The sequence below is a fragment of the Sphingomonas sp. PEI4 genome (genome assembly GCF_056679955.1).
On record NZ_CM155258.1, the window covers coordinates 2302839 to 2415999 of the forward strand.

General features: G+C 65.8%; 105 protein-coding genes and 1 tRNA gene (2 of these 106 only partly in view). 49 read left to right on the plus strand and 57 right to left on the minus strand.

Annotated features, from left to right (window positions below; all coding sequences use genetic code 11):
- From AC1MLZ_RS10540 to AC1MLZ_RS10580, 9 genes are all read right to left on the minus strand, one after another.
- Positions 1–534, minus strand: the 5' portion of a protein-coding gene (locus AC1MLZ_RS10540) for an ATP-binding protein (RefSeq protein WP_480958407.1). Its footprint begins 1581 nt before the window's first position; the window shows 534 of its 2115 coding nt (coding positions 1–534); it begins with the start codon at positions 532–534; its stop codon lies beyond the left edge, outside the window.
- A 239-nt stretch (positions 535–773) separates the two neighbouring features.
- Positions 774–1823: a biotin synthase BioB gene (bioB, locus tag AC1MLZ_RS10545; RefSeq protein WP_480958408.1), complete on the minus strand. Its 1050-nt coding sequence runs from the start codon at positions 1821–1823 to the stop codon at positions 774–776.
- Positions 1820–4096 (minus strand): methylmalonyl-CoA mutase, encoded by a 2277-nt coding sequence (scpA, locus tag AC1MLZ_RS10550; protein ID WP_480958409.1) that lies wholly within the window; start codon positions 4094–4096, stop codon positions 1820–1822. Before scpA ends, bioB begins: the two co-directional genes overlap by 4 nt.
- 123 nt (positions 4097–4219) lie before the next feature.
- Positions 4220–5008 (minus strand): enoyl-CoA hydratase-related protein, encoded by a 789-nt coding sequence (locus tag AC1MLZ_RS10555; RefSeq protein ID WP_480958410.1) that lies wholly within the window; start codon positions 5006–5008, stop codon positions 4220–4222.
- 7 nt (positions 5009–5015) lie between these two features.
- Positions 5016–5441 (minus strand): methylmalonyl-CoA epimerase, encoded by a 426-nt coding sequence (gene mce / locus AC1MLZ_RS10560; protein WP_480958411.1) that lies wholly within the window; start codon positions 5439–5441, stop codon positions 5016–5018.
- On the minus strand, positions 5438–5659 hold the full coding sequence (locus tag AC1MLZ_RS10565; RefSeq protein WP_480958412.1) for a hypothetical protein: 222 nt from the start codon (positions 5657–5659) through the stop codon (positions 5438–5440). Before AC1MLZ_RS10565 ends, mce begins: the two co-directional genes overlap by 4 nt.
- Positions 5656–5943, minus strand: coding sequence for a hypothetical protein (locus AC1MLZ_RS10570; protein WP_480958413.1), 288 nt, complete (start codon positions 5941–5943; stop codon positions 5656–5658). Before AC1MLZ_RS10570 ends, AC1MLZ_RS10565 begins: the two co-directional genes overlap by 4 nt.
- A gap of 54 nt (positions 5944–5997) precedes the next feature.
- Positions 5998–6507, minus strand: a complete 510-nt coding sequence (locus AC1MLZ_RS10575) for a hypothetical protein (protein ID WP_480958414.1) — start codon at positions 6505–6507, stop codon at positions 5998–6000.
- Positions 6508–6642: 135 nt separating this feature from the next.
- Positions 6643–8169 carry an acyl-CoA carboxylase subunit beta gene (locus AC1MLZ_RS10580; RefSeq protein WP_093400482.1) on the minus strand — a complete coding sequence of 509 codons (1527 nt, stop codon included), beginning with the start codon at positions 8167–8169 and terminating at the stop codon, positions 6643–6645.
- A gap of 100 nt (positions 8170–8269) precedes the next feature.
- On the opposite strand from AC1MLZ_RS10580, the gene AC1MLZ_RS10585 reads away from it, so the two are divergent.
- Positions 8270–9664, plus strand: coding sequence for a helix-turn-helix domain-containing protein (locus tag AC1MLZ_RS10585; protein ID WP_480958415.1), 1395 nt, complete (start codon positions 8270–8272; stop codon positions 9662–9664).
- Positions 9665–9808: 144 nt separating this feature from the next.
- Here the strand turns inward: AC1MLZ_RS10585 and AC1MLZ_RS10590 are convergent, their stop codons facing one another.
- The 6 genes from AC1MLZ_RS10590 to AC1MLZ_RS10615 form a co-directional block, all read right to left on the minus strand.
- Positions 9809–11161, minus strand: coding sequence for an ammonium transporter (locus tag AC1MLZ_RS10590; protein ID WP_480958416.1), 1353 nt, complete (start codon positions 11159–11161; stop codon positions 9809–9811).
- 23 nt (positions 11162–11184) lie between these two features.
- Positions 11185–11523, minus strand: coding sequence for a P-II family nitrogen regulator (locus AC1MLZ_RS10595; protein WP_056053652.1), 339 nt, complete (start codon positions 11521–11523; stop codon positions 11185–11187).
- A gap of 301 nt (positions 11524–11824) precedes the next feature.
- Entirely contained in the window at positions 11825–13387 is a 1563-nt protein-coding gene (gene purH, locus AC1MLZ_RS10600) for a bifunctional phosphoribosylaminoimidazolecarboxamide formyltransferase/IMP cyclohydrolase (RefSeq protein ID WP_480958417.1), read from the minus strand.
- A 234-nt stretch (positions 13388–13621) separates the two neighbouring features.
- Positions 13622–15337 (minus strand): heparinase II/III family protein, encoded by a 1716-nt coding sequence (locus AC1MLZ_RS10605; RefSeq protein ID WP_480958418.1) that lies wholly within the window; start codon positions 15335–15337, stop codon positions 13622–13624.
- A gap of 17 nt (positions 15338–15354) precedes the next feature.
- The gene (rpe, locus tag AC1MLZ_RS10610) at positions 15355–16011 is read right to left on the minus strand and encodes a ribulose-phosphate 3-epimerase (protein WP_480958419.1); all 657 of its coding nucleotides are present in this window, start codon (positions 16009–16011) and stop codon (positions 15355–15357) included.
- A 172-nt stretch (positions 16012–16183) separates the two neighbouring features.
- A complete protein-coding gene (locus tag AC1MLZ_RS10615; protein WP_480958420.1) occupies positions 16184–17461 on the minus strand; it encodes an RsmB/NOP family class I SAM-dependent RNA methyltransferase in 1278 nt (425 codons plus the stop codon).
- Between the two features lie 105 nt (positions 17462–17566).
- On the opposite strand from AC1MLZ_RS10615, the gene AC1MLZ_RS10620 reads away from it, so the two are divergent.
- Positions 17567–17725, plus strand: coding sequence for a DUF1674 domain-containing protein (locus AC1MLZ_RS10620; protein ID WP_480958421.1), 159 nt, complete (start codon positions 17567–17569; stop codon positions 17723–17725).
- Positions 17726–17746: 21 nt separating this feature from the next.
- Here the strand turns inward: AC1MLZ_RS10620 and AC1MLZ_RS10625 are convergent, their stop codons facing one another.
- Positions 17747–18160: an acyl-CoA thioesterase gene (locus tag AC1MLZ_RS10625; RefSeq protein ID WP_480958422.1), complete on the minus strand. Its 414-nt coding sequence runs from the start codon at positions 18158–18160 to the stop codon at positions 17747–17749.
- Between the two features lie 180 nt (positions 18161–18340).
- Between AC1MLZ_RS10625 and clpB the strand changes: the two genes are divergently transcribed.
- Positions 18341–20917, plus strand: a complete 2577-nt coding sequence (clpB, locus tag AC1MLZ_RS10630) for an ATP-dependent chaperone ClpB (RefSeq protein WP_480958423.1) — start codon at positions 18341–18343, stop codon at positions 20915–20917.
- Positions 20918–21147: 230 nt separating this feature from the next.
- Here the strand turns inward: clpB and AC1MLZ_RS10635 are convergent, their stop codons facing one another.
- On the minus strand, positions 21148–21411 hold the full coding sequence (locus AC1MLZ_RS10635; protein WP_480958424.1) for a hypothetical protein: 264 nt from the start codon (positions 21409–21411) through the stop codon (positions 21148–21150).
- Between the two features lie 126 nt (positions 21412–21537).
- A complete protein-coding gene (locus tag AC1MLZ_RS10640) occupies positions 21538–24477 on the minus strand; it encodes a TonB-dependent receptor domain-containing protein (RefSeq protein ID WP_480958425.1) in 2940 nt (979 codons plus the stop codon).
- Positions 24478–24650: 173 nt separating this feature from the next.
- Between AC1MLZ_RS10640 and AC1MLZ_RS10645 the strand changes: the two genes are divergently transcribed.
- Positions 24651–25265, plus strand: a complete 615-nt coding sequence (locus tag AC1MLZ_RS10645) for a hypothetical protein (protein WP_480958426.1) — start codon at positions 24651–24653, stop codon at positions 25263–25265.
- Here AC1MLZ_RS10645 and AC1MLZ_RS10650 read toward each other — a convergent pair.
- Genes AC1MLZ_RS10650 through xseA form a run of 3 tightly spaced genes read right to left on the minus strand, consistent with a single transcriptional unit; the run spans position 25262 to position 27765 of the window.
- A complete protein-coding gene (locus AC1MLZ_RS10650; RefSeq protein ID WP_480961525.1) occupies positions 25262–26104 on the minus strand; it encodes a M23 family metallopeptidase in 843 nt (280 codons plus the stop codon). The genes AC1MLZ_RS10645 and AC1MLZ_RS10650 overlap by 4 nt on opposite strands.
- An 11-nt stretch (positions 26105–26115) precedes the next feature.
- Entirely contained in the window at positions 26116–26316 is a 201-nt protein-coding gene (locus tag AC1MLZ_RS10655) for a DUF2093 domain-containing protein (protein ID WP_480958427.1), read from the minus strand.
- A gap of 12 nt (positions 26317–26328) precedes the next feature.
- The gene (xseA, locus tag AC1MLZ_RS10660) at positions 26329–27765 is read right to left on the minus strand and encodes an exodeoxyribonuclease VII large subunit (RefSeq protein WP_480958428.1); all 1437 of its coding nucleotides are present in this window, start codon (positions 27763–27765) and stop codon (positions 26329–26331) included.
- On the opposite strand from xseA, the gene purD reads away from it, so the two are divergent.
- From purD to AC1MLZ_RS10675, 3 genes are all read left to right on the plus strand, one after another.
- Entirely contained in the window at positions 27764–29029 is a 1266-nt protein-coding gene (gene purD, locus AC1MLZ_RS10665) for a phosphoribosylamine--glycine ligase (protein WP_480958429.1), read from the plus strand. The two genes, xseA and purD, sit on opposite strands and share 2 nt — an antisense overlap.
- A gap of 221 nt (positions 29030–29250) precedes the next feature.
- A complete protein-coding gene (locus AC1MLZ_RS10670) occupies positions 29251–30012 on the plus strand; it encodes a hypothetical protein (protein ID WP_480958430.1) in 762 nt (253 codons plus the stop codon).
- A gap of 218 nt (positions 30013–30230) precedes the next feature.
- A complete protein-coding gene (locus AC1MLZ_RS10675; RefSeq protein WP_480958431.1) occupies positions 30231–31343 on the plus strand; it encodes an MlaA family lipoprotein in 1113 nt (370 codons plus the stop codon).
- Between the two features lie 345 nt (positions 31344–31688).
- Here AC1MLZ_RS10675 and AC1MLZ_RS10680 read toward each other — a convergent pair whose 3' ends face one another.
- The gene (locus tag AC1MLZ_RS10680; RefSeq protein WP_480958432.1) at positions 31689–32990 is read right to left on the minus strand and encodes a hemolysin family protein; all 1302 of its coding nucleotides are present in this window, start codon (positions 32988–32990) and stop codon (positions 31689–31691) included.
- A gap of 194 nt (positions 32991–33184) precedes the next feature.
- On the opposite strand from AC1MLZ_RS10680, the gene AC1MLZ_RS10685 reads away from it, so the two are divergent.
- On the plus strand, positions 33185–33859 hold the full coding sequence (locus AC1MLZ_RS10685; protein ID WP_480958433.1) for a YiaD family glycine zipper/OmpA-like lipoprotein: 675 nt from the start codon (positions 33185–33187) through the stop codon (positions 33857–33859).
- Between the two features lie 142 nt (positions 33860–34001).
- On the opposite strand, the gene AC1MLZ_RS10690 is transcribed toward AC1MLZ_RS10685, so the two are convergent.
- From AC1MLZ_RS10690 to AC1MLZ_RS10725, 8 genes are all read right to left on the minus strand, one after another.
- Positions 34002–34361 (minus strand): tRNA-binding protein, encoded by a 360-nt coding sequence (locus tag AC1MLZ_RS10690; RefSeq protein WP_480958434.1) that lies wholly within the window; start codon positions 34359–34361, stop codon positions 34002–34004.
- A complete protein-coding gene (locus AC1MLZ_RS10695; RefSeq protein WP_056054264.1) occupies positions 34348–35022 on the minus strand; it encodes a glutathione S-transferase family protein in 675 nt (224 codons plus the stop codon). The genes AC1MLZ_RS10690 and AC1MLZ_RS10695 overlap by 14 nt, the downstream gene beginning before the upstream one ends.
- A gap of 247 nt (positions 35023–35269) precedes the next feature.
- On the minus strand, positions 35270–39796 hold the full coding sequence (gene gltB, locus AC1MLZ_RS10700) for a glutamate synthase large subunit (RefSeq protein WP_480958435.1): 4527 nt from the start codon (positions 39794–39796) through the stop codon (positions 35270–35272).
- The gene (locus AC1MLZ_RS10705) at positions 39796–40275 is read right to left on the minus strand and encodes a hypothetical protein (protein WP_480958436.1); all 480 of its coding nucleotides are present in this window, start codon (positions 40273–40275) and stop codon (positions 39796–39798) included. The genes gltB and AC1MLZ_RS10705 overlap by 1 nt, the downstream gene beginning before the upstream one ends.
- Positions 40272–40568, minus strand: a complete 297-nt coding sequence (locus AC1MLZ_RS10710; protein ID WP_480958437.1) for a hypothetical protein — start codon at positions 40566–40568, stop codon at positions 40272–40274. Before AC1MLZ_RS10710 ends, AC1MLZ_RS10705 begins: the two co-directional genes overlap by 4 nt.
- Positions 40565–42007 (minus strand): NAD(P)-dependent oxidoreductase, encoded by a 1443-nt coding sequence (locus AC1MLZ_RS10715; protein WP_480958438.1) that lies wholly within the window; start codon positions 42005–42007, stop codon positions 40565–40567. The genes AC1MLZ_RS10710 and AC1MLZ_RS10715 overlap by 4 nt, the downstream gene beginning before the upstream one ends.
- A gap of 151 nt (positions 42008–42158) precedes the next feature.
- A complete protein-coding gene (locus tag AC1MLZ_RS10720) occupies positions 42159–42968 on the minus strand; it encodes an undecaprenyl-diphosphate phosphatase (RefSeq protein ID WP_480958439.1) in 810 nt (269 codons plus the stop codon).
- 68 nt (positions 42969–43036) lie between these two features.
- Positions 43037–43990, minus strand: a complete 954-nt coding sequence (locus tag AC1MLZ_RS10725; RefSeq protein WP_480958440.1) for a complex I NDUFA9 subunit family protein — start codon at positions 43988–43990, stop codon at positions 43037–43039.
- Positions 43991–44102: 112 nt separating this feature from the next.
- Between AC1MLZ_RS10725 and AC1MLZ_RS10730 the strand changes: the two genes are divergently transcribed.
- Positions 44103–44189 (plus strand) — tRNA-Leu (locus AC1MLZ_RS10730).
- Between the two features lie 325 nt (positions 44190–44514).
- Here the strand turns inward: AC1MLZ_RS10730 and AC1MLZ_RS10735 are convergent.
- The 8 genes from AC1MLZ_RS10735 to AC1MLZ_RS10770 form a co-directional block, all read right to left on the minus strand.
- The gene (locus tag AC1MLZ_RS10735; protein WP_480958441.1) at positions 44515–45054 is read right to left on the minus strand and encodes a DUF1003 domain-containing protein; all 540 of its coding nucleotides are present in this window, start codon (positions 45052–45054) and stop codon (positions 44515–44517) included.
- Positions 45055–45218: 164 nt separating this feature from the next.
- Positions 45219–46907 carry a hypothetical protein gene (locus AC1MLZ_RS10740; RefSeq protein ID WP_480958442.1) on the minus strand — a complete coding sequence of 563 codons (1689 nt, stop codon included), beginning with the start codon at positions 46905–46907 and terminating at the stop codon, positions 45219–45221.
- A gap of 3 nt (positions 46908–46910) precedes the next feature.
- Positions 46911–47483 (minus strand): NUDIX domain-containing protein, encoded by a 573-nt coding sequence (locus AC1MLZ_RS10745; protein ID WP_480958443.1) that lies wholly within the window; start codon positions 47481–47483, stop codon positions 46911–46913.
- 7 nt (positions 47484–47490) lie between these two features.
- Complete coding sequence (locus tag AC1MLZ_RS10750) at positions 47491–48480, minus strand: Gfo/Idh/MocA family protein (protein ID WP_480958444.1); 990 nt, start codon at positions 48478–48480, stop codon at positions 47491–47493.
- The gene (locus tag AC1MLZ_RS10755) at positions 48477–49439 is read right to left on the minus strand and encodes an MDR/zinc-dependent alcohol dehydrogenase-like family protein (RefSeq protein WP_480958445.1); all 963 of its coding nucleotides are present in this window, start codon (positions 49437–49439) and stop codon (positions 48477–48479) included. Before AC1MLZ_RS10755 ends, AC1MLZ_RS10750 begins: the two co-directional genes overlap by 4 nt.
- A complete protein-coding gene (locus AC1MLZ_RS10760) occupies positions 49436–50353 on the minus strand; it encodes a glycosyl hydrolase (RefSeq protein WP_480958446.1) in 918 nt (305 codons plus the stop codon). Before AC1MLZ_RS10760 ends, AC1MLZ_RS10755 begins: the two co-directional genes overlap by 4 nt.
- Positions 50350–51144, minus strand: a complete 795-nt coding sequence (locus AC1MLZ_RS10765) for a TIGR04290 family methyltransferase (protein WP_480958447.1) — start codon at positions 51142–51144, stop codon at positions 50350–50352. Before AC1MLZ_RS10765 ends, AC1MLZ_RS10760 begins: the two co-directional genes overlap by 4 nt.
- Positions 51144–51686 carry a histidine phosphatase family protein gene (locus tag AC1MLZ_RS10770; protein WP_480958448.1) on the minus strand — a complete coding sequence of 181 codons (543 nt, stop codon included), beginning with the start codon at positions 51684–51686 and terminating at the stop codon, positions 51144–51146. The genes AC1MLZ_RS10765 and AC1MLZ_RS10770 overlap by 1 nt, the downstream gene beginning before the upstream one ends.
- A gap of 344 nt (positions 51687–52030) precedes the next feature.
- Between AC1MLZ_RS10770 and AC1MLZ_RS10775 the strand changes: the two genes are divergently transcribed.
- The 7 genes from AC1MLZ_RS10775 to AC1MLZ_RS10805 are packed head-to-tail and all read left to right on the plus strand — an operon-like array spanning position 52031 to position 59647.
- A complete protein-coding gene (locus tag AC1MLZ_RS10775; RefSeq protein ID WP_480958449.1) occupies positions 52031–53146 on the plus strand; it encodes an NAD-dependent epimerase/dehydratase family protein in 1116 nt (371 codons plus the stop codon).
- Positions 53143–54243 carry an NAD-dependent epimerase/dehydratase family protein gene (locus AC1MLZ_RS10780; RefSeq protein WP_480958450.1) on the plus strand — a complete coding sequence of 367 codons (1101 nt, stop codon included), beginning with the start codon at positions 53143–53145 and terminating at the stop codon, positions 54241–54243. The genes AC1MLZ_RS10775 and AC1MLZ_RS10780 overlap by 4 nt, the downstream gene beginning before the upstream one ends.
- Positions 54244–54257: 14 nt before the next feature.
- On the plus strand, positions 54258–55343 hold the full coding sequence (locus AC1MLZ_RS10785) for a glycosyltransferase family 4 protein (RefSeq protein ID WP_480958451.1): 1086 nt from the start codon (positions 54258–54260) through the stop codon (positions 55341–55343).
- Positions 55340–56449 carry a CgeB family protein gene (locus tag AC1MLZ_RS10790; RefSeq protein ID WP_480958452.1) on the plus strand — a complete coding sequence of 370 codons (1110 nt, stop codon included), beginning with the start codon at positions 55340–55342 and terminating at the stop codon, positions 56447–56449. The genes AC1MLZ_RS10785 and AC1MLZ_RS10790 overlap by 4 nt, the downstream gene beginning before the upstream one ends.
- On the plus strand, positions 56446–57534 hold the full coding sequence (locus tag AC1MLZ_RS10795; protein ID WP_480958453.1) for a CgeB family protein: 1089 nt from the start codon (positions 56446–56448) through the stop codon (positions 57532–57534). The genes AC1MLZ_RS10790 and AC1MLZ_RS10795 overlap by 4 nt, the downstream gene beginning before the upstream one ends.
- Positions 57531–58607: a CgeB family protein gene (locus AC1MLZ_RS10800; RefSeq protein ID WP_480958454.1), complete on the plus strand. Its 1077-nt coding sequence runs from the start codon at positions 57531–57533 to the stop codon at positions 58605–58607. The genes AC1MLZ_RS10795 and AC1MLZ_RS10800 overlap by 4 nt, the downstream gene beginning before the upstream one ends.
- A 5-nt stretch (positions 58608–58612) precedes the next feature.
- Positions 58613–59647: a UDP-glucuronic acid decarboxylase family protein gene (locus AC1MLZ_RS10805; RefSeq protein WP_480958455.1), complete on the plus strand. Its 1035-nt coding sequence runs from the start codon at positions 58613–58615 to the stop codon at positions 59645–59647.
- A 79-nt stretch (positions 59648–59726) separates the two neighbouring features.
- Here the strand turns inward: AC1MLZ_RS10805 and AC1MLZ_RS10810 are convergent, their stop codons facing one another.
- Together AC1MLZ_RS10810 and AC1MLZ_RS10815 are read right to left on the minus strand one after the other, a co-directional pair.
- Positions 59727–60809 carry a M61 family metallopeptidase gene (locus tag AC1MLZ_RS10810; protein ID WP_480958456.1) on the minus strand — a complete coding sequence of 361 codons (1083 nt, stop codon included), beginning with the start codon at positions 60807–60809 and terminating at the stop codon, positions 59727–59729.
- Complete coding sequence (locus tag AC1MLZ_RS10815; RefSeq protein WP_480958457.1) at positions 60691–61515, minus strand: M61 family metallopeptidase; 825 nt, start codon at positions 61513–61515, stop codon at positions 60691–60693. Before AC1MLZ_RS10815 ends, AC1MLZ_RS10810 begins: the two co-directional genes overlap by 119 nt.
- Before the next feature lie 925 nt (positions 61516–62440).
- On the opposite strand from AC1MLZ_RS10815, the gene AC1MLZ_RS10820 reads away from it, so the two are divergent.
- The 18 genes from AC1MLZ_RS10820 to AC1MLZ_RS10905 all read left to right on the plus strand — a co-directional run bounded on the left by AC1MLZ_RS10820 (position 62441) and on the right by AC1MLZ_RS10905 (position 84474).
- Positions 62441–63424 (plus strand): methyltransferase, encoded by a 984-nt coding sequence (locus AC1MLZ_RS10820; RefSeq protein ID WP_480958458.1) that lies wholly within the window; start codon positions 62441–62443, stop codon positions 63422–63424.
- A gap of 13 nt (positions 63425–63437) precedes the next feature.
- Positions 63438–64655 (plus strand): dicarboxylate/amino acid:cation symporter, encoded by a 1218-nt coding sequence (locus AC1MLZ_RS10825; protein WP_480958459.1) that lies wholly within the window; start codon positions 63438–63440, stop codon positions 64653–64655.
- 100 nt (positions 64656–64755) lie between these two features.
- Positions 64756–65703, plus strand: coding sequence for a TonB-dependent receptor (locus AC1MLZ_RS10830; RefSeq protein WP_480958460.1), 948 nt, complete (start codon positions 64756–64758; stop codon positions 65701–65703).
- Positions 65704–65899: 196 nt separating this feature from the next.
- A complete protein-coding gene (locus tag AC1MLZ_RS10835) occupies positions 65900–66904 on the plus strand; it encodes a sterol desaturase family protein (RefSeq protein WP_480958461.1) in 1005 nt (334 codons plus the stop codon).
- A complete protein-coding gene (locus AC1MLZ_RS10840; protein ID WP_480958462.1) occupies positions 66901–67584 on the plus strand; it encodes a hypothetical protein in 684 nt (227 codons plus the stop codon). The genes AC1MLZ_RS10835 and AC1MLZ_RS10840 overlap by 4 nt, the downstream gene beginning before the upstream one ends.
- Before the next feature lie 104 nt (positions 67585–67688).
- Positions 67689–68633 (plus strand): LysR family transcriptional regulator, encoded by a 945-nt coding sequence (locus tag AC1MLZ_RS10845; RefSeq protein ID WP_480958463.1) that lies wholly within the window; start codon positions 67689–67691, stop codon positions 68631–68633.
- 160 nt (positions 68634–68793) lie between these two features.
- On the plus strand, positions 68794–69888 hold the full coding sequence (locus AC1MLZ_RS10850; protein ID WP_480958464.1) for a putative urea ABC transporter substrate-binding protein: 1095 nt from the start codon (positions 68794–68796) through the stop codon (positions 69886–69888).
- A 186-nt stretch (positions 69889–70074) separates the two neighbouring features.
- Positions 70075–70893, plus strand: a complete 819-nt coding sequence (locus AC1MLZ_RS10855) for an ABC transporter permease (RefSeq protein ID WP_480958465.1) — start codon at positions 70075–70077, stop codon at positions 70891–70893.
- Positions 70890–71741: an ABC transporter ATP-binding protein gene (locus AC1MLZ_RS10860; RefSeq protein WP_480958466.1), complete on the plus strand. Its 852-nt coding sequence runs from the start codon at positions 70890–70892 to the stop codon at positions 71739–71741. Before AC1MLZ_RS10855 ends, AC1MLZ_RS10860 begins: the two co-directional genes overlap by 4 nt.
- A complete protein-coding gene (locus tag AC1MLZ_RS10865) occupies positions 71738–72547 on the plus strand; it encodes an urea amidolyase associated protein UAAP1 (protein WP_480958467.1) in 810 nt (269 codons plus the stop codon). The genes AC1MLZ_RS10860 and AC1MLZ_RS10865 overlap by 4 nt, the downstream gene beginning before the upstream one ends.
- A 9-nt stretch (positions 72548–72556) precedes the next feature.
- Positions 72557–73180, plus strand: a complete 624-nt coding sequence (locus tag AC1MLZ_RS10870; protein ID WP_480958468.1) for an urea amidolyase associated protein UAAP2 — start codon at positions 72557–72559, stop codon at positions 73178–73180.
- Positions 73180–76791, plus strand: a complete 3612-nt coding sequence (uca, locus tag AC1MLZ_RS10875; protein ID WP_480958469.1) for an urea carboxylase — start codon at positions 73180–73182, stop codon at positions 76789–76791. Before AC1MLZ_RS10870 ends, uca begins: the two co-directional genes overlap by 1 nt.
- Positions 76788–78578, plus strand: a complete 1791-nt coding sequence (gene atzF / locus AC1MLZ_RS10880; RefSeq protein WP_480958470.1) for an allophanate hydrolase — start codon at positions 76788–76790, stop codon at positions 78576–78578. The genes uca and atzF overlap by 4 nt, the downstream gene beginning before the upstream one ends.
- Positions 78575–79999 (plus strand): hybrid sensor histidine kinase/response regulator, encoded by a 1425-nt coding sequence (locus AC1MLZ_RS10885; RefSeq protein WP_480958471.1) that lies wholly within the window; start codon positions 78575–78577, stop codon positions 79997–79999. The genes atzF and AC1MLZ_RS10885 overlap by 4 nt, the downstream gene beginning before the upstream one ends.
- The gene (locus AC1MLZ_RS10890) at positions 79989–80915 is read left to right on the plus strand and encodes a response regulator (protein WP_480958472.1); all 927 of its coding nucleotides are present in this window, start codon (positions 79989–79991) and stop codon (positions 80913–80915) included. The genes AC1MLZ_RS10885 and AC1MLZ_RS10890 overlap by 11 nt, the downstream gene beginning before the upstream one ends.
- A gap of 11 nt (positions 80916–80926) precedes the next feature.
- Positions 80927–82510: a sulfotransferase family protein gene (locus AC1MLZ_RS10895; protein ID WP_480958473.1), complete on the plus strand. Its 1584-nt coding sequence runs from the start codon at positions 80927–80929 to the stop codon at positions 82508–82510.
- Between the two features lie 103 nt (positions 82511–82613).
- A complete protein-coding gene (locus AC1MLZ_RS10900) occupies positions 82614–83498 on the plus strand; it encodes a sterol desaturase family protein (protein WP_480958474.1) in 885 nt (294 codons plus the stop codon).
- A gap of 49 nt (positions 83499–83547) precedes the next feature.
- The gene (locus tag AC1MLZ_RS10905) at positions 83548–84474 is read left to right on the plus strand and encodes a Vgb family protein (RefSeq protein WP_480958475.1); all 927 of its coding nucleotides are present in this window, start codon (positions 83548–83550) and stop codon (positions 84472–84474) included.
- A gap of 40 nt (positions 84475–84514) precedes the next feature.
- On the opposite strand, the gene AC1MLZ_RS10910 is transcribed toward AC1MLZ_RS10905, so the two are convergent.
- The 3 genes from AC1MLZ_RS10910 to AC1MLZ_RS10920 form a co-directional block, all read right to left on the minus strand.
- Complete coding sequence (locus tag AC1MLZ_RS10910) at positions 84515–85501, minus strand: MBL fold metallo-hydrolase (protein WP_480958476.1); 987 nt, start codon at positions 85499–85501, stop codon at positions 84515–84517.
- A 55-nt stretch (positions 85502–85556) separates the two neighbouring features.
- Entirely contained in the window at positions 85557–85886 is a 330-nt protein-coding gene (locus tag AC1MLZ_RS10915; protein WP_480958477.1) for a UrcA family protein, read from the minus strand.
- A 118-nt stretch (positions 85887–86004) separates the two neighbouring features.
- Positions 86005–86400, minus strand: a complete 396-nt coding sequence (locus AC1MLZ_RS10920; protein WP_480958478.1) for a hypothetical protein — start codon at positions 86398–86400, stop codon at positions 86005–86007.
- 381 nt (positions 86401–86781) lie between these two features.
- Between AC1MLZ_RS10920 and AC1MLZ_RS10925 the strand changes: the two genes are divergently transcribed.
- From AC1MLZ_RS10925 to AC1MLZ_RS10935, 3 genes are all read left to right on the plus strand, one after another.
- Entirely contained in the window at positions 86782–89079 is a 2298-nt protein-coding gene (locus AC1MLZ_RS10925; protein WP_480958479.1) for a TonB-dependent receptor, read from the plus strand.
- A gap of 186 nt (positions 89080–89265) precedes the next feature.
- Positions 89266–89583, plus strand: a complete 318-nt coding sequence (locus AC1MLZ_RS10930) for a 2Fe-2S iron-sulfur cluster-binding protein (protein ID WP_480961526.1) — start codon at positions 89266–89268, stop codon at positions 89581–89583.
- A 950-nt stretch (positions 89584–90533) separates the two neighbouring features.
- Entirely contained in the window at positions 90534–91025 is a 492-nt protein-coding gene (locus tag AC1MLZ_RS10935) for a Ros/MucR family transcriptional regulator (RefSeq protein WP_480958480.1), read from the plus strand.
- A gap of 90 nt (positions 91026–91115) precedes the next feature.
- On the opposite strand, the gene AC1MLZ_RS10940 is transcribed toward AC1MLZ_RS10935, so the two are convergent.
- The 13 genes from AC1MLZ_RS10940 to AC1MLZ_RS11000 all read right to left on the minus strand — a co-directional run bounded on the left by AC1MLZ_RS10940 (position 91116) and on the right by AC1MLZ_RS11000 (position 101797).
- On the minus strand, positions 91116–92021 hold the full coding sequence (locus AC1MLZ_RS10940; RefSeq protein WP_480958481.1) for a flagellar motor protein MotB: 906 nt from the start codon (positions 92019–92021) through the stop codon (positions 91116–91118).
- A gap of 20 nt (positions 92022–92041) precedes the next feature.
- Entirely contained in the window at positions 92042–92905 is an 864-nt protein-coding gene (motA, locus tag AC1MLZ_RS10945) for a flagellar motor stator protein MotA (RefSeq protein WP_480958482.1), read from the minus strand.
- Positions 92906–93015: 110 nt separating this feature from the next.
- A complete protein-coding gene (locus AC1MLZ_RS10950) occupies positions 93016–93936 on the minus strand; it encodes a flagellin (protein ID WP_480958483.1) in 921 nt (306 codons plus the stop codon).
- A gap of 5 nt (positions 93937–93941) precedes the next feature.
- A complete protein-coding gene (gene flgK / locus AC1MLZ_RS10955) occupies positions 93942–95288 on the minus strand; it encodes a flagellar hook-associated protein FlgK (RefSeq protein ID WP_480958484.1) in 1347 nt (448 codons plus the stop codon).
- Positions 95285–95608 (minus strand): rod-binding protein, encoded by a 324-nt coding sequence (locus AC1MLZ_RS10960; protein ID WP_480958485.1) that lies wholly within the window; start codon positions 95606–95608, stop codon positions 95285–95287. The genes flgK and AC1MLZ_RS10960 overlap by 4 nt, the downstream gene beginning before the upstream one ends.
- Positions 95605–96699 (minus strand): flagellar basal body P-ring protein FlgI, encoded by a 1095-nt coding sequence (locus AC1MLZ_RS10965; RefSeq protein ID WP_480958486.1) that lies wholly within the window; start codon positions 96697–96699, stop codon positions 95605–95607. Before AC1MLZ_RS10965 ends, AC1MLZ_RS10960 begins: the two co-directional genes overlap by 4 nt.
- A 137-nt stretch (positions 96700–96836) precedes the next feature.
- Complete coding sequence (locus tag AC1MLZ_RS10970) at positions 96837–97520, minus strand: flagellar basal body L-ring protein FlgH (protein ID WP_480958487.1); 684 nt, start codon at positions 97518–97520, stop codon at positions 96837–96839.
- Between the two features lie 14 nt (positions 97521–97534).
- Positions 97535–98323: a flagellar basal-body rod protein FlgG gene (gene flgG, locus AC1MLZ_RS10975; protein WP_128453904.1), complete on the minus strand. Its 789-nt coding sequence runs from the start codon at positions 98321–98323 to the stop codon at positions 97535–97537.
- A 13-nt stretch (positions 98324–98336) separates the two neighbouring features.
- Positions 98337–99089: a flagellar basal-body rod protein FlgF gene (flgF, locus tag AC1MLZ_RS10980; RefSeq protein WP_480958488.1), complete on the minus strand. Its 753-nt coding sequence runs from the start codon at positions 99087–99089 to the stop codon at positions 98337–98339.
- Between the two features lie 26 nt (positions 99090–99115).
- Positions 99116–100387 carry a flagellar hook protein FlgE gene (locus AC1MLZ_RS10985; protein WP_480958489.1) on the minus strand — a complete coding sequence of 424 codons (1272 nt, stop codon included), beginning with the start codon at positions 100385–100387 and terminating at the stop codon, positions 99116–99118.
- A 30-nt stretch (positions 100388–100417) separates the two neighbouring features.
- A complete protein-coding gene (locus AC1MLZ_RS10990) occupies positions 100418–101104 on the minus strand; it encodes a flagellar hook assembly protein FlgD (protein WP_480958490.1) in 687 nt (228 codons plus the stop codon).
- A gap of 2 nt (positions 101105–101106) precedes the next feature.
- Positions 101107–101517 carry a flagellar basal body rod protein FlgC gene (flgC, locus tag AC1MLZ_RS10995; RefSeq protein WP_480958491.1) on the minus strand — a complete coding sequence of 137 codons (411 nt, stop codon included), beginning with the start codon at positions 101515–101517 and terminating at the stop codon, positions 101107–101109.
- Position 101518: 1 nt separating this feature from the next.
- The gene (locus tag AC1MLZ_RS11000; protein ID WP_480961527.1) at positions 101519–101797 is read right to left on the minus strand and encodes a flagellar basal body rod protein FlgB; all 279 of its coding nucleotides are present in this window, start codon (positions 101795–101797) and stop codon (positions 101519–101521) included.
- Between the two features lie 696 nt (positions 101798–102493).
- On the opposite strand from AC1MLZ_RS11000, the gene AC1MLZ_RS11005 reads away from it, so the two are divergent.
- The 9 genes from AC1MLZ_RS11005 (at position 102494) to AC1MLZ_RS11045 (ending at position 109538) form a co-directional block, all read left to right on the plus strand.
- Positions 102494–103156, plus strand: a complete 663-nt coding sequence (locus tag AC1MLZ_RS11005) for a motility protein A (RefSeq protein WP_480958492.1) — start codon at positions 102494–102496, stop codon at positions 103154–103156.
- Positions 103153–103689: a hypothetical protein gene (locus AC1MLZ_RS11010; RefSeq protein ID WP_480958493.1), complete on the plus strand. Its 537-nt coding sequence runs from the start codon at positions 103153–103155 to the stop codon at positions 103687–103689. The genes AC1MLZ_RS11005 and AC1MLZ_RS11010 overlap by 4 nt, the downstream gene beginning before the upstream one ends.
- The gene (locus AC1MLZ_RS11015) at positions 103686–104180 is read left to right on the plus strand and encodes a flagella basal body P-ring formation protein FlgA (RefSeq protein ID WP_480958494.1); all 495 of its coding nucleotides are present in this window, start codon (positions 103686–103688) and stop codon (positions 104178–104180) included. The genes AC1MLZ_RS11010 and AC1MLZ_RS11015 overlap by 4 nt, the downstream gene beginning before the upstream one ends.
- 99 nt (positions 104181–104279) lie before the next feature.
- A complete protein-coding gene (gene flgM / locus AC1MLZ_RS11020) occupies positions 104280–104594 on the plus strand; it encodes a flagellar biosynthesis anti-sigma factor FlgM (protein ID WP_480958495.1) in 315 nt (104 codons plus the stop codon).
- Positions 104581–104898: a hypothetical protein gene (locus tag AC1MLZ_RS11025; protein WP_055881695.1), complete on the plus strand. Its 318-nt coding sequence runs from the start codon at positions 104581–104583 to the stop codon at positions 104896–104898. Before flgM ends, AC1MLZ_RS11025 begins: the two co-directional genes overlap by 14 nt.
- Before the next feature lie 216 nt (positions 104899–105114).
- On the plus strand, positions 105115–105960 hold the full coding sequence (locus tag AC1MLZ_RS11030; RefSeq protein WP_480958496.1) for a lytic transglycosylase domain-containing protein: 846 nt from the start codon (positions 105115–105117) through the stop codon (positions 105958–105960).
- A gap of 3 nt (positions 105961–105963) precedes the next feature.
- Positions 105964–108024 (plus strand): flagellar biosynthesis protein FlhA, encoded by a 2061-nt coding sequence (gene flhA / locus AC1MLZ_RS11035; RefSeq protein ID WP_480958497.1) that lies wholly within the window; start codon positions 105964–105966, stop codon positions 108022–108024.
- A complete protein-coding gene (locus AC1MLZ_RS11040; RefSeq protein WP_480958498.1) occupies positions 108021–108770 on the plus strand; it encodes a FliA/WhiG family RNA polymerase sigma factor in 750 nt (249 codons plus the stop codon). Before flhA ends, AC1MLZ_RS11040 begins: the two co-directional genes overlap by 4 nt.
- Positions 108771–108878: 108 nt before the next feature.
- Positions 108879–109538 (plus strand): hypothetical protein, encoded by a 660-nt coding sequence (locus AC1MLZ_RS11045; RefSeq protein ID WP_480958499.1) that lies wholly within the window; start codon positions 108879–108881, stop codon positions 109536–109538.
- Positions 109539–109703: 165 nt separating this feature from the next.
- On the opposite strand, the gene AC1MLZ_RS11050 is transcribed toward AC1MLZ_RS11045, so the two are convergent.
- Positions 109704–110543 carry a flagellin N-terminal helical domain-containing protein gene (locus AC1MLZ_RS11050; RefSeq protein ID WP_480958500.1) on the minus strand — a complete coding sequence of 280 codons (840 nt, stop codon included), beginning with the start codon at positions 110541–110543 and terminating at the stop codon, positions 109704–109706.
- Between the two features lie 287 nt (positions 110544–110830).
- Between AC1MLZ_RS11050 and AC1MLZ_RS11055 the strand changes: the two genes are divergently transcribed.
- The 3 genes in view from AC1MLZ_RS11055 to fliF are tightly spaced (at most 41 nt apart) and all read left to right on the plus strand, a layout consistent with a single transcriptional unit that may run on beyond the window.
- Positions 110831–112129 carry a sigma-54 interaction domain-containing protein gene (locus AC1MLZ_RS11055; protein WP_480958501.1) on the plus strand — a complete coding sequence of 433 codons (1299 nt, stop codon included), beginning with the start codon at positions 110831–110833 and terminating at the stop codon, positions 112127–112129.
- A 41-nt stretch (positions 112130–112170) separates the two neighbouring features.
- Positions 112171–112500 (plus strand): flagellar hook-basal body complex protein FliE, encoded by a 330-nt coding sequence (gene fliE / locus AC1MLZ_RS11060; protein WP_480958502.1) that lies wholly within the window; start codon positions 112171–112173, stop codon positions 112498–112500.
- Position 112501: 1 nt separating this feature from the next.
- Positions 112502–113161, plus strand: the 5' portion of a protein-coding gene (fliF, locus tag AC1MLZ_RS11065) for a flagellar basal-body MS-ring/collar protein FliF (protein WP_480958503.1). The gene runs 1023 nt beyond the window's last position; the window shows 660 of its 1683 coding nt (coding positions 1–660); the start codon lies at positions 112502–112504; its stop codon lies off the right edge, out of view.

Below are 113161 nucleotides of genomic sequence, written 5' to 3' on the forward strand. Positions count from 1 at the left end.
GCGGACGTCCTGTTCGCTGTAGGCGAGCCGCATGCCCTTGCCGCCGCCGCCGGCCGATGCCTTCATCATCACCGGATAGCCGATGCCGCCAGCGATCTCGACCGCGTGATCGGTGCTGTCGATCTCGCCGAGATAGCCCGGCACGACGTTGACGCCCGCGGCCTTGGCGAGCTTCTTCGATTCGATCTTGTCGCCCATCGCGGCGATGGCTTTCGGCGGCGGGCCGACGAACGCGATCCCGGCCTCGGCGCAGGCGAGCGCGAAACTCTCGCGTTCGGAGAGGAAGCCGTAGCCCGGATGGATACAGTCCGCGCCGGTTTCCTTGGCCGCGAGCAGGATCAGCTCGGCCTTGAGATAGCTCTCGGCAGCGGGTGCCGGCCCGAGCCGCACCGACTCGTCGGCCATCAGCACATGCGGCGCGCGCGCGTCGGCATCGGAATAGACCGCGACGGTCTTGATGCCCATCGCCTTGGCGGTCCGCATGACCCGACACGCGATCTCGCCCCGATTGGCGACCAGGATCTTCTTGAACATCAGTTTTTACCCGGATTTGAAGGCCAGCGGGTGGCGAAGAAAACCAGCGCGAGAGTTGCACATACGAATAGAAAAGAGACTCCGCCGAAGAAGAGCATGAACGGCGCAGAGCACTCTGCAGCTAAGCTGCCGTACTGATGGCACCGCCCGGCCTCTTGATCGGCCATGGTAAGCACAACTAATCCGTAACAGGACCAAGTGACCAATAGCGCGACAAGTACGGCAAGGCGGCGCTTCACTCAGCCAACCCGCATCGGTTCGGGGCCGACCATCGGCTTCATCCCCAGCTTCGCCAGCAGCGTCGCGTCTGCGCTGTCGCCGGCGTTGCCGGTGGTCAGCAGCTTGTCGCCGGTGAAGATCGAGTTCGCGCCGGCCATGAAGCAGAGCGCCTGAGTTGCCTCGGACATGCTCTCGCGCCCGGCCGACAACCGCACCATGCTCAGCGGCATCGTAATGCGCGCGACGGCGACCGTCCGGACGAACTCGATGTCGTCGATCTGTGCCATCGGCGTACCGGCGAGCATGTCGCCGAGCGGCGTGCCCTTGACCGGGACCAGCGCGTTGACGGGGACGCTCTCCGGGTGGCGCGGCAACGTGGCGAGCGCGTGGACGAAGCCGACGCGGTCGCTGCGCGTCTCGCCCATCCCGACGATCCCGCCGCAGCAGACCGAGATGCCTGCATCGCGCACGTTCGCCAGCGTCTCCAGCCGATCGCCGAAGGTGCGCGTGGTGATGACGTTGCCGTAATTCTCTGGCGAGGTGTCGATGTTGTGGTTGTAGTAATCGAGGCCCGCGTCGGCGAGCTGCTTCGCCTGCTGCGCGTCGAGCATGCCGAGCGTCATGCACGTCTCGAGCCCCATCGCGCGGACGCCCTCGACCATGGCCACCACCTTCGGCATGTCGCGCGGCTTCGGGTTGCGCCATGCGGCGCCCATGCAGAAACGCTGCGAGCCGGCGGCCTTGGCCTGCGCGGCGTCGGCGAGGACGGCGTCGACGTCCATCAGCTTCTCTGCCTTGAGGCCGCTGTCGGACGAGGCGGACTGCGAGCAATAGCCGCAATCCTCGGGGCAGCCGCCGGTCTTGATCGACAACAATGTGCAGAGCTGGACCTCGCCGATCGCGTGGTGCGCGCGGTGGACGGTCTGCGCGCGGTACATGAGTTCGTCGAACGGGAGGTCGAACAGCGCCGCGATTTCGGGGCGGGCCCAGTCGGTACGGGCAACCGGAGCATCGCGCACTGCGCTCGGAGCCACTGCATGTGCGAGGGTACGGAGAAGGGTATCGGTCATTCGGCGGCTTCCTCTTGGGGGCCCATATTGTGGCCGAGGAGTTTCAACACGTCCTCGGCGGCCTGGATCAGATTGGTGCCGGGGCCGAAGATGGCCTGCACCCCGGCATCGCGCAGGGCCTGATAGTCCTGTGCGGGGATAACGCCACCTGCGATCACCTTGATATCCGCGCGGCCGGCCTCGCGGAGGTGGCCGATCAGTTCGGGGATCAGCGTCTTGTGGCCGGCCGCGAGGCTCGAGGCGCCGACGATGTCGACGTCCTTGGCGAGTGCTAGCGCGGCGGCTTCGGAGGGGGTCTGGAAGAGGGGGCCGGGGACGATCTCGAAGCCGAGGTCGCCGAACATCGAGGAGACGAGGTTGGCGCCGCGGTCGTGTCCGTCCTGGCCCATCTTGGCGACGAGCATGCGGGGTTTGCGGCCGAGGCGGCGCTCGGTGGCCTCAACGCCGTCGGTGAGGCGGGTCCAGCGGGCATCGTCCTCGTACGCCCCGCCGTAGATGCCGGAGACGGGGGTCGGTTGCGTGCCGTAGCGGCCGAATACGTCCTCCATCGCCGAGGAGATTTCGCCGAGCGTGGCGCGGGCTCGGGCGCACTCGACGGCGAGCGCGAGGAGGTTGGTTTCTGATCCTCCCCGATCCGTGGAGGTGTCGGCCGCAGGCTGACGGAGGGGGGCTTCCGCGGACGTATCCGTTTGTGGAGCGCCCCCTCCACCAGCCGTTGGCTGGTCCCCCTCCCCGTTCCGGGGAGGAATTCGCGCGCCTTCGCGGAGGGCATCCAGGGCAGCACGACACGCGGCTTCGTCGCGGTTGGCCTTTACCCGATTGATGCGTTCGATCTGGCCTGCCCGGACCGCGACGTTATCGACGTCGAGGATCTCGATCGCATCCTGTTCGGCGAGCTTGTACTTGTTCACGCCGACGATGACGTCCTCGCCGCGATCGACGCGCGCCTGGCGTCCAGCGGCGGCTTCCTCGATCATCGCCTTGGGCCAGCCCGCCGCGACCGCCTTCGCCATGCCCCCTTCGGACTGGATCCGCTCGATCAGCGTCCAGGCGCCGTCGACCAGCGATTGCGTCAGGCTCTCGATATAATAGCTGCCACCGAGCGGATCGACGACCTTGGTCATCCCCGTCTCTTCCTGGATCACGATCTGCGTATTGCGGGCGATCCGTGCCGAGAAGTCGGTCGGCAGCGCGATCGCCTCGTCGAGCGCGTTGGTGTGGAGCGACTGCGTGCCGCCGAGCATCGCCGCCATCGCCTCGATCGTCGTCCGCATGACGTTGTTGTACGGATCCTGCTCGGTGAGCGAGACGCCCGACGTCTGGCAGTGCGTGCGGAGCATCTTCGAGCGCTCGTCCTGCGCGCCCAATTGCGTCATCGCGCGGTGCCAGAGGACGCGGGCGGCGCGGAGCTTGGCGATCTCCATGAAGAAGTTCATGCCGATCGCGAAGAAGAAGCTCAGGCGGCCAGCGAACTTGTCGATGTCGAGCCCGGACGCGACGCCGTATTTCACATATTCCATGCCGTCGGCGATCGTGAAGGCGAGCTCGTGGAGCTGCGTCGCTCCCGCTTCCTGCATGTGATAGCCGCTGATCGAGATGCTGTTGAACTTGGGCATCTCGCGGCTGGTGTAGCCGAAGATGTCCGAGATGATCCGCATGCTCGGCTCGGGCGGATAGATGTAGGTGTTGCGGACCATGAACTCCTTGAGGATGTCGTTCTGGATGGTCCCGTCGAGCAGGTGCCGCGCGACGCCCTGCTCCTCGCCGGCGACGATGAAGAAAGCCAGGATCGGGATCACTGCGCCGTTCATCGTCATGCTGACCGACATCTTGTCGAGCGGGATGCCGTCGAAGAGGATCTTCATGTCCTCGACCGAATCGATTGCGACGCCGGCCTTGCCGACGTCGCCGGTGACTCGGGGGTGGTCGGAGTCGTAGCCGCGGTGGGTGGCGAGATCGAACGCGACGCTCAGGCCTTTCTGGCCGGCGGCTAGGTTGCGGCGGTAGAAGGCGTTGGAGGCTTCGGCGGTGGAGAAGCCGGCGTATTGGCGGATCGTCCAGGGGCGACCGGCGTACATCGACGCGCGGACGCCGCGGGTGAAGGGGGCGAAGCCGGGGAGGCCGGGGTCGGTGGTGACGTCCTCCGCGGTGTAGAGCGGCTTGACGTCGATGCCTTCGGGGGTCGGCCAGGTGAGGTCAGCGCCTTTGACCTCCTTGGCGGCGAGCGCCTGCCAGTCGGCTAGAGTTGGGGCGGATTCGGGTTTGTCAGTCATTAGCTAATTCCCCGGCGAAGGCCGGGGCCCAGCCCCTCGAACATATCGCGCGCGAAAGCGCGTTCGATGCTGCGCATCGAGCCTGGGCCCCGGCCTTAGCCGGGGAACGAGAAGAGAAGCGGTTCACTTGCCCGTGAACACCGGCTTGCGCTTCTCCAGGAAAGCGCGACCGCCTTCCATCGAATCCGTAGACCCCCGCGCGTCGCGCTGGTTCGCCGCCTCGGCCTGCATCGCGGTCGCGTAATCCGTCTCGTACGCCGCGGTGATAGCCCGCCGCATCAACCCGAGCGCGATCGTCGGCATCGCCGCCAGCCGCTCGGCCAGCGCGAACGCCTCCAAGTCCAGTGCATCGTCCGAAACGACCTTGTGCACCATCCCCCAGTCGAGCGCCTTCGCCGCCGGCACACGCTCGCCGAGCATCATCATCTCGGTAGCGCGCGCCTTGCCGATCAGGCGGGGCAGCATCCACGACGCACCGCCGTCGGGCACTAGCCCGATATTCACGAACGCCTGGAGGAAATACGCGCTCTCGCTGGCCACACAAAAATCCGCGGCGAGCGCCAAGCTGCACCCAATCCCCGCCGCCGGCCCGCGCACCGCGCTCACCACAGGCACCGACAGATCGGCGAGCGCCGCCATCGTCGGATTATAACTCCCGGTCAGCGCCGCAAACGTCGCCTCGCCCGGATTGTCCGACCCGAGTGCCCCGCCGCCGACATCCGCCCCCGAACAGAACGAACGCCCTGCGCCGGCGATCAGCACCGCCCGCGCGCCGTCCAGTTCGCCCAAAGCGACGCGCAATTCCTCGAACATCGCCGGCGGTGCGGCGTTCAGCCGGTCGGGCCGGTTCAGCGTCAGCACCAGCACGTCGCCGCGCCGCTCGCTCAGGATATGCTCGTACGCGGCCATCATATCTCTCCTAGTGCGCGCCGGTATCGCCCGGCGTCTCCATCAACTCGACCAGCATGCCGCCGAAATCCTTCGGGTGCACGAACACGATTGGCGTACCATGCGCGCCGATCCGCGGCTCGCCCAGCACGGTCGCGCCCTTCGCCTTCAGGTCAGCGACTGCCGCGTGAATGTCGGCCACCTCGAAACAGACATGATGCTGCCCGCCCGCCGGGTTCTTGCGCAGGAACCCCGCGATTGGCGAACTCTCGTCATAGGGTTCGATCAGTTCGATCTGCGTGTTCGGCGCATCGATGAAGCACACCTTTACGCCCTGTGCGGGCAGGTCGAACGGTTCGCCGATCGCGGTCGCGCCGAGCAGCAGGCGATACGTCTCGACCGAATTCGCGATCGACGGCGTAGCGACCCCGACATGGTTGAGCCGACCCAGCGTCATCCCTCGATCCTCGGCTGGTCGGGCATCCGGCGCGCCATCGCGGCGCCCTCGATGATTCCCTCGAGCCGGCTGACCCGGTCACGCAACGCGCCATGTGCTTCGGCAAGCCGCGTGAGCCGGTCGCTCTGCGCGTGCGCGGCGTCCTTCATCATCCGCAGGTCTTCCTGCATGAGCAGGACGGTGCGCATCGCCTTCAATGCATCGCCGACGACGCTCATGCGCTAGGTCTCTCACCGGCGAGGACCGCGTCCACGGCATCGTTGGCGCGCTGGATCGAGGCGATCGTGTTGCGGATATCGGCGCGCATCAAGGGAACGGCAGCCTCGACTTCGCGGACGAGCAATGCCAGCGCAGCTTCCTCGTCCGCCTCGCCTTCGACAAGATAGCGCGTCGAGGCCTCGCGGAGGACGTGGCCCACGGATTTGCCGTTGCTGGCGGCGAAGGCATCGAGCGCCGCCTTGTGATCGGGCGAGGTCAGAAACGTCACGCGTTCGGTCTGCATGTCACGACTCCTTATCATGACATGATAATGTGCGGACGGCGGCGATACAACGCGTCACTGCTCGGACTCCGCGGCTGGCTTAGCCGGTGGCGGCGGGACGACCCCGAGCGTGTAGCCGCAGACACCGAGCACCTGCCGGACCATCGCGTCGCTGGTCGGTGCGACGAAGTTCGCCTGTACCGCGAAGTTCGCACCGTTGGTGGTCTCGACACGCACCGTCTTCGACTTGACCAGGAAACTGGTCAGCTTGGTGATCGCCTCGGGATCGGTGACGTAGGTGCCGGTCCCCGGAAACTGCCAGTTATAGGTGAACGCCGGGCCGCCATCGAAGCGCACCGCGACGGGCTTGTCCGCACCAGACCCGAGCGATTGCGGCTGGATGAACTGGATCGACACGATCGGTTCGGAGCCGACGTCGCACTTCACGACGAACCGCGAGAGCCCGTCATTGCCGGTCACCGACGCGGAGATGCTGCGCACGCCGGCCGCGTTGGTGCGGTCGGCGAGTTTCCAGGCGGGGGCGGCTGGCGCTGCGGTTTGCAGGAGTAGAAGAAACGCTAGCATTACACCTCCGTCCCCCGGCACGTCGTCACGCCAGCGGATACTGGCGTTTCAGCACGCGGTCCGGCCTCCCGCCTGGCCAAATGCCAGCTTTCGCTGGTGTGATGGAAGGCAGGCCGGACCACGTGACGGGCGGGGTCACAGCGGGATGTTATCATGCTTCTTCCACGGATTCTCGAGGCTCTTGCCGCGAAGTTTCCGTAGACCGAGCGCGATGCGGCGACGGGTCGAGTGGGGCTGGATCACTTCGTCGATGAAGCCCTTCGACGCGGCGACGAACGGATTGGCGAAACGCGCCTCGTATTCCGCGGTGCGCTCGGCGATCTCTTCCGGCGTCTTGCCGCGGAAGATGATCTCGACCGCGCCCTTCGCCCCCATCACCGCGATCTCGGCGGTCGGCCATGCGTAGTTCAGGTCGCCGCGCAGATGCTTCGAGGCCATCACGTCGTACGCGCCGCCATACGCTTTCCGCGTGATGACGGTGATCTTCGGCACGGTCGCCTCGGCATAGGCGAACAGCAGTTTCGCGCCGTGCTTGATGATGCCGTTATGCTCCTGCGCGGTGCCGGGCAGGAAGCCGGGGACGTCGACAAAGGTCACGATCGGGATCTCGAACGCGTCGCAGAAGCGGACGAACCGCGCCGCCTTCTTCGATGAATTGATGTCGAGCACGCCGGCGAGCACCATCGGCTGGTTCGCGACGAAGCCGACCGTGCGGCCCTCGATACGGCCGAAGCCGGTGATGATGTTGGCGGCGTGCGCTGGCTGCGTCTCGAAGAAATCGCCTTCGTCGACGGTCTTCCGGATCAATTCGTGCATGTCGTAGGGCTGGTTCGCGGATGCCGGGATCAGCGTGTCGAGGCTCTCCTCGATCCGGTCCCATTCGTCCGCGGTCGGGCGCTCTGGCACGCCCTCACGGTTCGACGCGGGCAGGAAATCGAAGAAATCGCGCGCTGCGAGCAAAGCCTCGATGTCGTTCTCGAACGCGTTGTCGGCGACCGACGTCTTGGTCGTGTGCGTCACCGCGCCGCCGAGCGCCTCCTGCGTCACGACCTCGTTGGTCACCGTCTTGACCACGTCGGGGCCGGTGACGAACATGTAGCTCGAATCCTTCACCATGAAGATGAAGTCGGTCATTGCGGGGGAGTAGACCGCGCCGCCTGCGCAGGGCCCCATGATGAGCGAAAGCTGCGGCACGACGCCCGACGCGAGCGCGTTGCGCTGGAACACCTCGGCATAGCCGCCGAGCGAGGCAACCCCCTCCTGGATGCGCGCGCCGCCGCTGTCGTTGAGGCCGATGATCGGCGCGCCGACCTTCATCGCGCTGTCCATCACCTTGCAGATCTTCTGCGCGTGGCGTTCGCTCAAGGACCCGCCGAACACGGTAAAATCCTGGCTGAAGACGAAGACGAGGCGGCCGTTGATCGTGCCCGAACCCGTAACCACACCGTCGCCGGGAATGACCTGGTCCTGCATGCCGAAATCGACGCAATTATGCTCGACATACATGTCGAGCTCCTCGAACGAACCCTCGTCCAGCAGCACGTCAAGGCGCTCCCTCGCGGTGAGCTTTCCCTTGGCGTGCTGCGCTGCGATGCGCTTGAGGCCGCCGCCGACTCTGGCGGCTTCGCGGCGGCGTTCAAGCTCTTCGATCGTCGATGACATCGTCTCTCCGTCCTGCTGATTGCCTTCACAGAGCGGGATGCGATGCGCAAATGCAATGTTGCAAACTTGTGCGGCAGATGTTTGCAAACTAGGCTGGAGCATGACCCTGCCCGCACGTCGCCTCTTCGTCGGACACCGCCTGCGCGACCTGCGTCGCGTCCTCGGGATCAGCCAGGCGGCGATGGCCGGGCGGATCGGGCTGTCGGTCAGCTATCTCTCGCAGATCGAGAATGGCGACCGGCCGGTGACCGAAGGCGTGCTGATCACGCTCGCGCGCGAGTTTCCGGCGGATTGGGGGAGCATCGATGCGGCGGACGATACCGCGCTGCTGATCGCAACGCTGGAGGCTGTGTCGGACACGAGCGTCGAGGCGCCCGCACTCGACGAGACGGCGGTGCGGCGTGCGGTAAAGCATCAGCCGCTGTTGGCGCAGCGCCTCGTCGCGATGCACGATGCATACCGCCGCGCGCAGGAGCAGTTGCGGGCGCTCGACGATCGGCTGGTGGCGGGATCGGGCGCGCCGGGGTTGTTGCCGTGGGAGGACGTGCGCGACTGGTTTCATGCGGCCGGCAATTATGTCGATGCGCTCGACCGGCGGGCGGAGGAGATCGGCGAGACGCTAGGGGCGGACCGGGTCGCGGCGCTTGAGGCTCGGCTTGGGGCGCGCGGCGTGTCCGTGGCAATCTCGGGCGCGCTGGCCGCGCCTCTGCGCGATTACGACGGCGCGACCTTGCGCTTGGACGGATCACAGCCGGGGGAGACGACCCTGTTCTCGCTGGCCCACCAGGTCGCGCGGCACGAGTTCGGCGATGTCATTGGCAGCATCGTCGCGGCGTCGGAAATGGCGTCGGAAACCGCGCGTGCGCTGCTGACCGCAGGGCTGACCAATTACGCCGCGGGGGCGATCGTCATGCCCTACACCCGTTTCCGCACCGAGGCTCGGAGTGTCCGCCATGACATCGACCGGTTGCGGCGGATCTTCGGGACTAGCTTCGAGCAGACTTGTCATCGGCTGTCGACGTTGCAGCGGCCGGGGGCGCTCGGCATCCCGTTCTTCTTCTGCCGTGTCGATATGGCGGGGAACATCACCAAGCGGCATTCCGCCACGCGGCTGCAGTTCGCTCGGTTCGGGGGAGCGTGTCCGCTTTGGATCGTTCACGAGGCCGTGGCGATCCCCGACCGCATCCTGACGCAGCTGATCGAGACGACCGACGGCATCCGCTACGTTTCGATGGCGAAGGGTCTGGTGAAGCCGTCCGAGACGTACACGCGGCCCGCGCGGCGCTACGCGGTGGCGCTGGGCTGCGAGGAGGCGAACGCGTCGGAGTTCATCTATGCCGATGCGCTGGGAACTGGAGGGATCGCGACGCCGATCGGGACGTCATGCCGCATCTGCCTACGCACCGATTGCGACCAGCGCGCGTTTCCGCCGGCCGCCAGTGAGATCCGGGTCGATCCCGACCGGCGCGGCGCCGTGCCGTACGAAGTGGTTTAGCCCGCTTTCCTGGAACTCGATCGAAGTACCACTTCGATCGACATAAAAAAGGCCCGGTGTGTTTCCACACCGGGCTAAGGTTGTCCGCAGGAGGAACGTCGTGGGTGCGGGCTCGACTGGCCCGCTACCGATTAGTGTTGGCGATTAGTTATAAGCGCGCTCGCCGTGCTCGCCGATATCGAGACCCTCGTGCTCGACTTCCGGCGAGACCCGCAGGCCAGTGACGGCCTTGGCGACGTAGATCGCGATCGTGGTGCCGATCGTGGCCCAGATGATCGTCACGATCACCGCCTGGAACTGCACGAAGAGCTTGGCGCCCATCGCATAGTCTGCTGGACCAGGGCCGCCGAGCGACGGAGCGTAGACCACCGCGGTGCCGATCGCGCCGATCATGCCGCCGATGCCGTGGATCCCGAATGCGTCGAGCGAGTCGTCATAACCGAGCATCGGCTTGAGCTTCGACACCGCCATGAAGCAGACGATCGAGGCGATCGCGCCGAGGATGATCGCGCCGAACGGACCTGAGTTGCCCGCGGCCGGCGTGACGGCAACGAGGCCGGCGACGATGCCCGAGCAGAAGCCCAGTGCAGACCCCTTGTGACCCGAGAGCTTCTCGGCAAGCATCCAGAACAGGCCGGCCGACGCGGTCGCGACGAAGGTGTTGAGCATCGCGAGTGCGGCCGAACCGTTCGCCTCGAGCGCCGAGCCTGCATTGAAGCCGAACCAGCCGACCCAGAGAAGCCCGGTACCGATGCCGGTCATGACCAGCGAGTGCGGTGCCATCGGCTCCTTTGGATAGCCGATGCGCTTGCCGAGGATCAGTGCCGCGACCAGCGCCGAGACGCCGGCGTTGATGTGGACCACCGTGCCGCCGGCGAAATCGAGCGCGCCTGCCTTGAAGAAATAGCCCGACGATGCCCACACCATGTGCGCGATCGGGAAGTAGACGATGGTAAGCCAGACCAGGCCGAACACCATCACCGCCGAAAACTTCATGCGCTCGACGACCGAGCCCAGGACCAGCGCGATGGTGATCGCGGCGAAGGTCATCTGGAAGCAGATGAAGACGTATTCCGGGATCTCGACGCCGGCGGTGAAGGTCGCCGCCTGCGAGGCGGGCGTGACGCCCTTCAGGAACGCCTTGTCGAAGCTGCCGATGAAGTTGCTGAGCAGCGGGTTGCTCACGTCCGGACCGAAGGCCAGCGTGTAGCCCCACATCACCCAGACGAGCATCGCGAGCGCAGCGACCGCGCCGATCTGGGTCATGGTCGACAGCATGTTCTTCGACCGCGTGAGGCCGCCGTAGAACAGCGCGAGGCCAGGCAGGATCATCATCAGGACGAGGACCGTCGAGGTCATCATCCAGGCGGTGTCGCCCTTGTTCACGGTGGCGACGACCGGTGCGACGGCAGGCGCCGCGACCTCTTGTGCCCAGGCGGGGGCGGCGGCGATCATCGCCGCGCCGAACCCTAGCGCCAAGACGGCGGCTGTCTTCATATCAAGCTTCATTTCGTCCCCCCTCAGAGCGCTGAATCGTCGGTTTCGCCGGTACGAATGCGTACCGCCTGGCCGACGTCGAGCACGAAGATCTTGCCGTCGCCGATCGCGCCGGTGTTCGCCGATGCCTGGATCGCCTCGACCACGCGGTCGGACAGGCTGGCGGCGCAGACCACCTCGATCTTGATCTTGGGCACCATGTTGGTGCTGTACTCGGCCCCCCGATAGATCTCGGTCTGGCCCTTCTGACGGCCGAAACCCTTGACCTCGGTGACCGTCATGCCGGCCACGCCGATCGTGGTGAGCGCTTCGCGCACCTCGTCCAGCTTGAACGGCTTGATGATGGCAATGACGAGTTTCATCGCGCCCCTTCCCCTTGTTACGGGAGATGCCTAGCAATGTGCGTGCCAGTTGGGGCGTGGAGGGGTGAGGCGTGCTCGGAGAGCGGGCGGAGGGACGGCTTGCGGCTAAAACTTGTGCAGTGCGGTTGAGGTGCTCGAAAAACAGGCACCCCCTCCTCCGTCATGCCGGGCTCGTTCCGGCATCCACCGATCCGCGTACTCGCGAGCGCTTGGTTTGCGGGACCGTGGATGCCGGAACGAGCCCGGCATGACGGGGTGGGTGGGATGGCGAAGGCTACCGCCCCCCGCCGCCCCGACCAACTCAGTGGCGGAAGTGACGCATGCCGGTGAAGACCATCGCGAGGCCGGCTTCGTCCGCTGCCGCAATGACGTCGGCGTCGCGGATCGAGCCGCCGGGCTGGATTACCGCCGTCGCGCCGGCTTCGACCGCCGCGAGCAACCCGTCGGCGAACGGGAAGAACGCGTCGGAGGCGACGGCCGAGCCGATCGTGCGCGGGGTGGGCCAGCCGGCCTTGTCGGCGGCGTCCTTCGCCTTCCACGCGGCGATGCGCGCGGATTCGAGGCGGTTCATCTGGCCGGCGCCGATGCCCGCGGTGCTGCCGTCCTTGGCGTAGACTATCGCGTTGGACTTGGTGTGCTTGGCCACCGTCCAGGCGAAACGGCAGTCGAGCAGTTCCTGTGGCGTGGGCGCGCGCTTGGTGACGACCTTCAACTCACCCGGCGTGCCGTTGTCGCGACCCTGGACGAGCCAGCCGCCGGCGATCGACTTCGCCGTCAGGCCGGCGCGGGCGGGATCGGGGAGGTCGCCGGTGAGCAGCAGGCGGAGGTTCTTCTTGGCGGCGAACAGCGCGATCGCCTCTTCGTCGGCATCGGGGGCGACGACGACTTCGGTGAAGATGCCGGTGATCTGGCGCGCGGTCTCGGCGTCGAGCGTGCGGTTGACGGCGATGATGCCGCCGAACGCGGAGACCGTGTCGCAGGCGAACGCCGCGGCATAGGCTTCGGCGAGCGTTGCGCCGGTTGCTACGCCGCAGGGGTTGGCGTGTTTGACGATAACTACGCTAGGGGCGGCGTTGCGGAATTCGGCGATGAGTTCGAGCGCGGCGTCGGCGTCGTTGAGGTTGTTGTAGCTGAGTGCCTTGCCCTGGAGCTGGCGCGCCTGGCCGATGCCGCGGACCGACCCGGTCGCGGTGTAGAAGGCGGCGGACTGGTGGGGGTTCTCGCCGTAGCGCAAGCTGTCGCCGCGCTTGAGCGTGATGGGCAGCGTGGCGGGGAATTCCTCGGCCTGGTCGACGGTGCCGAACCACGTTGCGATCGCGGAGTCATAGGCTGCGGTGGTGGCGAAGGCCTTGGCGGCGAGCTTCTTGCGATCTTCGAGCGTGGTCGTGCCGCCGGATACGAGCGCATAGTCGGCGGGGTCGGTGACGATCGCGACATAGGCGTGGTTCTTGGCGGCCGAGCGGACCATGCTGGGGCCGCCGATGTCGATGTTCTCGATCACGGTGTCGCGGTCCGCGCCCTTCGCGACGGTGGCTTCGAACGGGTAGAGGTTGACGATGACGAGGTCGATCGCGCCGATCTTGTGCTCGGCCATCGAGGCCGCGTGGCCGGCATCGTCGCGCACGGCCAGGAGCCCGCCGTGAACCATCGGGTGGAGCGTCTTGACGCGGCCGTCCATCATCTCAGGGAAGCCGGTGAGTTCCGATACATCGCGGACGTCCAGGCCGGCGGCGCGGAGGACGGTTGCGGTGCCGCCGGTGGAGACGAGTTCTACGCCGTGGCTCGCTAGCGCCTTGCCGAGATCGACGATCCCGGTCTTGTCGGAGACGGACAGGAGCGCGCGCTTGATCGGGATGCTGGTCATGAAGGTCTTTCGTCGGGAGTCGCCGTGCGGCGGTGCCTTAGCGTTGGTTGACGCTTGGGAACAGGGGGCGTGCTTGTCCCGATCCCGCTCCAATTTGCCCCGTCATCCTGACGAAAGTCAGGACCCAGAGCCACAAAGGCGATCGTTTGGTATCCTGGGTCCTGACTTTCGTCAGGATGACGGAGGTGGGTTGGTTGGCGTGGTTCTTCGAGCTGCGTCCGGGCAGACGTTAGGTCAGGCCTTCTTGAGCGCCCAGCTCACGCTTGCTCCGCCGGCCGCCGCTTCACCCGTGATCATCAGTTGCTGCGTCGCGACCGGGCGGCCGTCGGCGTCGATCCAGACGCTGTCCTCCACCACCAGCGCGCCGCCGCGGCAGCGGAACTGCCAGAGCGCGCCGCCGGGCAGGCGGAGGATCGCGCCGAGGCCGTCCGCCGTGGGGGAGACTTGCACGCCTTCGCCGAGGTGGAAGCGGATCGCGAACAACGACAACCCTGTGCGGCGCTTGCGGCCTTGGGGCAACAGCGCGTCCTCGCCGCGGAGTTCGCGGCCGTCGCCGGTGAGCATCAGCTGGCGGCGGTGGAGGAAGCCCCAGCGGCGGACGTAACCGTCGTGGCTCGCCTCGATCCGGCTGGCGGCGTCCGATTCCTGGCGGCTGAGCTCGACCTCCGCGACGCCGCGGCCGAGCGTGCCGTCGGCGTGGATCGCGGTGGAATTGCTGTCGGCGATCGTCAGCGTGGAGTGGGCCGCGGTGGAGCGCAGGCCCTCGACCATCGCGGGCGGGAGCTGGGCGATGCCCGCGCGCGCGCCGCCGCAGTTGACGACGATGCGTGCTGGGCCGTCGGAGAATTCGAACGCTAGCGTCGAGGCGCAGCCGCCTTCAACGAGGCGGGCGATCGGGGGCGGGGCGGCATCGACGATCAGCACGGCGGTGCCGGCGGCGAGGCGTTGATAGCCCCAGTCGCGCGCCTGTCGGAGCGGGCGGGTCCGGACGCCGCTGGCTTCGATGACGGCTGCGACCTGCGTCTCGCTTGCCGGGCCGCCACCCTGCCAGCTCGACAGGCCGCGATCGGCGTGGGCTACGCCGAGCAGGGCTGCGACCATGCGGGTGAGCGTGACCGCGACGGTTTCGGGGAGTTCGAGACCGCGGGCGGCGTAGCTTTCCTGGAGCAGCGTGAGCAGCTGGATCGAATCGAGCAGCATCGCCGGGCTGCGCGAGACCGACCCGCCATCGTCGAACAGGCCGGTGCCGAGCGCGCGGAGCAGGCCGGCTTCACCGAACGCCTGGCGGGGCTCGCCGCCAGGGATCAGGAGCCCGGCCGCGACGACTCCGCACCATGCGGCGATGCGGGGGGCGCCGGCGGGAGCCTTGTCGGCGGTGCGATCCAGGTGGAGCGCGCCCTTTGCGAGCGCGTTCAACACCTTCGAACGGTAGATCTGGTCGGAGGATGACAGGATCAGCGGCGCGTGCGCGGTCCAGGCGAGGATGCGGCGGCCCCACATGTCGGGGCGCCATGCGATCCCGCCGGGAGTGTCGGCATAGGCGGTGAGCCAGAGGCCCATGAGGTATTCGGCGATCGGTGCGCCGCGCGAGCGGGTCGCGACGGTGGACAGGTCGCGCAACCAGCCGAAACCATGGAGATATTCGGCGAAGGGTTTGGGTAGTGGTTTGGCGAGATCGAGCGTCTCGATGTCGCGTGCTTCGCCGCGAAACGAGAGGACGCCCTCCAGCAGCATTGTGCCGCGTGGGATGTCGCCAAGGATGGGGTCGTCGGGGACCGCGATCAGCTTCAGCGGGTACCGCCCCTTGAGGCGCAGCGTGTGGAGCGGGGTGCGCCACGTCAGCCGGTGGAAGCGCTCAGCCAGGCGATCGGCGAGCGACAGCCCTTTGTCGCCGCCGAGACGGATCAGGCGACGACCTTCGTCGATCCCGTCGGGTGCGGGGTCGGTCACAGGATTAGCGGTGTCGTTCACCCCCGCAACGCAGCGATGTTTGTGGCATAGTGATCGGGTCCGCCGCGGAAGACCGAGGTACCCGCGACCAGCGCGTCGGCGCCCGCCTCGATGCAGCGCTTGGCCCAGTCCGCGTCGACGCCGCCATCGACTTCGAGATCGATCGCGCGGCCGCTCTTTTCGATCATGGTGCGGATCGCGGAGATCTTCTTGAGTTGGCTGGGGATGAAGCTCTGGCCGCCGAAGCCGGGGTTGACGCTCATCACGAGGACGAGGTCGACCATGTCCATGAGGTAATCGAGCATCTTGGCGGGGGTGCCGGGGCAGATCACGACGCCGGCGCGCTTGCCGAGGCTCTTGATGTGCTGAAGCGAGCGGTGGATGTGCGGGCCGGCTTCGTAATGCACGGTGATGCAGTCGGCGCCGGCCTCCGCGAACGCGTCGAGATACGCGTCGACGGGGGAGATCATCAGGTGGACGTCGAACGGCTTGGTCGTGACGCCGCGGACCGACTTCATGACAGCGGGGCCGAACGAGATGTTGGGGACGAAATGGCCGTCCATCACGTCGATGTGGATCCAGTCGGCGCCGGCTGCGTCGATGGCGCGGACTTCCTCGCCGAGTTTGGCGAAGTCGGCGGAGAGGATCGAGGGGGCGATGCGGACGGGTTGCATGAATGTGTCCTAGCGCGGGATTTGGTTGGTGCGAAGGGCTTGTCGATCCTCCCCCGCCAGGGGGAGGTGGCGCCGAAGGTGACGGAGGGGGAGGACACGGAACCTATGTCGTCGCCCCCTCCCCCTCCGTCTGGCAAGTGCCAGCCACCTCCCCCTGGCGGGGGAGGATCGTTCAGGAGCGCTTGAGGCGGGTGATGAAGAACCCGTCGCAGCCGCCTTGGTCGGCGAGCATGCCTGGGAGGGTGCGGATGGTACCGGTTTCCGTTGGGGTGATGCCGGCGGGGAGTTCGGACTGGTCTACCGGGGCGATCGAATAGTCGCTGCGCGCCGCGAGGAACGCGTCGAGCTGTGCTTCGCCTTCGGACGGCTCCAGCGAGCAGGTGGCGTACACCAAAGTGCCGCCGGGCTTCACCCAGTCCGCCGCCCGCGCGAAGATCCGGGCCTGCAACGCCGCGGTTTCGGCGATGATCGAGGGGCGGACGCGGTGGAGGACGTCGGGGTGGCGGCGGAAGATGCCCGTCGCGCTGCACGGCGCGTCGATCAGGATCGCGTCGGCGGGCTCGGCGGGCGCCCAGTCGAGGATGTCCGCGTTGACGACCTCAGCCTTCAGATGCGTGCGGTAGAGATTCTCGCGCAGGCGCTTGATGCGGCTCTGCGAATTGTCGACCGAGGTGACGGTCCAACCGGCGCTCGCGAGTTGCAGCGTCTTGCCACCGGGCGCGGCGCAGAGATCGAGGACGTGGCCCTCCCCTTTTCCGAGCAACCGCGCGGGGAGCGAGGCGGCGATGTCCTGCACCCACCAGGCGCCGTCGCCGAAGCCTGCCATGTCAGGGACCGAGTCGTGGTCGCCGAGGCGGAGATGACCAGGCATGAAGCTCTCGCCGCCCAGTTTCTCGCGCCAGCCTTCGGTCTCGGACGGGTCGGCGATCGTCAGGTCGAGCGGCGGCACCTGGGCGATTGCGCGGCCGGCGGCGTCGACCATCTCCTCGCCCCACGCGGCTTCCCAACGCAGTTCGACCGGGGCCGGCAGCGTCGGCACTTCGGGGAGCAGCATGTTGGCTCGGAACAGCGTGCCGAACACGCCGTGCACCAGCTTGCGCGGGCCGCCGTCGACCAGCGGCAACACGGTCGAGATCGCGGCGTGCGACGGGGTGCCGAGGATCAGTACCTGGACCAGCGCGATGCGAAGCGCCATCCGCGCCTTCGCATCGTCGGGCAAATTGGTCTTGGTGACCGAATCGATCATCGCGTCGAGATCGGGGAGGCGACGGAGCGTCTCGGCGGCGATCGCGTGCGCCAAGCCGCGGTCTGGGCCGTGGATCGCGCGCGTTGCGGCGGGGAGTGCGGATTCGAGCGACTCGCCGCGACGCAGGACGGCGTCGAGCAGGCGGAGCGCTGCCCGACGGGTCGGGACGCCGAGCGGCTCGGGGGCGTGGGTGTAGTCGGGCATATGAAGGTCCTTCGCGTTCGGTTTGCCGCGCGGCTGTTGTGGCAATGCGGCGCGACAAGGCCCATGTGGCGGTTACGACGCCAACACGCAATCCGGAGAGCCGCGATGGGCCAGCGCCCCGATCACGTTAAGCCACCTGAATATCTGGCGAAGACTACGCCCGTACCGCAGCCCGAGGCGATCGTGCCGGACAAGGATCCCGAGCCGCGCGATCCGACGCGCTATGGCGACTGGGAGCTGAAGGGCATGGCGATCGATTTTTGACGGTCGATCGCCGATACCCGGTCAGTCCTTGGAGTCGGCCTTTCGGAAGAAATGCTCGACGACGCTGTTCGCCAGTCGCGACGGTCGGTGCGTTTCCGCATCGAGGCAGCACCAGCTCGACTTCACCTCGGCGAGTACGTCCTCGCCGCGCTTGATGATCGTTTCGTAGAACGCGCGGGCGCCCTGGACCTTTTCCAGCAACACCGTCGCGATCACGTCGTCGTTCAGGAACGCCGGCTTGCGGTACGTGATCTCGTGCTTCAGCGCGACCCACAGATGCCCGGCCACCGCATCGGCGGGCGCGAGGCGCTGCCAATGGTCGATCACCGCGGCTTGTACCCACTTCAGATAGTTCGCGTTGTTGACGTGACCCATGAAGTCGATGTCGGCCGGCTCGATACCGATGGCGTAGGTGTGGGGAATGGCTGTTGTCACGCGTGACATATAGCATGCGAACCTGAACATAGCGATGATGGCGGGGCTTAGATACCGATAATAAACGCTATTCCGGCGGGATCGGGGGGCGCCTAGCATGCGGTCGGCGCCGCCTCTTGTGTTGCCCAAATACAACACCATCTTTTGGCCAACACCGAACCAGTCCCACAGGAATTCGTCATGAACATCGACAAATTCACCGACCGCGCGAAGGGCTTCCTGCAATCCGCGCAGACCGTCGCGATCCGCATGAACCATCAGCGGATCGCGCCCGAACATCTGTTGAAAGCGCTGCTGGAAGACGAGCAGGGCATGGCCGCCGGGTTGATCGCCGCAGCCGGCGGCGACGCCAAGCGCGCAACGTCGGAGACCGATCTTGCGCTGGCGAAGATCCCGGTCGTGTCGGGCTCGGGCGCGCAGACCACGCCGGGTATCGACAACGACGCGGTGCGCGTGCTCGACCAGGCCGAGCAGATCGCGAACAAGGCGGGCGACAGCTTCGTCACCGTCGAGCGCCTGCTGGTCGCGCTCGCGCTGTCGCTCAACACCGCGGCGGGCAAAGCCTTGAAGGCTGGCGGCATCACGCCCGAGGGGCTGAACACCGCGATCAACGGTTTGCGCCAAGGCCGCACCGCCGACACGGCCGGCGCCGAGGATCGCTATGACGCGCTGAAGAAGTTCGCGCGCGACCTCACCCAGGCGGCGCGAGACGGCAAGCTCGATCCGGTGATCGGCCGTGACGAGGAAATCCGCCGCACGATCCAGATCCTTGCGCGCCGAACCAAGAACAACCCCGCGCTGATCGGCGAACCCGGCGTCGGCAAGACCGCGATCGCCGAGGGGCTCGCCTTGCGCATTGCCAATGGCGACGTGCCGGATACGCTGAAGGACCGGCGGCTGATGTCGCTCGACCTCGGTTCGCTCATCGCGGGCGCGAAATATCGCGGCGAGTTCGAGGAGCGGTTGAAAGGCGTGCTCGACGAGGTGAAGGCCGCGGACGGCGACATCATCCTGTTCATCGACGAGATGCACCAGCTGATCGGCGCGGGCAAATCCGAGGGCGCGATGGACGCGGGCAATCTGCTGAAACCCGCCCTCGCCCGCGGTGAACTGCACTGCGTCGGCGCGACCACGCTCGACGAATACCGGAAGTATGTCGAGAAGGACCCGGCGTTGCAGCGGCGGTTCCAGCCGGTGATGGTGGGCGAACCGACCGTTGAGGACACGATCTCGATCCTGCGCGGGCTGAAGGAGAAGTACGAGCTGCATCACGGCGTGCGGATCACCGACGCCGCGATCGTCGCCGCCTCGACGCTGTCGAACCGCTACATCACCGATCGGTTCCTGCCCGACAAGGCGATCGACCTTATGGACGAGGCGGCGTCGCGGATCCGCATGGAGGTCGAGTCGAAGCCTGAGGCGATCGAGAATCTCGACCGGCGGATCATCCAGCTCAAGATCGAGCGCGAGGCGTTGAAGCGCGAGACGGACGACGCGTCGGTCGACCGGCTCGACACGCTGGAGGGCGAACTCGTCAACCTGGAGGAGCAATCCGCCGAGCTGACGACTCGCTGGAAGGGTGAGAAGGACAAGATCAACGCCGAGGCACGGCTGAAGGAACAGCTCGATGCCGCGCGGCTGGAGCTGGAGCAGGCGCAGCGGTCGGGCGATCTCGCCAAGGCGGGCGAGCTTTCATACGGCACGATTCCGGGGTTGCAGCGCCAGCTCGACGAGGCGGCGGGGGCGACCAAGGGCGCGATGCTGCGCGAGGAAGTCACCGCGGACGACATCGCCGGCGTGGTCAGCCGCTGGACCGGCATCCCGGTCGAGCGGATGCTGCAGGGCGAGCGCGACAAGCTGCTGGCCATGGAAGCGACGATCGGCAAGCGCGTGATCGGGCAGGCGCATGCGGTGAAGGCGGTCTCGACCGCGGTCCGCCGTGCGCGGGCGGGGTTGCAGGACCCGAACCGGCCTTTGGGCTCGTTCCTGTTCCTTGGACCTACGGGCGTCGGCAAGACCGAGCTGACCAAGGCGCTCGCGGAGTTCCTGTTCGACGATCCGTCCGCGATGGTCCGCATCGACATGAGCGAGTTCATGGAGAAGCACGCGGTGGCGCGGCTGATCGGCGCGCCTCCGGGCTATGTCGGCTACGAGGAGGGTGGCGTCCTGACCGAGGCCGTGCGCCGGCGTCCGTACCAGGTCATCCTGTTCGACGAGGTCGAGAAGGCGCATGGCGACGTTTTCAACGTGCTGTTGCAGGTGCTCGACGACGGGCGGCTGACCGACGGCCAGGGGCGCACGGTGGATTTCAGCAACACGCTGATCATCCTGACGAGCAACCTCGGCAGCCAGTATCTGGCGAACATGGCGGAGGGCGACGACGTGTCGTCGGTCGAGCCGCAGGTGATGGAGATCGTCCGGTCGCACTTCCGGCCGGAATTTCTCAACCGGCTCGACGAGGTGATCCTGTTCCACCGCCTGGGACAGGCGCACATGGCCCCGATCGTCGACATCCAGGTGTCGCGCGTCGACAAGCTGTTGGCGGATCGGAAAATCGTCCTCGACCTGACCGATGCCGCGCGGGCGTGGCTCGGTCGCGTGGGGTATGACCCGGTCTACGGCGCGCGCCCGTTGAAGCGCGCCGTGCAGCGGTATCTGCAGGACCCGCTCGCCGACATGATCCTGCGCGGCGAGGTGAAGGACGGGTCGACGGTGCACATCGACGAGGGTGACGGGAAACTGGTTTTGGTGGTCTGAGGCGGGCCGCGATATCCGCGCGGCAATCCGGGCAGACGCGGTCGTCGCTGACGACGCGGATACACCATCGCCGGGTCGTCAGCGGGCAACCTGTTAAAGAACCGTGGTGAAGATAACCGACAAGGTTAGGTTCACCACGGTCCCGTGGTCGTCGCAGCGCATCGATCCGCCGTTTGCCTATCTCGCGCTCCGCCTCCTAGGAGATCGGACGGAGCAACGGCATGCGCCTCTTACTGAGCGCCGGGAACCGTCAGGGCGGGTAGCATGCTTCGTCCCAACGCCTGGCTGGAGCGCGCCATCTGGTCCCACTCGGTCTTGCGCATGCAGATCTTACGCCGCGGGATGTTCGATCCAACTTGCGCATAGCGACGGCAGATCGGCTTTGACTCGTCTTTAGCCGCTTGTGCTGCCGGTTCGTTGGCCGAGGCATTACTTTGTAGTGCTGGCGGCGCGCCGGCCACAGTCAACGCCAACAGGATAATACTGATCGTCATCCCTATTCCTTCGATTACGCCATCTGACATCGAAGACTATCAACGCCGATCGCCACGCTCAAACAAAAACGGAGGCGGGACTGGCCCACCTCCGTCATATAGTTGATTGGTTAGATCCGCTTCAGATCAGAACCGAAGGCGGGCGCTTGCTGCGAAACGACGACCCAGGGCATCGTACGTCGAGGGATAGACGTTGCCGCTGTTGAAGGCGGTATCGCCGATCGACGCACCGACAACCTTGGGCTTGTTGTCGAGCAGGTTCATTGCCGACAGCGTCAGGTCGAAATTGTCCGTGACACCGAACCGGGTCGTCAGGTCGAAATAATGCTCCGCACCAATGCGCTGGAACTGCTCCAGCGGACCGCCACCGGCAGCAATGTCGTCTGCAAGTGCGAGCGGCTCGTACTTCACCTTATCGACGTAGCGCCACAACAGCGAGACGTCTGCCGCACCGATGGTCAGCGTGGTCCGCTGGTTGAAGCTGAACTCCGGCTGGATCGAGGCGCAGTTGACGCTGTAGTAGCCGACGCACTCGCGGTTGACCGACGTCGGCGTCGCCTGGAACTTGTTGCTGTTGGTCCAGGTGCCGATGAACGACAATGCGAGCTTAGCGAAGCCCATGTCGGTGCGGTAGTTCGCCGCCAGATCGATACCATCCGTCGCGATGCGGCCCAAATTCGAAAGCGGCAGGGCCAGACCATCGGCTGTGCCGTTCAGGCTGCCGTCGATCGGATCACGCGTGACCGCTTGGCAGGCGGCCGACGTTGCAGTCTGAAGCGGCGTGTAGCAGGCAGAGAACACATCCCCGACGGTCGGGGCCGTGATCGCATCGCGAACCCTGATGTTGAAGTAATCGACGCTGATGTTGAAGCCACTAATGAAATCGGGCTGGAACACAGCGCCGATAGTCCAGGTGTTGGCCGTCTCAACACCCAACCCGACGTTGCCGCCCTGGGTAACGTTGACCTGACCCGCCGACGGCAAAGGAATGCTACCGACGAGAGCATTGGCCTGAGCCGGCGTGCCACCACCCGCAACGATCTGTGCGGCGCAGACGCCACCCAAGGCGCTGCCAGCCGTTACACCAGCACCCGCGCAAGGGTCGTTGGCCGAATTGCCGAGCCCCGTGACCAGCGGCGAGAACAATTCGCCGATGTTCGGCGCACGCGCCGCCTTCTGGTAGTTACCCCGGATCTTCAGGCTGCTGACGGGCTCCCAGGAGCCGCCGACCTTCCAGGTCCAGTTGGTGCCGGCCGTCGAATAATCGGAGACACGGCCACCGGCTTCCAGCGTCAGGCTGTGGAAGAACGGCTTGTCCTCGACGAGCGGCATGATCAGTTCGCCGAACGCTTCCTTGACGTTGTACTGGCCCGCGACGTCGGGCGATGCCGCGCCGTTGCCCAGCACTTCGTTCGGGCGCTGCGTCAGTTCGTCGGAGATTACCGCCGCGGTGTACTTGCGATACTCGCCGCCGAGCGCGAACGAGATCGCCTGCGTTGCAAACGGGCTGGACACACCGAAGTCGCCGTTCACCAAACCATGGACCTGGGCGATCGTCGTGCGGGTCATCGTGCTGTTCGTGACACCCAGGAGATAGCCAAGCTGATCGGAGGTGATCGTTCCGGCGTCACCGAACAGATTGATCGGCACGCAGCCGTTCGACGCATCGACGCACGCGGTGGTGCTGGTCGCCAGCGACGCCTGACGCAAACGGGTCAGCGTGCCGTTGCCGGTCTGGCGCTGAACATTCTCGCTCTCGCCGTAGTTACCGCCAAAATCGAAGCCGATCGTGTCGGTGATGTCGCCGCGGATACCTGCCTGATAGTCGAACACCGTCGTGGTGTAGGTCGACAGGCGCGGCCCGGCCTCGACGAAGCGCCGTGAAGCGTTGGTCGTGAAGGTGCGGTAGTCCGCGCTTCCAGGGGCGGCAGCGGCCGCTGCGTTACACTGTGCCACGGTCAGACCGTTTGCCGAACAGATCTGGCCACGCGCTGCGGCCGGAAGGTAAGGATTCGAGTAGTTGATCGTCAGAGCGTTGCCGAACGTGCCGGATGACGCGATGACGGTCTGCACCGTGTTACGCGAGAAGAGGCCACGGTTATAAACCTCGATGCCTGGTGCCACTTCATAATGCGCCGCGCCGAACATGTTGTAGCGCGTGAACGGCGTCTGGAAGATGTTCTGCGGGTTGAAGTTGAACAGCGCGAAGGTCGGCACCAACCGGCCGGTAACCGGATCGATCTGGTTGTTCGCACCCAAACCCAGGCCGGTGAAGCGCCCGGGAACAGCCGTGCCCGACCCACCCGGCAGACCGGTGTACGAATCGATGTTGTTGATCGAAAAGTCGCGTTCGCCCTGCGTTACCGGGTCAGCCTGCTGATAGCCGACGCTGAACACCGCGTTGCCGCGACCGTCGCCGAAGTTCGCGCCGATCGTCAGATCTGCGCGGAAAACGTTGCCGTCGCCACGCTCCGTGATCTGATTGCTGATATTCGCTTCCACGCCGGAAAAGTCGCGCTTGGTCACGAAGTTCACGACGCCGGCCACGGCATCGGCACCGTAGGTGGTCGAGGCACCGCCGGTCAGGATATCGGTACGTTCGACCAGTGCCAGCGGGATGTTGTTGAGATCGACCACCCCGGACAGACCCGACGGCGCGATACGCTGGCCATCGAGGAGGACGAGGTTGCGGTTGTCACCCAGGCCGCGAAGATCGACGGTCGACGCACCGCCGTTGCCGTTGTTCACCGAGCTGCCGATCGAAGGAACGACGCCGGGGAGTTCGCGCAGGAACTGTTCGGCGACGTTGGTCTGGCGAAGCTGCAGTTCTTCCGAGGTCACAGAATTGATCGGCGACGACTGCACCAGATTGGGATTGCGGACCAGCGTACCGGTGACGACGATGTCGCTGCCACCCGATGCCGCGTCTTGGTCGCCAGCCGGCGCGGCGCCGTTGGGCGTGGAGATCTGGCCGGCGTCCTGCGCCTGCGCAGCACCGCTCGCAACCAGTGCAATGCCTACCAAGAGACTGGACGCGAGCAAGCGCCCCCGGAAAATGTTCGTCATACAAAACCCCTTTTATCTGCCCGCGCTCTTCGGATTTACCCCGAATGGTCGCACCTGCGGCATGCCGCGGTTGGTATAAGATTGCTGATATTGGCCCGGATGCACAACGCCGATTGTATCGGCGTTGCCAATTTGTGAACGATTGTACCATTTGTGCCACACTCCGTTCACGCATGGTGCTCGGTACGTCGAACGTCGGATACGGCCCTCGACTTCGAGCATCAAAGCCGACAGACAACGGTTTTCCCGCAAAGGCCGGATACAACGACATGGGTTCCTTAAGACCGCTTGGGCTCGCCAGCCTTCTGTTCTCCGTTCCCGCCGTTGCGCAGGATGGCCGGTTGGCCAATCCTCTGACGGACATCGCCCGCTGCCGGACGATCCAGCCCGACGCTAAACGCCTCGCCTGTTTTGACGCGGCCGCCGTATCGGTGAGCATCGCCCAGCGATCTGGCGACATTCTCGTGATCGACCGCAAGCAGGTGGTGGCGGACAAGCGCGCAGGGTTCGGCCTTCCCCGTATTCCAACTGACGTTTTTGGAGGAGGCGCGGCGGACAAGGCGACTAGAGTAGACCGGTTGGACTCCACGATCCGATCTGCCGTGCCCTCCAACAGCTTCGGCCGCTGGAACCTGCGACTGGCGGACGGCAGCGAATGGCAGACCATCGACGCGATCCCCGCTCCCCCAAAAACCGGCACCGCGATCGCTGTTAGACAGGCCTCGCTTGGCGGTTATCGTGCCACGATCGGCAAGGGGCGTTCAGTTCTCGTGAAGAGGTTGCGCTAGCCCGGCATCGCCCGTGCGATCAGCATCGGGTCGAGCTTTGCGTCGTTCCAGCGAAGGCTCCAATGCAGATGCGGACCCGTCGCGCGGCCGGTCATGCCGACGGCGCCGATCGGTTGGCCTTTCGCCACGTGGTCGCCGGGTTTCACGTCGATGCGGGACAGGTGCAGGAACGCGCTGTTGAGGCCCATGCCGTGGTCTAGCATCAGGAGGTTGCCCTCCAGCGTGAACGGGTGATCGGCGGCCAGGATCACGACGCCGTCGGCGGGGGCGGTGACGATCGTGCCGCTTGGGCGGGCGATGTCGGTGCCCGAGTGATAGCTGCCGGGTTCGCCCTGGTAGACGCGCTGCGACCCGAACAGGCCGGAGATGCGGCCGGTGGCGGGCCATGCGAAGGACTGTCGCCAGCCTTGCGCGTCGGTAGTGCGGGCGCGGGCGGCCACGATCTGGGCGAGTTCGGGCGGGCGGAGCTTGGCAAAGACCGGGTCGGGCGCGGGGAACTTCGGGAGCGTGTTCAGGCGCTCTATCCGCCATGCGCGCGGCGTGATCGTGAGACTTTGCGTAACAACGCGACCGTCGACGAGTGTCGCGACGAGCGACGCTTGCGGGGCCGCATCGCGGTCGAAACCCGCGACGAAACGGCCATCGGGGGATAGCGCGATCGGCTTGGCGTCGAGCGTAACGGTGCCCGTACCGGCGGGAGCGGTCCCGAGGATCAGCCCGCCCTGGCTGAGCGTGCCGGTCCAGCGGAATGTGGACTGGCTTGCAGTGGTTGGCGGCGGCGGTTGCTGGGCGGCTGCGCTGGTTGCGGCCAGCAGGACTAGCACCGCCGCCCGGATCATCGCCGCTCGGATCACCGGGGCGCCATCGCTTCGCTGGCCGCGGCGGCGGTGGCGTAGGCTTCCTGGCGGGCGACGCTCCAGTAGCGCAGGTCTTCGAGGGCGATGCGGTGGCCGGTGGCGGCGCAGACTACGTGGTCGCCGGGGCTGAGCACGCGGAAGCCGTTGGCCATATAGTGCAGGCGCGCGGCGCGGTCGGAGTTGGACATCAGCATGGTCGGGCTCTTTTATAGCAGGGTAGGCTGTCGCGGTGCCTGGTCGGCCGCGGGTTTCGCCTTGGGTGCAGTATAGGTTTTGGCGATGGGGCGCTCAAGGCCGGCGTCGACGAGCGCGTCCACGGTGCCGTCGCGGAAGTGGAGGGTCAGCGTGCCCGCCCCTTGCGCGGCCTTGGCGGAGGCGAGCGTCTCGCCGCCGGGACGCGCGGTGACTCGGGCATAGCCGCGGTCGAGGATCGCGTCGGGGTTGAGCGACTGGACGAGGCGCCACGTCGCGTCGAGCTGCGCGCGTTTGGCCTCCAGCTTGCGTTCGAGCGTGGCGGGACGGAGTGCGGCGCCCGACCGATCGAGACTGCCGCGCGCGAGGGTCAGGCGGCGCTCCAGCCCGCGATCGAGCCGCTGGCCGAAATCGTCGGCGCGCTGGCGCTGGGGCCCGAGCAACTGGTCGCGCTTCGGCAGCAGGCGGGCGAGCGCATCGAGCCGTTCGCGGCCGCGCTCGACGTGACGGCGGGCGCAGCGTTCGGTGCGATTGCGGTGGCTGTCGATCGTCAGGCGCAGGTCGGCGAGCACCGGCACCGCGATCTCGGCGGCGGCGGTCGGCGTCGGTGCGCGCAGGTCGGCGGCGAAATCGCACAAGGTGGTGTCGGTCTCGTGCCCGACGGCGGAGATGATCGGGATCGTGCAGGCGGCGACCGCGCGGACGACGACCTCCTCGTTGAACGACCACAAATCCTCGACCGAGCCACCGCCGCGCGCGACGATGACGAGGTCGGGGCGCGGCACCGGCCCGCCGGGGACGATCGCGTCGAACCCGCGGACGGCGGCGGCGATCTCCGCGGCGGACCCTTCGCCCTGCACCTTCACCGGCCAGACGATGACGTGCGTCGGGCAGCGATCCTCCAGCCGGTGGAGGATGTCGCGGATCACGGCGCCGGTGCCCGAGGTGACGACGCCGATCACCTTCGGCATGAACGGCAGCGCCTTTTTCCGCGCGCCGTCGAACAGACCCTCGCCCGCGAGTTTCGCCTTCAATTTCTCGAGCAGTGCCATCAGCGCGCCGGCGCCGGCCAGTTCCATCCGCTCTATGACGATCTGGTATTTCGAGCGGCCGGGATAGGTGGTGAGCTTGCCGGTGGCGATCACCTCGATGCCGTCCTGCGGCACGAAGGCGAGGCTCGACGCGTTGCCCTTCCAGATGACGCCGTCGATCACCGCCTGGTCGTCCTTCAGCGACATGTAGCAGTGCCCGGAGGCGACGCGTTTCCAGCCGGAAATTTCGCCGCGCAGGCGGACATGGCCGAACTCGCCCTCGACCATCCGCTTCAGCTTGAACGCGAGTTCGCCGACCGACATGGCGAGTGCGTTGTCGCCGGCGACCGGCTCGGCTACCAGCCGCCCCATGTTTGCCAACATGTCGCTGGACACATCATCGGAAAAGGGATCGGGCATGAACGTCCTGCTGCTGGGCTCGGGGGGTCGCGAACATGCGCTCGCGTGGAAGCTGGTGCAATCTCGCGGCCTCGATACGCTGTATGCCGCGCCGGGCAACCCCGGGATCGCGCGGGTTGCGACGCTCGTGCCGCTGGATGCGACGGATCATAGCGCGGTGGTGGCATTCGTGCGGGAGCATGAGGTCGGGCTGGTCGTGATCGGGCCCGAGGCGCCACTGGTCGACGGACTGGCGGACACGCTGCGTGCCGCCGACATTCCGGTGTTCGGGCCATCGAAGGCGGCGGCGCAGCTGGAGGGCTCGAAGGGCTTTACCAAGGACCTGTGCGCGCGGGCGGGGATTCCGACCGCAGGCTATGTCCGCGTGAAAAACCGCGAAGAGGCGGATATCGCGCTCGCCCGCACCTTCTCGCTGCCGGTGGTCATCAAGGCCGACGGCCTGGCGGCGGGCAAGGGCGTGGTCATCGCGTTCAGTGCCGCCGAGGCCGATGCCGCGCTCGACGCGCTGTTCGCCGGCGGGGAAGCCGAGGCGGTGATCGAGGAGTTCCTGGAAGGCGAGGAGGCGAGCCTCTTCGTACTGACCGATGGCGTCTCGCTGATGCCGTTCGGCTCGGCACAGGATCACAAGCGCGTCGGCGAAGGCGATACCGGACCGAACACCGGCGGAATGGGCGCGTACAGCCCTGCCCTCGTCCTGACGGCAGCGCTGGAAAAGCGTGCGATCGACGAGATCGTCGCGCCGACGGTGGCGGCGATGGCGGCGGAAGGCATGCCGTTCTCCGGCGTGCTGTACGCCGGGCTGATGCTGACGCCGCAGGGGCCGAAGCTGATCGAATACAATGCACGGTTCGGCGATCCCGAGACGCAGGTGCTGATGATGCGCTTCGAGGGCGACCTGCTCGCGACGATGCTGGCAACCGCGGAAGGACGGCTCGGCGATATGCCCACGGCCCGGTTCAGCGACGAGACTGCGTTGACCGTGGTGATGGCGGCGGCCGGCTATCCGGGCACGCCCAAGGCCGGCGGATCGATCGTCGGGCTCGACTCCGCGCGCGCGGCAGGCGGCACCGTGTTCCACGCGGGCACGCGCCTGGAAGATGGCGGACTGGTCGCATCGGGCGGGCGCGTGCTGGCGGTGACCGCGACCGGCGACGACGTCGCGACGGCGCAGGCGAACGCCTACCGCGCGGTCGAGGCGATCGATTTCGCGGAAGGCTTCTACCGTCGCGACATCGGCTGGCGCGAGATCGCGCGCGGGGCGTGATGCACGCCTGATCCTCCCCCGCCAGGGCGAGGTGGCTGGCGCTTGCCAGACGGAGGGGGAGGCAGACGAAACCACGGTTCCGTGTCCTCCCCCTCCGTCACCTTCGGCGACACCTCCCCCTGGCGGGGGAGGATGCAGAACTGAAGAGAGGGTCGGCTGATCAGGCCAAGCCCGCCAATTTCCTCTCGCCGCCTCCCTCGCGTGACGCTACGAGTATGAGCATGAACGAAACTTCCGCGACCTCCGCTTCGGGCCTGAGCCTGTTGCCCGACGGCATCGCCACGCTGACGGCAATCCACTTCACGATCATCGCCGTCGTGGCGATCCTCGTCGTGATCGGCCTTCTCTGGGGCATCAAGGCCAAACGCAGCCGCGTGAAGGCGTCGCGCGACGTGATCGCCAATGCCGAGGAGGCTGGCGTTCCGCCCGAGCCGGTCTCGGCGAAACCTGCGGTGTCGGCGCGCGCGACCGAGCAATCCCAGGCGCAGACGCAAACCGCGCCGGTTCCCGTTGCACCGCCCCCCGCCCCGCCTCAACCTGCGCCGCCAGTACGCAGCGCACCCGAACCGACTCTGGTCTCGCGCGACGACGATGTGTCGCAGACGCCCGATCGTCTCGCCGACGAACCCATCGCCGCTGCGTCGCCTCTGGAGGCAAGCCCGGCGACCGAAACCATCGCCCCCGCCCCTGTAGCGCCGACCCGGGAGGCACCGGCCGAACCGCGTGCACCGGTGCAATCCTATGCCGATGGCCCCGTCACGCAGTTGAAGGGACTCGGACCGAAGGTTGCAACACAGCTCGGCGCGCTTGGCGTCTCCACGGTCGGCCAGATGGCGGCGCTGTCGGAGAGCGAGGCGCAACGCATCGATGCGCAACTCGGCAACTTCACCGGACGGATGGGTCGCGATCGCTGGATCGAACAGGCCCGATTGCTGGCGGCGGGCGACAAGGCTGGGTTCGAGGCGGTGTTCGGAAAGCTCTGAACTGCGCCCTGCAGGTCGGCACGGTCGACCGGTAACACGCGTTCGGCCCGGTCGGACTTGACGGCGCAAGCGGGAATGCTCGCGCCGATCGGACGGGTTAACCTTGATCGACCGTTGTAGGTGACGATTGGCTCTATGCCGGACGCGTGTTGACGGGCATGTCCTGCGGCGTTGCACTCAAAGTATGAGGGTGACCATAGACGGGGCGATGAGTGCACATGCTGGTAATGATGAGCGCAATGTTGTTGACGGGCGCACCCGTTCACCTCACGGCCGCGCCCGTATCGCTGCCCAGCGAAGGCACGAGCGCGGCGTTACCCGGCGCGGTACTGTCGCCGTTCACTGATGATTTTCGATCCGTCGCGTCGATGGCGGTTTCGCCGCTGGCCTTGGCCGCGTCGCTTCCGGCGATCGAGATCGTCCACCAGGGGCTGCCGACGCAGGACATTCCACCGGTCGGCCCCGCCCCGCTGGGAACGCCGTCCGCCGGGCGCGCTCCGAACGACATCATCGTCACCGGCCGCAAGGACGCCGCGGGCGATCCGCTGCGTGCGGCCAACGCCGAGTCGTTCGCGGTGACGCAGAAGGTCGACGACGCGGTGATCGGCCCGGTCGCGCGGACCTATAAAAGGACCGTGCCGAGCCCGATCCGACGCGGCATCCACAATTTCCTCTACAATCTGCGCGAGCCGATCGTCTTCCTGAACTTCCTGCTGCAGCTCAAGCCGGGCAAGGCGGCGGAGACGGTCGGGCGGTTCGCGATCAACTCGACGATCGGCGCGGTCGGCGTGATCGACATGGCGAAGCGCAAGCCGTTCCGCCTGCCGCGGCGCTCGAACGGGTTCGCCAACACGCTTGGCTATTACGGCGTGAAGAACGGGCCGTTCCTGTTCCTGCCGCTGGTCGGGCCGACGACGATCCGCGACCTGCTGGGCGGTGCGGTCGATCGACTGATCCTGCCGGTCGGCGTCGGCAAGCCGTTCACCAGCGCGTCGTACACGATCCCGGCGGGTATCCTGGGTGCGCTCGACCACCGGTCCGAGTTCGACCAGACGCTGAAGGACCTGCACGACAATTCGCCCGATCCGTATGCGGCGACGCGGGCCTTCTATCTCAACCGGCGGCAAGCGGAGATCGATCACCTCCACGGGCGCGTCGAGGGCGATCCGGCGGGCATGTCGGGGCCGCCGCCGAGTGTGGTGCCGTTCGTGCCGAAGTATCTGGAGCCTGGGGCGGGAGCCGCTTCGGGGGCCATTTCGGAGGTGCCGGCGGCGGAAACTACGAAACCAACTACGATGGATTTGAAGCCCGGGACCGAACCCCGCCCGTAACCGTGGACCGAGAACTGGAACGGAAGACACACTCCGCCCTTTCCGTTCGTGCTGAGTAGAGACCGAGTAGCTCCGTCAGGAGCGTATCGAGGGCTCGTATCGAAGCATGGGTTCCGCGCGCCAACTTGTCCTTCGATACGCCGCTTCGACAAGCTCAGCAGCTACTCAGGACGAACGGGGGGCGCGCCCCAACGCTCGTCACCCCAGCGTACGCTGGGGTATCCTGATTGGGATAGATCGCGCATCAAACGGGATATCCCAGCTTCCGCTGGGATGACGGGATTTGGAGGCGGCGGGATCGCCCATGCACCGTGAGTTCTCCTGGCAACGCAGGAGAACCAGTCCTCAGACTTCGCTCACCAGCAGCTTGTCGATCCGCCGCCCATCCAGATCGACGATCTCGAACTTCCAGCCCTGTTCGACGAAGCTCTCGCCCTCGCCCGGCAGGTGGCGGAACACCGACAGCGCCAGCCCGGCAACCGTTGCGTAATCGCGATCCTCGGGCAGGTCGATGCCGAGGCGGTCGGCGAGCGAATCCGCGGCCATCGTCCCCGCTACCAGCAACGAGCCGTCGTCGCGCACCACCACCGAAGGCGCGTCATCCGGATCCGAGTCCGACTTGAACTCGCCGGCGATCGCTGCGAGCAAATCCGCCGGCGTGACGATCCCTTCGAAATGGCCGTATTCATCGTGGATCAGCGCCATCGGCACTTCGGCTTCGCGGAGCGCCAGCAGCGCATCCATCGCGTCGATCTGGTCGATCACCACCGGCGCCTTGCGCATCAGCGCGCGCAGGTCGATCGGGTCGCCGCGGAACAGCGCCGCGGCGATGTCGCGCGCCTGGACGACGCCCTTGACGGTGTCGATCGAGCCTTCGCCGACCGGCAGGCGCGTATGCTGCGACGCGAGCAGGGTCTCGCGGATCTCGTCGGGGCCCCAGTCGCAGTCGAGCCAGTCGATCTCGGTACGCGGCGTCATCACCTCGCGCACCGGGCGATCGGCGAGGCGCACGACGCCCGAGATGATCGAACGCTCGTGCTCCTCGATGATTCCCGACTTCGACGCTTCGGCTACGATCATGTGGAGTTCTTCGGCGGTGACGTGCTCTTCCGATTCGCGGTTGAGCCGGAGCAGCTTGAAGATCAGCGCGCTGGTCGAATCGAGCACCAGCACGATCGGCGCGGTGCCGATCGCGAGCCCGCGCATCACCGGCGCCATGAACGACGCGATCGCCTCGGGCGAGCGGAGCGCGAACTGCTTGGGGACGAGCTCGCCGATGATCAGCGACGCGTAAGTCGTCAGGCCGATAACGATCGCGAATCCGGCGGTCTCCGCAGTCGAGGCGGACAGGCCCCATGCCTGCAACCGCGCGGCGGTCGGCATGCCGAGGCTGGAGCCCGAATAGGCACCTGCGAGGATGCCGATCAGCGTGATGCCGATCTGGACGGTCGAGAGGAACTTGCCGGGGTCGGCGGCGAGCACGAGCGCGGCGCGCGCGCCCTTCTTGCCTTGGCGTGCCATCGCCTCGAGCCGGGCCTTGCGCGCGGAGACGATCGCGAGTTCGCTCATCGCGAACACACCGTTCAACGCGACGAGCGCGAGGATGATCGCGACGTCGATCCAGGGGAAGGGGGGAAGCGGTGCCATTGGCTCGTCGCCTCTTTGCAGGACAACGCCGCGTCGTACAACCGTCTTGCGTAAAGCCGTGCGGATACTCGACATCGCCGCGCGATGATGGTCATGGTGGGTTCGGTGCGCAGGCGGAACAATCGTCGCGAAGCCGGGTTATCGGCCGTATCGGGGACAAAGCCGTCATCCATCATGTCTCAGGGAGATTATCTATGAAAACCAAGATGTTCGCAGGCGCTGCAATCGCTGCATTGATCGCCACCAGTGGCTGCACGACCGATCCCGAGACGGGCCGCCAGACGATTTCGAAGACCGCGCTGGGCGGCATCGGCGGCGCGCTCGGCGGGTATCTGCTCGGCGACGTGGTCGGTGGACGGAGTGACCGGACCGAGAAGCTGCTGGGTGCCGGCATCGGCGGTCTCGCGGGCGCAGGCGTCGGCGCGTACATGGACAAACAGGAGCGCGACCTGCGTGCGCGCACCGCGGGCACCGACGTGCAGGTGATCCGCCAGGGCGACGACCTTGTGCTGAACATCCCGTCGGGCATCACCTTCGCCTATGACAGCGCGAACGTGCAGCCGCAGTTCCAGCGGACGCTGGATCAGGTCGCGGACACGCTGTCGCAGTACAACCAGACCTATGTCGACGTGTACGGCCATACCGATTCGACCGGCAGCGATGCGTACAACCAGACGCTGTCGGAGCGTCGTGCGCGCTCGGTCGCGGATTATTTGTCGGGCCACGGCGTACAGGCGGCGCGCATCGGCACGCGCGGCTATGGCAAGACGCAGCCGATCGCGTCGAACGATACCGATGAGGGGCGTGCTGCGAACCGTCGCGTCGAGGTGAAGATCGTGCCGATCACGCAGAGCGACCTGCGCCGGTAAGCGCTGGGGCTGATCCTCCCCCGCAAGGGGGAGGTGGCGCCGAAGGTGACGGAGGGGGAGAACACGGAACCGAGGTTTGCCCTACCTCCCCCTCCGTCTGGCAAGCGCCAGCCACCTCCGCCTGGCGGGAGAGGATTTTTCTTCAGAATAACCGTCCGCCGTTGGGGACATTCAGGCTCGGCGATATCAGCACCACCTTCCCGTCCGCGTCGGGAAAGCCGAGCGTCAGGACTTCGGACATCATCGGGCCGATCTGGCGCGGCGGGAAGTTTACCACCGCGGCGACCTGGCGACCGATCAGTGTTTCCGGTGCGTAGTGTTCGGTGATCTGCGCCGACGAACGCTTCACGCCGATCTCCGCGCCGAAATCGATCCGCAGCTTGATCGCGGGTTTGCGCGCCTCGGGAAAGGCTTCCGCATCGACGATCGTGCCGACGCGGATGTCGACCTTCTCGAAATCCGCGAAGACGATTTCAGGGGCGGGCATCTCAGAAATCGACATTGTCGTAGTGCGCCGGGGGTGAGATCAGCTCCATCCGTTCGGACAGCAGCGGGCGGAAGCTCGGGCGGCTTTTGAACCCGCGATACCAGCGGGCGGTCTGGTCGTGGCCCTTCCAGTCGATCCCGCCGAGATAGTCGGTCACCGAGATCTGCGCGGCCGCCGCCAGATCGGCGAGGCTCATCGTCGCGCCGCCGAGCCAGTTCCGGTGATCGAGCAGGTAATCCATGTAATCGAGATGTCCGACCGCGGCCTTCATCGCCTCGCGCAAGCCCTTGGCGTCGGGCGCGGTGCGGTGGGCGAGGCGCTTGACCATGCGCTCGTGGAGCAGCGGCCCGGTGACGTCGCGGTAGAAATGCGTGTCGAACCACGTGACCAGCCGGCGGATCTCGGCGCGGTTGGTCGCGGTGCCGTTGATCATCGCCGCCTTCTCGACGGTTTCCTCGAAAAATTCGCAGATCGCCATCGAATCGATGAGGGGGGCCACGCCGCGCGAGGCGTCGACCATCACCGGGGTCTGGCCGGCGGGGTTCATGTCCATGAACTCGTCGCGGCGATCCCAGGGCGATTCGCGGACCAGTTCGTAGCCGACCCCCTTCTCGCCCAGCAGCAGGCGCACCTTTCGCGAGAAGGGACACAGGGGGAATTGGTAAAGCTGCCACATGCCCTTCGTTTAGGCGGTGGGGGGCGGGTGTGTCACTAGCGCGGGTGGTCGGCGCGTAAGAAGATTTGGTTCACGCGGAGGCGCGGAGACGCGGAGGTGTTGCGTTGGGCGCGAGCGAAGCTCCTTCACCACCGATCGCAATCAGATAGAAGCAGAGGGAGTTTTAGCTCCGCGTCTCCGCGCCTCCGCGTGAACCCATCTTACTTGCACCACCCCGGCGGCAACCAGGGTGGTGGTAGGGTTTGGCTTACTCCGCCGCGACCAGTTCCGCGCTGTCGTCGAGCGGATGGCTCAGGCGGGTGAGCATTTCCTTTGGGACGATCTGCCAGAAATGCGGCGCCACTCGGTCCCAGTCTTCGAGCAGGCCCTTCGACCATTTGCTGTCGGTGGTGTCGGCATGATCGCGGACGAGGTCGAGCAGGACGTCCGCCCAGTGCAGCGATTTCACGCGGTCCCAGGTGATGTTCTCGGGGTTGGCGCGCTTTTCGAACGTGCCGTCGGGATCGTAGACGAACGCCATCCCGCCGGTCATGCCTGCGCCAAAGTTCGCGCCGACCTTGCCCAGCACCACCGCGATACCGTTGGTCATGTACTCGCACCCGTTCGCGCCGCAGCCCTCGACGACCACGCTCGCGCCCGAATTGCGGACTGCGAACCGCTCGCCTGCCTGCCCCGCCGCGAACAGCCGGCCCGACGTCGCGCCGTACAGCACGGTGTTGCCGATGATCGTGTTGTCCTGCGACGCCAGCGGCGAACTCACCGCAGGCCGCACGATGATCGTGCCGCCCGAGAGACCCTTGCCGACATAGTCGTTCGAATCGCCGAACACCTCGAGCGTGATGCCCTTGCACAGGAACGCGCCGAGCGACTGGCCCGCAGACCCTCGCAAACGGATCGTCACGTGATCGTCCGCCAGCGTCGACATGCCGAACTTCCGCGTGATCTCGCTAGACAGCCGCGTGCCGACCGCGCGGTGCGTGTTGCGCACCGAATAGGTCAGCTGCATCTTCTCGCCGCGCGAGAACACCGCGGCGGCATCCTTGATGATCTGCGCGTCGAGGCTGTCGGGGACTTCGTTGCGGAAGGTCGACAGGCTGAAGCGGCGCTGCGAATCGTCGGCGTCGACCTTGGCCAGGATCGGGTTCAGGTCGAGATCGTCGAGATGCTCGGCGCCGCGGCTGACCTGCCGCAGGAACTCGGTGCGGCCGATCACGTCGTCGAGGCTCTTCACGCCCAATCGCGCGAGGATGTCGCGGACTTCCTCGGCGATGAAGGTCATCAGGTTGATCACCTTCTCGGGCGTGCCGACGAACTTCTGCCGGAGCGCGTCGTTCTGCGTGCAGATGCCGACTGGACACGTGTTCGAATGGCACTGGCGGACCATGATACAGCCCATCGCGACCAGCGACAGCGTGCCGATCCCGAACTCCTCCGCCCCCAGGATCGCGGCGATGACGATGTCGCGACCGGTCTTGAGCCCACCATCGGTACGCAACCGCACGCGCCCGCGCAGACCGTTGAGCGTCAGCACCTGGTTGACCTCCGACAGGCCCATCTCCCACGGCGTGCCGGCATATTTGATCGAGGTCTGGGGCGACGCGCCCGTCCCGCCGACATGGCCGGCGATCAGGATCACGTCGGCATGCGCCTTCGCAACCCCCGCCGCGACCGTACCGATGCCCGCCGACGAGACGAGCTTCACGCACACCCGCGCCCGCGGATTGATCTGCTTCAGGTCGTAGATGAGCTGGGCGAGATCCTCGATCGAGTAGATGTCGTGATGCGGCGGCGGCGAAATCAGCGTCACGCCGGGCGTCGCGTGGCGCAGCTTGGCGATGAACTCGGTAACCTTGAAGCCGGGGAGCTGGCCGCCTTCGCCGGGCTTGGCGCCCTGTGCGACCTTGACCTCGATCTCCTCGCACGCGTTGAGATATTCCGCCGTGACGCCGAAGCGACCGGATGCGACCTGCTTGATCGACGAGTTGGCGTTGTCGCCGTTCGCATACGGCACGAAGCGCGACTTGTCCTCGCCGCCCTCGCCCGAGACGGCCTTCGCGCCGATCCGGTTCATCGCGATCGCCAACGTTTCGTGCGCCTCGGGGCTGAGCGCGCCGAGCGACATGCCGGGTGTGACGAAGCGCTTGCGGATCTCGGTGATCGCCTCGACCTGGTCGACCGCGACGCCCTCCGCGGGGAAGTTGAACTGGAGCAGATCGCGTAAGTACACCGGCGGCAGATCGGACACGCCGCGCGAGAATTGCAGGTAGCTGGTGTAGCTGTCGTTCGCGACTGCGGTCTGGAGCAGGTGCATCAGTTGCGCGGAATAGGCGTGGACCTCGCCGGTGTGGCGCTGGCGATAGAAGCCGCCGATCGGCAGCGTCGCCACCGCCGGATCGAACGCCGCCGCATGGCGATCGGTCGCGTTGACGTGCAATGAGGCATAGCCCTCGCCGCTGATCTTCGCGGGCATGCCGGGGAACAGGTCGTTGACGAGGCTGCGCGAGAGGCCGACCGCCTCGAAATTATAGCCGCCGCGGTAGGACGAGATGACCGCGATGCCCATCTTCGACATAATCTTTAGCAGCCCCTCCTCCACGGCGACGCGGTGGCGGCGGAGGCATTCGGCAAGGTCGAGATCGCCGAACAGCCCGCGCGACTGGCGATCGACGATCGCGGCTTCGGCGAGATAGGCGTTCACGGTGGTCGCGCCGACGCCGATCAGCACGGCGTAATAATGCGTGTCGAGGCATTCGGCCGAGCGGACGTTGATCGACGCGTAGGAGCGCAGGCCGCGGCGGACGAGGTGCGTGTGCACCGCCGCCACGGCAAGCACGCCGGCGATGCCGACGCGATCTTCGCTGATCGCCTCGTCGGTGAGGAAGATCTCGCTCTTGCCTTGGCGAACCGCCTGCTCGGCCTCGTTGCGAATCCGCTGGATCGCAGCACGCAGCTTCTCCGGGCCGCCGCCGACGTCGAACGTGCAGTCGATCTCGGCGACCGCGTTACCGAAATGCGCCTTCAGCCGCGACCAATGCTCGCCCGTCAGGACGGGCGAATCGAGGACGAGCACGCGCTCGCGCTGGTCGCGGACGTCGAGGATGTTGGCGAGATTGCCGAACCGCGTCTTCAGCGACATCACGTGGCGTTCGCGCAAGGGATCGATCGGCGGGTTGGTCACCTGGCTGAAGTTCTGGCGGAAGAACTGGCTGATGAGGCGCGGCTTGTCCGAGATCACGGCGAGCGGCGTGTCGTCGCCCATCGAGCCGATCGCTTCCTTGGCGGATTCGACCATCGGCGACAGGATCAGCTCCATGTCCTCCATCGTCTGCCCCGCCGCGACCTGACGGCGCGCGAGTTCCGCGCGGTCGTAACGCACCACCGCATCCTCGACCGAGGGTAGATCGGCGAGCGTGTGGAATTCGCCGATCATCGCGGCGTAATCCGCCTCGCCCGAGATGCGATCCTTCACTTCGCGATCCTGGAGCAGGCGACCTTCGTCCAAATCGACCGCGATCATCTCGCCCGGCCCCAAACGCCCCTTGGCGACAATCGTCGATTCGGGAACGACGACCATGCCGCTCTCTGAACCGACGATCAGCAGGCCGTCAGACGTCAGCGTGTAGCGGAGCGGACGCAGCGCGTTGCGGTCCATGCCGGCAACTGCCCAGCGGCCATCAGTCATCGCCAGCGCAGCGGGGCCGTCCCACGGCTCCATCACGGAGGCGAGATACTGGTACATCGCGGTATGCTTGGGCGGCATGTCCGGGCTGGACGCTTCGGGGACGAGCATCAGCTTGGCGGTCGGCGCGTCGCGGCCTGAGCGACAGATCGCCTCGAACACCGCGTCCAATGCAGCGGTGTCGGACGCGCCGGCGGGGATCACCGGCTTGATGTCCTCCGAATTGTCGCCGAACGCGAGGCTCGCCATGCGGATCTCGTGGGAGAGCATCCAGTTCTTGTTGCCGCGGATCGTGTTGATCTCGCCGTTGTGCGCGAGGCAGCGGAACGGTTGCGCCAGCCACCATTGCGGGAAGGTGTTGGTCGAATAGCGCTGATGGAAGATCGCGACGCGGCTTTCGAAACGCTGGTCGCAGAGATCCGGGTAGAAGACGGAGAGCGATTCGGCGAGGAACAGCCCCTTGTAGATGATCGAGCGGCACGACAGCGAACAGACGTAGAAGCCCTGGATCTGCGCGGCGATCACACGCTTCTCGATTCTGCGGCGGACGAGATAGAGCGTCTTCTCGAACTCGGCGGCGTCCTGTTCGTCGGGCAGCGGGCCGGCGATCATGATCTGCTCGATCTCGGGACGCGTCAGTTGCGCCTTGATGCCGATCACCGACACGTCGACCGGCACCTGGCGCCAGCCATAGATGGTGTAGCCAGCCTCGATGATCGCGCTCTCGACGATCGTCCGGCAATCCTCCTGCGCGCCGAGATCGGTGCGGGGGAGGAAGATCATGCCGACCGCGAGCCGGTTCGGCCGAACCTTGTGGCCGGATGCTGCGACCGCGTCGTCGAAGAACCGGATCGGCAGGTCGATATGGAGCCCCGCGCCGTCGCCGGTCTTGCCGTCGGCGTCGACCGCACCGCGGTGCCAGACGGCTTTGAGCGCATCGACCGCCGACTGCACCACGCGGCGCGACGCACGGCCATCGGTGGCGGCAACTAGGCCGACGCCGCATGCGTCGCCCTCAAACTCGGGGCGGTACATGCCTTCGGCGGCGAGACGGGCGCGTTGGGCAGTCATCGGATCAGTCATGGCATCGGTCATCAAATATGCCCCTCGGAGCGAAGCTTGGCGATGGTCTGGCGGGTGGCGGCAATCAGATCGGGAAGATCACTCCAGGCGCGGTTGGCCCTCTGCGCCCGAGCTTCGGATCTGATCGGATAATCATGAACGAGTATATTGCGGGTCGCCCCTATCGCGATCCACCGATCGGCGGATTCGATGCCGCCCAGCGCCTCGACGCGGCGAAACTGGTTTTGCGCCGACAGACCGTCGACAGTTTCACCAGACAGGAACAGGAAACCCCTGAACAACTTGCGGCTGGTGAGGTCGAACTGCTGTTCGAACATCCGCAATAGCGCGTGAAGCCGCTCCCACGGATCGTCCGTCCACGTCGCCAAGACGTCTGCCGATGTCGGCAATAACGACGACATGCGAACGCCCAGTCGCTCCAGATGCCCCGTCAGTTGCTCGGCGGCGATGACGGCTTCCAGGGTGGCTTCGCGGACGTCATCGCGGATCACAGGATGATGCCCTCACGCATTGCCGCCCGATCGATCCAGCGCGTTGTGCCGCCCCGCGCCGCGACGACGACATCGATCTGATCTTCGTCCAGTGCCTGCCAGATCAGGCTTCGGAAGCGAACCTCGTGGTCGACATCCGCCTTGTCCGGCGTGGCTTCTATATGGATATCGATGTCACCACCGCGCTTGGCGTCATCGACGCGGCTGCCGAACAGACGGACGACGGCGTCGGCGCCGAACGCCTCGCTCGCCGCAGCCTTGATCGCAGCGATCTCATGAGCCCTGAGCCTCATGCCGCGACCTTCGCGTTCGCCGCCTTGGTCTTCAGCCATTTGTGCATCGTCGCCGCCACATCGCGGCCATCGCGGATCGCCCAGACGACCAGGCTCGCACCGCGGACGATATCGCCCGCCGCGAACACGCCGTCGAGCGAGGTCATCAGCGTCTTGCCGTCGACCAGCACGGTGCCCCAGCGGCTGACCCCCAATTCCGGCGTTGCGAACAGCGTCGGCAGGTCCTCGGCGTCGAAGCCCAGCGCCTTGATGACGAGGTCGGCGTCCACCGAATAATCGCCGGCAGGATCGGGCTCCGGCGCCCGGCGACCGCTTGCGTCGGGCGCACCGAGACGCATCTTCCGGACCTTCACGCTCGACACGGTATCGCCGCCGTCGAAGCTTTGCGGGCCGGACAGCCAGACGAACTCGACGCCCTCCTCCTCGGCATTGGTCACTTCGCGCTGCGATCCCGGCATGTTGGCGCGGTCGCGGCGGTAGAGACACTTTACCGACTTGGCACCCTGACGGATTGCGGTCCGGACACAGTCCATCGCGGTGTCGCCGCCGCCGATCACGACGACGTCCTTGCCCTCCGCGTTGAGGCTGCCGTCGTCGAATGCGGGGACCGCATCGCCGAAACCCTTGCGGTTCGACGCGACGAGGAAATCGAGTGCCGCGACCACGCCATTCGATGCGCCGCCCGGCAGGTCCATAGCGCGCGCCTTGTAGACGCCGGTCGCGATCAGGATCGCGTCGTGCCGCTGGCGCAGATCATCAAGGCTCGCATCGTCGCCGACCGCGAAGCCTTCGTGAAAAACGATGCCAGCCGCCTTGAGGCGCTCGACGCGCCGCATGACGATCGGCTTTTCGAGCTTGAAGCCGGGAATGCCGTAGGTGAGCAAGCCGCCCGCGCGGTCGTAGCGGTCATAGACGTGCACGTCATAGCCGTGGCCACGCAGATATTCCGCGGCGGTGAGACCCGCGGGCCCCGCGCCGATCACGCCGACCGACTGGCCGCGGGACTTGCCCGGCACCAGCGGCTCGACCCAGCCATTTTCCCAGGCGGTGTCGGTAATGAATTTCTCGACCGAGCCGATCGTAACGGCACCGTGCCCGGTGAACTCGATGACGCAATTGCCTTCGCACAGCCGGTCCTGCGGGCAGATGCGGCCACAGATCTCGGGCATGGTCGAGGTTGCGTTGCTGAGTTCATACGCCTCGCGCAGCCGCCCCTCCGCCGTCAGCCGAAGCCAATCCGGGATATGCTGGTGCAGGGGGCAATGCACCGAGCAGTAGGGCACGCCGCACTGCGAACAGCGTCCGGCCTGCTCTTCCGCAGGTTGCACCGCAAATCGCTGCGCAATCTCGCGGAAATCCTCCTGCCGTTCTTCCGCAGTGCGCTTTGCCGGATAGGATTGCTCCCGCCCGACAAACTTCAGCATCGAATCGTTCGCCATACACGCCTCCGACAGCCGCGTTATTGCGCTGCCGTAAGCTTGTCACCGTAGAATCGACGATTACGTAAGCATTACTGTCGCATAAATCACGAAATGCGCTGAATTATGTACGAATTGGCCCCGACAACGCCCGATTAGATCCGTCCCGGTCCTACTTGCTTAGAAGCCATACCAGTGCAGCGGAACCGGCAGCCACCCGGTACCAGGCGAACGGCACGAAGCCGTGCTTGGTGACGATCCCGACGAACCACTTCACCACCAGCAGTGCGACGACGAACGACACCGCGGCGCCGATCGCGATCGCGCCAAGGCCGACACCGCCGCCGCTCGCGATCGCATCGCGGTTCTTCAGCAGTTCGAGCGCGCTCGCCCCGAGCATGGTCGGGATCGCGAGGAAGAAGCTGAACTCCGCCGCGGTGCGCCGCTCGACGCCCAACGCCAGCGCGCCGAGAATCGTCGCACCAGAGCGGCTGACGCCCGGAATCATCGCGAGGCACTGGAGGAAGCCGATGCCGATCACCGTCTTCAGCGGAATGTCCGCGACGCCGCTGATGTCGCTGCGCGGCGCCAACCGCTCGACCGCCAGGATCGCGAAGCCGCCGACGATCAGCGCGATCGCGACCACTTCGGCATTCCCCAGCAGCGCCTCGATATAATGATGCAGCGCGAGGCCGATCACCGCCGCCGGGATGAACGCGACCACCAGGTTTCGCAGGAACAGCCAGGATTTCGGCTCGCGCTTCAACAACCCCATGCCGACCGCCCAGAACGTCCGCCAGTACAGCACGACGATCGCCATGATCGCGCCGAGCTGGATGACGACGTTGAACACCTCCCAACGCCCCGCGTCATAGCCAAGCAACCGTGTCGCGAGGATCAGGTGCCCGGTTGAGGAGACGGGCAGGAATTCGGTGATCCCCTCGACGATGCCGAGGAGGATGACGGTGAGAAGTTCGGTCAAGCAGGCGCTCCGGCGTCGCGAGTTTCAAAAAAGGCGCGGGTGTCAGGGCAGGCTTAGCACGTGCAGCATCAGCCTGCGTGAACTTCCGCACGCGTTTCGGCGCGGCGGCCGAACCGTCCGGCCTTGCGAAAGCGCACTAGCCAGCCCGGTGCGACCGTCGACAACGGCGTCGCCTCGATTCCGAACGCCGCAAGGCCGTCCGTGCCGGTGACGATATTGTCGCTCTGCAGCATCGTCCACTGATCCTTGGTGATCGGCATGCCCGGCAGGAAACCGGCCTTGGCGATCATCGCGCCGGCAAAATCCGGAAGCTCGACGATCGAGGGATCGCGGCCGATCGTCTTGGCGATCCAGCGGATGAGATTGCCCATCGTGATGATGTCCGGTCCGCCGAGCTCCAGCGTCTGGCCGCCGAACGTATCGGGAGCAGACGCCGCCGCGACGATCGCGTCCGCCACGTTGCCGACGAACACGGGTTGGAACTTCGCCCCTGCGCGCAGCACCGGCACGACCGGCGCCTTGGCGATCATGCCGGCAAAGCGGTTCACGAACTGGTCTTCCTGGCCGAAAACGATCGAGGGCCGCAGAATCGTCGCGTTCGGGAACGCAGCCAGCACCGCCGCCTCGCCCTGCCCCTTCGACTTGCCGTACGCCGACGCGGACTCCGGGTCCGCGCCGATCGCCGACACGTGCACCAGTGCGCCGACGCCAGCCTTTGCAGCGGCTTGTGCGACGGTCTGGGCCCCCAGCGCCTGTACGCGCTGGAAATCGCCCGCCAACACGCCGACCAGGTTCACCACCACGTCCGAGCCGTGGACCGCGTGTGCAATCGTCTCGGGCTTGGTCACGTCAGCACCGACGAACTGAGTCTGGCCGAGCCCCCCGAGCGGTTTCAGGAAGAACGCCTGTCGCGGATCGCGCTGCGCGATGCGGACGCGTGCGCCCGTCGCCAGCAGCGCCTGTGCGACATAACGGCCGACGAAACCGCCGCCCCCGATCAGCGTCACCAGTTTGTCGTTCATCGCCCGTCCGTCCACTTTGTTTTGCCTGCCAATCACGAATAACCCCTTGCCCCAGCAAGAGGCGTGTTGACAAGCATTGCGACCCTCCACTAGAGGCGCCCTCCTACCCCGTGCCCGGATGGCGGAATTGGTAGACGCACCAGCTTCAGGTGCTGGCGATCGCAAGGTCGTGGAGGTTCGAGTCCTCTTCCGGGCACCATTTCTGCGAGAGCGGATCTGCATAGACGCCAAGCCTGCCGCATCGGCTTTGGCTGTGCGGCACTTCGTTTGCCTTGCAGGATGATGTTGCTCAGATGTTCTCGTCGCTATGGCGAGCTGGCGACATGGTCAATGTATCTGACGACAAGCGACGTGCTTTTACGGCATGGTTGCGCACGGGCAGGCTGCCCGCCTGCGAATAGAGCAAATGGGCTCGAGTTTAAGTTCAATCCATATGATGACCCGCGCAACGGTCGCTTCACCTTCGCGCCTGGCGGACCATCTGCACAAGTCGCAGCGTCACATTGACCGCAGCGTAACAGGCTTCATGAGTTTTGATCCGTCGAAGCAAGCTCATTCAGGATCGTTTCTGGAGAGACATCCTGTTTGATCTCGTCCAGTTCCTCACGGTCTACGGCATCGATCCCCATCTTACGAGCGATAGCATCGACGAGTGATACCAAGCGGGTGAGTTCGTGCTCGGTCAGCAGGTTGATCTGAAGGTCGAGATCGGACTGCTTGGCGGCGGCACCCGTCATCCTGTTCTGGCTGATGAGCACGAAGGTCGAAAGAAAGATCGCTTCGACACTGGCCTCCATGGCCAGCATCACGAAGCTCGGATCGAACGGGCGCACGCCCGGTAGCGCGCCCAGATTAACGGCGATCCAGACACCATAGGCAAGCGCATGAATGGCGACGAAGGTCATGCTGCCCGCGAACTTCGTGATCGCGTCGGAAATTCGCTCCGGCAATCGGGCTTGGCTTTTCTCCCGGGCTCGCCGCTCCTGCATCCGCTGAATATTGCTGTCGAGCACGGATGCCAGCCCCGGCGGTGCGGGCGCTGGATGTGTGAGCCTGCTGTTCATGAGACGGGTTTAGATCATGTGGCGTCAGGCGCCATAGATCTAGAACAATGTGGGTGGGCGATCCGACGAAATACCTTGGTGCCCGCTTTGTCGTCCGCCGCCTATTATGACGCAGCCGCTATCTACTGGTGCGAGCGTTCCGACGTCTACCCGTCCCTGCCCTTTTACAGCAGCGCATGGACTCGTTCAGTATAGAAGCGCCGCTGGCGGTCGGCGCTGCCGGGCTCCGCTGCAAAGTCCCACCAGCCGATTTGGAACCCGAGGTAGCACAATGTCAGCAGTGCGGTCAGATCCGCCATGTCATCGCTTTCGCCCAATACCGCGCGCACCAACAGGTCGCATTGCTCTTTGGAGGCGGCGAATTCCACGACCGCGCCGGCCACGTCCCACGCGATGTCCTGACACCCGACCAGATCGTGCGCCTGCGCGTGATCTACCGCGTCGGTCTTGAGCACGCCCGAGGAACGGCTAGCGATCCATTCCCAACGGTGCATCCGTCCGTCGACTTGTACCGGCCGAACGCAGGGCTGAAGCGCCGCGACGCGGTCGGCGGGCCATGCATCGAACAGGATTTCGGCGGCCCCACCCATTGCCTGCCCAACATTATAGCGCGCCGCCGCGAGCAATTCCGCCAGCGAGGCTCCTACGGCCAGGGCGGGGAAAGCCTTAGCCCGAAACTTCAGGTAAGGCGCGACGACAGGCCAAATTTCGGTCGTGCTGGCGACGCGGTCTGCCTGCATCCAACGGGTCGCGAGGAACCCGTGCCGCAACGCCACAGGCTCGGGCGAGAAGCCAGCGTCATACAAGCGCTGCGCGTGCGCGAACTTACTTTCCACCGCCGCATCCAGACCGATGAACTTCAGCAGATAGGTGCCGCTTGCCGTCGTCAGCAGATATTTTCGTGCCTCGCGGGCGGGATCGGCGGAGGCCTCGGCATAAGGGCCGACGCTGCGCCAACGTCCGCCCGAGAGATCGCGGAGGGGTGCGATGGCCCTGCCCGTCACGTCCTCGAACCATGTCGGCAGGCTGCGCGCGGCGTCATCGATGAACACCTCTTCGAACCCGACACTAAGACGTATTGCCGTCCGCCACCGCTCCCGATGCTCGAGCTGCGCGTTTGCGCCGAGATCCCCGGCGTGGCTCGGCAGGAAGACGATGCGATCGCGCGCGACGCCCAAGCCTTCCAGATAATCCGCCACGCCGCCAAGTGAACTTCCGGATTGCCCCGGCCCTTCGTCCACCAAGGCGAACACGCCGTGGCGGCGCGCGTGGATAACGGCTTTGAGCGCAGCGCCAACCGCCACGGTGCGCGCATAGACGTCGCCGATCGGGCGCACTGTACAGACGAACTCTGCGTCACACGCTGCCGCTACCAGAGCGGCCAGACCGGTGCCGATGCTGCGCAGGCCGATGACCGTCGCTCCCTTCGGTATCGCGCGGGCGGCGACGAGATATTGCTCGGGATATAGCGTGTAGAAGGCGTAGCCTTCGCAGCGTCGGATGGTCAGCGTTTCGGGGATGTTGTCCGCCGCGAGCGCGTCTAGCGCGGACAGATCGGGTGCGTCCTGGCGGGCGAAGTTGCTGGACCAGGAGCGGTCTATCGCGCGGGCCACGGATTGCAGGGCGGTCATCAGGGTCGATTGTGCGACCGAGGGCGCGTCGTGGCCTGCCTCAGTGAACTCGGCGTCGGCGATGCCTTGGGCCAGACCGGATGCCGCGATGAACAGGGCGACGCATGCCTGATGCCACACTATGCCGCGGGGTTCGGCGTCGAGCGCGGCGGCTAGGCGGAGGACCTCGGACAGGACCGCTCGCGTGGGGCTCGTCGTCTCCTGATCGCCGTAGACCAGCATGATTCAGCCGAGAACGGGCGTGAAGAGTTCGGGTGCGCGCAATTCGAGCGCTTGCACCAGGAGTAGCGTCTTTGCGTCGTGCAAAGTGCCTGCCAGCCGCATGGCGCGCAGATCGGCCAGGGCGATTTCGTGGACGGTGATGGTCTCATGCTCGCCTTCGGCGCCGCCGCCGTTTTCGATGCGGTCTTCGGCGGTGTAGGGTGCGAGGTAGAGCGTCAGCCGTTCGGTCGATAGCGCGGGCATCGGCCAGATCTGCGCGACGAAGGCGAGCGGGCCGAGTTGCACCCCACCCTCCTCCATTGCCTCGCGGCGGGCGCTCTCCTCGGGGTCGTTGGCGATGTTGCCGGCGATTGCTTCCAGCAATGGGGATTCGCCGGCGTGGATCACCGGGGCGCGGGGCATCGATACCAGCATCGCGACACGGCGTGCGGGATCGTAGGGCAGCACTGCGACTGCCGGGCCGTGATCCTCCAGGTGCCGTTCGACTTCTGCGCCGCCGGGCATCCGTACGCGGAGGCGCCAGAACTTGTACCAGCCGTCATAGACGAGCGTGCGGGCGATGATCGTCGCGGTCATTCAGGGCTCAGGGTGCGGCGTAGATGCGATCGAGCACTTGCGCGACGGTGACGAGATCGTGTGCGGACGGATCGAAACGGGGGTCGGTGCGGAGACGGGTCGCCCATGCGGCGGCGGCGCGACCTCCCCAGTCCTCGGGGGGCGTGGCGAGCACGTTGCGCTGGGTGCCGACGAAATGCTCGGCCTGGAAATCGTAGAACGAGCCGTCGACGTTGCGCAGCGCTGCGCCGCCGTTCGTGCCGTAGAATGCGGCCTCGATCTGTGCGTCCTGGCCGGCGTGGAGCCGCCACGAACAGGTCAGGCGGGCGACCGCGCCGTTTGCGAGCGTGAAGCTGGCGGCGGCGTAATCCTCGACCTTGTCCAGCGTCACCAGTGGTTTTCCCTCAGCGAACAGGGTTGCGTTGACGGTGTTCGATACTTGCGGGAAGCCCAGCACCCATAGAGCTAGGTCGACGAGGTGGACGCCCAAGTCCATGACGCAGCCGCCGCCCGATAGCGCGCGGTCGTAGAACCAGGGTTTGTCCGGGCCGTAGGCGTTGTGGAAGGTGAGATCGACGGCGTAGATCTCGCCCAGCGTGCCGGCGCGTACGAGTTCGGCGATGCGGGTCATGCCGGCGGTGTAGCGGTAGGAGAAATCTACCGACAGCAATCGGTCGGCGGTCTCGGCTGCGGCGACTACGCGGGCGGCCTCGGTTGCGTCGCGTCCGAGTGGTTTCTGGCAGAATACTGCCGTGCCGGCCTTGAGCGCCTGTACCGACTGATCGGCGTGGAGGGCGCTTGGCGAGGCGATGACGACGCCGTCGAGGCCGAGCGCCAGCATTGCTTCGAGCGAGCCGACCACGGCCGCGTCGGGTGCGAGTGCTTGGGCAGCGGCTACCATTTCGGGCGAGGGATCGCTGATGGCAGCGGCTTCGACGTCGCCGGTTGCGAGCATTGCTTCCATGCGGTGCCGGCCGATCCAGCCGACGCCGAGGAATCCTATGCGTGGACGGCTCATGGGTAGGTGACCAGTGCCTTGAGGAAGCCTTCGGGCTTGTCGCGGGTGGCGTCGAGCGCGTCGGCGAGGCGGTCGAGCGGGTAGCGATGCGTGTAGAGGGGGGCGGTGTCGAGGCGACCGCTGGCGACCGCGTCGACCGCTTCGCGCAGGCCGCGGAGGCAGACCGCCGGATCGCGTTCGTGGGCGTTGATGACGTCGATACCTTTCCAGTTCCACGTCTGCATGTTGACCTGGCGCGGGCCGTCCTGGTGGTAGCCGGCGACGATCAGTTTGCCGCCTTCGCGGACGAGTTCGGTCGCGAGGTCTAGCGGCCATTGCTTGCCGACCGCTTCGATCACGCGGTCGCACATCACGCCGTTCGTCAGCGCTTTGACGTCCTCGATGATGCGCCAGTGATCGTCCATCACGATCGTCTCGGCCGCGCCGTACGAGCGTGCGAGGTCTAGCGAGAAGGTGCGTCTGGAGATCGCGATCACGCGGGCGCCGGCGTCGGTTGCGAGGCGGGTTAGGATGGCGCCGAGAAAGCCGACGCCGACGATCGCGACGGTCTGGCCGGGGTGAATATCGCTACGGCGGAAGATGTTCATCGCGCAGCCGAGCGGTTCGCCGGGGAAGGGCTTGCCGGCGAGTTCGGGGGGGAGTTTGACCACCGAATCCGCCTTGGCGATGTCGTATTCGGCGAAACTGCGGAACGATAGCGCCGCGATGCGGTCGCCGATTGCGAGGTCGGTTACGTTGGTGCCGACCTCATCGACCACGCCCCAACCTTCATGGCCGAGGCCGCCCGGATCGCCGGGGTAGGTCATCCACTCCTGCCCTGCCCAGGGTTCGAGGTTCGACGCACACACGCCGCAACCTTCGAGCCGGATGCGAACCTCGTCCGCACCGGGTTCGGGAAGTGCGACCGTGTCGATCCGGATTTCGCCGGGGCCTGCCAATACCGCCGCCTGCATGCTCATGCGGTCACCGCCGTCCGCATCGGCTGGGCGGGAGCATAGCGTTCGATCATCCAGGCGCAGAAGTCAGCGAACGCCTGAGGGTCGCGCGGGGGGCTGGTGTGGTGTGGGGCGACGCCGAGATGCTCGGGGGTGAAGCAGAGCGTGACGGTGACGTCGAAATCGGCGAGCGCCTCCATCTGTCGATCGAACCAGTCGAGCGCATTCGGCCGGAAGCTGTCCGCCCACGACAAGCCGGTACGCAGCTTACGCGTGCCCAGCCGCTTCATCCAGGCGACCGCATCGTCGAGCCGGGGGTCCTCGAAATGGAACCACTGCATCAGGCCCATTTCGCTGGCGACCTTGGCGTAGTCGTCGAGCGCGGGCTTGGGGGTGCCGTCTTCGCGGATGAGCCCCATGTAGAAATGGCGGTAATAGCTCGACCCTTCGGCTTCGCGGTGGCGGGTTTCGGCGCCCCAGCTCATCGGGAGGTCGTAGAGCGAATACCAGAAGATGCGGGGGACGCGGCCGATGAGGAGTTCGGCGGTGCGCTTGAGCCCGAAGACCTGGACTTCCTCGGCGCCGAACGATCCGACGCCGACTTCGGTGACCCAGACGGGCTTGTGCGTGACCGCCTCGATCTCGGCGATCTTGTTGGGCCAGTCGTGGATCGGCCAGAGATTCCAGTCGATCGGGAAGCCGTGGACCGCGACCACGTCGACCGCGTCGAGCGCGCCGTGACGTTCGAGCTTTCGCAGCCATTCGGCGTCGATCGGCGACATGCCGCCGAGCACGCGCGTCAGCTGCGGGTTGATCGCCTGGATCGCGGCCCCTGCGCGGATCACGGTGTCGGCGTAGATCGACCAGTCGGGATCGTGTTCGGGGTCCCAATGCGATTTGTTGTTGGGCTCGTTCCAGAGCATCGCCGCTTCGATCACTTCAATGGCTCCTTGGCCGGGTAGACTGCCGCCGGGCCGTATTCGGCATAGGGGACGGGCGCGACGCGGCAGAGATAGACCTCCTCCTCCGGGTGCGCTTCGATGGTGAAGCCGGCGGCGCGCAGCATCGCCTCGCTGCCGGCGCGGTTGGGCGCCCACCAATTGGTCCAGTCGTGCGCGTATTCACGCTCGATGAACTGCATGCGCGGGTAGCCGGGATCGTCGAAGATCGGCGTTACGGCGTGCGTGCCCTCCATATGGAAGGGGTGATCCTCCGGTACGTCGATCACCGCGTTCGATCCGCGCTGCATCGTCTGGAACAGCAGCTGGTCCTTGGCGACGTGCTCGCGGATCAGGTCGAGCGCGAGCAGCGGGTGCCGCAGGTGATAGAGCACGCCCATGAAGATCACGAGATCGAAGCGTTCGCCGAGTGCCGCGACATCGTAGACCGAGAGCTTGGCGAACTCGATCCCCTCGAACCCCAGCGCCCGGCTGACGAGCCGCGCCTGCGCCAGATAGCGGTCGTCGGTGTCGATGCCGAGCACGCGCGACGCACCACGGCGCTTCATCTCGACCGAATAGAAACCGGCGTTGCAGCCGATGTCGAGCACGGTCTTGCCGGTCATGTCGGCGGGCAGCGCATCGGCGAAGCGCGCGAACTTATGGCGTGGATAATCGCCGAGGAAATGATCGGGCGCCGTCGTCAACCCGTTGCCAAGATCGATGTTCTGGAACCACGGCGCCAACGCCGCGACCTCCTGGGCAAGATCGCCCTCCCCGTTAGCCGTCATCAGCATGTTCCCTCGTTCAAAGTCATGATCCGCCCGCCCCAGTCGCCCAGCACGATCCGCGTCACCGACGCCGGATCGACATCGAAGCGCAGCAGATGATCCAGCGGCAGGCCCAGAACCCAGGCGACCGCGGCGCGGATCATGTCGCAATGCGAGACCATCGCGACGGTCTCGCCGTCCCGGGCCCTTGCGACTGCCTGAAGATGCTCGACGATCCGTGCCTGTGCCGCGACCATGCTCTCCCCGCCGGGTGCGGATGCGCTGCCCCGTGCGCGGTTCCACGCGTCCCAGCGCGGATCCCCTGCGAGATCGCTGAAAGGCCGCCCGGTCCAATCGCCGAAATCCACCTCGTTGAGTGCGTCGACAGGCTCGACGGCGAGTCCGGCGGCAGCGGCTACGGCATGGGCCGTCTCCATCGTACGCTCGAGCGGACTGGCCTGAACCCGGTCGAGCCCCTGCCCAGCAATCCGCTCCCCAAGTCGCGCCGCCTGCCGCGCACCCTCGGCACTCAGGGCGAGCCCGGCCGTGCGCCCAGACAGCATCGCACCCAGTTGGCCATGCGGCGCGTGTCGAACGAGCAATAGCGTAACGGCCAAGGATCAAGGGCTCCAGATGCAAGGACGGCAATTCGAGAGCCGATCATAGGTAACTAGATGCTATACTCGCAAGCAGCATCTAAGTTCCTCCTCCCAACCTTGTTAATCCAGGTTAAGCCGCCGGAGTTGCTTGATTCGATCCGACAAAGCCACTTTCAATTGGCAGGAACAAAGAAGAAGAACCTTCGTTGTCCAATCAATTAGCAGCTAACCTTGGGGGGAACTTGCCGGATGACGACTAGCAGCGCGATTCGAACGCCGAAGTCAATAACACAGATTAAGGTGACTGCATGACAGAGACTATTTTGGTCACCGGCGGCGCTGGTTTCATCGGCCGCTTCGTCGCCGAAGAGTTGCTCGCGCGCGGCAACCGGGTCAGGGTCCTCGACAGCTTGATCGACCAGGTTCACGGCGTCGTCGACGGGTCGCAATTGCTGAATCCGGAAGCGGAACTCATCCGAGGCGACGTGCGCGACAAGGATGCGGTCGCCTCCGCATTGAAAGGCGTCGACAGCGTCATCCATCTCGCGGCCGAAGTCGGCGTCGGCCAGTCGATGTACGAGGTCGAACGCTATACCTCGACCAACGACGTCGGAACCGCGGTGCTGTTCGAGAAGCTGATCGATCATCCGGTCCGCCGCGTCGTCACCGCATCATCGATGTCGATCTATGGTGAAGGCCTGTACCGCGACGTCGACGGCGGGCTGGTCCAGGATGCCGAGCGGCACGGCCTGAAGGACGGCCTGAGCAACTGGGAACCGGTCGATTCCGAGGGACGCCCGCTCGTGCCCGTGGCGACGCCCGAGTGGAAGCGCCCTGCCCTCTCTTCGATCTACGCGCTCAACAAATATGTGCAGGAGCGCACCACGCACATCATGGCCGCACCCTACGGCATGGAGGGCGTGTGCCTGCGCCTGTTCAACGTCTATGGACCGGGCCAGGCGCTCTCGAACCCCTATACGGGCGTGCTGGCGATCTTCGCGTCGCGCCTGCTCAACGGCCAGCAGCCGATGATCTTCGAGGATGGCGAGCAGCGTCGCGACTTCGTCCATGTCACCGACGTCGCGCGTGCCTTTGCCGATGCGCTGACGCTGCCACAGGCGGCGGGGGGCACATTCAACATCGGATCGGGGCAGGATCGATCGGTGCGGGAGATCGCGACCGAACTCGCCCGCGCGATGGGCAAGAACGACATCACGCCGCAGATCGTCGGCAAGGCGCGGATCGGGGATATCCGTCACTGCTTCTGCGACACGACGCTGGCCGCCGAGCGCATCGATTTCCGCGCGACGCAGGATTTCGGGCAGGGGCTCGCCGAACTGGCGGAATGGGTCGCGTTGCAGACCGCGACCGACCGGGTCGACCAGATGCGTGCCGAACTCGAAGCCAAGGGTCTCGTGGCATGACCAACGAGCCGCAGGCCGACGACCGCCCGATCCTGATCACCGGTGGCGCCGGCTTCATCGGCTCCAACCTTGCCGACCGGCTCGCGCGTGAAGGGCACCGCGTTCGTGTCTACGATGCGCTCGCGCGGGCCGGCGTCGACACCAACCTGACATGGCTGAAGGACCGCCACGGCGACCGGATCGAGGCGATCATCGCCGACATTCGCGACGAGCCCGTGCTGGCCGATGCGGCGAGCGACGCGAAGGCGGTCTTCCACCTCGCCGCGCAGGTCGCGGTGACGACCAGCATGGTCAGCCCGCGCGACGATTTCGAGGTCAATATCCTCGGCACGCTCAACCTTCTGGAGACGCTGCGCCGCCGCGGCGACGGCACGCCGCTGATCTTCGCGTCGACCAACAAGGTCTATGGCGATCTCGGCGACCTGTCGTTCGACCTGGAGGGCGAGGCCTATGTGCCGTCCGATGCGGAGGTCCGCGCGCACGGCATCGGCGAGACCCGCCCCCTAGATTTCCACACGCCCTATGGCTGTTCCAAGGGTGCGGCGGACCAGTATGTGCTCGATTACGCGCGCAGCTTCGGCGTGCCGACGGCCGTGCTGCGGATGAGCTGCATCTATGGGCAGCGCCAGATGGGCACCGAGGATCAGGGCTGGGTGGCGCATTTCCTGATCCGCGCGCTCGAAGGCAAGCCGATCACGTTGTACGGCGACGGTCATCAGGTGCGCGATATCCTGGACGTGTCGAACGCGGTCGATGCCTATGTTCGGGCGTGGGAGCGGATCGGCGACGTGCAGGGTCGCGCGTTCAATCTCGGCGGCGGGCCGGCGAATGCGATCAGCCTGCGCCAGTTGCTCGCGCATATCGGCGATCTCACCGGGCGCGAGGTGGATGTCACCTATTCGAACTGGCGCGCCGGCGATCAGCGCTATTTCGTGGCGGATACTCGGCTTGCGCAAGATGCGCTGGGACTGGATGCGAAGGTCGACTGGCGCGACGGCGTGACGACGCTAGCCCGCTGGCTGGCGAGCGAGCGGCGGCTGAACCTGCCGATCGATCCGGGTTCGCGTATGGCGACGGCATCGGCGACGGGGTCGTGACGGTGCGGCTCCTGATGACCGCTGACGCGATCGGCGGCGTGTGGCAATATGCGATCGATCTGGCCACTGCCCTCGAACCGTTGGGCGTCGATACGGTGCTTGCCGTACTGGGTCCGCAGGCCTCGCCGGCACAGCGGCTGGAGGCACTCGGCGTTCCGCGGCTGAAGTTGGTCGAGACCGGCCTGCCGCTCGATTGGCTATGCGATGGTCCCGCGCCCGTCCTGGATGCGGGCGAGGCGATCGCCCGGCTGGCACGCAGCGAGGACGTAGATATCGTCCAACTCAACATGCCTTCGCTCGGCGCGCGCGCAGTGTTCGACGTGCCGGTCGTGGCGGTGACCCATGGCTGCGTCGGCACCTGGTGGGAAGCGGCCAGGGGCACGCGCCCGGATGCTGCCTATGCATGGCAGGACGAGCTGGTCCGCGCCGGGCTGATCGCCGCGGACGCGGTGGTCGCGCCGAGCGCCAGCTATGCCGCGGTGGTCGCGCGCTATCATCAACTCGCCGTCCCGCCACTCGCGGTCCACAACGGCCGCACGCCGCTGGCGCTGCCCGACGTCGCACCGGGGGATCACGTCTTCACGGCAGGACGGTTGTGGGACCAGGTCAAGAATACCGCGCTGCTCGATCGCACGGCCGCGCGGCTGTCGGTGCCGTTCCGCGCCGCGGGCTGCGAGAAAGGTCCTCATGGCGAGCATATGCCGGTGTCGCACCTGACCCTGCTCGGCCAGCTGAACGCGGCGGGCATGGCGCGCGAGTTCGCCGGCCGGCCGATCTTCGTGTCCGCCGCACGCTTCGAACCGTTCGGACTTGCCGTGCTCGAAGCGGCATCGGCGGGGTGCCCGCTGATCCTGTCGAGCATCGACACGTTCGGCGAGCTCTGGTCGGGCGCCGCGCTGATCGTCGACCGCGACGATGATGCCGCTTATGCCGACGCGATCGAACGATTGCGCGGCGACGCTGGCTTGCACAAACATCTCGGCGAGGCGGCACGCAATCGCGCGCGGCGCTACACGCCGACGGCGATGGCGTTCGCGATGGCCGCGATCTATGCCGGCCTGATCGCGCGCACCGGCACCGGACGGCAGGTGGCGGCATGAAGATCGTCTATTTCACGCACTCGCTGCAATCCTGCTGGAACCACGGCAACGCGCATTTCCTGCGTGGCGTGCTGCGCGAGTTGATCGCACGCGGCCACGACGTCACCGCGTGCGAACCGGCGGGCAACTGGAGCCTCGCCAATTTGCTCGCCGATGCGGGCGACGCCGGACTGGAGCCGTACCGCGCGGCGTATCCCGACCTGTCCCAGACCATCTTCGATCCCGCGGAGCCGGTCGATGCGCTCGTGGACGGCGCCGATCTGGTGATCGTGCACGAATGGAACGATCCCGCGATCGTCGCCGCGATCGGCACGCTGCGCGCAGGCGGTGCCCGCTTCCGCCTGCTGTTCCACGACACCCATCACCGCGCGGTCAGCGATCCCGACGCGATCAGGGCGTTCGACCTGTCGGGCTATGACGGCGTGCTCGCGTTCGGCGAGACCTTGTCGGAGGTGTATCGCCGCTGGGGCTGGGGCGACCGCGTGTGGACCTGGCACGAGGCCGCCGACACCCGCCTGTTCCATCCGCCGACCGAAGAACAGCCTCGCGAAGGGCTGGTCTGGGTCGGGAACTGGGGTGACGGCGAACGCACCGCCGAGATCGAGGAGTTCCTGCTCGCCCCGGCGGCGACCGCGAACCTGCCGCTCGACATCTACGGCGTCCGCTATCCGGAGGCCGCGCGGACACTGCTGGCGCGCTACGGTGCGCGCTATCATGGCTGGGCGCCCAATGCGGGTGCGCCTGCGCTGTTCGCGCGGCATCTCGCGACGGTCCACGTGCCCCGGAATTACTACGCGACGATCCTGCCGGGCATTCCGACGATCCGGGTGTTCGAGGCGCTCGCCTGCGGGATTCCGCTGGTGTCCGCGCCCTGGGCGGACAGCGAGCATCTGTTCCGCCCAGGCCAGGATTATCTGGTCGCGCGCGACGGCGCCGAAATGACGCGGACGTTGCGCGCGCTCCGTGACGACCCAGCGCTCCGCGCCGAACTGGTCGCGTCGGGGCTCGAGACGATCCGCGCCCGCCATACCTGTGCACACCGCGTCGACGAGCTGCTCGCGGTCGTCGCCGCTCTCGATGCCTATCCGCAAAGGACCGCAGCATGAAGATCGCCTTTTACGGATCCAGCCTGGTGTCGTCCTACTGGAACGGCGCCGCCACCTATTACCGCGGTATCCTGCGCGACCTCGCGAGCCGTGGCTACGACATCACCTTCTACGAGCCCGACGCGTTCGACCGGCAGCAGCACCGCGACATCGATCCGCCGCCCTATGCCCGGTCGGTGGTGTATCCCGCGACCGAGGCGGCGATGCGCGGCGTGCTCGCCGAAGCGGCCGGCGCCGACATCGTCGTCAAGGCGAACGGCGTCGGCGTGTTCGACGCGGAACTGCTCGACGGCATCGTCGCACGCGCCGCCCCCCACGCGCTGAAGATCTTCTGGGACGTCGACGCCGCCGCCACGCTGGACGAAATGCGCGCCGATCCCGGCCACCCGGTACTTCGCGCCCTGCCCGATCTCGACATGGTCCTGACCTATGGCGGCGGTGCGCCGGTGATCGACGCGTATGAAGGTTTCGGCGCGGCGACCTGCGTGCCGATCTACAACGCGCTCGATCCGACCACGCATTTCCCGGTCGCGCCCGATCCGCGTTTCGATGCCGACCTCGCCTTCCTCGGCAACCGCCTGCCCGACCGCGAGGCTCGGGTCGAAGAGTTCTTCCTGCGACCCGCCGCAGCCCTGCCCGAGCGGTCGTTCCTGATCGGCGGCAATGGCTGGGAGAGCAAGGCGATGCCAGGCAACGTCCGGCACCGCGGGCATGTCTATACGAGCGAGCACAACGCCTTCAACTGCACCCCCAAGGCGGTGCTGAACGTCGCGCGCGATTCGATGGCGCATGTCGGCTTCTCGCCCGCGACGCGCGTGTTCGAGGCAGCGGGTGCCGCCGCCTGCCTGATCACGGACGCGTGGGAAGGGATCGAACTGTTCCTGACTCCCGACGAGGAAGTGCTGGTCGCGCGCGACGGGCAGGACGTGGCCGAGCACATGGCTGCGCTGACCCCCGAGCGGGCGCGCGACATCGGACAGGCGGCCCTGCGCCGCGTACTGGCCGAACATACCTATGCGTTGCGCGGTGCGCAGGTCGATGCGTTGTTCCGCGACCATGCCGCACGCCAGCGAGAGGCGGCATGAAGCTCGTCGTCCTCGGGCTCAGCCTGTCCTCGTCCTGGGGCAACGGTCACGCGACCACCTTCCGCGCGTTGCTGGAGGCGTTCGTCGCGCGCGGCCACGACGTGCTGTTCCTCGAACGCGACGTGCCCTGGTATGCCAACCAGCGCGACCTGGTCGACCCTGACTGGTGCCGGCTCGAATTCTACAGCGACCTTGCCGATCTCGCGCGGTTCGATGCCGCGATCGCCGATGCCGATGCGGTGATCGTCGGCTCCTACGTTCCCGAGGGCGTCGCTGTCGGCGAGCGCGTCCAGCGGCTCGCGCACGGTGTCACCGCCTTCTACGACATCGACACGCCGGTGACGCTCGCGAAGCTCGGGCGCGGTGATTTCGAATATATCGCGCCGGATTCGATCCCCGGCTACGAAGTCTATCTGTCCTTCACCGGCGGGCCGACGCTCGCCTTCCTGGAGGATCATTACGGCTCGCCCGCAGCGCGTCCGCTCTATTGCTCGGTCGATCCCGCACTCTACCACCCGACCGGCGCGGCCAAACGCTGGGACCTTTCGTATCTCGGCACCTACAGCCCCGATCGCCAGCCGACGCTCGAACGGCTGTTGCTGGAGCCCGCGCGCGCGCTGCCGGATCGCCGGTTCGTCGTTGCCGGGCCGCAATATCCCGACGACATCGCGTGGCCGGCCAATGTCGAGCGGATCGCACATCTGCCGCCCGCCGATCATGCCGCCTTCTACTCCGCCTCGCGCGCGACGCTGAACGTCACGCGCGAAGACATGATCGCCGCCGGCTGGGCACCGTCGGTTCGGCTTTTCGAAGCGGCCGCCTGCGCAACGCCGATCGTCTCCGACATCTGGAAAGGCCTCGACCAGATCTTCGCCCCCGATAGCGAGATCCTGCTCGCGGCCACGTCTGCAGACGTCGTCGCGGCGCTGGAGCGCGAAGACCTCGCCGCGATCGGCACCGGCGGGCAGCGCCGGGTGCTCGCCGAACACACCGCCGCACACCGCGCGGCCGAACTGGAACGCCATCTGCTCGACGCCGTCGCCGTTGCGGCGCCCGTCGCGGCGGTGGGTTGAACGACATGACCAAGGACACACACATCATGGGCGCCAAGATCTCTCCTCTCATCCTCGTCGCTGGCGGCGCAGGCTTTATCGGCTCGCATCTGTGCGCACGGCTGCTGGACGAGGGGAACGAGGTGCTGTGCCTCGACAATCTCCAGACCGCGCGGCCTTCCAATTTGCGATTGCTCGAGGGGCGCCGCGGCTTCCGCTTCGTCGAGGCCGACATCGTCAATCCGCTGCCGGAGGCCGTGACCGAGGTCGCGCACCGGATCACACGCATCTACAACCTCGCCTGCGCCGCCTCCCCGCCGCAATACCAAGCGGATCCCGAGCATACGATGCTGACCAACGTGGTCGGCACCAACCACCTGTTGCGACTGGCCGAGCGTGTCGGCGCGCGCGTGCTGCTCACCTCCACCAGCGAGGTCTACGGCGATCCCGAGATGCACCCGCAACGCGAGGATTATCGCGGCAGCGTCAACTGCACCGGCCCGCGCGCCTGTTACGACGAGGGCAAGCGCGCCGCCGAGGCACTGGCGTTCGACTATGTCCGTATGCACCGTGCCGAGGTGCGCGTGGCGCGGATCTTCAACACCTATGGCCCGCAGATGCACCCCGACGACGGCCGTGTCGTGTCCAACCTGATCTGCCAGGCGCTGTCGGACCGCGACATCACCATCTTCGGCGACGGCAGCCAGACGCGGAGCTTCTGCTACGTGTCCGACATGGTCGACGCGCTCATGCGGCTGATGGAGTCCAACTCAGACGGCAGCGAGCCGATCAACCTCGGCAACCCGGTCGAAATGACCGTCAGCGAACTGGCCGAGCGGGTCGTCGCCTTGACGGGCACCACCAACCAGATTGTCTACCGGCCTCTGCCGCAGGACGATCCGACCCGGCGGCGTCCCGATATCACGCGGGCAACCGAGGTTCTTGGATGGGCGCCGAAAGTGTCACTAGAGGAAGGATTGATGCACACCTGCGCATGGTTTGCGTCGGAACTCGGAACGCCGGCGGCCCGTGTCGACATGAGTGTTTCCGCTCGAGGTTGAGAACCGGCAGCTGAAGACGACGAGGCAAGGGGCGTCTATAGGCGATGTCTGCCGATGTCCGTACTCGGCAGTTCTTTGGCTACCGTGCCGCGAAAATCTCATCCAGGCGCGCTCGCCTGCCTGGGATCGCTTCCAGGTGCGGGAAACGATGGCCATCGTGATACTCGACCTGCACCTCGCGTGGGCGAGATTGCGATCGTGCCTTGACCGTCAAGAGCAGCGGCGCGACGCCATCCTTGGCGGCCTCGATTGCGTCCCCGATCACCTGTTCACTGTAATCGTGACCGTTCACGCTCTGGATCTGCGACCCGGCGGTCAGGCCAGCGTCGAACGCCGCGCTCCCCCACATCACTTCCTGCACGGTGCCGGTGTTGCCGATGTTCAGGCCGACCGAGAAACGCATGTCGAATTGTTCCGCTTTTGCATCGAAGCTCTGGCAGAAATCGGTGCGATGGTCGCGGTAGACGAGCCGATATCCACCAAGCTCCAGCCCTTCGAGGGGCGCGCCATCTACGCGGCGGTGCAACTGCGTCTCCAGGAAGTCGGCCCAGTCGTGCTCGACGATGTCGTTCAGCGTGCGCACCACTTCTTCGAAGTCATAGGTCCGCGTCGCCATGCTGCCGTCGTCGATCCCGAAAAAGGCGCGCGCGAAATCGTCGAGCGACCGCTGGTCATCGGTGGCCGCGCGAATTCGCGTATCCACCGCGAGCCACATCAACTGCCCTTCGGAATAATAATCCTCGTTGCGCTGCCAACTCGGCCACGGCAGCGGCGCGCGGGCGTTGATTACGGGGTCCTCGGTGGTGTCGGCCATCGTCCGCCACATTCCGCCCGGGCGCACATCGTACGTCGCTGCGATCTTCGCGAGGGACTCGATCGACGCCTTCGTTGACCACAAGCCGGCGCGGGTCGTCAGCACATGACCCCAATATTGCGTCTGCCCTTCATAGACCCACATCAGGCTGTTGCGGATGGGGAGTTCGAAGGTCGGCGTCCATGAATCAGCCCCGCGGCGGAACTTGCCGTTCCAGCTGTGCGTGAACTCATGCGCGAATACATCCCGCTTGGTCCGGTTGGGCTCCCATTCCCTGTATAATGCGGGGGGGGGCGATGATCTCGGTCGATCTGTGATGCTCGACGCCGCCGCCGCCCAGTTCGTCACTCAACGCAACCAGAAAGCGATACCGATCGAAGTGGCGCGCGCCGAACAGCGTTTCCGCCTGCTCCACCAAGGCGGCGTGCAAGGCGGCTTGCTCAGGCATAATCTCCAGGTCGGCCGCTTCGTGGGCGAACAGGTTCATATGAACGGCACCATCGTTCGTGAGTGCCACCTCGCGGTGATGGCGTCCCGCCATCATCGGGGAGTCGACCAGCACGTCCAGGCTGACCGGCGCGAAATGCACCGTGTCGCCGTCCCGCGATTGGTCCTCAAGGACGGTCGCGTACTGCCAGTCGGTCGGCAGCGTCACGCTCGGCCGAATCTGGATACGGCGCGCGAAATAGCCGGCGGGATACAGCAATGTCCTGCCCCACTGCAGGTTCAGCATGTCTTCGGTAACGACGACATCGCCTTGGCTCGGGGCCGTAGGGGAGAGGAATTGGAAGCTGATGTCGAGTACATCAGTGCCGTCCGGCACGTCGATATGGAACGCATAGACCTCCACCGGATCGCGCTTCCAATCGAGCACCAGATCTTCGGCCTTAATCTCCAGTCCCGCAAACAACTCGATCGGGTTCTGCGGCGAATGATAGCCGGGCATCCATTTCGGATAGAGCAGCGTCATCGGCCCGCTCTGCGCGACCGGAAGGACCATCTTACCCGAGACGATCCCCCGCAGCGTGTCGGTGACGTCGATCGCAAGGCTCAACTCGCCAGGATAGTCTATGTCCTGCGGATCCGATCGCCATTCTGCCGGGCTCGTCGGTTGCCCACCCGCGGCCCTATCATCCTGCGTTGCAACGGGTTTCGAGACTGCCGGTTTTACACTTTCGGTTCCAAACTGCTGAGCCATTTTTCACCTCGTCGACGGCGCAAGCGATCTTGTCCGGCCGGTACAATGACGATCTGGAGCAAGGAGGGTTCCCTGTAAGTCGGCGGCAATCGGTCGACTTTCCTTTACTGCGGCAGCAGGCGGGGAAACTCCGCCGGAAGCTCGCGTGCGAGGAAGCCGATCGGGCCACGCGTGGTCGCGACACGACGCATGACCAAGTGGTCGATCAGCTGTGTTCCGACCCGGCATCATCTTTATTGTCCTTGGACCCTTTTTTGGAAGTTGCGGATTTTCCCCGTCCGTTGTTGCCCCCGCCCCGGCCTGTTCCCGTACTCCCACCAGCGCCATCACCACCCTTGGTAGTTAGCGATCCGGGATTACCGCCTGCACCTTTGATAGCCATTTCAAACCTCCATTCCTGATTGTCCAACCCATGTTCACATTCAGGTTCCAGGATGTGGCCTTTCGGTAGAGCGACACGTCGAGCCTCCATTGAAGCTTTTGAAATTTGCCTGCCAAATGGCAGCGACATGCCTTTGCAGTGCAAAATCAAGCATTGTTCGACAACAAGTCGTTCCAGATGTTACCGTGTCACTGAATCGACTTTGACACGTCAATAGTCTCGCCAGCAACCCCATAGAGTCATCAAGTGCTTCGACCACAATATCAAGCAAGGACTTAACTTGTGCAGGTTTTCCATACCGGGAACCTGAAATTATAGCATTAACATGCGTTGACTGCGCGGAACGTTCGCAAATTGCGTAGGTTACCTAAGGAACCTTGCTGCAATATCAGGTGGAACGTGACTTTAACGTACATTAACGACGAGCAGGTAGACTGCTCGACATCGACGCAATACCCGTCGCGGTCGGCGCTCCTTGGCCTTCTGACGACGCTCGACACCGAAGGCTATGATTTCGTTCCGCCGACGCCGGCGACGCATGCTCGCGTAGTTGCCCGCCCCGGCCGGCAAGAGGCGCAGGACGTGCGGGATGTGCTGGGCTGGAGCCTGCCCGTCGCTCCCGGCGTATTGCCGCACTCACTTGAAGCCGGACTGGTCGACGCGGGCGTGCTCGTGCCCGGTGACAATGACCGCTTGGTGCCGCAGTTGCGCGTCTCGCGCGTTCTCGGCACCCTGTTTTGGCATTCGCGCTACCCGACCACAGCGCACGATTCCGTTTTCCTGGGGCCTGACAGCTACCGCTTTGCACAGTTCATCCTCGCACGCATGGATCCCGGCGCGCGGTCGATCCTCGACTATGGGGCTGGCGCAGGGGTCGGCGGGATCATCGCGGCTCGGCGTGCCGAGGACGCGGTGCTGACGATCGCCGATATCAACCCGAAGGCGCTGTTCCTCGCGTCGATCAATGCCGAGCATGCCGGCGTCCGGCACCACGCGGTGCAAGTATCACAACCGTCGGACGTGAATGGTCGCTTCGACCTGATGGTCACGCATCCGCCCTTCATGATCGACGCGGAACGCCGGGCTTACCGCGATGGCGGCGAGCTTTATGGAGCCGCGCTGTCCCTCGACTGGGTGCTACAGGGGATCGACCTGTTGAGTGCTGACGGCCGGCTGATCATGCACACCGGCGTGTCGATCGTCGGTGGTCGCGATGTGTTGTTGGACGCGCTCCGCGATCGTCTGCCCGTGGTCGGCAACGACATGACATACCTCGAACTCGATCCTGATATCTTCGGCGACGAGCTGGACCAGCCTGCTTATGCCGATGTGGATCGGATCGCTGCAGTAGGGATGATGGTGCGTCGCACCGGCGCGGCATGACGAGCGGTACGCGATGACGGGTTCGTCGGTCCGGATTTTTGCGGGCCTGGTGCTTGGCTTGTTGGCTGGAGCTGCGCTTGCCGGTAGCGCCACGGGCGGAACACTTCTCACCGTTCTTCAACCGGTCGGGAAGCTCTGGCTCGACGCACTCACCATGACGGTAGTGCCGTTGGTCTTCTCCCTGCTGGTCACCGGCATCGTGTCGGCGGCGGAGAGCGCTTCGGTTGGAAGGACAGCGCCCCGCGCCCTGATGTGGTTTGCGATACTGCTGATCGTCGCCTGTATCGTGAGCGCGGCGCTGTCCACGGTTACGCTCGATCTATGGCCGATCTCTGCTGAGGCGACATCGCTTCGCTCGCTTGGTGGGAAGCCTCCCGACATCGCGTCGACGGGCGACTGGCTGGCAAATATCATTCCTACCAATCCGTTGAAGGCTGCATCGGATACCGCGATGGTGCCGCTGGTGATCTTTGCCGTGCTGTTTGGCTTTGCGGTGGGCCGGATTGAACCAGACCTGCGTGCCAGCATCCAGACCTTCTTCCGGGCGGTCGTTCAGGCGATGCTCGTGATCGTCCACTGGGTCCTGTGGATTGCTCCGATAGGGGTATTCGCCCTCGCCTTCGCCGTCGGGAACCGGACGGGGGTGAGCGCGGCCGGTGCGCTGCTGCAATATGTCATGCTCGTCGTGGGCACATGCTTGGTGACGACGCTGCTCGCTTACGTCGTGGCCGCATTGCTGGGCCGCATGTCACCATTCGCCTTCGCCCAGGCGGCGCTTCCGCCGCAGGTAGTAGCGGCCAGTACCCAGTCCTCGTTGGCGGCGCTTCCCGCGATGATCGACGCGGCTGGCCCGCTCGGTGTCGGCAAGCAGGAAGCAGGGATCGTTCTTCCGCTCGCCGTCTCTCTCTTTCGAGCGGCAAGTGCGGCAGCCAATGTCACGGTGGCGGTCTATCTTGCCCATCTACACGGCGTGGTGCTTGGTCCCGGTACGCTTTTGACCGGCGCGCTTGTCGCTGCCGCTGTAAGCGTGGCGGCGGTCGGCCTGCCCGCTCAAGTGTCGTTCTTCGCGATCATCGGGCCGGTGTGTCTCGCGATGGGCGTTCCGCTCAACCTGTTGCCGCTATTGCTCGCGATCGAGAGCATTCCCGATATCTTCCGCACCTTGGGCAACGTTACAGCCGATCTCGCCGTGACGCGTGTGGTGGGGCGACGTGATGCTGATGTCAGCTGAGCGGCCGGCAGCGCTGCGCCTGCCACGTCGGAAGGACAGGCGCCCCAAAGAGAACGCTCGCTCGACGAGGAGATCGTGGTCACGGGAGCGGTGCCCAGCTATGGCGTCGCAGGTGAGATATGCGGCGGTCACGCAGAACCTCTACAACCCGGTGGCGGTCGATCTGTCGAGCCTGGTGGTCGCCTCGCGCGCCGTGAACCGCGGCAACACGGTGAACGACACCGGCGTCTACATCATGGACGTCGTGTCACTCGGCAAGAGCATCGACATCGTCGGCGGCGTCCGCGGCGTCGGCTACCGGACGCGGGCCAGCGGCGCCGACTATACGACACACGCCGTCACGCCCACGGCCGCGCTGATCCTGCATCCGACCGCGGCGACCAGCCTGTACGCCTCGTACATTCAGGGCCTCGAAAGCGCCGGCGTTGCACCGGACGGGACAGCCAATGTCGGGGAAACGCTGGGGCCGGCGCGCAGTCGCCAATGGGAAATCGGTGCGCGCGCCACGATCCTGGGCGCCACGGCATCGCTATCGTGGTTCGATATCGATCGTGCGCTCGCCTACACCGATGCGACCAACGTCTATGTCGCCAATGGACGCGCTAATCATCGGGGCATCGAAGGCTCGATTCTTGGCGCGATCGGCCATGGATTCGACGTCTCGCTTACCGGTCAGTATCTCGACGCGATCCAGAAGCGGACCGGCTCGGCCTTGCTCGACGGCAAACGCGTGCTCAACGCACCTCGCTGGTCGGGTTCGGCGTTCGTACAATACCGGCCACCCGCATGGGATCGCTTCGCGATCAATGCCGGAGCCTATTACACCGGCACCCGCTTTGCAGACGCTGTCAATCTGGCGCGCCTGCCCGGTTTCGTGACCTACAGTGCAGGTGCCAGTTACCGTGTCCCGCTCGAGGACGGCAGGACACTGACCCTGCGCGTGAACGGGGATAATCTGACGGACAGGCGATATTGGGCGACAGGTGGCACGACCCTCTATGTCGGCGCGGCTCGCACGGTCAGGATGTCGGCGTCTTTCGAGCTGTAAAACGGCCACATCTTGTTGCTTGAGCGAAGCGCATGCATCGGGAACCGCGTTCTCACGCCTTCATCGCATTCCTTCATTTCGATGTCAGAGCTCATCCCTTCTGCGCCCCACCCCCACGGTATACGTCCGATGACGTATGACGCAGCCCCGCGATCTCGGGCATCTAACCTGCAAGGCTTTATATCGCGGGGACAAGATGAACGGAGTTCGCGTAGGCAAGAGGATAATCGGAGCACAGGCCCCGGTCATCGTGGGTTGGGAAAACATTCCCAAGGTCGAGGGCGGCCCGGCGAAGCAGATGTTCTTCACCTGGTTCCAGCCGACGATGCTGTTCGCGCTGATAGCCTTCTGGTTCTACGCGCCCAATTCGATCGCCAAGGCATCGACCGCGATCGGCATCGGCATCGGCTTCAAGGTCCTTCTGCTCGGGCTCGAATGGCTGGCCCCGCGCCATGAAAGCTGGCGGCTGACGTGGAAGGAACTGACCACCGATCTCTTCTATGTCGGGATCGGCTTTACCGTCGTCCGCATGATCGACAGCTATATCGGCGACGGTGCGATGATCGAAGCGATCCAGCATTCGTTCGATTGGGAAAAGTTCGCCTGGTTCACCGGCCTGCCGTTGCTGGTGCAGGCGTTGATGATCTCGCTGGTGTTCGATTTCGGGCAATATTGGATGCATCGCGGGATGCACAACTGGCATCCGCTGTGGCTGGCGCACGCGCCGCATCACTACATCACCCAGCTCAACGTCAACAAGGGCGCGGTCGGCAATCCGGTCGAGCTGTTCCTGATCGGGCTCGGCATCGGCGGATTCTTCGATTTCGTGCCGCGCGCCGCCCTGCTCGCCGGTGCATTCGGCCTGGCGGTCGGCACCTACCAGCACATCAATGTCCGCTTCAACTCGCCGCGCTGGTGGCGCTTCCTGTTCAACACCACCGAGCATCACAGCGTACATCACTCGCAGGACTATGAGGCGAGCCGCAGCAATTATTCGAGCACGTGGGTCGTCATCGATCGCCTGTTCGGGACATGCGTCGACGGCGAAGCGGAACTGCTCGGGATGGAAGGCGGCCGACCCATGTCGGTCCGTGAGACGATGACCTACACATTCACGGAAGGGTGGAAGTCGATCAGGGAACGGTTCGGTCGACGGTCGATGGGCCAGACGGCGCCGACCCCGATGGTACCGGCAGAATGACCGGAACCGCTTCGACCGCAGACCGAACCATCGCGTTCGATGCAACGTCGCCACGCGCGTCGCTCGGATACTCCGTCTATCGGCGCTTCATCGACGGGATCTGGCACGTCGAGGGCAGTCTCGCTCTAGCCCCGTGCGACTCTGCCGAAGACGCCTTCGAACGGCTCGATCCACTGTTCCAGCAGACCGGGACAAGCCACGACCGGGCAGGCGACACGCTGACGTTTCATAAGCAAGGCCAGGCCGCACAGGACAAGATGACCGTTTTCGACGGCGGTGTCCTGCGGATCGAACCGGGTGCTACCGGACTAGTGCTGCGATACCGCTTAGCCAGCCGGGCGCTGCTGTTCTGCTTTCTCGCGCCGCTGCTGTTTCTCGCCTTCGCCCAGGCGACGATCGTCCTCGGCAAGTTCGAGCAGGCAAGGACCGAGGCCAAGGGCAAGAAGCCCGAAGTCAAGAAGCCACCCGTGGTACTGAACCCGATCGATAAGGCGCTGGGCGCCCCTGAGCCCGACCCGCCAAAAAAGAAGAAGAGCAAGGCGGACGAGGACGACAAGAAGCGTTCGCCGACTCCCGCCTATGTCTTTGCGGGCATGTTCGCGGCACTCTACGTCATCGGGCGGGTTCTGGAAGATCGGCGGATCAAAGCGCTGTTCCGACGACACCTGCTGGACGCGTAGCGTAGCGACGACCGACCCGGTTCCCGATGCTACCACATGAATTCCGGGCGCACGTTGCGTATGAACGTCGCGCGGCTAAAGGTGCGCTCCAAGATCATGGAGCCATGTGTTTGGTCGATAGCGCGTTCCTGCCTGACAAGACGTTCGCCAGTCGGGTCGACTGGAACCTGCTGCGGACCTTCGTAGAAATCGTTCGCGCCGGCGGGATCGGCGCGGCCGCCCGAAAACTGAACAAGCAGCAGCCCAGCATCAGCGCCGCGCTGAAACGGCTGGAGGAACAGGTCGGCGAACAGCTGCTGAACCGCTCCTCGTCCGGCGTCGAGATGACGGCCGCGGGCACCGCCCTGCTCGGCATCTGCGAGGAGATGCTCGAAGCGGCAAGGATGGTGCCGCATCAGGTCGCGCAGGCGACCAAGCGGGTCGAGGGCATCGTCCGCATCCAGCTGATCTCGGCGGTCGCCTCCACCGAGTTCGACGACGCGATCGCCAGTTTCCACCGCCGCAATCCCAACATCCATATCGAGATCCGCGTCTCGCCGTGGCGCGCTGTGCTCGACGCGCTGGAACATGGCGAAGCCGAGATCGGCGTCGGCTATGACAGCAATGCGCGAAGCAGCCTGGTCTACGAACCCCTGTTCGTCGAACGCCAGCAACTCTACTGCGCGCGCAGCCACCCCCTGTTCGGGCACCGCGTCGAGCGGCTGGGCGAACTGAAGGACGAGGGCTTCGTGCTGACCGGCGAGGACGAACTCGACACCATCACCCGCCTGCGCCGTCGCTACCGTCTCGGCACGAAGGCGAACGGTCATGCGGAGGACATCAACGAGGCGGCCCGGCTGATCACTCTCGGTGTCGGCATCGGATTCCTCCCCGTGCTCGCCGCTGCGGACGCCGTCGCGAAGGGGCGATTATGGCCGCTGCTCTACGCCGATGCGGAGCCCGCCTACGACATCTTCCTGCTCGCGCGGGCCGAGCCGTCACGCGACACAGCCACACAGTTGTTTCTCGACGAAGTCACCCGAAGGCATAGGGCGCAGCGTAGGGCATAGATTTGATCTATGCCTTTCATCATCATTTTGCCTCTTCATCGATGAGCCCAGGGACGCCAACGTCGCCAAAGGGATGATGCCTGCATACGCCGTCCCTGTTCCCGGTCATACCGGAGGACGGCGGCGCGCTGGCATCATCGGTGATTAAGGGGTGTGCTTGATGGTGTCTCGACCGTGGCTGAATGGCGTTGCAGCCGCCGCCATACTGCTGGCACTAGGCGGTTGCGGCAGCAAGCCGTCGGGATCTGCGACCGACGCCGGCGTCGTGAAGAAAGATTTCACGATCGGCTGGTCGATCTACACCGGCTGGATGCCCTGGGCGTATGCGCAACAGTCCGGCATCGTGAAGAAATGGGCCGACAAATACGGCATCGATATCCGACTGGTTCAGGTCAACGACTATGTCGAATCGGTCAACCAATACGCCGCGGGCAAGCTCGATGGCGTGGTCTGCACGACGATGGATGCGCTGACCATTCCGGCGGCCGGCGGCAAGGATACCACCGTGCTGCTGATCGGCGATTATTCCGACGGCAATGACGGCGTGGTGCTCAAGAACGGCCGGACGATGGCTGATATCAAGGGACGCTCGGTCAAGCTGGTCGAGCTGTCGGTGTCGCATTTCCTGCTCGCCCGCGGTCTGGAGCTTAACGGCCTGAAGCTCGCCGACGTGAAGACCGTGAACACCGGCGACGCCGACATCGTCGGGGCGTTCGCGTCGTCGAGCGTGAACGCGGTCGTGACCTGGAACCCGCAGCTGTCGACGATCCGTGCGACGCCGGGCGCGACGCAGGTGTTCGACAGCTCGAAGATTCCCAACGAGATCCTCGACACGCTCAACGTCAGTACCGCGACCCTCAAGGCCAACCCGAACCTCGGCAAGGCGCTGGCCGGCATCTGGTATGAGACGATGGCGATCATGACCCGCAACGACGCCGCGGGCCGCGCCGCACGCGCGACCATGGCGAAGGCCGCGGGCACGACCGAGGCGAGTTTCGACGAACAGCTTAAGACGACGCACCTGTACGCGAAGGCGCAGGACGCGGTCGCCTATGCGGAGAATCCGGATCTGATCACCGTGACCGACCGGGTCCGGCAGTTCAGCTTCGCGCACGGCCTGTTCGGGCCGAGCGCGAAGTCCGTCGATACGATCGGCATCACCTTCGCCGGCGGCAAGACCCTCGGCGATCCCAAGAACGTGAAGCTGCGGTTCGACCCGAGCTTCATGAAGCTGGCTGCGGACGGGAAGCTGTAGCCTCGCGCTGACAACGAACGGCGCCGAGGCGGCGAACGAGCAACGTCGGGACAACCGTTCCGACGAACGGAGGAGCGTGCCCACGGGCATGCGTGAAATCGGGGATGAGATGAGCGTACCGCCACAACATTCCGCCATGCCGATGCCTGACAGGTGCGACCAGACCGGTGCGCCGAGGCCTTCGCGTTGACCCGGCTCGTCGACATTCGCCTCGGGCGCGGAGCACGATTGGTGCTGGGTGCGCTGCCGATCGTGGCGCTGCTGTTCGTGTATCTGCTCGCTTCCGAGGCGCGCCACCTCGACAATCCTGCCGACAAGGTACTGCCGACATTCGAGGCGATGGCGCAGGCCATTCACGGCTTCACCACCGATCGCGATCCGTCCACCGATCGCATCATCCTCGTCGCCGACACGCTGGCGAGCCTGTATCGCCTGGGTATCGGCCTCGCCATCGCAACCGCGAGCGCGCTGGTCCTCGGGTTGCTGCTCGGCGTCATGCCGCTAGCGCGCGCCGTGCTCGGCCCAACGGTCGCGGTGATCGCGGTCATCCCGCCGGTCGCGGTGCTGCCGATCCTGTTCATCGTGCTCGGGCTCGACGAAGCCTCGAAGATCGCGCTGATCGCGATCGGCATCGCCCCGTTCATGACGCGCGACCTGACGAGCTTCGTCGCGAACCTGCCGGTCGAGCAATCCGTCAAGGCGCAGACGCTCGGCGCGAACAGTTGGCAATTGGCGATCCGGGTCGCACTGCCCCAGTTGATGCCGCGCCTGATCGAGGCGCTGCGGCTGTCGATGGGGCCCGCCTGGGTATTCCTGATCGCGTCCGAGGCAGTCGCCTCCGACGTCGGGCTCGGCTACCGGATCTTCCTGGTCCGGCGCTATTTCGCGATGGACATCATCCTGCCCTACGTCGCCTGGATCTCACTGCTCGCGATCGCGGCGGATGCGCTGCTGCTGTTCATCAGCCGCCGCGGCTTTCCCTGGGCACATGGAGCCGGCCGATGAGCCCGCTTCTCGAACCCCCGCTTCTCGAGCCCCCGCTTCTCGAAATGCGCAACATCTGGGTCGAATATGGCGACAAGATCGTGCTCGAACGCGTCTCGCTCGAGATCGCCGAGCGCAGCTTCGTCGCGGTGGTCGGCCCCTCGGGTGCCGGCAAGAGCACGTTCCTCCGCCTGATCCTCGGCCAGGAGGCGCCGACCCGCGGCCAGGTGCTACTCGACGGCAAGCCGATGCGCGCCGAATGCGGTCCCGATCGCGGCGTCGTGTTCCAACGCTATTCGGTGTTTCCGCATCTGACCGCGCTCCGCAACGTGATGTTCGGGATCGAATGCGCGCAGGCGCCCTTTGCGGCGCGACTGTTCGGTGCGCAGCGGCGCGCGGCACGCGAAACCGCGGTCGAGATGCTCGCCGCGGTCGGTCTCGACCACAGCCTGGACGTCTATCCGGCACAGATGTCTGGCGGCATGCAGCAGCGGCTGGCGATCGCGCAGGCGCTGGTCAAGCATCCCCGCATCCTCCTGCTCGACGAACCGTTCGGCGCGCTCGATCCGGGCATCCGCCTCGACATGCACGCACTCATCACCCGGCTCTGGCAGGAACGGGGACTGACGATCGTGATGGTGACGCACGACATCGGCGAGGCGTTCAAGCTCGGTACGCGTGTGCTCGCCTTCGACAAGCGTCGCCACGATCCGCACGCGCCGCACCGCTTCGGCGCCACCACCACCTACGACCTGCCGCTCGATCGCAAGACGCTGCCACCGCAGGCGCTGGTCGAGGCGATCGGTGTTGGCGATCTTTCACGACCCGATTTTCCACGGCCCGATCTTCCACGGAGACCCTTCGCATGACGACGACCACTGCCGATCCGTACGGCGCTCGGGATCACGCCCGCGCGATGACGGGCACCTGGGTGGAGGCCATGCCCACCCTCCCCGCCGCCGCCGTCGACGCGCCTGGCGAAACGGTTTGGGAAGAGACGATCGCGCCTGCGGGCTACGCGTCGCGCCGGATCGCGCGCGGCACACGCCTGCGGCTGATCGACGTTGCCGGCGACGCCTGCGCCTCAATGCTGATCTTCAACGCCGAGACGCCGACCGAGCGGCTGAACGTCGCCGACACGCTGAAGGTGCAGTGGAACGGCTATCTGGGTGCGGGTCGGCTGCTGCTGTCGGACATGGGCCGGGTGATGATGACCATCCTGGAGGATGACGCCGGCACGCACGACGCGTTCTGCGGCGCGTCGAACGAGGCATCCAACGCGCGCGCTTATGGCGACGGCAGGAATTACGGCGCGCATCCGAACGCGCGCGACCGCTTCATGCTGGGTGTCGCCAGGCACGGGCTCGGTCGCAAGGACGTCCACCCCTGCATCAACTGGTTCAAGGGCGTCCGGGTCGCGGAGGACGGCGCCACGCTGCCCGCAATCGGTCCCTTCGCGCCTGGCCGGACGCTCGTCCTGCGCGCGGAAATGGAGCTGATCGTCGTGCTCGCCAACTGCCCGCACGTGCTCGACACCCGCAGCGATTTTTCGGTCACGCCGCTGCGCGCAACTGCGTGGCGTGGCGAACCGGCCGCCAAGGACGACCCGATCCGCACGGCCACGCCGGAGGGGCTTCGTGCCTTTCTCAACACCGAAGATTTGTACGCGCGCTGAAGGACCGACATGACCATTGCTCCCCTCCCCGGTACCATCCGCCACGACGAGATCGTGCCTGCCCGCGCACCCTGGATGCACCGCATCGCCGCTGGTGAAACGCTGCGCATCGTCGATCTCGAAGGCAACCAGGCGGTCGATTTCCTGATGTATGCCGCCGACGACGACGCCGAGCGGTACAGCGCGCAGGACACGATCGCGGCGCAGCGCAACCTGTTCCTGCGCGAGGGCGCGGTGCTGCTGTCCAACGAAGGCAGGCCAATGATGACGATCACGGGCACCAGCGTTGCCTATCACGACACCATCGGTGGAGCCTGCTCGTGCGAGTCCAACACGCTGCGTTACGGCCACCATACGAAGGCCCAGCATAGCTGCGTCGACAATTTCCTCGATGCCAATATCCGCGCCGGCCGCGGCAAGCGCGACATGGTCTCGAACATCAACTTCTTCATGAACGTGCCGGTCGAGGCGGACGGCACGCTGGGCATCGTCGACGGCATCTCCGCGCCCGGGCTCACCGTCGACCTGCACGCCGAGATGGACGTCATCGTCGTCGTGTCCAACTGTCCGCAGGTCAACAATCCTTGCAACGGCTTCAACCCAACGCCCGTGCGCATGCAGGTTTCGGCGTGATGTTCAAAAAGGTCCTGATCGCCAATCGCGGCGCGATCGCCTGCCGCATCATCCGTACGTTGAAGACCATGGGCATCGGTTCGGTCGCGGTGTTCAGCGACGCGGATGCCGGGTCTGCGCACGTCGCCCAAGCCGACGAGGCGGTTCGTATCGGCCCTGCGCCCGCCGCGGAAAGCTATCTCAACGTCGAGGCGATCCTTGCCGCCGCCGAGGCGACTGGCGCGCAGGCGATCCACCCAGGCTATGGGTTCCTGTCGGAAAACACTGCTTTTGCCGAAGCGTGCGCCGCGCGCGGCATCGCATTCATCGGCCCGACGCCTGACAATATCCGCGCCTTCGGGCTGAAGCACACCGCGCGCGATCTTGCCGCTTCGCAGGGCGTGCCGCTCGCGCCCGGCACCGACCTGCTCCCCGACGAAACCGCGGCGATCGAGGCGGCGGCCGGGATCGGCTATCCCGTCATCCTCAAGGCAACCGCGGGCGGCGGCGGCATCGGCATGAAGGTCTGTGCCGACGAAGCCGATATCCGGGAGGGATTCGCGACCGTCGCCCGGTTGGGCGCAGGCAATTTCGGTGACGGCGGCGTGTTTCTCGAACGCTATGTCGCGAGCGCACGGCATATCGAGGTGCAGGTGTTCGGCGATGGCGCAGGCCATGTCGTTGCGCTCGGCGAACGCGACTGCTCGCTGCAGCGCCGCAACCAGAAGGTCGTCGAGGAAACTCCTGCTCCGCTGCTCCCCACCGCCACGCGCCAGGCGCTGATCGAAGCCGCGATCCGGCTTACCGCCGCTGCCAATTACCGCTCGGCAGGGACGGTCGAATTTCTCTACGACGCTGAGCGCGAAGACTTCTTCTTCCTTGAGGTCAACACGCGCCTTCAGGTCGAACACGGCGTCACCGAACAGGTCACCGGCGTCGACCTAGTCGAATGGATGGTGCGCGGCGCGGCCGGCGACTTCGCCTTCCTCGACGGTTTTGAGGCGAAGCCCGTTGGCGCATCGATCCAGGTCCGCCTCTACGCCGAGGATCCCGCACAGGATTACCGGCCCAGTTCGGGCCGCCTTGTCGGCGTTTCGTTTCCGGATGGGCCACGGGTCGACAGCTGGATCGCTGCCGGGACGGAGGTATCGAGCTGGTACGATCCGATGCTCGCCAAGCTGATCGTCACCGCACCCACACGCGACGCCGCGGTACGGGCGATGCAGGACGCGCTCGACCAGACCATGATCGCCGGGATCGAGACCAACCTCGACTGGCTCCGCACCGTCGTACGGTCGACAGCGTTCACCAGCGGCAAGGTTTCCACGCGTGCCCTTGCGGACATCGCCTACACCCCGCGGTCGATCCGCGTGCTGGCGGGCGGCGCCTCCACCACGGTCCAGGATTACCCCGGCCGGCTCGGCCTCTGGGACGTCGGCGTGCCGCCATCGGGCCCGATGGACGCACTCGCGTTTCGCCTCGGCAACCGACTGCTCGGCAACGCGGAAGACACGGCAGGACTCGAGATCACCGCTGCCGGGCCGACGCTGCTGTTCAACGTCGCCACCCGGATCTGCCTGACCGGTGCCGACTTCGGTGCGGCCGTTAATGGCGCGCCGGTGCCCTGCTACGAGCCGATCGACATTACGGCAGGCCAGATCCTCAAGATCGGGCGGGTCACCGGTGGCGGCATGCGCGGCTATATCGCGATCGCTGGCGGGCTCGATGTGCCATTGTTCCTCGGCAGCCGCAGCGCCTTCACGCTCGGCGAGTTCGGCGGCCATGCCGGGCGCGCGGTAATGACCGGCGACACGCTGCATCTGGCCCGAACCGAACTGCCCAGCGCGCCAGCAGCAACGCTCGCGATCGCCGACCGACCGGCGATCACCCGCGAATGGACGCTCGCCGTCCTCTACGGCCCGCACGGAGCCCCCGATTTCTTTACGTCCGACGACATCGCAATGCTGCAAAGCACCGCGTGGAAGGTGCACTATAACTCCAACCGCACCGGCATCCGCCTGCTGGGCCCAAAGCCGCATTGGGCGCGGAAAGATGGCGGCGAGGCAGGGCTCCACCCGTCGAACATCCACGATAATGCCTATGCGATCGGCGCGGTCGACTTCACCGGCGACATGCCGATCATCCTCGGCCCCGACGGTCCCTCACTCGGCGGTTTCGTGTGTCCGTTCGTGGTCGCACAGGCGGACTTGTGGAAGGTCGGACAGCTCGCACCGGGCGACAGCGTTCGCTTCGTACCGATCGACAATGCGACGGCGGTAGCGGCCGAGCAGGCACAGGACCACCTGGTCGCCACGCTTTCGGGTCCGTCGGTCGAACCAGCGAAGCCCGATCACGCGCTCGGCTCGCCCATCCTGCGCGCGATCGAGGCGCAAGGCGTTCGTCCCGCCGTGACCTATCGCCAGCAGGGCGATCGCAACCTGCTGGTCGAATACGGCCCGATCATGCTCGATCTCGAGCTGCGGCTACGCGTTCACGCGCTGATGCTCGAAGTCGAGAAGGCCGCGTTCGCCGGCATCATCGACGTGACCCCGGGTATCCGCTCGCTGCAGATCCATTACGACAGCCGACAACTATCCCAGGCTGCGCTGCTCGATGCGCTTGCCGCGGCTGAAGAACGGCTTGGCGGGCTGGACGATTTCGAGATCCCGTCCCGCGTCGTCTACCTGCCGCTGTCGTGGAAAGACCCGGCGATCTACCAGACGATCGACAAATATATGGAGTCGGTGCGCGACGACGCGCCGTGGTGTCCGGACAACATCGAGTTCATCCGCCGCGTGAACGGGCTCGACAGCATCGACGACGTGCAGCGGATCGTGTTCGACGCCGAGTATCTGGTGATGGGCCTCGGCGACGTCTATCTTGGTGCGCCGGTTGCGACCCCGATCGATCCGCGGCACCGCCTCGTTACCACCAAATACAATCCCGCACGCACCTGGACGCCGCCCAACGTCGTCGGCATCGGCGGCGCGTACATGTGCATCTACGGCATGGAAGGGCCCGGCGGATACCAACTGTTCGGGCGTACGATCCAGGTGTGGAACGCCTGGCGCCAGACCGACGCGTTCCGTGACGGCAAGCCGTGGCTGCTGCGCTTTTTCGACCGCATCCGTTTCTTCCCGGTCAGCCACGAGGAACTCACCGAGTGGCGTCGCGACTTCCCGCTCGGCCGGCGCGCCATCCGGATCGAGGAAGAGGTGTTCCGCCTCTCCGAATACCGTGCCTTCCTTGCCGACAACGCCCCGTCGATCACCGCTTTCCAAACACAGCGCCAGGCGGCGTTCGACGAGGAGCGTGCCGACTGGGAGCGCAACGGCGAGTTCGACCGTGTCGCGGCGCTGACCGAGGAAGCCGATGCCGGCGGCGCCACCGTCGAGATCGACCTGCCCGAGGGCTGCGAACTGGTGGAGGCACCGTTCGGCGGCAGCTTGTGGAAGCTGCTGGTCGCCGTGGGGGCCGAAGTGACGGAAGGCGACCCGATCGGCATCATCGAGGCGATGAAGATGGAATCGCCCGTGATCAGCCCGGTCACGGGTACGATACGCCGCATCTACGTCCAGGAACGACAACCGCTCTCGCCCGGCGGCGCAATGCTCGCAGTGGAGGTGGCATGATGGACGGGCCGTTCGAAGTCGGCGCAATCGCCGCCGCCGTCGCATCAGGGCGCACCGATGCGGTGACCGTCGCCCAAGCCGCGCTCGCACGGATCGACGCTTATGCGGCGATCCAGCCCGCGGTGTGGATCACCCGTATCGCCGACGCCGAGGTGATGGCGTACGCGCAGCGCGTCGACGCCCTGATCGCCGCGGGTGAAGTGCTACCACTCGCCGGCGTGCCGTTCGCGATCAAGGACAATATCGATCTTGCCGGCGTGCCGACCACCGCCGCATGCCCGGACTTCGCCTATACGCCGTCCGTCTCGGCGGAGGTGGTCGAACGCCTGATCGCAGCCGGTGCGATCCCGATCGGCAAGACCAACCTCGACCAGTTCGCGACCGGGCTCAACGGCACCCGCAGCCCCTACGGCGCGCCCGCCTGCGTGTTCAATCGTGCCTATGTCAGCGGCGGATCGAGCTCTGGGTCGGCGGTCGCGGTCGCGGCAGGGTTGGTGGCGTTTGCCCTCGGCACCGACACCGCGGGATCGGGTCGCGTCCCCGCCGCCTTCAACGGCCTGGTCGGCATGAAACCGACCAAGGGCCGCTGGAGCACAACCGGGCTGGTGCCCGCATGCCGCACGATCGACTGCATCACCGTGCTGGCGCACACCATCGCCGACGCGCGCGCGATCGACGCGGAAGTCGCCGGCTTCGACCGCGCCGATGCCTATTCCCGTCCGCGCGAGGACCGCCCCGTCGCCACCCGCCGGATCGGCGTACCGGCGCCCGACCAGCGTATCTTCCTAGGCGATGCCACCGCCGCCCGACTGTACGAACAGGCGCTCGCGACGCTCGCCGCGAACGGCGCCGAACTGGTCGAGGTGGACATGGCGCCGCTCCGCGAGGCGGCGATGCTGCTCTACGGCGGCCCGTGGGTGGCGGAACGCACCGCGGCCGCCCTGCCGCTGCTCGATACGCACCCCGAGGCAATCGATCCGACCGTGCGCGCGATCATGGAAGCCGGACGTTCCGTCAGCGGCGTAGACGTGTTCGAAGGCCAGTATCGGCTCGCCGCGTTGCAGCGGATCGCGGACGCGATGTGGCAGGATATCGACCTGCTCGCGCTGCCGACCACGCCGACGATCTACCGGATCGCCGAGATGCGCGCGACACCGATCGCGCTCAACAGCAACCTCGGTCTCTACACCAACTTCGTCAACCTGCTCGACATGGCCGCGCTCGCTGTGCCCGCCGGCTGGCGCGACAACGGGACCGGCTTCGGCATCACGCTGATCGCGCCCGCCTGGACCGACCAGGGCCTGCTCGACGCCGGCGAGGCGTATCTTGCCGCCGCAGCACTTCCCCCACCCCCGCCACTCAACATCGAGGATACTATGGAAACCGTGAAACTCGCCGTCGTCGGCGCCCATCTCGAAGGCATGCCGCTACACTGGCAACTGACATCGCGCGAGGCGCGGCTGGTCAGTGCCACCACCACCGCGCCCACCTATCGGCTGTACGCGATGGCCAATTCCACACCACCGAAACCGGCGCTGATCCATGTCAGCGAAGAGGACGGTGCCGCGATCGCGGTGGAAGTTTACGAACTCGACGTCGCCGCGTTCGGCAGCTTCGTCGTCGAGGTCCCCGCGCCCCTTGCGATCGGCTCAGTGACGCTCGCCGACGGATCGGTCGTCAAGGGCTTCGTCGCCGAGCCGCGCGCGATCGTCGGCGCCGAGAACATCACCGCGCTGGGTGGCTGGCGCGCCTATATCGACACGCTCTCACGTCCAAGCGGGTCATGACCGCTGCGAACGAATCCCATGCGGCGACCCTGGCCGAGCTTCAGCGCGCCAAGGTTTCGGCCGAGGCCGCCAACGAGGCGAAGACCCGCTACCTCGTCGCGGTCAGCCATGAGATTCGTTCGCCCCTCAACGTCATCTACGGCTACGCCCAGCTGCTGGAACGCGACGACACGCTGTCGGGCGCAGAAGTCGGGACGATCATCCGTCGCTCGGCCGAGCACGTCACCAATCTCGTCGAAGGGCTGCTCGAAATCTCGCGGATCGAGAGCGGCGTCCTGACGATCCGGTCCGACCTCATCGACATCCGCGCGCTGCTCGACCACATCGTCGACATGTTCCGGATGCAGGCCGCGGCGAAGGGCCTGGCGCTGACGCTCGACGTCGACGACCGGCTGCCCGCGCAGGTAAAGGCGGATGAAAAGCGCCTGCGCCAGATCCTCATCAACCTCGTCTCCAACGCGATCAAATACACCCAGTCGGGAAGCGTCGCCGTCAAGGTCCGCTATCGCAGTCAGGTCGCCGATATCGAGGTTCGCGATACCGGCATCGGCATTGCTGCGGGCGACCTCGACCGCGTGTTCGAACCGTTCGAGCGCGGCAACTCGGCAGAGGCGCAAAGTCAGCCGGGCATTGGACTAGGGTTGGCCATCACACGTGTGCTTGCCAGCGTACTGGGCGGCGACATTGCGGTGGAGAGCACGCCGGGAGTCGGGAGCAGTTTCCGCTTCCGCGTCATGCTGCCCGCCCCGATGGTCGCATCGCGCGCGCCCGTGCAGGGTGCGAGGATCACGGGCTATGCGGGGCCGCCGCGGACTGTGCTCGTGATCGACGACGATCCTGCGCAACGTGCCATCCTCCAGGCGCTGCTCGCCGCGCTGGGTTTCGTGGTGCATACTGCGGCCAATGGGGCGGAAGGGCTCCTGCTGGCCGAGCGTACGCCCGCCGATATCGTGTTGCTCGACATCCAGATGCCGGGGATGAGCGGATGGGATGTCGCGGCGCGGCTCCGCGCCACGCACGGTGCGGCGCTGCGGATCGTGATGGTGTCTGCCGACGTCCATGAACTCCACATCGGCGGCGAGAGCCGCAGCCACCACGATGCATTCGTGACGAAGCCGGTCGAACTCGACGCGCTGATCTCGCTGATCGGCACGCAGCTCGATTTGCGCTGGGACGAGGCAGCAATGCCCGACCTAGCCGAGACACCCGCGGCATTGGTGCCCTTGCCGGCGGCAGCCTTGCCCTTCCTCGATCGCCTGCGGGACCTCGCGAGGATCGGCCACCTCCGCGGGCTGGAAAACGCGCTCGATATGTTCGCGCAGACGATACCGACCGCCGCTCCCCTGATCGCCGTGCTCAGGCGCCAGCTGATCGACCTCGATCTCGCCTCGTTCCAGAAGACGCTCGACGATGCGCGTTGAACCCGCAGAAGCGGCACGGCCGGTCATCCTGGTCGTCGACGATACACCCGAGGCGTTGCGGTTCCTGACCACGACGATCGAGAGCGCCGGGATGACCGTCCTGATCGCCATCGACGGGCTCGCCGCGCTCGCGCTGTTGAAGAGCATCACGCCCGACCTGATCCTGATGGACGCGGTGATGCCCAATCTCGACGGGTTCGAGACGACCCTGCGGATCAAGGCCATTCCGGCGTTCCAGCATCTGCCGATCATCTTCATGACCGGGCTGACCGAGACCGAGCATGTCGTCCGCGGGCTCAACGTCGGCGGGATCGACTTCGTCAGCAAGCCGATCGTGATCGAGGAGCTTCTGGCGCGCATCCGGGTTCACCTCGCCACGGCGCGCGTCGCGCATGGCAGCCAGCTCGCGCTCGACATGAGCGGCCGGCCAGCCTTGGCGGTCGATGGAACCGGTGAGGCGCAATGGCTGACCCCGGCCGCGAGCGCGATGCTCGAACGGCTGTTTCCCGGCTGGTCCTGCGCGTCCGGCGGGCTGCCCGAGCCTTTTCTCGCAGCGCTCCGCGTGTTGCAGGCGCGCCCGCCGATGCCGGGCGCCTTCATCACGGTCGACGCCGGCGATCGTACGCTGGAAGCGGGCCTGCTGCGCAACACCGCTGCGGACCAGTGGGTGTTCCGCCTGACCGAGCGCCACGAGGGCGAGGAGCAGGCGATGCTCGCCGCCCAGCACGGGCTCACCTCGCGCGAGGCGGAAGTCCTGCTCTGGATCAGCCGCGGCAAGCAGAACCGCGAGGTCAGCGAGATCCTCGAGATCAGCCCGCGCACCGTGAACAAGCATCTCGAACAGATCTTCGAGAAGATGGGCGTGGAGAACCGTGCGTCGGCGACGGCGATCGCCGTCACCACGCTGACGCGCTAGGGCGAGGGCGCATGGATCGAACCGCCAGCACGGCCACCCGCGCCACAGCTATCCGAGCGGCACTCGCGCGTGGCGACAACGGAGGCGCGCTGGCCGCTGCGACCCGCTGGCGCACGGAAGCGCCAGACGCAGCCGAAGCGCACTTCCTCGCCGGGATCAGCGCGGCCGCGCTCGGCAGGATACGCATCGCGATCGAGCTGATCGAGACGGCCGTCACGCTCGACGGGTGCGGCGAATATCAGGCCCAACGCGCACGCCTCTACACGCTCGTCCGGCGGGATGCGGACGCCGCATCGGCGCTGGCCGCCGCCGAGCGGTCGCCCCCGACCGACGCGCTCGGGCGCGACACGATGGGCTGCGTCTATGCGCGGCTGGGCGATCATGCCGCCTCGCTTCCCCATTTCGCCGAAGCCGTGCGGCTCGCGCCCGCGAACACCGCGTTCCGCTACAACCAGGCCGCGGCGCTGAGCTTTCTCGGGCGACAGGACGAAGCCGAGCAGGCATTGGAGGCGCTGCTCACGCTGGCCCCGGCCGATGCCCGCGCGCATCATCTGCTGGCCGGTTTGCGCCGCCAGACACCGGACCGCAACCATGTCGACCGACTCTCGGCGGTCCGCAGGGCGACGCGGTCACCGCACGATCGCCTGTTGCTGGGCTATGCGCTCGCCAAGGAGATCGACGACCTCGCCGATCCCCACGCCGCGTTCGCCGTCCTCGCCGAAACCAATGCCGAGCACCGCGCCACGCTGCCCTATCGCTTCGCCGACGATGCCGCCAATTTCGATGCGGTCGAGGCATGCTGGCCAACGATCGCGAAGGCCCGGGTCGCCGATCCGTCGCCCGCATCGCCGATCTTCATCGTCGGCATGCCGCGCACGGGCACCACGCTGGTCGACCGCATCCTGTCGTCGCACCCCGACGTCGAGAGCGCCGGCGAACTCCAAGCCATGCCGCTAGCCGTAAAAGCCGCCGCCGGAACGCGCAGCCGAACCGTGCTCGATCCCGAGACGATCCGCGCTGCCGCCAGCGCAGACCTCGGCGCGATCGGCCGGGACTATGTCGCGCGCGCCGCCTCCCACGCCTCCGGTACGAAGCCGCGTGTCATCGACAAATTCCCCGGCAATTTCCTCTATGTCGGCGTCATCGCCCGCGCGCTGCCCGAGGCGACGATCGTCTGCCTTCGCCGCAACCCGATGGACACGATCCTCGCCAACTTCCGCAACCTGTTCGCGATCGGCTCGCGCTATTACGACTATAGCTACGACCTGCTCGACATCGCCGCCTATTACCAACGTTTCGACCGCATGATGGCGCTGTGGCGCAAGGTGCTGCCCGGCCGCTTGCTGGAACTTCAGTATGAGACGCTCGTCGACAATCAGCGGGAGGAGACCGCCCGCCTGCTCGACCATTGCGGGCTGGACTGGTCCGATGCCTGTCTCGATTTCCATACCAACACGGCGCCCGTCTCGACGCCGAGCGCCGCGCAGGTCCGCCGGCCGCTGTACCGGGACTCGATCGAACGCTGGCGCCGCCACGCCGACGCGCTGGCGCCTGCACGCGATTTCCTGGAGCGCCACGGAATCGTGGTCGACTAGCTCACGCAGTACGTCATTCGCACACCTGCCACGGCCGGCGTCCCGTCCTATCGTCACGGCGCAGGGCGGTCGCATTCACCGCCGACCCAACCAGGGGCCTATGATGCAGAGAGTGCTTCTGAGTTACGTGCAGCCGGTGATGGTCGCGGCGATCCTGCTGTTCTGGGCGTTCGGCCCGGCGGACTGGACCGGGAACCCCTGGTCGATCGTGGTCGCGACCCTGACGACGACGGCACTGATCCAGGCGCTGGAATGGGTCAAAGAGCGGCATTCGAGCTGGCGCCTGACCAGGCGGGAGTTCTTCACGGATGTCTTCTACGTGGTGCTCAGCTACACCGTGATCGCCTGGGCGACGAAGACCTTCGCCGACGCGCCGATGATGGCCGCCAAGCACGCGCTCGGCATCGTGACGCCGTGGGCGATGACCCTGCCGTTCGTGCTGCAGGTCGCTTTGGTCGTCGTCCTGATCGAGTTCGGGCAATATTGGCTGCACCGCCTGATGCACAACCAGTCGTTCTTCTGGTCGACGCATGCGCCGCATCATCACCTGACCCAGCTCAACGCGATGAAGGGTGCCGTCGGCAATCCGATCGAACTGTTCCTGATCAGCCTCAGCGTCGTCGCGTTGCTCGACCTTCCCCAGGCCGCGATCTTCTGTGCGCTCAACATCCTCGCGGTGGTCTCGACCTTCGCGCATGCCAATACGCGGTTCGATCCGCCGCGATGGTACGCGTTCGTCTTCACCACGATCCAGAATCACAGCCTCCACCATTCGGTGGGCTATGAAGACACGCGCTGCAATTACGGCAATTCGCTGATCCTGCTCGATCGCATCTTCGGCACGTACCGCAGCGGCGAAGCCGAGTTGGTGGGCCAGGACGAGCGCCGGCGACTGACGATCCCGGAACAGTTCCTGTTTCCGGCGCGCCCGCTGATCGATCGGATCAAGGCGCGGCAGCCCGATTCCGACGCAGAAGCGACTGCCTGATCGGCACTATTGAACGAACATTTGGGGGCGACACGGATTGAAAAAGACAGTGGCAACGACATGGGCCGCCGCGGTGTTCGGCATCGTCACAGCCGCAACGCCTGCATTCGCCGCCGAACCGCGCGAGCAGGTCATCCCCGTGCCCGGCTTCGCGGACTTCCTCGCGGTCGACGGCAAGACGGTATGGGCCACCAACAGTGGCCGCGTCGAACGCTGGTCGCGCAAGGGCAAGCGCGCGGAAGTGCCGATGGCCCATCCGTGCGGCGCGATGACGATCGCGTTCAAGTCGCTATGGGTCGCGGACTGCAAGGACTTCACGCTCACCCGGATCGACCTCAAGACCGCGAAGATCACCGCCGTCATCGCGACCGGGATCGCCAATCCGAAAGGCGAACTCAACGTCGTCGCCGGCGCCGGATCGATCTGGGTGGCAAGCGACGCCAAGGGCACGATCGCGCGCGTAGATCCTGCCACCGACGCCGTCACCGCGTCGATCCAGACCAATCCCGACAGCTATTACCTGACCTTCGGCATGGGGTCGCTCTGGGCGGTCAGCGGCACGCGGCAGAGCCTGCAGAAGATCGACCCCGCCACCAACAGCGTCGTCGCGACGACCCCGCTTGGCCGCGAGCCCGGCTTCCTGGCGGCGGGCGAGGGATCGATATGGGTGCAGGAACAGGGCGACGGCACCGTCGCACGGATCGATCCGGCAACCGCCGCGGTATCGGGCCGGGTCAAGGTGGACGAGACGCTGAAATACGGTGACATAGACACGGGCGGCGGCAAGGTGTGGTTGCGCACCACCGCCGGCCAGACCTTCGTGGTGATCGATCCTACCTCACTCGCCATCACCGCGCGCATGGGCGCGCCTGCCGGTAGCGGCGCGCTCCGCTATACGCGCGCCGGTGTGTGGACGACGGCGCATGACGCACACACGATGTCGTGGTGGCGCAAACCCAAGACGATCGGGAAGTAAGCGCGCATACGATCGCTTGCGGCGAAGCGTGTTCCGGCGTTCAGGCGGGCTTGGGGGCGACTGGATAGACGATGAAGTCGGGATGGCGATCGATCGCCGGTGGCGACGTAGCTCCGGCGACGGCCTTTTCGAGTTCGCCGATTGCCGACGGCGGAAGCGCAAGACCGTGCTCGGACGGATGGGTGGAGGCTTCCATCGGGTAATCCTGCCCGGGCGTCGTCGTCATCTCGATATGCGCGCCGAGCAGCGCGCGAACCGGACGGGTCCTGGCAAAGTCCGCCAGCCGAACCGTGCTCGCACGAAACACGTCGAACCGATCGCGTGGCACATAGAGCCTGCCGGGATACAGCATGTCGCCCGAGAACATCAGCCGCGTTCGCGCATCGTAGATCATGATATGCGCGGGCTCGTGTCCCGGAGTCGGTACGACCTCGAGCACACGATGCCCGAGGTCGTACCGGCCGATCTCGTTCGGCCAGTCGCGAATGCCGAGAAAGTCCGCGACCTGCTTGGGCTGGAGCCCGACCAGTTCGGTACCCGGCCAGTCGCGAAACTCCTCGTCGCCGCTATGATGATCGCCGTGCGAGTGCGAGTGCGCGACGATCAGCCGGACCGGCCGACCGCCGTTACGCGCACGCCAGTCGCCGATCAATCGGTCCACCGTCGGGCGAATCTTCAGCCCGCCTGCACCGCTGTCGATCAACAGTGCGCGATCGGTTCCGAACAGCAGATAGAGGAAGGGCGCCTCGAAATTGGTCTTCACCGATTGGCGGATGACGAACGTATCGGCGTCGATCCGCTGTACCTGCGTCGGGGGTTCGGTGGGCGTGGTGCCATCGATCCAATGGGCGAAATGCGGCCCGATCCTGCTCGGTGCCGCGCTTACGGATATCACGGCGCTTACGGATATCACGGCGGCGGCGACGAGCACGACCGATCGCAGGGCTGCGGTGCGTCTGCCATGCAGGCGAATTGCTTGGTTCATCCGCGAACCGTAGGCGCCGGGATCGGCCCGCCCATACGCCATTTAACGGAGCGGCAACCGGGGCGCAGGCCGAACCGGCTGCGCCCCGGTCGGACGATCAGCGGGACGCCAGCTGCGTACCGGGCAAGGTATCGCGTGCCGCCGTGGCCACGGCGATGCGGCTGCGCATGTCGGCCATGACATCCGCCCGGCATCCGCGCGCCTGTGCGCCCAGCGCAAGATGGATCGAACTCAAGCCCTCGCCGCAGACGGCGTTCGCGACGTTGTCCATCCGGATCGCCAGTCGCTGCTGTCCCTCGACGCTGGCGAGATCGATCCCGCTGAGGTTGAGTACGGCGCTGTCGGCCGAGAACGGATTTCCGCCGGGTGCGGCGATGGCAGGCGTCGCCATCAGAATTGCGGCACATGCCGCCAGGCCAATCTTCATCATCATCTCCTGCGTTCGCGGGCCTATCGCTCTCCGGCGATCAGGTGACGATAAGGTAAGATCGGCCCGACACGATCACAAGCGGACGATCACGAGCGCGGGGCCGATCGCGGGGGCCTCAGCGAGCGCTGATGATCAGCGAGGCGATTTCGGTGCGTGAGCCGAGCGACCCGGGCGGCAGCATGACCGTCTCGACCCGCTCCGTCCCTGCGTCGGGATCTACGAGTACCACGCGGAGCGCGTAATTCCGGGCGATCGGCCACGCGCGCGCGACATCCAGCGGGATCGTCGCCTGCCAGGCCCGGTCGCCCTCGACAGCGAGATCGCGCCCCCCGATCCTGACGACCATCGTCGCCCGCGCCCGGTATCCCGATAGCCGCAGACAGCTGTCCGCCCCGCAATATACCAGTCGCGCCCGCATTTGCTGCCCCGCCTGCGCCGGCGCGACCGTGACAAGGGCGCAAAGCAGGGTGAGCGACACGCACATCGCACGAGGCATGGGATAACGGACCATGGCTTCGGGCTACCGCTCCGCGCACGATGGGGACATTGGCCGTTTGACGTAGGCCGTCGCTCCGCATCGGTCCCGACCCGCGACCGGCGACCGGCTTACGTCAAACGCCCCATGTTGGTCCGCCGATTATATCCACACTCTGCCCATAAGCGATTGGCCCCGGACGAGGCGCCGACGTCGTCAGGAAGAACATGGAGAGGCGATAGCGTTTTACGTACCAAGGGGGCTTAGATGGCAGGACGATTTTCGCGCGCAGGTTTATTGTGCGCGACGGCGCTGGTTAGCGCGACCGCAGCACCCGCGATGGCGCAGGACCCGCAAAACGCCCCCCCACCATCTGCCTCGGAAATAGCCGACGGTTCCGACTCCAACGAAATCATCGTGACCGGAAGCCGCCGGCGAACCACGTTGCAGGACGCGCCGATCAATATCAGTGCGGTGTCCGCCGAAACGATCCAGTCGCAGAGGCTCGACGATGTTCGTTCGCTTGCCTCCTTCGTCCCCGGCGTCACCGTGGCGGATACCGGGCCGGCATCGACCGGCGGCATCATCCTGCGCGGTATAGCGTCGGGCGATACCAGCGTGCTCGGCGCCAACTCCGGCAATTCGGTCGGCGTATACCTCGGCGAAGTCCCGCTCTATCTCGATTTCAAGCTGATCGACGTCAACCGGGTCGAGGTCCTGCAAGGGCCGCAGGGCACGCTGTACGGGCTCGGCACGCTCGCTGGCGCAGTACGCTACATTCCCAATCGCCCAGAAACCGACCGCTTCTCGATCGACGTACATGGCCGCGGTTATGCGCAGTCGCATTCGGACGAGTTCGGTGGTGTCGGCGACGTCGCGATCAACCTGCCGATCGTCAGGGATCACATCGCGTTCCGCACGTCGACCGGCTATTACGACAATGCCGGCTTCATGGATTACAATTACCTACTGCAGCAGCCGGGCGTCTCCAACCCGCAACCGGGCCGCGCGACGGCCACCTCGACCGGCTCGCTCGGCACCACCGCCGACTATGCCGCGAACTTCAAGCGCAAGGAGGACGTGAACTACGAGCACACCTTCACCACGCGCAACCAGTTGCTGCTCGAATACAACCCCAATATCAAAGCGTACCTCACCTACGCGCACCAGACGACCAAGACGGGCGGGCGCCAGGCAAATGGTGCCGGCGTGCTGGGCACGGGCAACTACGAGGCACCGTTCCGGTACCTGGAGCCCGTCGATCGCAGCGCAGACCTGTTTTCGGCCGAATTCAACATCGGCCTCGGCGGCATCGCCGACCTCGTCAGCACAACCGCCTACACCAAACAGCATATCAGCAGCATCGACGACAACACCGATCTTCTGCTCGATCTGGACTATGGCTACGAGGCGTTTCCCGCATTCTCGTCCTACGCCAACAATGAACGCAAGTATAAGCAGCTCAACCAGGAAGTGCGTCTCGTCTCCACGCATGGCGGCCCGCTCAACTGGGTGATCGGCGGATTCTACAACCGCTTGAAATATGCGAGCGACCGGCACGAATATACGCCGGGTTTCTCGGACTTTGCCGGCGCCGGGCGGCCCGACGACCTGGAATATGTCTCGAAGCTCAACAGCAAGAACGTCGAAAAGGCGATCTACGGCGAGGCCACGCTCCACCTGACCGACGCGTGGCAGGTGACCGGCGGCATCCGCTACTTCAAGTACGACGCGACGATCGTCGGCGGATCGGCGCTGCCGCTGATCGGCGTGGGCATCGGCGCGTTTCCCTCCACGACGATCAACGCGAACCGGTTCAAGCCGGGCTCGACCGGCAAGGACGGCATCGTCTGGAAGGCTAACACCTCGTACAAGTTCAGCGACAATTTACTCGCCTATGCCACCTATTCGACGGGCTACCGCGTCGGCGGCGTCAACCAGGTGATCGCCTGCACACCCGAGGACTTGGCCAGGGCCGCAGCGGGTGGACAGGTGCTGTGCGCGTTGCCCAACGAGGTGGGCTACGGTCCCGATCGCACGCGCAACGCGGAACTGGGCGTCCGCGCCAGCCTGTTCGACAAGCGGCTGTTGCTGACCCTCGACGGCTATCACGTCAAATGGTCCGGCGTGCAGGTGCCGAGCCAGACGCTCAACGGTGCAATCGGGATCACCGTCAACGGTGCCGAGGCGGTGTCGCAAGGGTTCGATTTCCAGGGCACGGTCAAGATCACCCCGAACCTCGCGCTGACGGGCACCTATTCCTATGTCGATGCACATCTGACGCAGGGTGTCGCCGGGCTGGTGGCAAGTCAGGGCATTCGCGACGATGCCTTTTCCGGCGACCGGTTGCCGGGTTCGGCCAAGAACTCGGGCAGCGCGCAGCTCCTTTACAGCTATCCGCTCGGCGATGGCAGGAAGATCGAAGCGAATTGGGCGACGATCTACCGCGGCGAGATCTATTCGCGCGTAGGCCTGCGCGGCAATGGCGAGGCGATCCCCGGCTATGTGACGCACAGCGCCTCGCTGACCTACGTCACCAAGCCGTTCGAGGTCGGGCTGTTCGCCGACAACATCTTCGATAAATATGCGGTGACGGCGATCAGCAACGACATATCGTCCTACAACCAGGTCCGCAGCGACGTGGTCGAACGCTATTATTCGCGCGGCGTGCTGACGCCTCGCCGCGTCGGCGTCGAGTTCCGCTTCCATTACTGATCAATCTTGAAGCGTCGCGTGCGGTTGCCGGATCGACGTGATCCGGCAACCGCGCGTCGGCACTGCCCGCATTGATCGATCATCCCCCTGCCCCGCCGGCGGTTCGCCGGTCGGCTTCGTACGCTTGCTCCAGGACATGCCATGACCACTCTCGCCACCACCACTCCCGCCACCACCACGCTCGCCATGACCAGTCTCATCGTAACGACACGCGACGGCACCACGCGGACGCTGTCCGCCACCCCCGGATTCTCGGTGATGGAAGTCATCCGCGACGGCGGGGTCGACGAGCTGCTCGCCTTGTGCGGCGGCTGCCTGTCCTGCGCCACGTGTCATGTCGTCGTCGATCCGGCGCAGGCCGCGTTGCTGCCGCCGATCACGGACGAAGAGGACGCCCTTCTCGACGGCCTGGATACCCGCACCCCGACATCCCGGCTGTCGTGCCAGATCCCGTTCGACGAAACGCTGGCCAACCTGCACGTGACGATCGCGCACGAGGGCTGAGGTCGTGCTCGCCGTTCCGCTAGGCAATCCGTGAAGCCGTGATCGCGATGCGAGCCTGTGTAGGGCGATCGGGAGCTGATCCAAAGTCTGACAAGCACGTCTAGGACAAGAAGGTCCTCGCTCAGCTAGCTAGATATGTCCAAAGAACATTAGGCGACCGATGCCTTCCCTCGGACGGTCACGTCAGTTACCGATGCATCCGTTCGTTCTCGGACGTCGCAACGGCAGGCGGGGGGAGCGGAACGTCGAGCGAGCGATGATGGCGGCCATTACATTGCGGCGCGCTTGAACGGGCCGTCCGCGGCGTTCAATCATTTCGCGCAGAATGCCAACTCAATCGGGGCGGTTATCGCGTACCCCGGCAATCAGGAGCGGAGGATGGCATGGTCCAGGCATCGGGCAGTAGCGAGCGGAACGCGTTTTCGCGGTGGCTGCGGACGGGTAAGGTGCCATCCGCGCTAGGTCCCGACGGCCTCGAACTCAAATTTAATCCATGGCATGATCCGGCGGCCGGCCGGCTTACCTTTGCAGCGGGACACCATGATGGATTCGCGGCGAAGATTTATCTTTTGGCGCGGTTCGCTTAATCTTCTTGCACATGCACATCAGTCAACGGCTCGAAGTGGATGTCAGCCACTTTAGCCGTAACGCATGGACGGGTTCCGTTGTTTTCGACCGCAGAAACCGGGAACTATCACTAACGATAGCGCGATCGCCGTTCATAGTGCCGGACCATCCCGTTACTTCGCGCGAGTATCGCGACAAAACGCGCATGCCGCGATCCGCCCACGGGTGGAGGATGCTTGATGTAAAGCAATCAAAATGAACGCATTTGCGTCAATTGCGCCTTCCAATGTCGATTTTTACAATTTATTACAGCGAATTCACCGTTGCGTGGTTGAACCCGATGTCGCACGTCGTTACGGCGTCCGCAGACAATGGAGTGCAACATGGCCGAAGATACCACCGACCTGAACGCCGTAGAACTTGCGACCGAGCTGACGATTGCCTGGCTTGGCAACCCGAACACGCGCAGTTCGGCCGACGATGTTCCCGCCTTCTTGGGCAAGATGCATGAGACGGTCGCTGCGTTGCTGGGCAGTTCGACCGAAGCTGCACCGGTCGAAGCGCCGACCGAATACACGCCTGCCGTAACGGCACGCAAGTCGCTGGCGTCGAAAGATCACATCATCTCGATGATCGACGGCAAGTCGTACAAGACCTTGCGTCGTCATCTCGCGACGCACGGCATGACGCCCGCCGAGTACCGGGAACGTTACGGCCTGAAGCCCGACTATCCAATGGTTGCCGAGAACTACTCGGAAAGCCGTCGCGCGATGGCGAAGAAGATCGGTCTCGGCCGCAAGCCCGGTCCGCTCAAGACCGAAGCTGCTGCGCCCGCGCCGCGCAAGCGCAAGACGGACACGGCCTCCGCCGAGTAAGCGGTCGCCGTTTACCGATAAAAAAAGGACCGGCGCCTCGTGGCGCCGGTCCTTTTTTTTGTGTCGCGAAGGAAGAGCCGCCGGTGTGCGCTATTTTCCGAATGCCCCGCGACGATAGAGCAAGGTGATCGCCACGCGTCGATTGCGCGGATCCGCGGCGTCCTTGACGATCAGCGGTTCGCGATCGGCAACCCCTTCGATGCGTTCGAACCTGATTTCCGGCGTTCCGCCCGCAAGCAGGCGCCGCCGCGTGGCTTCGGCGCGGCCTGACGACAGCATCCAGTTGTTCATCGCCCGCGGATCCCCATACGGCACGCTGTCGGTGTGGCCGCGGATCATGATCGGGTTCTGCAAGCCTTGCACCGAGCCCGCGATCATGCCGATCAGCGCCGACGCCTCGGGATCGAGCGCGGTGGTGCCTAGCGCGAACATCGAATAATCCGCATCGTCGACCAGATCGATCCGCATGCCGTCCTGCGTCGGTACGAAGCGGACATGGCTCGCCAGACGCGACAGCTTGGCATTGTTGGAGATTTCGCCGAGCACGCGCTTGCGCAGCGCCTCGAAGTTCTTGCGGTCTTCCTTGGTCAGCGCGTCGCGGCTCTTCAGAGAGCCCTTGTCCCCGGTACCCGCCGATGGTCCGCCAAGCCCAGCGTCGGGGATCGCGAGTTGGGCCATGCTGGTCTGGCCCGGTTTGGGCCCAAGACGAGACTTGTCGAGGATCGATTCGCCGCCAAACAACCCGCCGCCGCCAATGCCGAGCGACCGCGTATTGAGGATGGTCGGCGCGAAGTAATCGGCGATGCCCTTGCGCTGTTTCTCGTTGGTCGCGCCGACGATCCACAACAGCAGGAAGAACGCCATCATCGCGGTCACGAAATCGGCGTACGCGACTTTCCACGCGCCGCCGTGATGGCCGCCATGTCCCTCGATATAGATCTTCTTGACGATGACCTTGGGGGGCTGGTTGGTACCGTGAGGCGCGCGGGCGGCCACTGACTTACTTCCCCCCCATCTTACTTACCACGGAGCCCGTCGAAGACTTCGGCGAAGCCCGGCTGGTTCTTGTGCGCGATGCCCGAGCGGGCGGCCTCGATCACCAGCGGCTGCGGGTGGCCGTGCAGCGAGGCGATGATGATCTGCTTCACCACGTCGTAGATCGACGCATCGGCATCAAGCACCTGCTTCAACCGGTTCGCGAGCGGCGCGACGATGCCGTACGCCAGCAGCACGCCCATGAACGTGCCGACCAGCGCCGACCCGATCATCGCCCCTAGGATCGAGGGCGGCTTGTCGATCGAGCCCATCGTCTTCACCACGCCGAGCACGGCGGCGACGATGCCAAGCGCCGGCAGCGCATCGGCGAGACTGGCGAGCGTACCGTGCGCGGCCTCCTCCTCATGGTGATGCGTCTTGATCGAGTGATCCATCACCTCCTCGACCGCATGCACGTCGAGCGTGCCCGACGACACCACGACCAGGCGCAGCGTATCGGCGATCAGGTTGATGAGCGCCTTGTCCTTGAGAAGCTTGGGATATTCGGCGAACACGGCGGAGGACTGCGGATCCTCGACATGCGGCTCGAGCGCGATCGGACCGTCCATCCGCAGCATCTTCATCAGCTTGCTGACGAGGAAGATGACGTCGAGATAATCCTGCTTCTTGTATTTCGGGCCCTTGAAGACCTTCCCCAAGCCGGCGCCGAGGCCTTTCAGTTCCTTGCCCGAATTGCCGATGATCAGCGCGCCGGCGGCGGCCCCGCCGATGATCAGCATCTCGTGCGGGATAGCCTCCAGGACGGGGCCAAGCGCGCCGCCGGTGAAGGCGAATCCGCCGAACACCATGACGAGCAGGACGATGATGCCGATGACCGGAAACATGGTGTTCGAAATTCCCCCAGGGCCGACAGCGGCACTTACGTAGCCAAAGAATTAACCGGATTTGGTAGCCAACCGGTTACCAAGACGCCCCTGCGCGCGATTAAAATGACTCAGCGCAGATAATCGAACAGCGACAGCGCCGAGAGCTTCGAAAAGCTGGCTTGCGTTGCCGACAGGATCGTCATCGTCTTCTGCAGCTCGACGACGGCCGTCGGGATATCGGTGTCCTCGATCGACGACCGGGTTTCTTCGCGGTCCAGGCTTGTATCCTTCAACCGCGACGCCTCCAGATCGACCCGTGCGGCCCGAGCGCCGAGCGATGACTGGACCATCGACACCTGATCCGATGCCGCGCCGATGTCTTTCAGCGACGTATCAAGCGCGCCCGGCGTAAAATCGTCCGATTGCAACGCGGTCGCGATGGCGGAGAGCATTTCCAGGGTGTTGATACCGCCATCGATGCTCCCATCAGCGCCCGCCTTGCCGCCGACCGTGAAGATGCGTGCTGCGGTTTCGTTCGCCTGGACGCTCTGGCCATCGCCGATCGGGATGCCCGATACCGGTTTGGCGGCGAGCGCGTAGCTGCCATCGACCGCGACCGCAGGCGTGCCGTCGCCGCCGCCGAACAGTGCCTGGCCGCGTGAGTCCTTGGCATTGGCGAGACTGGCGAGCGTCGCGACGATGCCAGCGAGCTGGGCGCCAATAGCCTTGCGGTTCGCCGGGCTGAGCGTGCCGTTCAGCGCCTGCGTCGTGAGCACCGCCGCGCTCTGCAACTGGTCCGTGATCGCGGTCAGGCTGGTATCGGCCTGCTTCAGCACCGATGCTGCCGTGCCGAGATTGGCGGCATAGGCCTTGTCGTTCGCGGTATCTCGCGCGAGCCCGGCCAGTCGCTGATACGCGACGCTGTCCTGCGACGGTGCGGAAAACCGCTTGGTCGTCGAGATCTGGGTCTGGAGCGCATCCGCCTTGCCGGTGAGCGACGCCATCGTGCTCGCGGCACGATCGTAGAAGAGGCTGGTGGCGATCTGCATGAGCGTTACCGTAGATCGAGGATGGTCTGGAACGTGTCGCGCGCGGTCTGGATCACGCGGCTCGACGCCTGATAGGCCTGCTGGAAGCGTAGCAGGTCGACCGCTTCGCTATCGAGGTCGACACCCGACGAGGACGCGAGCGACGCGACCGCGCCATCGCGGATCGCACCTTGCGCATCGGCGACGGTCTTGCGCTGTTCGAGCGCAGCGGCGTTGCCGGCGATCAGCATGGTGGTCCGCGTCTCGAATCCGCCACTCGTACGGAGCGCCTGCAATGCGGCAAGGTTGGACGCATCGCGTACCCCGCCGTTCGCCCCCGCGGCGGCGATCCCGCGCGGATCGGTCAGCGAGACGGAGATGTCGGTCGGGCTGGTGCCGGTCGCGAACAGCGCGGCACCGGGATTGCCGCTGAGATCGCGGCCTTGCGCCTGGACCGCGTTGACCTGCGTGGTGAAGTCGCTGGCGATGCCGTTGAGCGATTCGCGCGCCGCGGCGATCCGTTGCGCACCCTCGGCCATTCCGGCCAGCGCACCGCCCGTCGGCGACAGTCCGGTCGTGACACCGCCGCGCGTGACCGCGAACTGCACCGCGCCTTCATCGTTGCGGGCGAACGACGCCTGCCCGCTTTCGTTACCCGCCACGAATACCGTGCCGGTCGCGCTGCCGAGCCGCACCGTCGCGCGCCCGAGATCGTCGAACGCGGTGTTGACGTCGGTCAGCGTGCTCATCTGGTCGAGCAGCTGGTCGCGCTGATCGGCGAGCTGTGCCGCGCTCGACGAGCCCGGCTGCGTGCGGGCGAGCCCGTCATTGACCTTGGCAAGCGCGGTGCCGAGCGAATTGAGCGACTGGACCGCCTGCGATGCAGACGAATCGAGTTCGACCGCCGCCGTATCGAGCGCTTTGCCGGTTGCAGCAAAGGCCTCCGCCGCGGTCTTTGCCGCTTCGAGCATGACGGCGCGCTCCGGTACGGAGGTCGGATCCGCCGACAAGGTCTGCGCGGAGCCGAAGAAACTGGTGAGGCGATCGCCGAGCTTGTTGTCGCCTAGCGACGTTTCGATCCGGCTCATCCAGGCGACGCTGGCCTCGGTCTTGCCGAGATCGGTGCCGGCCGAGCGAACCGCTTGCGATCGATACGCGTCGGCGCTGCGACCGACGCCGACGACGATCACGCCGCTCCCGGTCGCCGAGTTCCGCGCGTTGATCCCGCCATTGACCGAGGAGACCTCGGCGAGCGTCGTCGTGCGCCGGGTATAGCCGACCGTCCCGGTGTTCGCGATGTTCTCCGACACCGTCGACAGCGCGGTCTGGTAGGCGCGAACGCCCGAGGCGCCGATCGAGAGGAGATCGCTCATGGCAGTGAGACTGCCGCAGCCTGGTTAAGATCGGATTGCGATTTGCTGAGAAAGTCGGTCATCGCCTTGCCGATGCCGAGCGGCGTGTGCTCGGCCATCGACTTCGCGACCAGCCCGTCCTGCATGTCGGTGAAGGTATCGATCGCCTTCGAATCGAACAGCGGGTCGGCGAGTTTCGCCTGACGCATGCTTTTCAGCATCATGCCGGTGAAGACCGCTTCGAACTGCTTGCCCGCCTTGTCGAGATTGTCCTTCGACTTGAGGCGGCTTGTGTCGGTCGAGATTCCCGTAGTGGGTGCGGGTGCGTTGAGCGGGCTCACAGGACGATCAACTCGGCCTTGAGCGCGCCGGCTTCCTTCAGCGCCTCGAGGATCGCGACCAGATCGGCCGGCGATGCGCCGATCGCGTTGACTGCCTTGACGATGTCGGCGAGCCTCGGACCGGGGTTCAGCAGGAACATCGGGCGACGCTCCTCCTCGACCGCGACCGCGCTGTTCGGCGTGACGACGGTCTGGCCGCCGCTGAACGGGGCCGGCTGGCTGACCTGCGGCTTCTCGTCGATCCGCACCGTCATCTTGCCGTGCGTGATCGCCGCCGGACCAACGCGGACCGCCGAGTTGATGACGACGGTGCCGGTGCGTGCGTTGACGATGACCTTGGCCGAGGGCTCGGCCGAGACGACGTCGAGATTTTCGATCGTCGACATCAGGGTGGAGCGGATATCGGCACCGAACGGCGCACGGACCGCGACCGAGACCGCGTCGATCGCCTGCGCGCTGCCGAAGCCGAGCTTCGAATTGATCGCGCCGGCGACATTCTGCGCGGTGGTGAAATCGGCGCGCGCGAGGTTGAAGGTGAGCGTCGGCGCGCTGTCGAACCCGGTCGCGACCGCGCGTTCGACGGTGGCGCCCTCGGGGATGCGACCGGTCGATGGCACGTTGACGACGATCTTCGACCCGTCCGCGCCTTCTGCGCCCAAACCGCCGACCGCGAGGTTGCCCTGCGCCATCGCGTAGATCTGGTTATCGGCCCCCAGCAGCGGCGTCATGATCAGGCTCCCGCCGCGCAGCGACTTGGCTTTGCCCATCGATGCGACGGTGATGTCGAGCCGCTGGCCGGGCTTGGCGAACGGCGGCAGTTCGGCGGTGATCATGACGACGGCCGCGTTCTTCATGCCGGGGTTCGCGGACGGCGGCAGCTGGAGCCCGAAGCGCGACGCGACGGCCTTCAATGACTGCACCGTGTATTCGAGATTGTCGTCGCCCGTGCCGGGGAGACCCACGACGATGCCGTAGCCGGTCAGCTGGTTCGACCGGATACCCTGGAACCCGCCCAGATCCTTGATGCGGTCGGCCGAGGCCGGCGCGGCGATGAGGCAACCGGCGAGGATAGCGAAGAGAAAGCGGATCATGGAAAACCTCAAGCCGGAACGCGTGCCCTCACCCATCGCCGCCTTCGGCGTCTCTCCCTCTCCCCTGAGGGGAGAGGGAAGGGGCCCGGCCGGCGCTTGCCGGGTGGGAAGGGTGAGGGCACGGGTCAGCGGACGCATCAAAACGGGCTGACGACGGAGAAGAAGCGGCCGAGCCACCCCTGGCGACCGGCGCGGGCGACGTCGCCCTTGCCGGTGTACGAGATTTGCGCGTCGGCGACCCGCGTGGAGAGCACACGGTTGTTCGCATCGACATCGGCGGTGCGGACCAGGCCCTTGATCTTCAGGAACTCGTCGCCGCGGTTGAGCGTGACGCGCTTCTGGCCCTGCACCAGCATCGTCCCGTTGGGATAAACCGCCGCGACCGTCACGCTGACCTCGCCCGACAGCGAGTTGGCCTGATCGGCGGCGCCGGTGCCGTTGAAATTGCGCCCGCCGCTGATCGTCGCATCGCTCTTGCTGAACAGATTGAGCGCGCCGGTGGTGGGCGGCGTGATGCTCGCCCCGCCGTTGCTGTCGAGCTTCGACCCCGAGGACTTCGACGCGGCGGTCCGCTCGACCAGCACGATCGTCAGCGGATCGCCGACTTTCCGCGCGCGCCAGCCTTCGTAGAGCGCCGCGTAACCGTCCTGTGCCTGGAAGATCGAACCCGTCGCGACGATCGGGACCGGTTGGACCGGCAATGGCCGTACGACCGAGAAATCCTCGGGCGGCGCCTTCTTGCCGAAGAGGCTGGCGTTTGCCGACGACGTGCCGACGACCGCTGCAACGGCGACGAGAGAAATGAAGGATGTGCGGATCATGCTGCGCTCCGCGATCAGATGTTCTGGTTGACGTATTTGAGCATGTCGTCGGTTGCCGAGATCATCTTCGAATTGACCTCGTACGCGCGCTGCGTCTCGATCATGTCGACGAGTTCCTCGACGACGTTGACGTTCGACGCTTCGAGCATGCCCTGCTTGATGTTGCCGCGGCCGTCCTGGCCGGCGATGCCGACATTGGCGGCGCCGCTGGCCGCGGTCTCGACGAGGTAGTTGTCGCCGGTCGCCTGGAGGCCTGCACCGTTCGGGAAGCTGGCGACCTGGATCTGGCCGATCTGCGTCGCCTCGGTCTGGCCGGGGACGGTCGCCGACACGGTACCATCCGAACCGATTGTGATCGCGGTCGTGCCCTCGGGAACGGTGATGCCGGGCTGCAGCTGATAGCCTTCGCTAGTGACCAGCAGGCCTTCCGCCGAACGGGAGAAATTGCCGGCGCGGGTATAGCCGAGCGTGCCGCCGGGCATCTGCACCTGGAAATAACCGTCGCCGTCGAGCGCGAGATCGAGGCTGTTGCCGGTCGTCTGCATCGCGCCCTGGGTGTCGATCCGCGCCGTCCCCTGGAGCCGGACGCCGGTGCCGAGGTTGAGCCCGGTCGCGTATTTCGTCTCGGCGGTGCTCTGCGTACCGGGCGTCGTGACGACCTGATAGGCGAGCGCCTCGAACGCCGCACGGTCCTTCTTGAAGCCCGTGGTGTTCACGTTGGCGAGGTTGTTCGAGATGATACGCATGCGGGTATCCTGGGCGTCGAGCCCGGTACGCGCGATATGCATGGCTGCGGATGACATTCGTCGGTTCCTTCTAGCTCGGCAGGCGCATCAGCGATGCACCGCTTTCATCCATGTCCTTGGCGGACTTCAACATGTTGGCCTGAACTTCGTAACTGCGCTGGTTCTCGATCATGTCGACCAGCGCCTGCGTCATGTTGACGTTCGATCCCTCGATCGCCCCGCCCTGCACCTTCGCATCGAGATCCTCGGGCAGCGTGCCCCCGCCCTTCACGCGCAGCAGATTATCGAGACCCTTGACCGTGTCCGACCCCTTGGTGTCGGCGAGCTTGAGCTTGTCGATCACCTGCGGGTTCTGTGCGTCGCCGCCCTGCGGGATGATCGAGATCGTCCCGTCGGCGGAGATCGACAGCGACTGGTAGGGCGGCAGGGTGATCGGCCCCCCCGAGCCGATCACCGGATGCCCGTCGCCGGTCTGCAGCACGCCGGATGGTGCCACTTCAAGGTCACCACGCCGCGTGTACGCTTCCGAGCCGTCCGACGCCTGCACCGCCAGCCACGCGGTGGTGCCGGTGATCGCGACGTCGAGCGGACGCCCGGTCAGCTGGATCGCACCCGGTGAGCGATCGGCATCCGTCACCTCTTCCGAGGTCGGCGCACGCGCCTCGATCGTGTTGCCGTCGCCCTTCAGGTTGAGCCGGTCGAACACCACGCGATCGGCGCGGAAGCCCGTCGTCGACGCGTTCGCCATGTTGTTGGCGATCGCCGCCTGCGCCGCCATGTGCGCGCGCAGGCCCGTCGCCGCGGTGTAGACCAGCTTGTCCATTCAGGTTCCCCCCGCCCCGCTATCGATCAGCTGCGGATGTTGAAGATGGTTTGCGAAATCTGGCTCGCGGTATCCAGCGCCTTCGAGTTCGCCTGGAAATTGCGCTGTGCCGCGATCAGGCTGACCAGTTCCTCGGTGATGTCGACGTTCGACCGCTCGATCGTCCCCGACATCAGGTTGCCGAAGCCGTTGGAGCCGGCCTCGCCCAGCTTCGCCGTGCCCGACACGCCGGTCGACGACCAATAGCTGTTGCCGAGCTGGCGCAGGCCCTCGGGGTTCGAGAAATTGGCGAGCATCACCTGGCCGAGTGCCTGCGTGTCGCCGTTCGAGAAGCTCGCCTTGACGATGCCCTTCTCGTCGATCGTCACGCCCTGGATCTGGCCGACCGCCTTGCCGTCCTGCGTCCGCGAGTTCACGGCAAACGCGTTTGCCTTCTGCGTGGTGGCGTCGCCGCCAAAGCTGAAGGCGATCTGCTGCGGGGTCGCCGAACCGGCGGTGGTGAACTCGTCATAGGTGATCGGCGCGGTCGGCGCGGTCAGCTTGCCCGTCCCGTCGAACGTCATCGTCGAACCGGCAACGCCGCCCGACGTCAGCTCCTTGTCGCCGACGAAGCTGTGGACTTCCCACGTGCTCGGCGTGTTCGCGTCGGTCGAGACCGAGGTGCGCTTGAAATAATTGGTCAGCGTCATCGCGTTGCCCGACGCGTCATAGACGGTGGTCTGCGCCGACTGGTTGTAGCTCGACGGATCGAAGCGATCGAAGGTTGCGGTGGTCGGGAGCTTGGAGCTCGCGTTGAGGTTGACGCCGAGCGTGACCGCCTTGGTCGGTGCCGCGGTGCCGCTCGTCTCGGGCAGCTGCAGGCTGATCGCCGACTCGAGCCCGGTAGCGACGACGCTGCCCGATCCGTCGACCGGATAGACCTGGAGGTGGCTGCCGTTCGAATCGACCACGAAGCGGTCGGCATCGACCAGGAAGCCGCCGTTGCGCGTGAAGTTGACCTGCGACGAGCCCGTCTCCGGCTTCACCACGAAGAAGCCGTCGCCCGACACGGCAAGGTCGAGCGCGTTCGCCGACTGGATCAAATTCCCTTGCGCGAACTGCTGGCGGTTGCCCTTGACCATGACGCCCGAGCCGATCTGCTGCGACGGCGCGACCGACACGCTGGATGCGATCACGTCGGCGAAATCGGTGCGGCTCTTCTTGAAGCCGTTGGTCGAGACGTTGGCGAGGTTGTGCGAGATCGTCGACATCTCGGTCTGCGATGCCTGGAGGCCGGAAAGCGAAGTGTAGAAGGACATGCGTTTAACTCCTTGAAATCGAGGGTGCGATCAGCCGATCTGGCGGACTGCGCTGACCGGCACTTCGCCGATCCCGGGAAGGGTGAGGATGGTGGAACCGGTGGTGGTCGAGACCGACTGGACGGGCGCCCAGACCAGCCCGGTCGCAGGAACCGTGGTGCCGTTGTTCTGCGCGTTGATGCTGACGGTGAACGGCCCGTTGCCGGCGTCGGCACCGGCGGCGTCCTTGCCGTCCCAGTCGTAGCCGATGGTGCCCTTGGCCTGGGGCCCGAGCGCCAGCGTCCGGAGCGCGGCGCCGTTCGCGTCGCTGATCGTGACGTTGACGCCGCTTGCCGCCCCTGCCAGTTCGACCGAGCCCGCGATCCCGCCGCCGGTGCGACCATAGGCGGTGCTGCCCTCGGTCAGGACGGTCTTGCCGACATATCCCATCGCATCGCTGGCGCTGGTCGCGCCGAGCTTGTCGGAGATCGCCTTCATCGTCGTGTTCATCTCGGAGATGCCGGCGAGGCTCGAAAACTGCGCCATCTGTGCGACCATCTGGGTGTTGTCGACCGGGTTGAACGGGTCCTGGTTCTGCATCTGCGCGGTCATCAGCTTCAGGAAGTCGTTCTGGTTGAGCGTCCCCGCGGCGGCCGCCGTGGTGGTCGTCGGCGCCGCAGCGGTCGACGCGCGCGTGATGCCGATGTTGGACAGCGTGGTATCGAAGGAGGATGCCATGATCAGCGGCCTAGCTTGAGGGTATCGATGATGAGCGACTTGGCCGTGTTCATCACTTCGATGTTGTTCTGGTAGCTGCGGGCGGTCTCCATCATGTCGACCATCTCGCGGGTTTCATCGACCGCGGCTTCGAAGATGTTGCCATCCTTGTCGGCCATCGGATTGTCGGGATCGTAGCGCTTGGTAGGCGCGTCGCCCGCGGTGACGACACGCTCGACGTCGACCGTCGACATGCCGCTCAGCCGATCGAAGCTGGTGCGGAACACCGGCTTCATCGTCTTGTATGCGGTCTCCGCCGAGCCGGTCGTGCCGCCGGCATTGGCGAGGTTGGACGCGGTGGTGTTCATCCGGACGAGCTGCGCGGACATCGCGCGGCCGGCGACCTGGAAGATCGTCATGGGCTGGTTGGACATCTTACTCCCCCTTCAGCGCGCGCGTGATCTGGCCGATCCGCCCGTTCAGGAACGACAAGGTCGTCTGATACTGGACGGCGTTCTCGGCGAACGCGGTCTGCTCCTGGCTCAGCTCGACGGTGTTGCCATCCATCGAGGTCTGCGTCGGGATGCGGTATTTGGTTGCCGCACTGGTGCCGCCATCGTTCTCGACCGACGCGAGCGCCGATTGGAAATCGATGTCGCGCGCCTTGAAGCCGGGCGTCGACGCGTTGGCGATGTTCGACGCCAGCACACCCATGCGCTGCGAGCGCACCTCGAGTGCCGCCCCATGAACTCCGAAAAGCGTGTCGCCTGACACAAGCCCGTCTCCTGGCGCACCAATTGCGCAACCGGACATAAGCAATGGGCGTGCCAGTTTTGGTGGCGAGGGTGGCGGATGGCGGTTTGCCGGGGGGCGGCAAGTGTGCGGCAAGGCGAACGGCAAGCGGTTGCCGGTGCGGCAGGGGTGACCGGCAAGGCGGTTGCCGGATAATCGTCGAGGGCGGCAAACCGAACTTCTGGCTCGCACTCCCACTATGTTTCCCCGCGAAGGCGGGGATCCAGCCTGGGCTCCCGCCTTCGCGGGAGAACAAGGAAGCGAGGGCTGCCATCCAATCATTTCCACCACCCCGGCGAAGGCCGGTGCCCAATTGGAGAGGTCGCAGTAACAACGCGCGCGCTCAGTAAGCGATGTCCCCCAATTGGGCCCGGCCTTCGCCGTGGTGGTGGTCGAGATAGCCACGAACACCACCCGGCTTCCCCCTCCCTCGTGAAGGGAGGGGTCGGGGGTGGGTGGGCCGCTTGGCGAACTCCGGAGACAGCAACGAACCCACCCCTCCCTAACCCTCCCTTCACGATGGCGGGGAACGGAAGACCAGGGCCCGGCGTGACGGAGGACTTGAGACTTCGGCAGCGCCCACACAATCCGGCACACCCCTTGCATCACCCCACGCACATGATCACGCTCGCCCAACTCCTCGACCCCGCAGCGCTCGCCATCGTCGGTGGCGGCACGGTGCTGGCGGTCGTCCTCCGCACCCCCTTCCGCGATCTCGGTCGCGCGCTCGTTGCGGTCACGACGCTTGGCCGAGGCCGGTTCGACGCCGGTCCATTGCTCCAACAGATCACCGCACTGTCCCGGATCGCGAAGCGTCACGGGGTGATGGCACTCGATCGCTCGGTGATCAGCGACGCGGACGTCGCTGCCGGGATCGCCGCGATCGTCGATGGCGCCTCGGCCACCGACGTCGCGACGCTCGTCCAGCACCGTCGTCGCGCACGTATAGAACGCCACGTCGCCGCCGCCGACGTCTGGGCCGGCGCCGCCGAAGCCGCCCCCGCGATGGGCATGGTCGGCACGTTGATCGGCCTCGCGCAGATGTTCGCGACGATGAGCGATCCCGGCGCGATCGGTGGCGCGATGGCCGTCGCGTTGCTCGCCACGCTGTACGGCGCGCTGTTCGCAAATTTGCTCTTCATGCCGATCGCCAACCGCCTGCGCGTGCAGGGGCGTAACGAGGCGTTCGAGCGCGCGCGTATCGAAGCGCCGCTCGTGGCCCTTGCGGAACGCGAGACGCCCCGCGGCTATGTAGCGCCCACTCTGGCAACCGTCGCATGAACGCCAGCGAATACCCCGACGCGCCGACCGGCAAACCGCTCTGGCTGATCACGCTCGCCGACCTTGCGCTGTTGCTGGTCGGCTTTCTCGTGCTCATGCAGGCGACCCAACACATCGGCGGAAAAGACCTGGCGAAGGGCATCCGCGAAGGCTTCGGCGCGAACGATGCCGAGCCGGCGCCGATGCCCGTTGCCGCCGCCGGTATCCTCGATTTCGCGCCCGGCTCGGCGATCCTGCCGACCACGCCCGGCGCGCTGGTCGCCTGGGCGCGCGAGGCCGCGCGTGATCCCCGCGTGATGCTCACCGTCACCGGCTCGACCGACGGCACGCCCGCCGATATCGACCGCGTGACCGGCAGCGCCGCGATCCTCGCCGCCGATCGTGCCCGCACCGTCGCCGCCGCGCTCGCCGCGGTTGCACCGTCGCGCGTCGCGATCGTCACCGCCACCAAGCCCGGCCGCCGCGCCGCCATCGTCTCCGTCGCCTTTGTCGGCGAACCCCCAAGGGGTGAAGTTCAAAGGACCGCTCAATGATCATCCCGTTCCTGCTCGTGGCCGCGAGCTTCCAGGATACCGCCGCACTCGATCGTTCGGTCGCCGCGTTCACCGGCCGGCCGACTGGCGCCGAGGGTGGCGCACGCACGCCGATCGACGCACGGTTGCGGCTTGCGACCTGTCCCACGGTGTCGCTGTCATGGCGGTCCGAACAGCATGACGCGGTCGTCGTGTCGTGCGCTGGCCCCGCGTGGCGGATCTTCGTGCAGGTCGTCCGCCCGGCCAACGCGCCCGCCGCGGTCGCAGCCTCGTTCGCGCCAGCCGTGAAGGCAGCCCCCGTCATCAAGCGCGGCGATCCGATCGTGATCGAGGCGGGCACCGAGGGCTTCTCGATCAGTCGCGAGGGCGTCGCGATGGGCGATGCCGCCCCCGGCGGACGCTTCATGGTCAAGGTCGACGACACCCGCACGCCGGTCCAGGCGATCGCCGTTGAAGCCGGCCACGCGACCCTGCCCGGTTGGTCGAACTAAGGTCTGGTCGAACTAAATTTCCGAACAGATTAATTTCGCTAAAGCTTTTCGCCGTGCGGCCGTTCCTCCTGATGTCATCGCAAACCAAAGGATGCGGACATGGTGGACTCGATCGGCGCGAAGCCGTCAGTAGCAGGAGATCGCTCCGTCGCGCGCGTCGCCGCCGCGACGCCGACGACGCCCGTTCAGACGACAGTGGTTCAGACACCGGTACAGGCCAAAGCACAGGCTTCGGTCATCCCGGAGTCGATCGCGCTCACCAAGTCGATGGCGTCGTCGCCGCCGATCAATGCGACGCGTGTCGCCGAGATCAAGAAGGCGATCGCCGCCGGCAATTTCCCCATCCTTCCCGCGACCATCGCCGATCGGCTGATGGCGCTCAGCCTCGCCTGGAATTCCAATGAAACGGCGTGATGCCCTGATCCGCGTGATCGACGCGCTGCACGCCGAGATCGCCGCGCTGAAGTCGAACGACGTCGCCAGCCTGGAGCGCGCGACCGCGGACAAGCTCGCCGGCATCGAACAGGTCGCGCTGCTCGGCACGGGCCCGGCGGGCACCGAGATCCGCGAGTTGGCCGACGAGGCGAACCGGCTCAACGAGACCTGCCGGATTTATACGAACTTGATGGCGGCAAATGTCCGCCGCCGCCTGCAAACCCTGACCGGCGACGGCGCCGTTGCCGGCTATCGGCCGGGCCTGAGGGCCGCGTACGCTTAAAGTAGCGCGAACAATACCTCCCTAACTTCGTCATCCCCTCTAACTTCGTCATCCCCGCGCAGGCGGGGATCCATATCCTCCAGCGCATGCGATTCTATCCCACGGCCCGCCAGTATGGGTTCCCGCCTCCGCGGGAATGACGAACGCTGGCGGCTGAATACCAAACTGGCACGCCCCTTGCTGAGCACCTCCTGAACCAGGGGCACCGCACACGGCATGACCGTCAATCCTATCACTACCGGCCGGATACAGTCCGCGATCGCGCTTGCGAGCAGCAAGACGGGCGTCGATTTCGACTATCTGCTGGGCCAGGCGAAGCTCGAAAGCGGGCTCAACGCCAACGCCAGGGCGGGTACGTCGAGCGCATCGGGCCTCTACCAATTCATCGAACAGAGCTGGCTATCGGTCGTCAAGAAGCATGGCGCCGAGCACGGCCTCGGCTGGGCGGCGAACAGCATCGGTCAGTCCTCCAGTGGTCGCCTCTCCGTCGGCGATGCCGGCACCAAGGCTGCGATCCTCGCGCTCCGCAACGATCCGAACGCGGCCTCGCTGATGGCCGCGGAATATGCCTCGGACAACAAGGCGTCGCTCGAAGGCACGCTCAACCGCCCCGCGTCGGGCACCGATCTCTACATGGCGCATTTCATGGGACTCGGCGGCGCGACCAAGTTCCTCAAGACGATGCAGGCCAACCCGCAGGCGAGCGGCGCGGCGCTGTTCCCCGCCGCCGCGCGCGCGAACCACAACGTCTTCTACAATTCGAACAACCAGCCGCGCACGCTGTCGGCGATCTACGACCGTTTCGCCGACAAGCTCGGTGGCGCCGCCGCCGGTGCGACCTCGACCGCGACGCCCACCAACTACGCCGCGCAGGCGCTCGACATGGACGGCAGCACGGTCATCACCGGCAACAACGAGAGCGCTGACGACGCGCTGGCCTGGGCGACTACGGCCATGAACAAGTTCACCGGTCGGACGACGCAGGCCGCAGCCAGCATCCTGCGCCCAACGCCCGACACCGCCCGCCTCGCCTATATGATGCTCGCACGGTTGGGCGGCTAAGCCATGAACCGCATCCTCTCCAACGCCCGTGCGTCCGTCCTGCCGCTCGCGATCCTGCTGCTCGTGCTCGTCATGGTCGTGCCGATCCCGGCGTTCATGCTCGACATCTTCTTCGTGGCGAACATCGCGATCAGCCTCGCCGTGCTGATGGTTGCCCTCAACGCCCAGAAACCACTCGATTTCTCCGCCTTCCCGACGGTCCTCCTGTTCGCCACCCTCTTCCGCCTCGGCCTAAACGTCGCCTCGACCCGCATCGTGCTGGTCCACGGCCACGAGGGCGAAAGCGCGGCGGGCCACGTCATCGAGGCGTTCGGCACGTTCCTGATCGGCGGCGATTACGTCGTCGGCATCTTCGTCTTCGCGATCCTGATGATCATCAACATGATCGTCGTCACCAAGGGCGCCGGCCGCGTGTCCGAAGTCAGTGCGCGCTTCACGCTCGACGCACTCCCCGGCAAGCAGATGGCGATCGACGCCGATCTCAACGCCGGCCTCATCACCCCCGACGAAGCCAAGGCACGCCGCGTCGAGGTCTCGACCGAGGCCGATTTTTACGGCTCGATGGATGGTTCGTCGAAGTTCGTGAAGGGCGATGCGGTCGCCGCCATGCTGATCCTCGCCGCCAACATCATCGGCGGCCTGATCCTCGGCCCCGTCAGCCACGGCATGACGATCGCCGACGCCGCACACAATTACATCCTGCTCGCGATCGGCGACGCGCTGGTCGCACAGCTGCCGAGCCTGATGCTGTCGATCGCCGCCGCCTCGATCGTCACGCGCGTCACCTCCGACAAGGATCTCGCCGGCCAGATCGGCGGCCAGTTCGGCAGCCCCCGCACCTGGACTCCGGTCGCGGTCATCCTCGCGCTGCTCGGCATCCTGCCCGGCATGCCGCACATGGTGATCCTGCCGGCAGCCGCCATCGCCGGGTTCGCCGCGTGGAAACTCCGCCAGATCGAGCGCCGCCCCGCCCCCGTCGTGGTCGTCCCCGTCGAGACGATCGACCAGTCGAAGATCGGCTGGGAGGAAGTTACCGACGGCATGCAGGTCAATCTCGACATCGGCTACGGCCTCGTCCCGCTGGCCGACGAGCGCCGCGGCTCGCCGCTGATGGGCCGCATTACTGGCGTCCGCCGCCAATTGTCGAAGGAACTCGGCTTCGTCGTGCCGCAGGTCCGCGTCCGCGACGACATCAACCTCGCGCCCTATGTCTACCGCATCATCGTCAACGGCGTCGTCGTCGGCGAAGACACTGTGTCGCCCGACGAGATGCTCGCGCTCGACACAGGGCAGGCGTTCGGCGACCTGTTCGGCAAGAAGGTCAAGGATCCGACCTTCGGCCTCGACGCGACCTGGGTCGACGCCAGCGACGCCGATGCCGCGACCGGTGCGGGCTATCTCGTGGTCGATCCCGGCACCGTGATGGCGACGCACCTCAACCACATGCTCGGCCAGAATGCATCCGAACTGCTCGGCCAGGACGAAGTGCAGGCGCTGCTCGACGGCCTCAAGGAGCGCGCCGCGCAACTCGTCGCCGCACTCACCCCTTTACCGATCACGACGCTGACGCAAGTCCTCAAGGGCCTGCTCGCGGAGAACGTGCCGCTCAAGGAATTCCGTCGCATCGCCGGCGCAATCGCGGTCGCCGCGCAGCGCACGCAGGACGCCGAGGAGATCATCGAGACGATCCGTCCCGAACTCGGCGCGCTGATCATCCAGAAACTGTGCGGCGTGCGCGAACCGTTGCGCGTCATGACGTTGGAGGGTCAATTGGAAGGTCTGCTCGGCCAGGCGATGCGCGCCGATCAATCGCGCCGCCACGTCATCGAACCCGATCTCGGCCGTCGCATCGTCGAGGCGCTGCAACGCGCCGCCGAACCGCTGATCGCCGAAGCGAAACCGTTCGCGCTCGTCGTCCAGCCGACCATTCGCATCGCCATCCGCAAGCTGGTGAAGACGTGCCTGCCCGACACGCCGGTAATGTCGTTCTTCGAGGTGCCGGAGGAAAAGGCCGTCGAAGTCGTCGCCGTCATCGGTGCTTCGCAACAGGCGCTGGCGGCATGAACGCGCTCCCCATGCGCGGCGCGTTCGCGGATGCGCAGCCGCTGACCTACCGCCCGCACCAACGCCCCGGCGGCGACGCGGACCAATTGGTGAAGCAGCACCTCCCCCTCGTCCGCCGGATCGCATGGCACGTCCACGGCAGCATGAGCAGCAGCGTCGAGGTCGAGGACCTAATCCAGGTCGGCCTCGTCGCGCTGGTCGAGGCCGCCGCGAATTTCGACGAGCGCGGGATGCCGTTCAAGACCTACCTCATCACCCGCCTGCGCGGCAGCATGATCGACGAACTCCGCCGCCAGGCGACGTCGACGCGCGGCGCGATGCGCCGCCGCCGCCAGTATTCCGAGGCGATCAGCACGCTAACCGCCCGCACGGGCAAGGCTCCAGGAGAAGACATGATCGCGCAGCACATCGGCGTCACGATCGAAAAACTCCGCACCGACTACGTCACCGCCGACGCGATCCGCTTCGACTCGATCGACGAGATGTACGCCGACGACCTCCCCTGGTTCGCCGACGACACCCCGGACGCCTTCGAACAACTCGCCGACAGCGACATGCGCGAAGCCCTGATCGCCGCGATCACCGCTTTGCCAGAACGCGAAGCGCAAGTGATCCAGCTATACTACGTCGAGGAACTCAACCTCGAAGAGATCGGCGAAGTGTTCGGCGTCGGCTCAGCCCGCGTGTGCCAGATAAAAGCGTCCGCGCATGCCAAGTTGAAGAAAGCTCTGGCACGGCAAATCTGACCGCCGGCAGATCTACCGGCGAGGTATTAGCTCCGTTACGGAGTCACCTCCTGTATACTAGCACCTGTCCAGGCAACATCATGGCCGCCGAACCATTCGGGGGCATCTATGTCGTTCACGATCTATGCTTTGCCATGCGCCGCGATACTGGCCGTCACGCCGATCGTGGCGATTGCGCAAACCGGCAATGCCGATCCAGCCGCGTACGTCCCCGCATCGCCGCGTGGCGATCCTGCCGGGGCGAAGCCCGCGGGGGAACAGCCGGCGAACGGCGCGGTAGATGCCGCCAAAGACAAAGCCACCGGCGAGACCAAAGACTTTGCCGGCCTGAAGTTCGGTGTCGGGATCTCGTTTACGCTCGCCAGCGGTGATCGCGACCGAGTGAGCGACGCGTCGCTCGTCAACGGGGTCGTCCGCGTCAACGACGAGAATAATGGCCGCGCACGGATCATGCTCGAATCGCATTACTTCTTCACGCCGGATTACCCGTCGAAGCAGGAAACCTGGGGCATCGGCCCATTCATTGCACTGCAGCCAGGGACAGAGGACATCATCGAATCGATCGGGATCGGAGTCATGATGGGCTTCCGTCGTGGCAGCGGCGACGAGAGTTTCAACATCGGCATCGGCGCGGTGGTGGATCCGAACACCCGCGTTCTTGGCGACGGCATCGTAGCGGACGGCCCCCTGCCTCCAGGCGAAATCAGCGTGCGTTACAAGGAAGAAATGCAGACCGGCTTTCTGATCCTGTCGTCGTTCTCGTTCTAGCCGTCATCAACCCGGCCGAGGTTCGTCTCGGCCAGCAGCTCCGGACACGCAAAAACCCCGGTAGCTTTCGCCACCGAGGTTTTCTCCGCCCCCCGCTTCTGGGAAGCAAGGCGGGTCCGATCGGCACCGGCACCCTTGGGGGGGCGGTGCCGGTGCCGGTCCGGATTACTGAAGCAGCTTCAAAACGCTCTGCTGGCTCTGGTTCGCCTGGCTGAGCATCGCGGTCGATGCCTGGCTCAGGATCTGTGCCTTGGCGAGCGCGGTCGTTTCTGCCGAGAAATCGGTGTCCTCGATGCGGCTCTTGGCGTCCGACAGGTTGGTCGAGTTCGACGTCAGGTTGTTGACCGCCGACTGGAGCTGGTTCTGCGCTGCACCCAGACCGGCGCGCGCCGTATTGATCGTCTCGAGCGCCGTATCGACCGTGGTGATCGATGCGTTGGTAGCGCCGGCAGCCGAAAGATCGAGAGCCGTCGCAGCGATGATCGTCGCATCGGTGGCCAGCGCGGGAAGAGTGAGGGTAACCGTATCTTCGATGTTGGCCCCAGCCTGGATCGTAACGACACCGTTGGTACCGGCAGCCGCCGCGTCGCCCGTAAACAGCTTGTTGCCGTTGAACTTCGTGTTGGCGAGCGTGCTGGTGATCTGTGCCGTAAGTGCGGTCACTTCCGCCTGGATATTGACCTTGTCTTCGGCGCTATACGTGCCGCTGGTCGACTGGACCGCGAGTTCGCGAACCCGCTGCAGGTTGTTGGTAACCTCGTCGAGCGCGCCTTCCGCAGTCTGCGCCATCGAGATGCCGTCGTTGGCGTTGCGGATGCCCTGGTTCATGCCCTTGATCTGCGACGACATCGACGTCGTGATGGCCATGCCGGCCGCGTTGTCCTTGGCCGAGTTGATGCTCTTGCCGGTCGACAGGCGCTCCATCGAGGTGGACAGCGCGCTGCTCGCTGCGTTCGAAGCGTTCGCGGCGCGCATGGCCGAGATGTTGGTACCGATGACAGTCATGTCGAAATCTCCGTGAATGTTCAGACGATCCGCGCCGCCCCCATGGCGAAGTCCCGTGCCGTCAGAGTGAGTAACGACCGCCTTCCGCGGAGATTTAGGGAAAAAATTCGGGGTCGCGCGCAGGCTGGTGCGTCTGGGCGAGCGCTTCCGCGCGCGCTAACGCGCCCGGTATATGTCCGCGTGTGTCCGCGTGGACGCGCCCGGAAATAATCTGCCGGTGCCGGCAGCGCTTAACCACGAATTTACCAATGATGGCGCATTCCCCGATTCGTTCAGGGGGGCCTTTCATGCGTTCGATTTTTCCATCAGCGGCAGTCACTTCGCGTAAATTTGCGCTCGTCTCGTCGCTGCGCGCGCAGGGGTTCGGGGTGGGCTCGTTCGAGACCGCCCAGCCCGGACCGAACGACCTGTTTCTGGTCGCGGATGGCGAGGGTATCGCCGCTCCCGCCCGTACCGTGGTGATCGGTTGCCAAGGTCGCGAAGTGACCCCGTCGCGTGGCGGTTCACCGGCGCGGATCAGCTTTGCCGCAGAGGATACCGCGGTCGGCAACGGCTTCGCGCGTGCGCTGATCGGCGGGCCCGATATGCCGACCGCTGCAGACCCCGAGTCGCTTGCGCTGCTCGCCCTCGCCGAGCGCGTTGCCGCTGCCGACATCACCGTGCTGATCAACGGCCCCACCGGTACCGGCAAGGAAGTGCTCGCCCGCGCGATCCACAACGGCTCGGCGCGCAAGGACAAGCCGTTCATCGCGATCAACTGCGCCGCGCTCCCGGAATCGATGCTCGAGGCGCTGCTGTTCGGCCACGAGAAGGGTGCGTTCACCGGTGCATCCAGCGGCGGCGACGGGTTCTTCCGCGCCGCGAACGGCGGCACGATCTTGCTGGACGAGATCGCCGAAATGCCGCTGCAATTGCAGGCCAAATTGCTCCGTGTGTTGCAGGAGCGCGAGGTCGTGCCGCTCGGCGCGTCGGTGCCGCAGCCGATCGACGTCCGCGTGATCGCGTGTGCCAACCGCGACCTTCACGCCGAAGTCGCCGCGGGCCGCTTCCGCGCCGATCTCTATTACCGCCTCGCCGTGTTCCCGCTCGCGACCAAGTCACTGGCCGAGCGCGCGCAGGATATCCCCGCACTCGCCGCGACGCTGATCCTGCGTCATGCCGGTAATCGCAACGTCATCCCTTGGCCGAGCCATGCCGCGATCGAACAGCTGATGTTGCACGACTGGCCGGGCAACGTCCGCGAGCTGGAGAACGTGATCCAGCGCGCGCTGTTGTTCTGCGGCGGCGACACGATCGAGGCTAGCCACATCGTGTTCGACCGTCCCGTGTCGATGACGTTCCAGCGCAGTGCACCGGTCACGCAGATCGCGGCCGCAACGCCAAGCGAACCCGAAACTCTAGGCAACATCGTCCAGATGAGCGAGTTCGCCGCTATCCGCGAGACGCTGAAGGCGTGCAACGGCAGCCGGATCGAAACCGCCAAGCGCCTTGGCATTTCCGAGCGCACGCTCCGCTACCGCCTCGCCAAGGCACGCGAGCAGGGTGACGACATCGGCAGCGCGCTGAATTGGGCAGCATCGGCGTGAGCGGTATCAGTGGGATAGGCGCAAATGCAGGTGGGGGCGCGATGAGCGTCGATCGCGTCATGGCGCTGCGCTCGCAGATCCTCGAACGCAACCAGGCGCTCTCGCGCGCTGGAGCGACCGGGAACGTCGCGCCGACCGAGACGGTCAAGCCGACCAGCTTTGCCGACACGATGGAAACCGCGCTGAAGAGCGTGAACGACGGCCAGACCCAGGCCGCCAAGCTCAGCGAAAGCTATGAGCGCGGCGAGACGGTGGACATCGCGAAAGTGATGCTCGCGCGCCAGCAGGCGTCGGTCGGGTTCGAGGCGACGTTGCAGGTCCGCAACAAGCTGCTGTCCGCGTACAAGGATATCATGAGCATGCCGGTCTGACATGAGCACCGCACTCATCCCTTCGCCGGGCGGCACCGAACGGTTCGCCAATCCCCTCCAGCAGATCAAGGCCGCGTTCGCGCAGCCCGCGGTCCGCCGCTCGTTGCCGATGGCGCTAATGGTCGGCCTGATCGCCGCCGCCGCGCTCGCGTGGATGAGCCTGTCGACGCCGACGCAGAAGACGCTGTTCAGCGGCCTGCCCGATTCCGACAAGGCCGCGGTCACGTCCGCGCTGACGACCGCGAACATCAAGAGCCATATCGACGAGGGCACCGGCGCGCTGACCGTCGGCGAGGACGATTACAGCCGCGCCAAGATGCTGCTCGCGGGTCAGGGCCTGCCGAAAGCGGCGCCCGGCGGTTACGCGATCCTCGATCAGTTGCCGATGGGCGTTTCGCGCGCGGTCGAAGGCGAACGCCTCCGCCAGGCACGCGAATCCGAGATGGCCAAGTCGATCGAGGAGATCGACGCGGTCGCCGAGGCGCGCGTGCATCTCGCAATGCCCGAAGCGTCGGTGTTCGTTCGCGACAACGCCGCGCCTTCGGCCTCGGTGATCCTGAAATTGCAGGGCGGCCGCTCGCTGAGCGATGCGCAGGTCAGCTCGATCATCAACCTCGTCGCGTCGTCGGTGCCGGGCATGAAGCCCGAAGCCGTGACGATC

What these genes read in the sequence shown, in the direction of transcription:
- AC1MLZ_RS10725 (WP_480958440.1), bottom strand. Translation starts at nt 43,990, where the DNA reads ATGAACGACAAACTGGTGACGCTGATCGGGGGCGGCGGTTTCGTCGGC.
- AC1MLZ_RS10865 (WP_480958467.1), top strand. Translation starts at nt 71,738, where the DNA reads ATGACGACGACCACTGCCGATCCGTACGGCGCTCGGGATCACGCCCGC.
- AC1MLZ_RS10990 (WP_480958490.1), bottom strand. Translation starts at nt 101,104, where the DNA reads ATGGCATCCTCCTTCGATACCACGCTGTCCAACATCGGCATCACGCGC.
- motA (WP_480958482.1), bottom strand. Translation starts at nt 92,905, where the DNA reads ATGTTTCCGGTCATCGGCATCATCGTCCTGCTCGTCATGGTGTTCGGC.
- AC1MLZ_RS10710 (WP_480958437.1), bottom strand. Translation starts at nt 40,568, where the DNA reads ATGAGGCTCAGGGCTCATGAGATCGCTGCGATCAAGGCTGCGGCGAGC.
- AC1MLZ_RS10740 (WP_480958442.1), bottom strand. Translation starts at nt 46,907, where the DNA reads ATGCTGGTCTACGGCGATCAGGAGACGACGAGCCCCACGCGAGCGGTC.
- AC1MLZ_RS10915 (WP_480958477.1), bottom strand. Translation starts at nt 85,886, where the DNA reads ATGAAGATTGGCCTGGCGGCATGTGCCGCAATTCTGATGGCGACGCCT.
- flgC (WP_480958491.1), bottom strand. Translation starts at nt 101,517, where the DNA reads ATGTCCAACCAGCCCATGACGATCTTCCAGGTCGCCGGCCGCGCGATG.
- atzF (WP_480958470.1), top strand. Translation starts at nt 76,788, where the DNA reads ATGATGGACGGGCCGTTCGAAGTCGGCGCAATCGCCGCCGCCGTCGCA.
- AC1MLZ_RS11050 (WP_480958500.1), bottom strand. Translation starts at nt 110,543, where the DNA reads ATGACTGTCATCGGTACCAACATCTCGGCCATGCGCGCCGCGAACGCT.
- AC1MLZ_RS10745 (WP_480958443.1), bottom strand. Translation starts at nt 47,483, where the DNA reads ATGACCGCGACGATCATCGCCCGCACGCTCGTCTATGACGGCTGGTAC.
- AC1MLZ_RS10775 (WP_480958449.1), top strand. Translation starts at nt 52,031, where the DNA reads ATGACAGAGACTATTTTGGTCACCGGCGGCGCTGGTTTCATCGGCCGC.
- flgF (WP_480958488.1), bottom strand. Translation starts at nt 99,089, where the DNA reads ATGGACAAGCTGGTCTACACCGCGGCGACGGGCCTGCGCGCGCACATG.
- AC1MLZ_RS10935 (WP_480958480.1), top strand. Translation starts at nt 90,534, where the DNA reads ATGGCCGAAGATACCACCGACCTGAACGCCGTAGAACTTGCGACCGAG.
- AC1MLZ_RS11045 (WP_480958499.1), top strand. Translation starts at nt 108,879, where the DNA reads ATGTCGTTCACGATCTATGCTTTGCCATGCGCCGCGATACTGGCCGTC.
- AC1MLZ_RS11055 (WP_480958501.1), top strand. Translation starts at nt 110,831, where the DNA reads ATGCGTTCGATTTTTCCATCAGCGGCAGTCACTTCGCGTAAATTTGCG.
- AC1MLZ_RS10680 (WP_480958432.1), bottom strand. Translation starts at nt 32,990, where the DNA reads ATGGCACCGCTTCCCCCCTTCCCCTGGATCGACGTCGCGATCATCCTC.
- AC1MLZ_RS10635 (WP_480958424.1), bottom strand. Translation starts at nt 21,411, where the DNA reads ATGACGATCAGTATTATCCTGTTGGCGTTGACTGTGGCCGGCGCGCCG.
- bioB (WP_480958408.1), bottom strand. Translation starts at nt 1,823, where the DNA reads ATGACCGATACCCTTCTCCGTACCCTCGCACATGCAGTGGCTCCGAGC.
- AC1MLZ_RS10965 (WP_480958486.1), bottom strand. Translation starts at nt 96,699, where the DNA reads ATGATCCGCTTTCTCTTCGCTATCCTCGCCGGTTGCCTCATCGCCGCG.
- AC1MLZ_RS10845 (WP_480958463.1), top strand. Translation starts at nt 67,689, where the DNA reads ATGTGTTTGGTCGATAGCGCGTTCCTGCCTGACAAGACGTTCGCCAGT.
- mce (WP_480958411.1), bottom strand. Translation starts at nt 5,441, where the DNA reads ATGACGCTGGGTCGGCTCAACCATGTCGGGGTCGCTACGCCGTCGATC.
- AC1MLZ_RS10650 (WP_480961525.1), bottom strand. Translation starts at nt 26,104, where the DNA reads ATGATCCGGGCGGCGGTGCTAGTCCTGCTGGCCGCAACCAGCGCAGCC.
- AC1MLZ_RS10685 (WP_480958433.1), top strand. Translation starts at nt 33,185, where the DNA reads ATGAAAACCAAGATGTTCGCAGGCGCTGCAATCGCTGCATTGATCGCC.
- AC1MLZ_RS10575 (WP_480958414.1), bottom strand. Translation starts at nt 6,507, where the DNA reads ATGCTAGCGTTTCTTCTACTCCTGCAAACCGCAGCGCCAGCCGCCCCC.
- AC1MLZ_RS10770 (WP_480958448.1), bottom strand. Translation starts at nt 51,686, where the DNA reads ATGCTGTCTGGGCGCACGGCCGGGCTCGCCCTGAGTGCCGAGGGTGCG.
- AC1MLZ_RS11030 (WP_480958496.1), top strand. Translation starts at nt 105,115, where the DNA reads ATGACCGTCAATCCTATCACTACCGGCCGGATACAGTCCGCGATCGCG.
- AC1MLZ_RS10870 (WP_480958468.1), top strand. Translation starts at nt 72,557, where the DNA reads ATGACCATTGCTCCCCTCCCCGGTACCATCCGCCACGACGAGATCGTG.
- rpe (WP_480958419.1), bottom strand. Translation starts at nt 16,011, where the DNA reads ATGCAACCCGTCCGCATCGCCCCCTCGATCCTCTCCGCCGACTTCGCC.
- AC1MLZ_RS10835 (WP_480958461.1), top strand. Translation starts at nt 65,900, where the DNA reads ATGAACGGAGTTCGCGTAGGCAAGAGGATAATCGGAGCACAGGCCCCG.
- AC1MLZ_RS10910 (WP_480958476.1), bottom strand. Translation starts at nt 85,501, where the DNA reads ATGGCGTATGGGCGGGCCGATCCCGGCGCCTACGGTTCGCGGATGAAC.
- AC1MLZ_RS10920 (WP_480958478.1), bottom strand. Translation starts at nt 86,400, where the DNA reads ATGGTCCGTTATCCCATGCCTCGTGCGATGTGCGTGTCGCTCACCCTG.
- AC1MLZ_RS10850 (WP_480958464.1), top strand. Translation starts at nt 68,794, where the DNA reads ATGGTGTCTCGACCGTGGCTGAATGGCGTTGCAGCCGCCGCCATACTG.
- flgM (WP_480958495.1), top strand. Translation starts at nt 104,280, where the DNA reads ATGGTGGACTCGATCGGCGCGAAGCCGTCAGTAGCAGGAGATCGCTCC.
- clpB (WP_480958423.1), top strand. Translation starts at nt 18,341, where the DNA reads ATGAACATCGACAAATTCACCGACCGCGCGAAGGGCTTCCTGCAATCC.
- AC1MLZ_RS10595 (WP_056053652.1), bottom strand. Translation starts at nt 11,523, where the DNA reads ATGAAACTCGTCATTGCCATCATCAAGCCGTTCAAGCTGGACGAGGTG.
- AC1MLZ_RS10860 (WP_480958466.1), top strand. Translation starts at nt 70,890, where the DNA reads ATGAGCCCGCTTCTCGAACCCCCGCTTCTCGAGCCCCCGCTTCTCGAA.
- purD (WP_480958429.1), top strand. Translation starts at nt 27,764, where the DNA reads ATGAACGTCCTGCTGCTGGGCTCGGGGGGTCGCGAACATGCGCTCGCG.
- AC1MLZ_RS11000 (WP_480961527.1), bottom strand. Translation starts at nt 101,797, where the DNA reads ATGGGTGTGCTGGCGTCGAACATCGCCAACGCGTCGACGCCCGGCTTC.
- AC1MLZ_RS10615 (WP_480958420.1), bottom strand. Translation starts at nt 17,461, where the DNA reads ATGCCCGACTACACCCACGCCCCCGAGCCGCTCGGCGTCCCGACCCGT.
- AC1MLZ_RS11010 (WP_480958493.1), top strand. Translation starts at nt 103,153, where the DNA reads ATGAACGCCAGCGAATACCCCGACGCGCCGACCGGCAAACCGCTCTGG.
- AC1MLZ_RS10750 (WP_480958444.1), bottom strand. Translation starts at nt 48,480, where the DNA reads ATGAGCCGTCCACGCATAGGATTCCTCGGCGTCGGCTGGATCGGCCGG.
- AC1MLZ_RS10785 (WP_480958451.1), top strand. Translation starts at nt 54,258, where the DNA reads ATGACCGCTGACGCGATCGGCGGCGTGTGGCAATATGCGATCGATCTG.
- AC1MLZ_RS10640 (WP_480958425.1), bottom strand. Translation starts at nt 24,477, where the DNA reads ATGACGAACATTTTCCGGGGGCGCTTGCTCGCGTCCAGTCTCTTGGTA.
- fliE (WP_480958502.1), top strand. Translation starts at nt 112,171, where the DNA reads ATGAGCGTCGATCGCGTCATGGCGCTGCGCTCGCAGATCCTCGAACGC.
- AC1MLZ_RS10930 (WP_480961526.1), top strand. Translation starts at nt 89,266, where the DNA reads ATGACCAGTCTCATCGTAACGACACGCGACGGCACCACGCGGACGCTG.
- AC1MLZ_RS10695 (WP_056054264.1), bottom strand. Translation starts at nt 35,022, where the DNA reads ATGTGGCAGCTTTACCAATTCCCCCTGTGTCCCTTCTCGCGAAAGGTG.
- AC1MLZ_RS10900 (WP_480958474.1), top strand. Translation starts at nt 82,614, where the DNA reads ATGCAGAGAGTGCTTCTGAGTTACGTGCAGCCGGTGATGGTCGCGGCG.
- AC1MLZ_RS10620 (WP_480958421.1), top strand. Translation starts at nt 17,567, where the DNA reads ATGGGCCAGCGCCCCGATCACGTTAAGCCACCTGAATATCTGGCGAAG.
- AC1MLZ_RS10985 (WP_480958489.1), bottom strand. Translation starts at nt 100,387, where the DNA reads ATGTCCTTCTACACTTCGCTTTCCGGCCTCCAGGCATCGCAGACCGAG.
- AC1MLZ_RS11005 (WP_480958492.1), top strand. Translation starts at nt 102,494, where the DNA reads ATGATCACGCTCGCCCAACTCCTCGACCCCGCAGCGCTCGCCATCGTC.
- AC1MLZ_RS10565 (WP_480958412.1), bottom strand. Translation starts at nt 5,659, where the DNA reads ATGAGCGTCGTCGGCGATGCATTGAAGGCGATGCGCACCGTCCTGCTC.
- AC1MLZ_RS10840 (WP_480958462.1), top strand. Translation starts at nt 66,901, where the DNA reads ATGACCGGAACCGCTTCGACCGCAGACCGAACCATCGCGTTCGATGCA.
- AC1MLZ_RS10885 (WP_480958471.1), top strand. Translation starts at nt 78,575, where the DNA reads ATGACCGCTGCGAACGAATCCCATGCGGCGACCCTGGCCGAGCTTCAG.
- AC1MLZ_RS10805 (WP_480958455.1), top strand. Translation starts at nt 58,613, where the DNA reads ATGACCAAGGACACACACATCATGGGCGCCAAGATCTCTCCTCTCATC.
- AC1MLZ_RS10795 (WP_480958453.1), top strand. Translation starts at nt 56,446, where the DNA reads ATGAAGATCGCCTTTTACGGATCCAGCCTGGTGTCGTCCTACTGGAAC.
- scpA (WP_480958409.1), bottom strand. Translation starts at nt 4,096, where the DNA reads ATGACTGACAAACCCGAATCCGCCCCAACTCTAGCCGACTGGCAGGCG.
- AC1MLZ_RS11015 (WP_480958494.1), top strand. Translation starts at nt 103,686, where the DNA reads ATGATCATCCCGTTCCTGCTCGTGGCCGCGAGCTTCCAGGATACCGCC.
- AC1MLZ_RS10895 (WP_480958473.1), top strand. Translation starts at nt 80,927, where the DNA reads ATGGATCGAACCGCCAGCACGGCCACCCGCGCCACAGCTATCCGAGCG.
- flgK (WP_480958484.1), bottom strand. Translation starts at nt 95,288, where the DNA reads ATGAGCGATCTCCTCTCGATCGGCGCCTCGGGCGTTCGCGCCTACCAG.
- AC1MLZ_RS10585 (WP_480958415.1), top strand. Translation starts at nt 8,270, where the DNA reads ATGACCCTGCCCGCACGTCGCCTCTTCGTCGGACACCGCCTGCGCGAC.
- AC1MLZ_RS10590 (WP_480958416.1), bottom strand. Translation starts at nt 11,161, where the DNA reads ATGAAGACAGCCGCCGTCTTGGCGCTAGGGTTCGGCGCGGCGATGATC.
- flgG (WP_128453904.1), bottom strand. Translation starts at nt 98,323, where the DNA reads ATGTCATCCGCAGCCATGCATATCGCGCGTACCGGGCTCGACGCCCAG.
- gltB (WP_480958435.1), bottom strand. Translation starts at nt 39,796, where the DNA reads ATGACCGATGCCATGACTGATCCGATGACTGCCCAACGCGCCCGTCTC.
- AC1MLZ_RS10735 (WP_480958441.1), bottom strand. Translation starts at nt 45,054, where the DNA reads ATGAACAGCAGGCTCACACATCCAGCGCCCGCACCGCCGGGGCTGGCA.
- AC1MLZ_RS10555 (WP_480958410.1), bottom strand. Translation starts at nt 5,008, where the DNA reads ATGATGGCCGCGTACGAGCATATCCTGAGCGAGCGGCGCGGCGACGTG.
- AC1MLZ_RS10790 (WP_480958452.1), top strand. Translation starts at nt 55,340, where the DNA reads ATGAAGATCGTCTATTTCACGCACTCGCTGCAATCCTGCTGGAACCAC.
- AC1MLZ_RS10950 (WP_480958483.1), bottom strand. Translation starts at nt 93,936, where the DNA reads ATGCAGATCGCCACCAGCCTCTTCTACGATCGTGCCGCGAGCACGATG.
- AC1MLZ_RS10690 (WP_480958434.1), bottom strand. Translation starts at nt 34,361, where the DNA reads ATGTCGATTTCTGAGATGCCCGCCCCTGAAATCGTCTTCGCGGATTTC.
- AC1MLZ_RS10645 (WP_480958426.1), top strand. Translation starts at nt 24,651, where the DNA reads ATGGTGCTCGGTACGTCGAACGTCGGATACGGCCCTCGACTTCGAGCA.
- AC1MLZ_RS10765 (WP_480958447.1), bottom strand. Translation starts at nt 51,144, where the DNA reads ATGACGGCTAACGGGGAGGGCGATCTTGCCCAGGAGGTCGCGGCGTTG.
- AC1MLZ_RS10755 (WP_480958445.1), bottom strand. Translation starts at nt 49,439, where the DNA reads ATGAGCATGCAGGCGGCGGTATTGGCAGGCCCCGGCGAAATCCGGATC.
- AC1MLZ_RS10780 (WP_480958450.1), top strand. Translation starts at nt 53,143, where the DNA reads ATGACCAACGAGCCGCAGGCCGACGACCGCCCGATCCTGATCACCGGT.
- AC1MLZ_RS10655 (WP_480958427.1), bottom strand. Translation starts at nt 26,316, where the DNA reads ATGCTGATGTCCAACTCCGACCGCGCCGCGCGCCTGCACTATATGGCC.
- AC1MLZ_RS11040 (WP_480958498.1), top strand. Translation starts at nt 108,021, where the DNA reads ATGAACGCGCTCCCCATGCGCGGCGCGTTCGCGGATGCGCAGCCGCTG.
- AC1MLZ_RS10890 (WP_480958472.1), top strand. Translation starts at nt 79,989, where the DNA reads ATGCGCGTTGAACCCGCAGAAGCGGCACGGCCGGTCATCCTGGTCGTC.
- AC1MLZ_RS10675 (WP_480958431.1), top strand. Translation starts at nt 30,231, where the DNA reads ATGCTGGTAATGATGAGCGCAATGTTGTTGACGGGCGCACCCGTTCAC.
- uca (WP_480958469.1), top strand. Translation starts at nt 73,180, where the DNA reads ATGTTCAAAAAGGTCCTGATCGCCAATCGCGGCGCGATCGCCTGCCGC.
- AC1MLZ_RS10825 (WP_480958459.1), top strand. Translation starts at nt 63,438, where the DNA reads ATGACGGGTTCGTCGGTCCGGATTTTTGCGGGCCTGGTGCTTGGCTTG.
- xseA (WP_480958428.1), bottom strand. Translation starts at nt 27,765, where the DNA reads ATGCCCGATCCCTTTTCCGATGATGTGTCCAGCGACATGTTGGCAAAC.
- purH (WP_480958417.1), bottom strand. Translation starts at nt 13,387, where the DNA reads ATGACCAGCATCCCGATCAAGCGCGCGCTCCTGTCCGTCTCCGACAAG.
- flhA (WP_480958497.1), top strand. Translation starts at nt 105,964, where the DNA reads ATGAACCGCATCCTCTCCAACGCCCGTGCGTCCGTCCTGCCGCTCGCG.
- AC1MLZ_RS10970 (WP_480958487.1), bottom strand. Translation starts at nt 97,520, where the DNA reads ATGATCCGCACATCCTTCATTTCTCTCGTCGCCGTTGCAGCGGTCGTC.
- AC1MLZ_RS10570 (WP_480958413.1), bottom strand. Translation starts at nt 5,943, where the DNA reads ATGCAGACCGAACGCGTGACGTTTCTGACCTCGCCCGATCACAAGGCG.
- AC1MLZ_RS10830 (WP_480958460.1), top strand. Translation starts at nt 64,756, where the DNA reads ATGGCGTCGCAGGTGAGATATGCGGCGGTCACGCAGAACCTCTACAAC.
- AC1MLZ_RS10670 (WP_480958430.1), top strand. Translation starts at nt 29,251, where the DNA reads ATGAACGAAACTTCCGCGACCTCCGCTTCGGGCCTGAGCCTGTTGCCC.
- AC1MLZ_RS11025 (WP_055881695.1), top strand. Translation starts at nt 104,581, where the DNA reads ATGAAACGGCGTGATGCCCTGATCCGCGTGATCGACGCGCTGCACGCC.
- AC1MLZ_RS10715 (WP_480958438.1), bottom strand. Translation starts at nt 42,007, where the DNA reads ATGGCGAACGATTCGATGCTGAAGTTTGTCGGGCGGGAGCAATCCTAT.
- AC1MLZ_RS10800 (WP_480958454.1), top strand. Translation starts at nt 57,531, where the DNA reads ATGAAGCTCGTCGTCCTCGGGCTCAGCCTGTCCTCGTCCTGGGGCAAC.
- AC1MLZ_RS10580 (WP_093400482.1), bottom strand. Translation starts at nt 8,169, where the DNA reads ATGTCATCGACGATCGAAGAGCTTGAACGCCGCCGCGAAGCCGCCAGA.